The sequence below is a fragment of the Streptomyces sp. NPDC034084 genome, assembly GCF_055575535.1.
Genome location: NZ_JBVISK010000005.1, coordinates 56,675 through 163,564 on the forward strand (window position 1 = coordinate 56,675; position 106,890 = coordinate 163,564).

Below are 106,890 nucleotides of genomic sequence, written 5' to 3' on the forward strand. Positions count from 1 at the left end.
TGCCACAAGCACCCGGGACGTTGGGTATAGTTAGCAGCGCGCTACGGCGCATGCGGACGTGGCTCAGTTGGTAGAGCATCACCTTGCCAAGGTGAGGGTCGCGAGTTCGAATCTCGTCGTCCGCTCCATGAAGAAGCCCCCGGTCGAACCGACCGGGGGCTTTCTCGTTCCCTAGGACCAGGCGTGCCCGGTCAGCAGCTCGTACGCCTCGATGTACTTGGCGCGGGTCGCCTCCACGATCTCCTGCGGGAGGGGCGGCGGGGGCTGCTCGCTCTTGCGGTCCCAGCCCGAGGCCGGGGACGTCAGCCAGTCCCGTACGAACTGCTTGTCGTACGAGGGCTGGGCACGGCCCGGCTGCCACTGGTCGGCCGGCCAGAAGCGGGACGAGTCCGGGGTGAGGACCTCGTCGGCGAGGACGAGCCGGGGGCCCTCCGGGGTGCTCTCGAAGCCGAACTCGAACTTGGTGTCGGCGAGGATGATGCCCCGGTCGCGGGCGATGTCACGGGCCCGGCTGTACACGGCGAGGGTCATCTGGCGCAGTACGGCGGCCGTCTCGGCGCCGACCTGGCGGGCGACCTCCTCGTACGACACGTTCTCGTCGTGGTCGCCGACCGCGGCCTTGGTGGCCGGGGTGAAGATCGGGGCGGGCAGCTCGGAGCCGTCGCTGAGGCCCTCCGGAAGCGCGAGGCCGCAGACCGTACGGGACTCGTCGTACTCGAGGAGGCCGGAGCCGGTGAGGTAGCCGCGGGCGACGCACTCGACCGGGACCATGGTCAGGGACTTGCAGATCAGCGTGCGGCCCTCCCAGTCGGCGGGGGCGCCGGCCGGCAGCTCGGTGGAGAGCACGTGGTTCGGGACGAGGTCGGAGAGCCGGTCGAACCACCAGAGGGAGAGCCGGGTGAGGACGCGGCCCTTGTCGGGGATCTCGGTGGGCAGCACCCAGTCATAGGCCGACATGCGGTCGCTCGCCACCATGACGAGGTCGCCCGCCTCGTTCCGGTACAGGTCGCGGACCTTGCCCGTGTGGAGATGGGTGAGGCCCGGGACCTGGGCGGGCTCGGGCTTTTCTACGAATCCGGACACGGTTCCTCCGCGTAGGTTGATCCAGGAGCGAGTCCGATTCTCTCGCACACGCGGACGGAGACGGCGGTCGGGCCCGGCGACCCCTCATCCGGTCGGCCCCGCTGGTCGGTCCTCGTGGTCAGTCCCTCTTACAGATCCGGTCGAGGAGGTTCGCGGTGGCGCGCTGGACCCGGGCGTCGACATGACCCGGCCGGTCCAGCGCCGGCGACCAGGCGAAGGTGCCGGAGGCGAAGACCCAGGCGCCCGAGGGAGCCCGGTAGAGGGAGGTCTCCTGGTGGCGCAGGGCCCCCTCGCCGTCGCGGTAGGGCGAGTGCGCGAGCAGGATGCGGCCCTCGTGCTCCGGCAGCGCCGTGCGCGGGAAGTAGCGGTCGGCCTCGCCCGCCACCAGGCCCGGGAGCTCGTCGCCGTCACCCGCGCCGGTCGCCTCCCAGAGCCAGTGGTCGGCGTTCCGCACGACCAGCGGGTGCGGTTCGGGCACCCGCCCCGCGTACTGGATGCCGAGGAGCTGCTGCTCGGGCCGGTCGACCTCGCGCCAGAGCGCGGGGCGGCCGGGGCCGCGCCGCTTGCGGCACGTGAGGAGGCGGTCCGGCACCCCGGACGGCGAAGGGCCCAGCTCCACCTGCCAGTACATGGTGTTGGCGGAGAGGAAGACGAGGGACGTGCCCTGGTCGCGGGCGAGTTCGGCGGTCCTGCGCATCGGCACCGACCAGTACTCGTCGTGGCCCGGGAAGACGAGACCCCGGTAGCGGCTCGGGTCGACCCGGCCCGCGTGCAGGTCGCGGGTCTCCGCGTACGCCAGGTCGTAGCCGTAGCGCTCGGCCCAGCGGATGAAGTCGTAGGCGTGCCCGACGTGCAGGGGCAGCCCCGCGCCCGCGTACGGCCGGTCGAAGGAGACGGTGACGGCCGCGTCCTCCTCGCCGAGCAACCGGCCCTCCTCGTCCCAGGCGTGGTAGAGGCTGGCGCCGGTGCGGCCGTCCTCCGGGTAGAGGTTGTACGCCTGCCAGGTCACGTCCGGGAGAAGGAGGAGCAGATCCGCCGGGTGGTCGTCGCGGACCGTGAAGGGGATGTGCGAGCGGTGGCCGTCGGCGGTGGTGAGCACGGCGACGTACGCGCCGACCGACCAGTACGTGGGGACCTGGAGCCGCCAGGACTGCCACCAGTGGTGACAGGAGACCGTGCGGTCGGCGGTGAGGGGCGCCGGCTGGACGATCCCGGAGAGGCGCGGGCTGGTGGTGATCTTCGCGGCGCCGTCGCCGCCGTAGTGCCCGATCCGGTAGACATCGACCGAGAACTGCTGCGGCGGGTCCACGGTGATGTGGAAGTCGATCGACTCGCCCGGCGCGACCGCGCCGTCGGAGGCGAAGCCCTTGATCTGGCGCCGGACGTCGTCGGCCGTGCGCGGGCGGCCGCTGCCGCCCCGGGCCAGGATCTCGTCCGCGTACCAGGGGACCATCTGCCCGGTGTCGTCGAAGTAGTTCTCCGAGCCGCGCAGCCAGGGCAGCGGGCCCTGGCCGAAGGGATCGGAGACGGCGTGCGCGAGCGCACCCGACTCCCACCGTCTGATCTGCTCCGCCCCCATGTGCGCCCCTCCCTCGACTCCCCCGGGTCGGCTGGTCAGTGCCTTTGGATCCTGCTTCTGTCAGTGACGGTCCCAGCACATCACATAACGCACGCGTTCCGTCACCGTTCGTCGTGAATCGGTGAGAGTGGAAGCCAAGCCTCCGGGTAGGGCCGCCGCGAGAGCCCCTCAGACCAGGCGTACGGGCTTCTCCGGCCGCACTCCGGTGCGGGTGAGCCAGGCCCGCAGGGGCTCCGGGTCGCCGTCTTCGACGAGCGCGAGGACGCGGGGGCCGAGGTCCGCCGCCCGCTCGCCGCCGACGAGGAGGGCCGGTCCGTCGAGCCAGTCGAGGCCGGGCACGGCCTCGGCGGTGTCCACGGCCGCGCAGCAGACCATCGCGGTCACGTGGTCGGCGAGGAGGTCGCGCCCGGTACGGGGCGGCTGGAGCGGGAACAGCGGCAGGGGGCCGTCGGGACCGCTGACGGGGGGGTGAGGGGGTGCGGGGGGCGGAGGGGTGGGGCTGGGGGCGTGGGAGGTGCTGGTGGGGCCGGTGGGGTCGGCAGGGCCGGTGGGGCTGGCGGTGCTGGTGCCCTCGGCGCGGCCCGCGGGGTCGGAGGCGCCGGTCCCGCCGCCCTTCCTGGTGGTACGGGCCGTCGCGGCCGCCGCGGCGACGCGGGCCTCCCTGGCCGCCTCCTCCCGCGCGAGGAGCGCGCTGAGCGCTCCGGCGAGGGCCTCGGCGGCGGGGTTGACCGGATCGTCCGCGTCCTCGCCGGCCGCGTCCTCGCCGGCCGTGTACTCGTCGGCCGCGTACGTGGCGGCCGTGTACTCGTCGGGGGCACCCTCGAGCGCGGGCCCGGCGGCGGAGGCCGGGGCGGGCTGGGTCGTCGTCAGGTGGGCCATCACGCGGGTCAGGGTCGGGCCCGAGGCGCCCGAGGGCCGGCCGTCGCCCGCGTCGGCCACGCCGAGGCCGTCGAGGACCCGGTGCAGGCGCGCCGCGTCGGTCCGCCACTTCCGGTCGACGACCTCTTCCGGGTACTGGCTCCACTCCACCGGGGCCCAGTCGGGGCCGGGCTCGGCCGGGCCGCCGTGGAAGAGACGGGCGGCGAGCAGCGAGGTGGCCTCGTCGACGGCGCCGGGCTCCTCCAGAAGATCGCAGGCGGGCCGCTCGCCGAGCCGGGAGGAGAAGCCGTCCGCGAGCCGGTCCCGGCGGGAGAGCTCGGTCAGGGCGGAGACCACGCCCGCGTCGAGCTTGGCGGGCCAGCGACCCATGCGCCAGGCGGGCAACGCGACCCGGGTGAGGAGCCGGTCCCAGCCCGCGTAGGCCAGGCCGACCTGCTCCTGGGCCACGATCCGCACGCCGTAGTCCACGGCCTGGGCCCGCTCCGAGCCCGCGGCGGCGACCCCGCGCTCCATCTCGGCGGCGTGCCCGCGGCAGGCCCGCAGCAGCACGCGGGCGACCTGCCCGACGCCGTGCGCGCCGAACCGGCGGAGCGGGTCGAGGCCGGGGTCGCGGGGCACGGCGACGGCGGCGTCCAGGCCGCGGACGAAGCGGCGGGCGGCGGCTATGTCGGGGTGGGCGGCCGGTCCCGTACCGGCGACGACCGGGGCGAGGACCGCCCGCAGCTCGCCGACGCGCATCCACCACAGGAAGGGCGACCCTATGACCAGGACAGGAGCGCCGTCGCCGCCGGAGGTGCGGTGCGGGCGGTGGGCCCGGTGGGTGCGGTCCTCCAGCCAGCTGTCGCAGTCCGGGGTGAGGGCTATCGCCGCGGGCGCCGGGACACCGAGCCGGTCGGCCAGATCACGGACCAGCCGGTACAGATCGGGGGCGGCGGTCTCGGCGAGCTCCACCGTCGGCGTGGCCGCCGGACGGGCCCGGGCGACGACGAGCGCGACGGCCGCGGCGGCCAGGAGGACGAGGACGGCGAGGACGGTCACGATCCAGCGGGCCGTGTCCCAGACCGCCCCGGTGAAGTGGCCGGTGACCCCGCCCGCGTACAGGACGACGGCCACCGCGGCGGGGAACACCGCGAGGCCCAGCGCCCTGCCGCGGACGCGGAGGACGGCGAGGGCCCGGGAGCGCGCGGCGCGCGCACCCCACTCCTCGCCGACAACGGAACCGGTACCGGACACGCCGTTCATCACCCCCTCCTGCCCTCGACGGGACTGCCTGTGGCGGTGTTGCTCACTCCCCCACTGTGGCACCCGCCACTGACATCGCAATGCCGGTGGGCCAAGTGCCGGAACGCCTTCGCCGCACCCTAGTTGGGGCTGTGGCGGGCGTCATCCGTATGGCCGAGCCGTCACTCGATGGAATGGCTTTGGGTAAAGGTGATGGCGCTCAGGTGGCCGTGTGGTTCACCACTTCCGCACCACACGGCCACAAGAGGAATCAGGGAAATCAGGCGGAACCGAGCGGGATCAGGCCTCGGCGGCCTTCCGCGCGATGTCCGTGCGGTGCTGCGAGCCGTCAAGGCGGATGCGGCCGACCGCCGCGTAGGCACGCTCGCGGGCCTGCGCCAGGTCCGTTCCGGTGGCGGTGACCGAGAGGACGCGGCCGCCCGCGCTCACGATCGCGTCGCCGTCCCGCTTCGTGCCGGCGTGGAGCACGTACGCGTGCGGGGCGTCCTTCTCCGCGACCTCGTCCAGGCCCTCGATCGGGTCGCCCGTGCGCGGGGTGTCCGGGTAGTTGTGGGAGGCGACGACCACGGTGACGGCGGCCTCGTCGCTCCAGCTCAGCGGCGCCTGGTCCTCCAGGGTGCCGCTGGCGGCGTTCAGCAGGACGCCCGCGAGCGGGGTCTTCAGGCGGGCCAGGACGACCTGGGTCTCCGGGTCGCCGAAGCGCGCGTTGAACTCGATGACCCGCACGCCACGGCTGGTGATCGCCAGACCCGCGTAAAGGAGGCCGGAGAACGGCGTGCCGCGGCGGCGCAGCTCGTCGACCGTCGGCTGGAGGACGGTCTCCATGACCTCGTCGACCAGCTTCGGGTCGGCCCAGGGCAGCGGCGAGTAGGCGCCCATGCCGCCGGTGTTCGGGCCCTCGTCGCCGTCGAGCGCGCGCTTGAAGTCCTGCGCGGGCTTCAGCGGGAGCACGGTCGTGCCGTCGGTGATCGCGAAGAGGGAGACCTCGGGGCCGTCCAGGTACTCCTCGATGACCACGCGGTCGCAGGCGAGCGCGTGGGCGCGGGCCTTCTCGACGTCCTCGGTGACGACGACGCCCTTGCCGGCGGCGAGGCCGTCGTCCTTGACCACGTACGGAGCGCCGAAGGCGTCGAGCGCCTCGTCGATCTCGGCCGGGGTGGTGCAGACGTAGCTGCGGGCGGTGGGGACCCCGGCGCCGGCCATGACGTCCTTGGCGAAGGCCTTGGAGCCTTCCAGCTGGGCCGCCTCCTTGGACGGGCCGAAGACGGGGACGCCGGCCGCGCGGACGGCGTCGGCGACGCCGGCGACGAGCGGGGCCTCCGGGCCGACGACGACCAGGTCGGCGCCCAGCTCGGTGGCGAGCGCGGCGACGGCCGCGCCGTCCAGCTGGTCGACGGGGTGCAGCTCGGCGACCTCCGCGATTCCGGCGTTGCCGGGCGCGCAGTGCAGAGCGGTGACGTCGGGATCGAGGGAGAGAGAGCGGCACAGGGCGTGTTCGCGGGCGCCGCCGCCGATGACGAGGACCTTCACGCCTGCCAGGGTAGCCCGCGGGGCGGGATGCCCTTTGTGCGGGCCACCGAGCGAGACGCCCCTACTCGTTCGTGTATTCCTCCACAACCGTGGCTCCGAGCTCGCGCACGATCAGGTCGTGGCCGGAGAGGGCGGAGTCGACGAGGTCCGGATCGTCCTCCTCAGGGACGTCGTCCTCGGGCGCCACGGGCTGCGGCGCCGGAGGCGTGTACGCGGACGCGGGGCTCTGCGCCGGGGCGGACGCCTGGGCCTGCGCCTGCGGGAAGGAGGGCGGGGCGGCGGCGGGCTGCGCCTGTACGGGGGCGGGCGGAGGGGCCTGCTGGAACGCGGGGCCGGACGCGGCCGGCCGCCCGCCACCTCCGCCTCCGAAGCCGCCGGTGCCGCCGGAACCGCCGAAGCCGGTGGCGGCGGGCGGGGGCGTGGCGCCGCCCGAGGGGTCGATGATCGCCTCGATCTTCCAGTTCACGTTGAACTGCTCGGCGAGGGCCTGCTTGAGGACGTCCTCGCTGCCGCTGCTCGCGAAGTTGTCCCGGGCGCCGGCGTTGAGGAAGCCCAGCTGGAGCGTCGTGCCGTCGAACCCCGCCACCTGGGCGTTCTGGCTGAGCAGGATCCAGGTGAAGCGGCGCCGGTTCTTGACGGCGTCGAGGATCTGCGGCCACAGGTTCCGCACCTGGGCCGTGTCCCCGCCGCCGCCCGTGGCGGCCGGCGCCGGCTGGGCCTGCGCGGGCGCGGGGGCCGGGGCGGGGGTGGGTGCCGCGGCCGCGCCGGGCCAGGCGCCGGGCGCGCCGCCGCCGGGAGTGGCGGCCCCCGGCCAGGCACCGGGCCGGGCCGCGGCCGGCTGCTCCTGTACGGGGACGGGGCTCGGCTGCTGCACGGGCGCGGGCGGCTGCTGTACGGGGGCGGGGGCAGCGGCCGGCGGGGGCGGGGGCGGGGCCATCGGGGTGTGGGCGTCGGGCCCTGGCACGTACCCCAGGGCGGGCGCCGGGGGTCCGGGCGTGAAGACGGGCGCGGGCGCGGCGGCCGCCCCGCGCTCCAGCCGGTCGAGCCGCGCCTGGACGGAACGCTCGTCGTCGAAGGCGGCGGGCAGCAGCACGCGCGCGCAGATCAGCTCCAGCTGGAGCCGGGGCGAGGTGGCGCCGCGCATCTCGGTCAGTCCGGCGTTGACGAGATCGGCGGCACGGCTGAGCTCGGCGGCCCCGAACACGGACGCCTGCGCCTGCATGCGCTCGATGACGTCGACGGGGGCGTCGATGAGCCCCTTCTCCGCGGCGTCGGGCACGGCGGCGAGGATCACGAGGTCCCGCAGCCGCTCAAGGAGGTCGGCGACGAACCGCCGGGGGTCGTTCCCGCCCTCGACGACCTGGTCCACGACCTCGAACGCGGCGGCGCCGTCCCCGGCCGCGAAGGCGTCGACGACGGAGTCGAGCAGCGACCCGTCCGTATAACCGAGGAGGGAGGTCGCCATGGCGTACGTCACACCGTCCTCGGCGGCGCCGGCGAGCAGCTGGTCCATCACCGACATCGAGTCACGCACGGACCCGGCACCGGCCCGGACGACGAGCGGCAGCACCCCGTCCTCGACGGGGATCCCCTCGCGCCCGCACACCTCGCCGAGGTACTCCCTGAGGGTCCCCGGCGGCACGAGCCGGAAGGGGTAGTGGTGGGTACGCGAGCGGATCGTCCCGATGACCTTCTCGGGCTCGGTCGTGGCGAAGATGAACTTCAGATGCTCCGGGGGCTCCTCGACCACCTTCAGGAGGGCGTTGAAGCCCGCCGAGGTGACCATGTGGGCCTCGTCGATGATGTAGATCTTGTACCGGCTGGACGCGGGCCCGAAGAAGGCCTTCTCCCGCAGGTCACGGGCGTCGTCCACGCCACCGTGCGAAGCGGCGTCGATCTCGATGACGTCGATCGACCCCGGCCCGTTCCGCGCGAGGTCGCGGCAGGACTGGCACTCCCCGCAGGGCGTGGGGGTGGGACCCTGCTCACAGTTCAGACACCGCGCGAGAATGCGCGCACTGGTCGTCTTGCCACAGCCGCGGGGCCCGCTGAACAGGTACGCGTGATTGACCCGGTTGTTCCGCAGGGCCTGCTGCAACGGGTCGGTGACATGCTCCTGCCCGATGACCTCGGCGAAGGACTCGGGACGGTAGCGGCGGTACAGCGCGAGAGACGACACGTATACGAGGTTATAGGCGCCCACCGACAACCCGGGAAAACGGAACGGGGGCGGGAACGCAAGCGCCCCCCACGCACCTGCCAGAGCCGACCTACCCTTGCTGCCTTCCGGCCCTGGGGGAGTTCAGTCAGATAGCACCGCGTGAGGGGCTCCGCCCAGCGTACCCGATCCCGACACCTCCCCGACCCGCCCTCCCCCACCCGAACCCCTCCGCCGACCCCCGGCCGACCCCTCCCCGGATCGGGTTCGCGAGCACCCCTCCAGGTCATGTAATGTTCGCGGCGGAGGATTCGCCTAGAGGCCTAGGGCGCACGCTTGGAAAGCGTGTTGGGGGCAACCCCTCACGAGTTCGAATCTCGTATCCTCCGCCATTGCTCTCACCGGGCAATTCGTTGAAGGGCCCCACCGTTCGCGGTGGGGCCCTTCGGCGTTCTCCGTCTCAGTGACCGCCGACGGCCTGTTGCGGACGGTCCGGCAGGCGCTGCGGTACTCGGCAGCGCTCGGCCCGTACCGCCCCCCTCCCGGGAGACCGACGGTCGCGCCAGGGCGCGACCGTGGACGCGGTCGGGGGGCGGTTCAGACCCGGAGGGCCGCTTTCAGGACGGCAGGGAGATGATCTGCCAGGCGACCATGCCCGTGGCTCCGGCCCCCGCGGTGATCTCGATCGGCAGTTGCGCCGGAGCGTTCTCGACCCGCCGGCCGGCGGGTACTCCGTCGCAGGGCACGGATTGCGGTGCCTTGTCGGCAAAAACGACCTTCACCTCCCCTGTGCCGACACAGGCCACGGTGACCTTGTAGGCCTGCCCCTTCTTGAGCGGCGAGCGCGTGTGCACGCCGTCCCGAACCCGCTCCAGTCCCGATTCCACGAACTCCGGGTCATCCGGCGAGACGGTCTCCAGCGCGGCCTTGGCGCGCCGGCCCTGGTCCATCTCGGTGTCCCCCTGGGATGCCTGCGTCCCCGCCGGCTTCCCCGGCGCCGACGTCGGCGAACTCCCTGACGGCGTTCCCTCGTCAGTGCAGCCGGTCGCCAGAAGAGAAACGAGAGCGACGGCGGCGGCCGCGGTCAGCGACAGCTTCGCGGTCCCGCTCCTGCCGGGCTTGGCGCCGACGACCCGCGGAGACCGCGAATCCGGCGGGACAGCAGTCCCGGGTGTTGTAAAAGGCATGGCCCCCACTTTGCGTACTGATGGTGAGGCCACCTGTCAGGTCGGTGAGGTGGCCACGCGCCGCGCCTCGCGCGCGACGTGAAGAGAACGTAGCCCGTAAGGCGTTCCAGACCTCCGACTGCAGGGCCTGGCAGAAGATCGGCTAGCCGACCTTGCGGCCGCCCGCAGGGCTGAACGCAAGCCCTGACAGGGCTTATTCACCGGATCGGGGGGTCATCTGGTGGAGGGACGTTCCTGCTTCCACCTGTCTGTAGCGATGCCGATACTTTCCGTGATGACCAGTCGATGACCAGTCGGCACGAGCAAACAGGGGACATCCATGAGGAAGTTGGCGGCAGTAGCGGTGGCTGCGGGGTTGTTCATCGGAGGGATGGGGGTGGCGGCGGCCGATTCGTGGCAGCGCCTGGCGCCCTTCAACACGGGCGGAGCGCAATTCGCGGAAGGAATGTACGCGTGGGAGCCCCCTGAGGAGCACCAGGGCGCGTTCCACATCAAGGGGGAGCTGCGTGACGTCGGCGTCCACGACAACCACAACGTGTACCTGCAGGTGAAGGTGCACGGCTACGCGTGGAATCGCTTCAACGGCGTGCAGAAGAAGAACGTGTGGCTCGACAAGTTCGTCTACGACGGGGCCAGCCGGTACACGAACACGGCGGAGGTACGCGTGTGTCAGAACCGCGGTTCCTTGCACCCCGACAACTGCTCTCCGACCAGGTACTTCAAGCGTAAGTAGGGCAGTTGGCGATGTCCGCGGGAGCCGCTCACCAGCGGCTCCCGCCCTCATAGGAGTGCGCATCACGATGGACGTCATCCTCCGCGCCGAGGGCGTGGATCTCTTCTACGGCACGCAACAGGCCGTAACCCGTGCCGATTTCACGCTCAAGCGCGGTGAAGTGGCCGCCATCATGGGCAGCAGCGGTTCGGGGAAGTCGTCGCTGCTCTACTGCCTCGCCGGGGTTCTGCCGCCCACCAACGGCACCGTGACCTTCGACGGGGAACGGCTCTCGTCTCTTCCCGACGGGGAGCTCAGTGCCCTGCGCCGGACGCGCCTGGGTTTCGTCTTCCAGTACGGAGAGTTGTTGCCGGAGCTCACCGTCGAGGAGAACGCGGCGCTTCCCCTCCGGCTCGCCGGGATCAGCAAGACCCATGCGCACGCCATGGCCGGCCAGATCCTGGGGCGGCTGGGGATGGGCGACCTGCTACGACGCAGGACCTCGAAGCTTTCCGGGGGCCAGAGCCAGCGGGTGGCCGTGGCACGGGCTCTGGTCCACCGGCCGGACGTGGTGTTCGCGGACGAGCCGACCGGAGCACTCGACAGCGCCAACGCAACTGCCGTGCTTGATGAATTCCTTCGGCTGGCGCGAAGGCAGAAGACCGCCGTCATCATCGTCACCCACGACGCCGAAGTCGCCGCGAAGGCCGATACCCAGTACACGATGTCGGACGGCGTGCTGGCCCAACGGGTGGCAGTGTGAACGCGTTCGTCCTCGGCCTGCGCCTGCTGTGGGGAAGCGGGCGCAGGGCGCGGGCCCGCTTCCTCCTGATGGCGCTCGGGTCCGCACTCGGCGTTTCTTGCCTGGCTGCCGCGCTCACCATTCCGACGATCATCGCCGCCAACGATGCCCGGGTGACGAGTCGCGCGGTTTTCCCGGGTGTGAGCAAGAACGCCGTGTACCAGGAATTTCTGGACCCGTACGGATCGCGGCCCCTGCGGCGGGTCTTCATCGGTCACAGAAGCGAGGGCCCACTACCTGTTCCGCCGGGAATCAAGGCCCTCCCTCGCAGGGGGGAAGCGATCGTTTCGCCGAAGTTGAAAGAGATCCTGGCAGCGAATCCACGCGCCGCAGGCCTGGTGCCCGGTCGCTTGATCGGCACGATCGCCCCGGAGGGCTTGGCCGGCCCCGACGACCTGTACGCCTACATCGGCATCAGCGCCGATGAACTGAGCGAGGCTGCCCCCCTCGGCCACTTCGGTGCCAAGTACACGCAGCACGAGGTGGTGGATCCCTCCACCTTGGACATCCTGCGGTTCACTCTCGGCTGCATCGTGCTGCTTCCGCTCGTCATCTTCCTCTCTGTCTGCGCCCGCCTGTCTGGGGAGTCACGTGCGCGCCGGCTCGCCGCGCTGCGACTCGTCGGCCTCAGCGTGAGGGACACCCTGCGGGTCAATGCCGGGGAGAGTGTGGTCGCGGCGTTCGTCGGGGCTGTGGCCGGGCTCATCGGTTATCTCGGGGTCAATGAAGTCATGGCTCGGGTCGGTTTGCCCGGGTTGCGCTGGTACCCGGTGGATGGGCGGCCGGAGGGGGCGACCGTCGCCATCTGTCTGCTGGGGTGTCCGGCACTCGCATGGGTCGTCGGACAGTTCAGCGCGCGGCGCGCGGCCCAGTCGCCCATCAGCGTGCGCCGGACCGGCGAGTGTAAGCCTCCGAACAAGTACGGGACGCTGTTGTTGATTCCCGGGCTCGGGGTCATCAGCGGCTATTGCTTGCTCAGCGCGATGGGAAGGGATTTGTCGGGCGGATCTGCCAACGCCGTGCTGGTTCCTGTCGCCGTACTGATGACCGGAGCCGGGCTCGTTTTCGGTCTGGCGCCGATCACGGCCTGGCTCTCGCGACTCCTGGCAAAAGCGTCGCAATCTCTGCCTCTGTCGCTGGCCATGAGGCGCACGGAGGTCGATCCAGGGAGCGCCCTGCGGGTGGTCGCCGGGCTCGTGTTGCTGGTTTTCGGTGCCTCGCTGACGCAGGGGGTGCTCATCGAATTGGACCAGGTCAGCCGACGGACGGCTCCGGTGCAGGAGTACAGCCTTTCGGCGGCAGCGCTGAGTATGCGACAGCGCGCTGAAATGACAGCGTTGAGTGGAGTTCAAGCCCATGGCCTGGCCACCCAGTCATGGGCGGCCAGCCTGGAGGGGAACCCAGCCAGGATCCAAGCCGTCTCCGCTACCTGCGCTCAACTGGCTGCCTTCGCTGAGACGACTCGCGGCTGTGTCGACAACAAGGTGCTGCGGATCGAGGATCCCACCTTCCCGTCTGACGAAGACGCCCGTCCCGGCACGAGCTTCCCGTTCCTGCTCAGCAACGGGCGCAAGCTGCTCGTCTCGCTGCCTCAGGACGCTGTCACGATTCGGACTTACCAGCCCTCGGAATTCGCCGGCCCAAGCCTCCTCATCCCCCCCTCGCTGCTCCCCCCGGGCGCCCAACTCGCAGACTCCCGCTTCGTTCTCGTCAGTCGTTCCGACCCCGACACCATCCGCGCCGTTCTCGACGGCATCGGGGCAGTAGCGCCCACCGCCTCTGTGGAGCCCGTCGGGATTGTCATCGACTCGCTCGCCCAGTTGACCGTCATTCGGAGTCTGCTGGTCGTCGGGATGGTGCTCGGGCTGGTGATCGGGGTTTCCGCGTTTGTCGTGTCCGTGGCCGATCGGGCCATGGAGCGGCGGGGGCAGGTGGCCGCGCTGGTGTTGTTGGGGGCTCGGGCGGGGACCTTGCGGGTCGTGCAGGTGGTGCAGGTGTTGCTGCCGTTGGTCGTGGGGCTGGGGGCGGCGATTGTGGCCGGGTGGCTTGCCGAGTCCAGTTATCTGATCACCGGGGGTGGGGCGGTGCACTGGGACTGGGAGGGGTTGCCCGTACTGTTCGCCTCCGCGCTCGGGGTCATGCTGGCCGCCGCGGTCGCCTCCGTTCCCATGGTGCGGCGGCATGTCGATCCCGAGCACATTCGGCGGGACTGACGCTTCAGGCCGCCAGGGTGTGGGTCGTGCGGCTCGTGATGCGGGTCCTCAGGGTCAGCGTGGTCGCCGCCGTGGCCGTGCCGGCCAGGAGGGCCGTCCACCACAGGACCGACGGGCCGAGGGTCGTGTAGGTCGTCACGCCCAGGGTCAGGGCGCCGAAGCGGGCCACTCCCCAGGTCCAGCTGAAGGCGCCCTGGTAGCGGCCGCGGGCGTGGGCCGGGGCCAGGTTCGCGAAGATGCCGGCCGCGATGCCCGCGACGACCACCTCGCCGAGCGACCAGACGACGACCGACACCGTGTAGCCGGCGACGCTGTCGGCGACGCCCGTCAGCGCGACGCCCAGGGCGATCAGCGCGCTGCCCGCGCTCTGCACCACGAGCTGCGGCAGCCGGGCCAGCCAGGCGGTCACGAACGGCTGGAGCGCGACGACCATGATCGCGTTGACGGCCGCCATCGCCCCGTACACCGCCGGCGAGAGGCCGCTGTCGCGGACGGCGAGCGGGAGGGCCACCTCGGTCAGCGAGTACACGAAGAGCTGGACGCCGAAGAGCGGGAGCAGGAGCAGGGCGAGGCGGTCGCGGAGGACCACTCCGTAGCCGATTCCGTCCTTCGTCGGACCCGCCGGGGCGGCCGAGCGCTTCGGTTCCGGCAGGCGCACCGCCACCACCAGGGCGTACACGAGCATCGAGCCCGCGTCCACGGCGAACAGGAGCCAGTAGCCCTGGGCCGCCAGGTAACCGCCCAGGACGCCCGACACGGCCGTGCCGATGTTCACGCCCCAGCCGAAGAGGGCGTACGCGCGCTGGCGCCGCTCGCTGTCGACGGCGTCGGCCAGCAGGGCGTACGCCGCCGGGGAGACCGTGCTGCCCGCCGCGCTGATCAGCAGCGCCGCCGCGGCCATCGTCCACACCCCCGGGGCCATGAAGAGGGCGCCCTGGGCCGCCGCCGCGCCGACCAGGCCGATCAGCATCGTGGGGCGGCGGCCGATGCGGTCGGCGAGGATGCCGCCCACGGCCGGGCCGATCAGGTTGCCCGCGCCGAGCGCGCCGAGCACGTACGAGGTCTCCCCGCCGGTCACTCCCCGCGAGGCGAGGAAGAAGACCAGGAACGGGGTGACGAGGTAGCCGAGGCGGTTGACGATCGTTCCCGCGAAGATCGTCCAGACCACGGAGGGAAGGCCCTTGAAGGCGGCGGAGGAAGCTGTCCGAGGAGGCATGGGAGGAGCATGCTTTCCTTCCCTCACCCCCCACCAATGATTAAGGTCAGAGCGAATCCATCCTCGACTCCAGGACGTGGACGCATGGAAGCCGGGCTCAGTTTCTCCGCCGCCGACCTCGCCCAGACGCGCTTCGCCGTCTCCCCCATGTGGGAGGTCGTCACCAGCTACCGGATCGTCGCCCACCAGCCCGACGCCGCCCCGCACGGGCGCTGGGCCGCCCAGGTCCGGCCCCGGATCGTCCGCGCCGGCCTCGACCGCGGCTGGCTCGCCGCCCTCATCCCGGGCGGCGGATACCTCGCCGACTTCCTCAACCCCACCCCCGCCGGCCCCTTCCCCACCCTCGACGCCGAGCTCGACGCCATCCGCCGCGCCCCCGCCGCGCAGGTACGGGACGACCTCGACACCCTGGAGGCGAAGGGCGGCGACGAGCCCCGGCTGCGGCTGCTGCGCGAGGACCCCGAGGCCGTCCTCCCCAAGGTCACCGACGAGATCGAGACGTACTGGGAGATCGCCCTCGCCCCCTACTGGGCCCGCATCCAGAAGGTCCTGGAAGCCGATGTCTTCCACCGGGCGCGGCAGGTCGCCGAGCACGGTTCGGCGCGGGTCCTCGGCGAGCTCCACGAGACCGTACGGTGGGACGACGGCACCCTGAGTCTCGTACGGCGGCACTGCGCGCTCACCCGCAACGAGGCCGGCTCCGGGCTGCTGCTCGTCCCCTCCGTCTTCGCGTGGCCCCGCGTGCTCACCCGCTCCGTCCACCCCGATCCGCCCCAACTCGCCTATCCGGCGAGGGGTTTCGGGAGCGTCTGGGAACCCCGTACCGCCGCCACCACGGACGCCGTCGCCGCCGTCCTCGGCCGCTCCCGCACCCTGCTCCTCACCGAGCTCGACACCCCGGCCTCCACCACCCAGCTCGCCACGCACTGCGGCATGTCCGCCGCCGGCGTCTCCCAGCACCTCATCGCCCTCCGGAACGCCGGCCTCGTCACCGCCCACCGCAGCGGCCGCTCCGTCCTCTACGCCCGCACCGCCGTCGCCGACCAGCTCCTCAACCCGTAGGGGAGGATCGGGAGATGGTCTTCTTCTCGTCCTCGTGGTCGGAGCGGGTCGTGGTACGTGACGGGGTACGGCTGTCCTGTCGCGACTGGGGCGGCTCCGGACCCGACACGCTCCTCCTCCACGGCCTCGCCGGGCACTCCGGGGAGTGGGACGCCGTCGCCCGGCTGCTCCGCGACGCCGGCCACCGGGTCGTCGCCTTCGACCAGCGTGGGCACGGGCGCAGCGAGCGGCTCCCGGCCGACGTCTCGCGCGCCGCGTACGTCGCCGACGTCCACGCCGTCGTCCGGGAACTCGGCCTCGTACGGCCCCTGTTGGCCGGTCAGTCGCTGGGCGGCCACACCGCGCTCCTCACCGCCGCCGCCCACCCCGCCCTTCCGCGCGCGCTCGTCCTCGTCGAGGCCGGGCCCGGCGGCGCCGACCCCGGCCTGCCGGAGCAGATCGGGGGTTGGCTGCGGGCGTGGCCGGTGCCGTTCACCTCGCGGGAGACGGCCGTCGCGTACCTGGGGAACGGGAAGCGGGTCGTGGGGGAAGGGTGGGCCGACGGTCTGGAGGAGCGCGACGGGGGGCTCTGGCCCCGCTTCGACCCCGGCGTCATGGTCCGGTCCCTCGACGAGAACGCCCGTCGCGCCTTCTGGGACGAGTGGGCCGCCGTCCGCTGCCCCGGACTCGTCGTCCTCGGGGAGGGCGAGCAGGGCGGGATCATCGGCGGCGACGAGTACGCAGAGATGGTCAGGCTCCAGGCCGGTCTCCACGGCGTGAGCCTGCCCGGCGCCGGGCACGACGTGCATCTGGAGCGGCCGGTGGCGCTGGTCGGGGCGATCCTCGGTTTTCTCCGTTCTCTCGACCATCAAGACCCTTGCCTTCGAGTGCACTCCACTTCCTAGAGTGCGCGCATGCGCTATCGGATACTCGGCGGGACCGGGATCGACGTCAGCACCTACTGCCTCGGCACCATGATGTTCGGGGCGGTCGGCAATCCGGACCATGAGGAGTCCGTACGGATCATCCATGCCGCCCTCGACCAGGGCATCAACTTCGTCGACACGGCCGACATGTACTCGGCGGGCGAGTCCGAGGAGATCGTCGGCAAGGCGCTGCGCGACCCGCGGCGCCGCGAGTCGACCGTCCTCGCCACCAAGGTGTACTTCCCGATGGGCGGCGAGGGCCCCAACAAGGGCGGCTCCTCGCGGCGTTGGATCACCCTCGCCGTCGAGAACAGCCTCAAGCGGCTCGGTACCGACTGGATCGACCTCTACCAGGTGCACCGGCCCGACCACCGGACGGACATCGAGGAGACCCTCGACGTCCTCGGCGACCTCGTCACCCAGGGGAAGATCCGGGCCTTCGGCTGCTCCACCTTCCCCGCCGAGGAGATCGTCGAGGCGCACGCCGTCGCCGAGCGGCGCGGGCTGCGCCGGTTCCGCTCCGAGCAGCCGCCGTACTCGCTGCTCGCGCGCGGCATCGAGGCGAACGTGCTGCCCACCGCCCAGAAGTACGGGATGGGCGTGCTGACCTGGAGCCCGCTCGCGTCCGGCTTCCTCACCGGCAAGTACCGGAAGGGGCAGGCGATCGACCTCACCAGCGGGCGGCCCGCGCTCACCCCGCACCGCTTCGACCCGAGCCTGCCCGTGAACGCCGCCAAGCTCGACGCCGTCGAGGAGTTCGTCGCGCTCGCCGACGAGATCGGGTGCTCCCTGCCCGAGCTGGCGATCGCGTTCGCCGCCGCGCACCCGGCCGTGACGTCCGTGATCATCGGGCCCCGGACGATGGAGCAGCTGGAGGGGCTGCTCAAGGGCGCGCCGGTCGTCCTCACCGACGAGGCCCTCGACCGGATCGACGCGATCGTGCCGCCGGGGACCAACCTCTACCAGCCGGACGGCGCCTGGCGTCCGCCCGTCCTCACCGATGCGGCCCTGCGGCGGCGTCCGCTCGGGGAGCGGGCCGCCGGGTGAGCCGGGTCGGTGCCGCGGGGTGTGGTGCCGGGCGCGCGTGCTCCCCTGCCGGGTAGGCCGTACGGACCGCCGGGTCGGCGAACCAGCGCCAACCACGTGCCCGTGGCGGGGTGGGCGTACACCGAGGGCGACGAGTACACGCGGCGATCGCCGGCGGCGCGTACACGGAGATCGACGCCGGTCACGTCGTGTTCTTCGAGAAGGAGGACGAGTTCGTGAAGACGGTGGCCGACTTCCTCCGCCCGGCCGCGTCCTGAATCCATCATGGGACCCATGGGAGACACCAGGTTCATCGACGCTGAGGAACGCCGGGCGCGGCTCGCGGTGCGGCACCGGCTGGCCGGGGGTGCGCGGGCGGGGTCCGCGGCGGAGGTCGGGGGCGCGCTCGTGGCGCTGCACGGGACGGATCCGGCGACCGTGTTCCTCGCGGTGGCGGTGCGGCTGGCCGAAGGTGTCGAGCCCGTCGGAGCGGTCGAGCGGGCGCTGTACGAGGACGGGTCGCTGGTCCGGATGCACGGCATGCGGCACACGGTCTTCGTCTTCCCGGCCTCCCTCGCCGCCGCCGTCCAGGCCTCGACGACCCGGCCGGCTGCCGTCCGCGAACGCGCCACGCTCCTGAAGCACCTGGCGGCCGGCAGCACCTTCGACGCGGCCTGGCTGGCGGAGACCGAGCGGCTCGTCCTCGCCGAGCTGGCCGTACGGGGCGAGGCGACGGGCGCCGAACTGGGCACCGCCGTACCGAGGTTGAGGTCGACGTACGTGTACGGTCCGGGCACCCGCCAGGAAGGGGTGCAGTCCGTGGCGAGCCGGGTGCTGCGGGTGCTCGGGATGGACGGCCGGATCGTACGGGGCCGGCCGCAGGGGACGTGGACGTCGAGCCGCTTCCGGTGGGCGGTCGCCGACGCCCATCCCGAACTGGATCCGGCCGAGGCACGGGCGGAGCTCATGGGGCACTGGCTCGGGGCGTGCGGGCCGGCGACCGAGGCGGATCTGACGTGGTGGACGGGGTGGAAGGTCACGGACGTGCGCAAGGCGCTGGCGGCGGTCGGGGCGCTGCCCGTGACGGTGGACGAGGGGGCCGGGTTCGTCCTGCCGGACGATCTGGGGCCCGTACCGGAGCCGGAGCCGTGGGCGGCGCTGCTGCCCGCGCTCGATCCCACGCCCATGGGGTGGCAGGGCCGTGACTGGTACCTGGACCCGGCCCATCGGGCGGCGCTGTACGACCGCAGCGGGAACATCGGGCCGACGGTCTGGTGGAACGGCCGGATCGTCGGCGGCTGGGCGCAGCGCGCGGACGGCTCCGTCGCCCACAGGCTCCTCGCCGACGTGGGCGCGGAGGCGGCGGGGGCGATCGAGGCGGAGGCGGCACGGCTCGCGGACTGGGTGGGGGACGTCCGGGTGACGCCCCGCTTCCGGACCCCGTTGGAGCGGGAGCTCAGCGCCGACTGACCGTGGCCGGTGCACCCGTCAGTGCTCGTCGTGCCTGTCGACGACCGGGACTCCCAGGTCGGAGAGCCCGTCGAGGACGAGATCGACGCCGACCGCGGCGAGCAGCAGACCGAGCAGGCGGCCGAGGAGCTCGATCGTGGCGTGGTGGGTGCGGCGCAGGATCCGGGTGAGGAGCAGGACGCAGAGCAGGTCGAGCGCGATCACCGCCACGTACGCGCCGACGACCGTCGAGCGCCAGGTGAAGGAGTCGCGCTCGGCCGCCTCGATGAGGACCGCGGTCATGGCGAGCGGGCTCACGACGTACGGCATGAGCAGCTCGCGCACCCCGCTGACCAGGCCGGGGGCGTCCTGGTGGGCGGTGTCGGAACCGAGGTGGAGGCCGAGGACGAGACCGACGGCGTAGAGGAAGAAGATGACGCCGCCCGCGAGCTGGAGGGCGGGCGTACTGATGTGGAAGACGTCGAGCAGCCAGGGTGACGTGATGCCGGTGAGGAGGCCGACGAGCACGGCCGCGCCGGAGGAGACGAGTGCGATGGTCCGCAGCTGGCGGGGGTCGTGGACCTGGGCGAGGCCGGCGAAGGCGAGGAGCACCTTCGGGGGGCCGACGACGGAGAAGAAGGCGATGAAGGCGGCGGAGAAGGTGAGTGCGTTCACACCGGAATCATGGGACGGTCGAGTGATTTCTCCCGTTTTCCTGGTTCCCGTCCGCGCGGTGTCGAGAACGGCGGACCGGCTCCGACTGTGCTGCGAGAGGCAGTGACCGCAGAAGCAGAACGAGCGAGGAGCACGTCATGAAGTACCTGGTGATGGTCCAGGGATCGCAGGCCGACTACGAGGCGATGAAGGGCCGCGGCTCCGCGCAGAGCCCCGCCTGGGACAAGACGCAGCTGAAGGCGATGTTCGACCACATGAACGCGGTCAGCGAGGAGGTGTCCGCGAGGGGCGAGATGATCGACGCCCAGGGCCTCGCCGCCCCGTCCACGGCCCGCTTCGTCACCGTGGACGCCGAGGGGCAGCCGGTCGTCACGGACGGCCCGTACGCGGAGACCAAGGAGGTGCTCGCCGGCTACTGGCTCCTGGACTGCGCGTCCCTGGACCGCGTCACCGAGATCGCCGCCCAGGTCGCCCGCTGCCCGGTCCCGCCCGGCTCCCCGGACCACCCGGTGGTCATCCGCCCGATCGACGAGACGGGCCCGACGCAGGACTGATACCCGGCCGGAGACCCTCAGTGGATCCCGTGGGCCCCGCCGGTCGGGCGGGGCCTGCCCTTCGGGATGAGGAAGGGGGCGGTGAGGGCCGCGGTGGTGGCCGTGAGGGTGGCGAGGGCGAAGGCGGTGGTGAAGCCCGTCGGGGTGGGGCCGAGGGCGAGGGTGGAGGCGACGGCCACGCCGATGGTGCCGCCGACCTCGTGGAAGGTGTTGACGATGCCGGAGGCGAGGCCGGCCTCGTGCGGGGAGATCAGGCCGAGGGCGGTCGTGGTCGCCGTGACGAAGACCGCGCCCAGGCCGAGGGCGGCCGTGGCGAGGGACGGCAGGAGGGTGGTCCAGGGGTCGGCGGTCGGGGTGAGGAACGCCAGGGGCAGGCAGCCGGCGGCGGCCAGGGTCATGCCGCCGGCGGCGCAGACGCGCGGGCCGGCCGTCGTGACCAGGCGGGAGCCGAGGTGCGCGCCGATCGCCGTGGTGAGCGCGATCGGGAGGAAGAGGATCCCGGTGTGGAAGGCGTCCAGGCCGTGGACGTGCTGGAGCCGCATCGAGCCGAGGAAGAAGAACGAGATCAGGAGCGCGGTCGCGACCAGCATGAGCAGGGAGCCCGCGACGACCGGCCTCCGGGTCAGCATCCGCGGGTCCATGAGCGGGACGCGGCTCCTCCGCTCCACCGCAACGAATACCGCGTAGAGCGCGACCGCGCCCAGGAGCGGCAGCAGGGTGGCCGGGTCGGTCCAGCCGGAGTCGCCCGCCCGGACGAGGCCGTAGACGAGTGCGCCGGTGGCGGTGGTGACGAGGAGGGCGCCCGGGACGTCCAGATGTCCGCTCCCTTCCGTGGTCGTGTCCCGCGGGAGGAGTTCGGGGAGGGCGGCGAGGAGTGCCAGGCCGATCGGGACGTTGACGTAGAAGATCCAGGGCCAGCCCGGTCCTGACGTGAGGGCGCCGCCGAGGAGGACGCCGACGGCGGAGCCGGTGCCGCCGACGGCCGCCCATACGCCGAGCGCCCTGGCCCGGTCGGGGCCGTGGAAGGCGGTGCTGACGAGGGCGAGTGCCGCCGGGGAGAGGAGCGCGGCGCCGATGCCCTGGGCGACGCGGCCGGAGAGCAGGAAGGTGGCGCTCGGCGCGAGGCCGCAGGCCAGCGAGGCGGCGGTGAAGAGGGCGAGTCCGGCGAGCAGGACGCGGCGGGCGCCGAGGGCGTCGGCGAGCCGTCCGCCGAGGAGCATCAGCCCGCCGAAGCAGAGGGTGTACGCGGTGACGACCCAGGTCAGGGCGGTGCGACCGAGGTCCAGGTCGGCGGCGACGGCGGGCAGGGCGACGTTCACGACGGTGACGTCGAGGATCAGCATGAACTGGGCCGCGCAGAGCAGCGCGAGGGCCGTCCAGCGGTGGGGGTGGACCGGGGCGTGGGTGAGTACGACGGTGCGGAGGGGCATAACTGAACTGTACGGCACAGTACAGATGAACTCAAGAGTACAGTTTCGTTGGTACCCTGCGTCCATGGACGTTCCGCCGCCGCACCCCGCTCCCACCGGCGCCCGCGCCGCCCGCAAACGGCAGGCGATCGTGCGGGCCGCCCGCGACCTCTTCCTCCGCGAGGGCTTCGGCGTCGGGATGGACGCCATCGCCGCCGAGGCAGGCGTCTCCAAGGTGACCGTCTACAACCACTTCGGCAGCAAGGAAGCCCTCTTCACCGCCGTCGTCGCCGGCGCCCTCGACGAACCGCTGTCGGCCGGGGACACCGGAGGGCCCGACCTCTCCCGGCTCGCCGACGCCGAGGACCTGCGCGCCGCCCTCACCGAGGCCGGCCGCGCCTGGGCCCGGGCCATACGCGCCGACGAGGAGGCCCGCGCCCTGCGCACCCTCGTCGCCACCGAGCTCCACCGCTTCCCCGAACTGGGCCGCGCCTGGCGCGCGCACGGCCCGGCCGGCCACCACCCCGCCGTCGCGGACGCCCTGCGCACCCTCGCCGACCAGGGGCGGCTCGCGGTCCCGGACCTGGAGGTCGCGGTCCTCCAGCTCTACTCACTGCTCGTCTTCCCGCAGATGGTGTTCGAGCAGTACGGGACGGAGCTCACCGACGAGCTGAGCGAACGGCTCGTCGTCGACGGAGTCGAGATGTTCCTCCGCCGGTACACCGCCTGACGGGTGCCATCCTTGGTCTTCGACGGGGCCCCGCGTCGGGGAGTCGATCACCCCTGGGGATCTGTGGAGGAGTGACAGTGGAACTCGATCTCGCGGGCGCCGAGCTCAAGGCCGTCCTCAACCGACTGCGCCGGGCGCAGGGCCAGATCGCCGGCGTGATCCGGATGATCGAGGAGGGCCGGGACTGCGAGGAGGTCGTCACCCAGCTGGCCGCCGCCTCCCGCGCCCTCGACCGGGCCGGGTTCGCGATCATCGCCACCGGGCTGCAGCAGTGCTTGACCGACATCGAGGGCGGGCGCGCGAACGGCGAGGACCCCGAGGCGATGCGGGCCCGCCTGGAGAAGCTCTTCCTCTCCCTGGCGTGAGACGAGATCAGAGCAGAGTGCCCCCGGGGTTTCCCGGGGGGCACTCCGCTGTCTGCCGGCGCCGTCAGGCGTCCGCCAGGCCCTTCAGGCGCTTCGCGATGCGCGTCAGGCGCTCGCCCTGGTAGCGGGCGGCCTGGAGGACCTCCTCCGACGGGGCGCCGTTGGCGCCGGGGTGGGCCGTGCCGTACGGGTTGCCGCCGGCCGCGTACACCGCCGGGTCGGTGAAACCGGGCGAGACGATGATCGAGCCCCAGTGGTGGAAGGTGTTGTAGAGCGCGAGCAGCGTCGACTCGTTGCCGCCGTGGACGTTGTGGGCGCTGGTGAACGCGGTCGCGGGCTTGTCCGCCATGACGCCGCGCTGCCAGAGGCCGCCCGTCGTGTCGACGTACTGCTTCAGCTGCGCGGACACGTTCCCGAAGCGGGTCGGGGAGCCCAGCGCGTACGCGTCCGCCCACTCCAGGTCCTCCAGGGCGGCGACCTCCACGTCACCGGTGGCCTCGACGTGGGCACGCCACGCCGGGTTCGCGTCGATGGCGGCGTCGGGGGCGAGCTCGGGCACCCGGCGCAGGCGCACCTCGGCGCCGGCCTTCTCGGCGCCCTCGGCGACGGCCTGGGCGAGCTGGTGGACGGCTCCCGTGGCCGAGTAGTAGATGACGGCGACCTTGACGGACATGGCGAACTCTCCTCAGCCGGACACAATCGATCACTGGCAAGCGGATCACTTTCCGCTTGACCCCTCCGACAGTAAGCGGATGACTATCCGGTTCGCAAGGGGAACGGGTATGCTCGCCTCAGGAAGCGAGAAAGCGACCGAGGGGGAGACGGAGCTCAGGGCAGCCCAGGGACAGGAGTCGGCAGATGAGCACGGAGAACCCGCAGGCCGGGGAGAAGGCGGCGGCGCCGGTACTCGACCTGCTCCCCGCCGTCGACGCCCCCGCCCCCGAGCGCGCCGACGCGGCCCGCAACCGGCGCAGGATCCTCGACGCGGCCGCCCGGATCGTCGCCGAGGAAGGGCCCGACGCCGTCACCATGAACCAGGTCGCCCACGCCAGCGGCATCGGCGTCGGCACCGTCTACCGCCGCTTCGGCGACGTCTCCCAGCTCCTGTGGGCGCTCCTCGACGACCGCGAGCGCCGGTTCCAGGAGGCGTACATGAGCGGCCCTCCCCCGCTGGGCCCCGGCGCCCCGGCCGCCGAACGGCTCGACGCCTTCCTCGACGCGCTCGTCGACCGGGTAGGCGCCCAGCGCGCCCTGCTGCTCGCGGCGCACTCCGCCGCGCCCCGCGCCCGGTACCACAGCGGCGCCTACCGGGTGATGCACACCCACGTGGCCCTGCTCCTCGGTCAGCTCAGGCCGGGGAGCGACCACACGCTCCTCGCACACCTGGTGCTCGCGCCGTTCTCGCCCGACGTCATCCACCACCTGACGGTCGAGCAGGAGCTGTCGGCCGAGCGGCTCAAGGCCGGTGTGCGGGAGCTGCTGACCCTGCGCGCCTGAAGGCCCGTGGACCGCTCCGTGGACAGCGGTGGACCGGCGGGCTCCGGCGCCGCAGGATCCAGCCATGACCACGTACCTGATCCTGCACGGTTTCCAGAACCACCGTCCGCCCGCCCACTGGCAGCACTGGCTCGCCGGGCGGCTGCGCGAGCACGGCCACGAGGTCCGCTACCCCCAGCTGCCCGCGCCCGACGCGCCCGTCCTCGACGACTGGCTCGACGCCCTGGAGGAGCACGGGAAGCGCCCGGCCGAGGGCGAGTTCGTGGTCGTCGCGCACAGCCTGGCGGTGCTGCTGTGGCTGCGCGCCGGGGACCGGCGGCCGGACGCCGACCGGGTCCTCCTGGTCGCGCCGCCCTCGCCTCCGGTCACCGCCTCGATCCCCGAGATCGCCGCCTTCGCCGACGGCCTCGACCTGACGGAGGCGGGGCTCGAGGCGCGCCTCGTGTACGGGGAGGGGGACCCGTACTGCCCCGGGGGCGCCGACCGGCACTACGGCATCCCGCTCGGCCTCGACCTGGACCTCGTACCGGCCGGTGAGCACCTCAACCCCGATACGGGGTACGGGGAATGGCCCTCGGTCCTGGAGTGGTGCGAAGACCCGTCGGTGCGGGTGAGGGCCAACCAGGGCCTGTCCGGCGGATCATGGCCGCACAGGCCCTAGGCTCGGCGCAATGCATGCTGAACCCGCACCGTACGACCAGGGCCTGCTCGACGTGGGCGACGGCAACCGTATCCACTGGGAGGTCTCCGGGAACCCGGACGGCAAGCCCGCGCTCGTCGTGCACGGCGGGCCGGGCTCCGGATCCTCCCCGCGCAGCCGGCGCTGGTTCGACCCGGAGGCGTACCGGCTCGTCCTCTTCGACCAGCGAGGCTGCGGACGCTCCACCCCGCACGCGAGCGACCCGGCCGCCGACATGACCGTCAACACCACCGCGCACCTGGTGGCCGACATGGAGCGGCTGCGCGAGCACCTCGGGATCGAGCAGTGGCTGCTGTACGGGGGTTCCTGGGGCTCCACGCTGATCCTGGCGTACGCGGAGGCCCACCCCGAGCGCGTCTCGGAGATCGTGAGCCCGGCCGTCACGACCACCCGCCGGTCCGAGATCTCCTGGCTGTACGAGGGCGTCGGACGCTTCTTCCCCGAGGCCCACGAGCGCTTCCGGGCCGGGGTGGACCACGCGGACGACCTGCTCGGGGCGTACGCCGCACGGATGAACCACCCCGACCGGGCCGTACGCGAGAGGGCGGCGGCCGACTGGTGCGCCTGGGAGGACGCGGTCCTCTCCATGGAGGGCATGGGAACCCCGTACACCGACCGCGTCGACGACACCCGGCTCGGCTTCGTCCGGATCTGCTCGCACTACTTCGCGCACGGCGCCTGGCTGGAGGAGGGTGCGCTGATCCGCGACGCGCACCGGCTCGCCGGCATCCCCGGCGTCCTGATCCACGGCCGGCTCGACATGGGCGGCCCGCTCACCACCGCCTGGGAGCTGGCCCGCGCCTGGCCCGGGGCCGAGCTGCACGTGGTGGAGAAGGCGGGACACCTGGGCGGCGAGGAGACCGGAAAGCTGATCCTGGCGGCCCTCGACCGATTCGCGTCGGGGTGAACCCACCGGGCGCCCGCCCCGCGCGCGCGTGATGATCGGAGCATGAGTCCCCAGGTCCCCGAGATCCACCTCGCCCAGGCGCCCGAGGCCGACGCGCTCCTCGGCCGGTCACCGCTCGCCGCGCTCGTCGGCATGCTCCTCGACCAGCAGGTCCCGATGGAGTGGGCCTTCTCCGGCCCGTACACGATCGCCTCACGGCTCGGCGCGGACGATCTCGACGCGCACGACATCGCCGCCCGGGACCCCGAGGAGTTCGCCGCGCTGCTCTCCGCGAAACCCGCCGTGCACCGCTATCCGGGGTCCATGGCCGGCCGGATCCAGCAGCTGTGCCGCTTCCTCGTCGAGGAGTACGGGGGCGACGCCGCGGCCGTCTGGGCGGACGCGGCGACCGGGAAGGAGCTGCTCGCGCGGCTCCAGGCGCTGCCCGGCTTCGGGAAGCAGAAGGCTCAGATCTTCCTGGCCCTGCTCGGCAAGCAGTACGGGGTGCGGCCCGAGGGCTGGCGGGAGGCGGCCGGGCCGTACGGCGAGGAGGGCTGCCACCGCTCGGCGGCCGACATCACCGGGCCGGAGTCGCTCGCGAAGGTGCGCGCCCACAAGCAGGAGATGAAGGCGGCCGCGAAGGCGGCGAACGCCGCCAAGGCGCCCCAGGACCCCCCGGCCCCGTAGCTTCCAGGCCTTCCAGGCCGTCCGGTCGGCACTGGAGGCAAAAGCGGCGAAAGGTGGCGAGCAGGCCGGGAATTGATAATTCCGCATTTCATTCCTGTGTGTCCTGACAGGAATTACGACGGATCTGTTCACAGAACGCCCCCGAGATCGCTAACTTCCCCTCAACCTCGTCCGTACCGGGAAGGACTTCTGTGAACGCATCCCAGCGCCGGGCCGCGGCCATCCTCGCCGCCGCCGCCCTCGTCACCCCGCTGGTCCTTGCCTCCCCCGCCACCGCGGGTCAGGACCCCACGGCCGCACCCGCCCGCGATGCCGCCAGGCTGGCGAAGAAGCTGGTCCGCGAAACCACCGCCCAGGACGCCTACAAGCACCTGCAGAAGTTCCAGGCGATAGCCGACTCGGCCGGTGGGAACCGCGCGGCCGGCACCCTCGGCCACGACGCCTCGGCCGCGTACGTGTACACGCAGCTCAAGAAGGCCGGATACGACGTCCGGTACCAGCAGTTCGACTTCATCTACACCCAGACGCTCGCCGAGAAGGCCTCCGTCCTCGCGCCCGAACCCCGGGCGCTCGACATCAAGGCCATGACGTACACGAAGTCCACCCCGGTCGGCGGCATCACCGCCGAGCTCGCGGCCGTGCCCGTCGACGCCGACGGCTCCACCGGCTGCGAGCCGGGCGACTTCGCCTCCGGCACCTTCACCGGGAAGATCGCGCTGATCAAGCGCGGCGTCTGCTCCTTCGCGGTCAAGCAGCAGAACGCGGCCGCGGCCGGCGCCGTCGGCGCGGTCGTCTACAACAACGTCGAAGGCGCCCTCTCCGGCACCCTCGGCGACCCTGCCGCCGGAAAGATCCCCACCGGCGGGATCAGCCTCGCCGAGGGCACGCGGCTCGCCGCCGACCTCGCCAAGGGCCCGGTTTCGCTCTCCTTCGAGATCCGCCAGCTCCAGGAGAAGCGCACCACCAACAACGTCATCGCGGAGACCAGGGGCGGGAACGCCGCCAACACGGTGGTGCTCGGCTCCCACCTCGACTCCGTCACCGCGGGCCCCGGCATCAACGACAACGGCTCCGGCTCCGCTGGTCTCCTGCAGACCGCCCTGGAACTCGCCAAGTCGAAGGACAAGGTCCGCAACAAGGTCCGCTTCGCCTGGTGGTCGGCCGAGGAGGTCGGCCTCCTCGGCTCCGAGCACTACGTCACCCACCTGTCGGAGCTCGACAAGAAGGAGATCAAGCTCTACCTCAACTTCGACATGATCGCCTCGCCGAACTACGGCCTGTTCGTGTACGACGGTGACAACTCCGACGGCGTCGGCGCCGACGCGGGCCCCGAGGGCTCCGCCCAACTGGAGCGCGACATCACCGACTTCATGGACAAGCGCGGGGTCCCGCACGAGGGCACCGACTTCACCGGCCGCTCCGACTACGGCCCGTTCATCAAGGTCGGCATCCCCTCCGGCGGCACCTTCACCGGCGCCGAGGGCATCAAGACCGCCGCCCAGGCCGCCAAGTACGGCGGCACGGCGGGCGTCGCCTACGACGTGAACTACCACGCCAAGGGCGACGACCTCCGCAACATCGACATGACGGCCTTCGACGTCAACATCGACGTCATCGCCAACGCCGTGGGCACCTACGCCCACGACATCTCCTCCCTGCGCAAGCCGGTCGTCTCCACCCCGACCACGGGCGACGCCGGCAGCGGCGGCGGCCTGCACGGCGACCACGACGAGGTGACCGCCTAGCCGGCGCTCAGCGCCTCCGGCGGGCGGTCCCGAAGAGCGAACGGCTGATCTCCCGGCCCACCTGGGTGCCGATCGACCGGGCCAGGGACGTGAAGACCCCGCTGCCCACCACCTTTTCGGCGAGCGAGGGCTCCCTCCTCCGATCCTCCGGATCCTCGGGATCCTTGGGAGCGGGAGCCCTCGCTGTCTCCTTCTCCCGCGCCGCCTCCAGCGCCGCCGCCTCCGCCGCCTTCTGCTCGGCGCTCAGCTTCTCGTACGCCGACGCCCGGTCCACCGCCTCCGCGTACCGCCCGTACAGCGGCGAAGCCCGCACCGCCGCGGCCAGCGCGGCCGCGTCGACCGGGCCCATCAGCGACTCGGGGGCCCGCAAGCGGGTCGCCGCCACCGGCGTCGGCGCGCCCTTCTCGCTCAGTACGGTGATCACCGCCTCGCCCGTACCGAGCCCGGTGAGCACCTCCTCCAGGTCGTACGGCGAGTTCGGGAAGGTCCGCACCGTCGCCTTCAGGGCCTTCGCGTCGTCCGGGGTGAAGGCGCGCAGCGCGTGCTGCACCCGGTTGCCGAGCTGGGCGAGCACGTCCGAGGGGACGTCCTTCGGGGTCTGCGTCACGAAGAAGACCCCGACGCCCTTCGAGCGGATCAGCCGCACCGTCTGGGTGATCGACTCCAGGAAGGCCTTCGAGGCGCCGCTGAACAGCAGGTGCGCCTCGTCGAAGAAGAAGACCAGCTTCGGCTTCTCCAGGTCGCCGACCTCCGGCAGGTCGTGGAAGAGGTCCGCCAGCATCCACATCAGGAACGTCGAGAACAGCTGCGGCTTGTCCTGCACGGCCGGCAGCTCCAGGACCGAGACGATCCCGCGCCCGTCCTCCGCCGTCCGCAGGAAGGCGGCCGTGTCGAACTCCGGCTCCCCGAAGAAGTCCCCCGCTCCCTGCTGCTCGAAGGCCGTGAGCGCCCGCAGGATCACCCCGGCCGTCACCGTCGAGAGGCCGCCGATCCCCTTGAGCTCGGCCTTCCCCGTGTCCGAGACCAGGAAGGCGACCACCGCCCGCAGGTCCTTGAGGTCGACCAGCTCCAGGCCCTTGGCGTCGGCGTAGTGGAAGATCAGGCCGAGCGACTGCTCCTGCGTCCGGTTGAGCTGGAGCACCTTGGAGAGGAGCACGGGACCGAAACTGGTCACCGTCGCGCGCACCGGGATGCCGGTGCCGGCGCCCCCGAGCGCGTAGAACTCGCAGGGGAAGTCGCGTGACCGCCACTCCTGGCCCACCTGCCCCGCGCGCTCCCGGACCTTCTCGCCGTCCTGGCCGGGGGCCGAGATGCCGGACACGTCCCCCTTGATGTCGGCGAGGAAGACCGGCACGCCGTGCGACGAGAGCTGCTCGGCGATCAGCTGGAGCGTCTTCGTCTTGCCGGTGCCGGTGGCTCCGGCGACGAGACCGTGCCGGTTGAGCACCGGCAGCGGGACGCGGACGGGCGCGTCCGGGTGACAGACGCCGTCCCAGAGCAGAGCCCCCAGTTCGAGTGCGGGTCCGTCGAAGGCGTACCCGGCGGCGATCTCGGCGGCGGGCCCCGCCAGGGAGGCGGGTGGCGGCTCGCTCACGCTCATGACGGCACCCCGATTCCGGTTTTCTCACGGTTTGCACCAGCATCCCACCGGCCTCGCGTGGCTGCGCCGGGAGCCGCTCGCCCGGTAGGCTTTCCGTGTGATCTTCAAGCGCATCGGAAACGGAAAGCCGTATCCCGACCACGGCCGGGAAAGCACCCGGCAGTGGGCGGACGTCGCGCCGCGCCCGGTCCGCCTCGACCAGCTGGTGACCACCAAGGGCCAGCTGGACCTGGAGACCCTGCTCGCCGAGGACTCCACCTTCTACGGCGACCTCTTCGCGCACGTCGTGAAGTGGCAGGGCGACCTCTACCTCGAGGACGGACTGCACCGCGCCGTCCGCGCGGCGCTCCAGCAGCGCCAGGTGCTGCACGCCCGCGTCCTGGAACTCGACTGACCGTCGCTCCGCTGACCCTTTCGAGGGCAGTTCACCCCCATCCGGACGCGATCACATGATCATCAAGTAGGCATCGCAGACGGGCGGCATTACGCTGCGTTCATGAGCATGCTCACTCCCCCCGGCATGGGCGGAAAGTACCGCATCACGGGCGATGTCTACCCCCGTATGCGGCGCCCCCACCGCCGGCGCAGGATCGTCCTCGCGTCCGCCGCCGCCGTGGTCGTGCTCGGCGCGGCCGGCTGGGGGACGCTGCAGCTCGTCGACGTCTTCTCCGGTGACGGCACGAAGACGACGGCCGGCAAGCAGGCCGACTGCAAGCCGGCCCCCAAGGCGACCGCCGCGCCCGCCGCCGCGTTCCCCAAGCCCGCGCAGATCACGGTCAACGTCTACAACGCGACCCCGCGCAGCGGGCTCGCCAAGACGACCGCCGACGAACTCAGGAAACGCGGCTTCAAGATCGGCAAGGTGGGGAACGCGCCCGCCGCCTTCGACAAGAAGGTCCCGGGCGCCGGCCTGCTGGTCGGCGCGCCCGCGGCCACCAAGGGCGCCTTCCCGGTCCTCGGCACCCAGCTCGCGGGCGCCACGACCAGGACGGACACCCGGGACACGGCGGACGTGGACCTGATCATCGGGACCGCGTTCAAGACGCTGTCCCCGAAAGCGAAGGCGGACGCGGCCCTGGTCACCCTGACCAAGCCCGCGCCCGCGGTGAAGCCCTGCCGGTAGGGAGCGCCGGCTCTGCGGAGCCGGCTGTGTCCTGCTCGGCGGAGCCGGCTGCGCCTGGTTCGGCGGAGCCGGCTGTGTCCTATTCGGCGGGGCCGGCTGTGCCTTATTCGGCGGAGCCGTACATGCGGTCGCCCGCGTCGCCCAGGCCCGGCACGATGTAGCCGTTCTCGTTGAGGCGCTCGTCGACCGAGGCGGTCACGACGGTCACCGGCGTGCCGGCGAGCTCGCGCTCCATGACCTCGACGCCCTCCGGGGCGGCGAGGAGCACGACCGCGGTCACGTCGTCGGCGCCGCGCTTGATGAGCTCCTGGATCGCCGCGACCAGCGTGCCGCCGGTCGCCAGCATCGGGTCCAGGACGTACACCTGGCGGCCCGAGAGGTCCTCCGGCATCCGCGTCGCGTAGGTCGACGCCGCCAGCGTCTGCTCGTCGCGGATCATGCCGAGGAAGCCGACCTCGGCCGTCGGGAGCAGCCGCACCATGCCGTCGAGCATGCCGAGCCCGGCGCGCAGGATCGGGACCACCAGCGGACGCGGGTGCGACAGCTTCACGCCGGTCGTCGGCGTGACGGGGGTCTCGATGTCGACCTGCTCGGTCCGCACGTCCCTGGTGGCCTCGTAGGCGAGCAGGGTGACCAGCTCGTCGGCGAGACGGCGGAAGGTCGCGGAGTCCGTGCGCTTGTCGCGCAGGGTGGTGAGCTTGTGGGCGACCAGAGGGTGGTCGACGACGTGGAGACGCATGACTCAACAGTAGCCCGCCCCGCACTGGCATCGACCCACGCCGCCGGGGGAAGGTGGGGACACAGGGACCCAGCGATGGGGTGGTGTGGCAGATGCCCGACCTGGAAGAACCGGCAAAGGGAGCCGCCGAGGGGGCGGCCCGCACGCCGGCACCGGAGACCGACGCGGAGCGGCGCAGGCGCCGCGCCCAGTTCCTCCGCGAACTGAACGAGGCCAAGGCGCTGCGCGAGCGCGTGCAGCCGCGGCGCGCCCGGGCCGCCCGGATGCGCCAGGCCATGCGGATGCGGACCTTCCGGTGGTGAGGTGCCGGACGGCGGACCCGCCGTGCGCCCCCGTCGTGCGCCGGGGTCGCACGCCCGCCCGATCGCGGGGTCGTTCAGACTGATGCACGACGCAAGAGCCGAAGACCTCTCCAGATGGCGTCGTTTCTGTCACGATGCCGATTGGGCGGGCATCAGGAGCGCGCCGCCGGAACGTCACACCTCTGATCAGTGGGAGAGAGTCAGGTGTACTTCGCCGCACTGCTCGCGCGCACCGAAGACGGGTGGGAAGCGAGCGACACGGAGCTCGACGACGTGGAGACCCTGTCGGATCTGGCCGAGCTCGCCCGTGAGGCCTCGGACGACGACACGGTGATCGTCTACATCGAGCAGGAGGACGCGTGGTTCGGGATCGTCCGGATCGAGGGTGAGGAAGACCCTCGTATCTACGTCTCGGACGCCGCCGCCGCCGCCCGTTCCTCGTACGGGGAGATGCTCACCCGGGAGATCCTCGGCGACGACCTGGACGACCTGGACGTCCTGGTCGACGACCTGGAGGCGCTGGACCTGGACGGCACCGAGGACGGGGAGCCGCTCGACGCCGAGGCGGACGAGGACGACGAGGCGGGCTCCGTCGCCGCCGAGGCCGTCCCGGCCGCTCCGGTGGGCGACCGGCTGATCCTGGCGGACCTCGGGATGTCGGCCGAGGACCTGCTGGCCCTGGACAGCGACGCGCTCGCGGAGATCGCGGACACGCTGGGCGCCGCCGAGGTTCTGGAGGCCGTCCGCTAGTGGCACCCGCGGTACCTGTTCCCGACCCCGCTCCCGACGCCGTTCGGGACCCGGTGCGGGATCCCTGGCGGGACGTCATGCGGCTCGCTCTCGCCGAGGCCGACGCGGCCGCTCCGGCCGGTGACGTACCGGTCGGGGCGGTCGTGCTCGGGCCGGACGGCACGGTGATCGCCCGCGCGCACAACGAGCGGGAGGCGACCGGGGACCCCACGGCGCACGCCGAGGTGCTCGCCCTGCGCCGGGCGGCCGCGGTGACCGGCGAGTGGCGGCTGACGGGGTGCACGCTCGTCGTGACCCTGGAGCCGTGCGTGATGTGCGCCGGCGCACTCGTCCAGTCGCGCGTCGACCGGGTGGTGTTCGGGGCGCTCGACGAGAAGGCGGGCGCCACCGGTTCGCTCTGGGACCTCGTGCGGGACCAGCGGCTCAACCACCGCCCCGAGGTGATCCAGGGCGTCCTCGGCGAGGAGTGCGCGGAGCAGTTGACGGCCTTCTTCCGCAGCCGCTGACCCCTGCTCCGACCTGGGCTGCGATACGGATTTCATCGCAGCGCCAGTTTCGGCTAAGCTCTCTCTCGGTAGCGTGTCCGAGCGGCCGAAGGAGCTCGCCTCGAAAGCGAGTGTGGCGCAAGTCACCGAGGGTTCAAATCCCTCCGCTACCGCTTCGATCGAAGGGCCCGGCGCATCAGCGCCGGGCCCTTCGGCGTATCTCGCGTGGGTACGGAGAGGGGTACGCAAAAGGCCCCGGGCCACGCTCGTGGCGCGGGCCGGGGCCTTCTTCCGCAGGACGGGGGGAGCGGCATCGGGGGGACAAGCCGCCCCCCCCCCGATGAGAACCGGACCTGCAAGTCCTGCGCCGCCTCCGGGGGAAGCCAGCGGCGCGGACCCCGCAGTGCGGGCCGGTTCCTTCGAGCCCCGCGCATTCCTGCCAGATCCGCCGGGCTCGACATTCATCCTGCTCGCCCGTCACCCTTCCGGGGGGGGGCGGCGAAAGGCCCCGGTCGCCGGGCCCTTGGTCCATAAAGGCTCGGTTAGAGTGGCGCGGTCGTTCGGCGGGGGAACAGGGGAGGGCTGGGCAGATGGCGCAAGCGAAGAAGGTCGCGCTGTACGCGGTGGTGGTCTTTGTGCTGTACACGATCGTCACCTCCCCGGCCCGGGCGGCCGACCTCGTCCAGGTAGGGTTCGAGGGCATTTCCAGCGCTGCCCAGGGAGTCGGCCAGTTCATGACCGAACTCGTCAACTAGGAGCTTTTCGTGATCCGCCATCTGGTCCTCTTCAAGCTCAACGACGGCGTCTCGCGCGACGAGCCGCAGGTGGTCGCCGGTGTCGAGGCGTTCCGCGCGCTCGGCGACCAGATCCCGGAGCTGCGGTTCTGGGAGTGCGACTGGAACATCACGGACCGGCCGATCGCGTACGACTTCGCCATCAACTCGGCCGTCGAGGACACGGACGCGCTCCAGCGCTACCTCGACCACCCCGCGCACCAGGCGGGCGTCGCCCAGTGGCGCGAGTTCGCCACCTGGGTGATCGCGGACTACGCCTTCTAGCCCCGCTTCACCCCGAGGCCCCCTGCTCCTGCGGCAGGGGGTCTTTTCCGTGTGTGACCTCCCCTTTTCCACCGTTATGCCCTCAACACGTCACTTTGCGGTGCTTGCACACAGTGGACATGTCTTGTGATGCTATGACCGCTTTTGACGGATGAGTTGACCGTAGTTGACCCAGTCGACCAGCAAGACCAGCCAAAGGGGTGGCGTGAACGTGCCGGCCAGTACAGCACCTCAGGTCCCGCCCCAGCACGAGGCAGGCGGCCCGGAGGCCCCGCGTCCCCGCCCCCAGAGCACCCGTGGCGCCGACACCCGCGCCCTCACCCAGGTGCTCTTCGGGCAGCTCAAGAACCTGGAGCCGGGCACCCCCGAGCACGACCGGGTGCGCGGGGCCCTCATCGAGGCGAACCTGCCGCTCGTGCGGTACGCGGCGGCCCGCTTCCGCTCCCGCAACGAGCCGATGGAGGACGTCGTCCAGGTCGGCACCATCGGCCTCATCAACGCCATCGACCGCTTCGACCCCGACCGGGGCGTGCAGTTCCCCACCTTCGCCATGCCGACCGTCGTCGGCGAGATCAAGCGGTACTTCCGCGACAACGTCCGGACCGTGCACGTGCCGCGCCGGCTGCACGAGCTCTGGGTCCAGGTCAACGGCGCCACCGAGGACCTGACGACCGCTCACGGCCGCTCCCCCACGACGGCGGAGATCGCCGAGCGGCTGCGGATCGGCGAGGACGAGGTGCTCGCCTGCATCGAGGCCGGCCGCTCTTACCACGCCACCTCCCTGGAGGCCGCGCAGGAGGGCGACGGACTGCCCGGACTGCTCGACCGGCTCGGCTACGAGGACCCCGCCCTGGCCGGCGTCGAGCACCGCGACCTCGTCCGGCACCTGCTCGTCCAGCTGCCCGAGCGGGAGCAGCGGATCCTGATGCTGCGCTACTACAGCAATTTGACCCAGTCTCAGATCAGCCAGGAACTCGGCGTCTCCCAGATGCACGTGTCAAGGCTCCTCGCCCGCAGTTTCGCCCGCTTGAGATCCGCAAACAGGATCGAGGCGTAACCAGAACGGGTAGACCGGTTCGGAGCAGTTCTCCGAGGGACCAAATGCCGTACACCCCTTGTTTCCTGCGGAAATGCAACCTCGCTGTGTCGACAAGTCACTACAGCGTGTTGCCGACATGTGACATTCTGCTGGAACCGAGTTTGCCGCAGCCCCGCCGCCGGTATTCAGGTGGAGGCTGCGTTCCTCAGATGGTCGCGGCCGCCGCGACCGTCCGCGACCTCAAGGGGGTGGCATGTCCACAGAACTGGGCAGCTCGAAGGTGCTCACGCTCACGCCCGTTCCCGTGCCCGCGCAGACGACGGCGCCGACCGCGACCGACAGCGAAGTCCGGCCGGCCCCGGAGGTCACGCAGCCGCCGATGACGGTCACGTCGGGAGCCCTCGACACCCGCACCCTCTCCCGCTCCCTCTTCCTGCGGCTGCGCGCCCTCGACACCGAGGGAGCCGCGGCCGACAGCCCGGAGCGGACCTACGTCCGCGACACCCTCATCGAGCTCAACCTCCCCCTCGTGCGCTACGCGGCGGCCCGCTTCCGCTCCCGCAACGAGCCGATGGAGGACATCGTCCAGGTCGGCACCATCGGCCTGATCAAGGCGATCGACCGCTTCGACTGCGAACGGGGCGTGGAGTTCCCGACGTTCGCCATGCCGACCGTCGTCGGTGAGATCAAGCGCTTCTTCCGCGACACCTCGTGGTCGGTCCGCGTCCCGCGCCGGCTCCAGGAGCTGCGCCTCGCCCTCACCAAGGCCAGCGACGAGCTCGCGCAGAAGCTCGACCGCTCCCCCACCGTCCCCGAACTCGCCGCCGTGCTCGGGGTGTCGGAGGAGGACGTCGTCGACGGCCTCGCCGTCGGCAACGCGTACACCGCGTCCTCGCTCGATTCCCCCTCGCCCGAGGACGACGGCGGCGAGGGCTCGCTCGCGGACCGCCTGGGCTACGAGGACACGGCCCTCGAAGGCGTCGAGTACCGCGAGTCCCTCAAGCCGCTGCTGGCCAAACTGCCGCCCCGGGAGCGGCAGATCATCATGCTCCGCTTCTTCGCCAACATGACCCAGTCCCAGATCGGCGAGGAGGTCGGCATCTCCCAGATGCACGTCTCGCGCCTCCTCACCCGCACCCTGGCCCAGCTGCGCGAAGGCCTCATCTCCGACTGACTTCCCCAAACTGCCACCCCGTTGACGGCTCGTCAGCCACACTGGGGCGCATGCGGCGAAGGAAGCCCGGACTCGTGGCGGTGGCGCTCTGCCTCGGCGGAGCGCTGACCGCGTGCGGTGGCGGCGGAGACGGCGAGGGGTACGCGGCGGTCGGCGCCGGCCCCTCCCCGAAGGGCGCGGTCGCCCCTTCGGGGGTGGTCACCCTCGTCCCCCTGGAGAGCCCGTCCGCGAGCGGGACGACATCCAGCACGTCGTCCCCGTCGCCGGCTCCCCCCGGGACGTCCGGCGCGCCCTCCAGCGGTGCCTCTCCGGGCCCGTCCGGTGCGCCATCGACTTCCGGGACCTCCGGGATTTCCGGTACCTCCGGGTCTTCCCGTACGGACACGGGTACGGGATCGAGTACGGCTCCGGCGACCGCGCCGCCCGCCCGTGACGGGTCCGGCACCGGCTCCGGGGGCGGCACCCCGCCCCGTACCCCCTCCGCGACTCCCGGCACCACCGCACCCGGCACCGGCACGCCCCCGTCCTCCCCCGCGCCGACCCCCGCTCCCGGGCCCGCCGTGCTCACCGTCTCCGCGCCCAGCATCGCGGACGGCGACCGGCGCTGGTGCCAGCGCGTGACCGTGACCTTCCGCAACACCGGTGGTTCCGCCGCAACTTCGGGCACGGCCGGCTTCTCGACGCACATCATCGGTCTGCTCGGCACCGACTGGGGGACGGTCCCCTCCCGTCAGCCGCTCCCCACGCCGATCGCCGCCGGTGCGGCGCGGACGCAGACGTACACCGTGTGTGTGGACTCCTGGCGGGTGCCGCTCGGCATGCGGATCGAGACCCGTGAGGTCACCGCCGTATGGCGCTGACCAGTACCTCCGCGACCTCCGCCGGGTGCTCCACGCAGCCCACGTGGCCGCCGGGGAACTCGACGGTCTCCGCCCCGGTCAGCTCCGCGATCCGGCGGGACGGCCCGGTCAGCGCCTCCTGACCCGCCGCCTCCCGCCCGACGCCCAGGACCGGCTTCCCGGCGGCGGCACGCAGCCCGCCCAGGCCCGGGCGGCGGAGGAGGAGAAGGGGAGGAAGACGGCGGTGTCCGCGACCTCGGTCGGCTCGATCCGCTGCCGGGTGGCCGCGAGCCGCACCCGCAGGTCGCGGAGGTTTCTGATGTGCGAGTACGGGCCGGGGAATCAGGGCCTGTCCGGGGGATCTTGGCTAGGCGCCGGGGAAGCGCACCCCCGTCAGGCGCTCCGACTCCTCCCACAGCCGGCGGCCCGTGCCGGGGTCGGCCGCCGCGTCCGAGAGGCGCACGCGGGTCGGGGCGCCCCGCAGCTCGCCCAGGCCGTCCGGGCCGATGAACTCGCCACCCACGACGGACGGATCGGTGGCCGCGTACAGCTGGGGCAGCGCGCCCTGCTCCGGCCGCTGGGCGAGCAGCGGGTTGCCGATGCGCCCGAAGAGCAGCTTCACCAGACCGGCGGTGTCCTTCATCTGGAGGCTGGTGGCGGTGTACCCGGGGTGGGCGAGCACGCTGCGGACCGGGCTGGCGCTCGCGGTCAGACGGCGGTGCAGCTCCAGGCCGAAGACGGCGTTGGCGAACTTGGACTGGTTGTAGAAGGCCATCGGCGCGTACCCGCGCTCGCCGCTCAGGTCGTCGAAGCGGAGGCCGCCCTGCCGGTGGTTGATCGAGCTGACCGTGACCACCCGGGGGTCCTTCCCGGCCGCGAGCGGGTCCAGCAGGAGGCCGGTCAGCGCGAAGTGGCCGAGGTGGTTGGCGGCGAACTGGAGCTCGTGGCCCTGGGGGCTGAGCGTGCGGGGCGGTGCCATCACGCCGGCGTTGTTGACGAGCACGTCGAGGCGCGGGTGCTCCGCGCGCACCCGCTCGGCGAAGGCGCGCACCGAGTCGAGGTCGGCGAGGTCGATCCGCCGGACGGAGAGCAGACGGGCGTCGACCTCCAGGGCCTCGACGGCCCGGCGGCCCTTCTCCTCGTCCCGTACGGCGAGGATCACGCGCGCGCCCCGGCGGGCGAGTGCGCGGGTGGTGGCGAGGCCGAGGCCGCTGTTGGCTCCGGTGACGACGACGACCCGCCCGGACTGGTCCGGGATGTGGTCGGCGGTCCAGCGCTGGTTCCTGGTCATGTGGCACACGCTGCCCTTCGTGTCACCGGGTGTCAAGCATGACTCTGCGCGCCACGGAGGTCACCCGCTACCATCGGATCGTGACCACCGGCCCCGAGGTCTCCCTCGCCCAGCGCAAACGCCAGCTCGTCGCGACCGAGCTCACCGAGGCGGCGCTCCAGCTGCTCGCCCTCCGGGGGTTCGACGCCGTGACCGTCGACGAGATCGCGACCACCGCGGGGGTCTCGAAGCGGACGTTCTTCCGGTACTTCGCGTCGAAGGAGGACGTGGTCGTCCAGTTCCTGGCCGGCATGGGCGCCGACATGCGCGCGGGGCTCGCCGCGCGGCCCGCCGGGGAGCGCCCCTCCGAGGCGCTGCTGCACACCGTCTCCGTACCGCTCACCATCTGCGGCGACCACGCCGAGCGCGCGCTGCCGGTGGTCCGGCTGATCCTGCGGACGCCCGCGCTGCTCGCCCGCTTCCTGGAGCACCAGGCGCGGTGGCGCGAGGAGCTGACGCAGGAGCTGGCGGCCCGGCTCGGGCGCGACCCCAAAACCGACCTCCGTCCCCGGCTCGCGGCGGGCATGGCGCTCGCCGCCTTCGACGCCGTACTGCACCGGTGGAGCGGGGGCGACGGCGGCGAGGACCCGGCCGCGCTGATCACGGAGGCTTTCGCGGTGCTCGCGCCCGCCTTGGACGGGCCGGCCTCCCCGGAGGCGTAAGAGACTTCCCGGAGATGCAGGAGACCTCGCCGGAGCCGCGAAAGAGGCCTCCCTGAGGCGTAAAGACAGGCCTCCCGGAGGCGTAAAGAAAGGTGGGCCGGTCCGCGGGATGCGGATCCGGCCCACCCGGGGCGTAGGGAAGTACGGAGCGGTCAGCCCAGCGCCAGCCAGGCGACGGCCGCCAGGACGACGATCACCGCGACGACGCCGACGATCAGGCCGACCCGCGGGCCGCCCGACGCGGTCGCGGCCTGCGGCTGCTGCCGCTGGGGGGTGCCCTCGTCGACGAAGGCGCGGAACATCTGCGTGCTGCCGGCGGGGTCGTAGCCCTCAGGACCCTGAGGGGTCTGGCCCTGGCCGTACGGTGCTTGGGGGTTGTGTGCCATGGGCCAGGACCCTAGCGAAGTCGGGGTGGGGGGCCCAAGCCCCGGCGCCGCCGATCCGGCTTTGCCGATTCTTTAGGGCCGTTTGACCGATTTAGTTTGCCTGAAGCAACCATCCATCTCTATGGTTGCCCTAAGCAACAAGATGTACGGGGGTGCCCGATGGCGACGCCGAACAGATACGAGGAGCTCGCCCGCTCGGTGAGCGCGATCGGAGCCGTGAAACGTGGCCTCGCCCGCGCTCTGCCCGTCGAATGCCAGGGCGGCTCGGCGGCCGTGCTCGCCCTGGTCAAGCACCACGGCGACATGCGGACGAGCCGGCTGGCCGAACTCATGGCCGTCGACATGTCCGTGTGCAGCCGCCATGTGGCCCACACCGTGGAACACGGCTGGATCGAGCGACTGCCCGACCCGGACGACAGACGCTCCCGCATCCTGCGACTCACGGGACCGGGCCACGCGATGCTCGGCGAACTCGACCGCCGAGTGACCGAGGCCTTCTCCCGTCACCTCGCGGAGTGGTCCGACGACGACGTCGAACTCCTCACCCACCTGCTCGCCCGCCTCCGCGACTCCTTCGGGGACTGCCGGGCCCACCACGCTTGAGAAGAAGGAAGTTCATGCCTACGACCACGCCCGACACCGGTGCGCGGGACGGCGTCACCGGTACCGGCGGTGGCGGCGCGACCGCACCGATGACGCACCGGCAGATCATGGAGGCACTGTCCGGGCTGCTGCTCGGCATGTTCGTCGCCATCCTGTCGTCGACGATCGTCTCCAACGCCCTGCCCCAGATCATCACCGACCTGGGCGGCGGCCAGTCCGCCTACACCTGGGTGGTGACCGCCGCGCTCCTCTCGATGACCGCGACCACCCCGCTCTGGGGCAAGCTCGCCGACCTCTTCTCCAAGAAGCTGCTCGTCCAGATAGCCCTGATCGTCTACGTCGCGGGCTCGATCGTCGCCGGTCTCTCGCAGAACACCGGCATGCTGATCGCCTGCCGTGTCGTCCAGGGCATCGGCGTCGGCGGCCTGACCGCCCTCTCCCAGATCATCCTGGCCGCCATGATCGCCCCGCGTGAGCGCGGCCGGTACAGCGGCTACCTCGGCGCGACCTTCGCCGTCGCCACCGTCGGCGGCCCGCTGCTCGGCGGCGTCATCACCGACACCGACTGGCTCGGCTGGCGCTGGTGCTTCTACGTCGGCGTGCCCTTCGCGATCATCGCCCTGATCGTCCTGCAGAAGACGCTGAAGCTGCCCGTCGTGAAGCGCCAGGTCAAGGTCGACTGGGCCGGCGCCCTCTTCATCAGCGCCGCGGTCTCCCTGCTCCTCATCTGGGTCACCTTCGCGGGCGACAAGTACGACTGGATGTCCTGGCAGACGGTCGTCATGGTCCTCGGCGCGCTCGCCCTCGGCGGGATCTTCCTGCTCGTCGAGTCGAAGGCGAGCGAGCCGATCATTCCGCTCCGCCTGTTCCGCAACCGGACGATCACGCTCGCCTCGCTCGCCTCGCTCTTCGTGGGCGTCGCGATGTTCGCCGGCACGGTCTTCTTCAGCCAGTACTTCCAGCTGGCGCGGAACGAGTCGCCGACGATGTCGGGCGTCCTCACCATCCCCATGATCGCGGGCCTGTTCGTCTCCTCGACGGTCTCCGGCCTGATCATCACCAAGACCGGCCGCTGGAAGGCCTGGCTGGTCAGCGGTGGCGCCCTCGCGGCCGGCGGTCTCGGCCTGCTCGGCACGATCCGCTACGACACGACGTACTGGCACATCGCGCTCTTCATGGCGGTCCTCGGCCTCGGCCTCGGCATGATGATGCAGAACCTCGTGCTCTGCACCCAGAACCAGGTGGCCCCCGCCGACCTCGGCGCCGCCTCCTCCGTCGTCACCTTCTTCCGCTCGCTCGGCGGTGCGGTCGGTGTCTCGGCGCTCGGCGCGGTCATGGCCCACCGGGTCACGAACTACGTCAAGGAGGGCCTGACCGAGCTCGGCCCGAAGGCCGCGGGCGCCATGGGCAAGGGCGGCTCGGGCGGCGGCATCCCCGACATGGACAAGCTGCCGGCCCCGATCCGCACGGTCATGGAGGACGCGTACGGGCACGGTGTCGCCGACGTCTTCCTCTACTCGGCGCCGTTCGCGCTGCTCGCCTTCGTGGTGACGCTGTTCATCAAGGAGGTCGCGCTGAAGAGCCACGCGACGAAGGCCGACGACAAGGCCTAGGAAAGACTCCCGGCCGTGCTTCGAGCGGAGGCACGGCCGGGTCGGGAACGGAGCGGCGGGCAGGGGACGGCCCGCCGCTCCGTCATGTCCAAGCCATCAGGCGCCCCCGGCCCCACCGCTCCATAGGTGTCGTCAGGTGCCTTCGGCTCCGGCCTCGCGGGCGACCATCGCCTCGATGCCGGCGACCAGGACGTCCAGGGCGTAGGAGAAGTCGCGGTCCCAGACGGCGCTGACGCTGCCGTGCGAGGCGCGCTCGTCGAGGAGCTCCTTCATCTCCGCGGCCTGCTTCTCGAACTCCGGGTCGTCCCGGAAGGCCTTGATCGCGTCCACGTAGAACTGGTCCTGCGACATGCCGGCCTCCGCCGCGCGCCGGCCGAACTGGGACTCGATCGTCCCGTAGCCGTACACGAACTGGAAGACGGCCGACATCGCGCTCGGCCGGCGGTCCGGCGAGAGACCGGTGTCCGCGATCGCCTCGTGGATCTTGCTGCCGACGGCGATCGCGTTCGGGCCGATGTTCAGGTACTGGCCCGCGCTCGGCGACATCCACGCGTGACGGACCAGCATCCGCCGGTACTCCAGGGCGAGTACGCGGATCCGCTCCCGCCAGTCCCCGGCGGCGTCGACCGCCGCGAGGTCGAACTCGCCGTAGACGCTGTCCATGGCGAACTCGATGATGTCGTCCTTGGTGTCCACGTACCAGTAGAGGGACATCGCCGTGACGCCCAGTTCGGCCGCCAGCTTGCGCATCGACAGTTTGGCCAGGCCCTCGTCGTCGAGCATCCGGATCGAGGCGGCCACGATCCGGTCCCGGTCGAGCCCGGCCGGGCCGCCGCCACTACGGGTGGCCCGCTTCTCCAGCCAGACGCTGGAACGCGCCGGGTTCTTGGCCCGATCGGCTGCCTTGACCATCGCGTTCCTCCGTCTGTCAGCTGTCCGTCACCATGCTAGGCAGCGACCAGCTGCTCAGGCCTCACGGCCTGCTCCGCGCGCTCGGCCCGCTTGAGCAGGGCCGCCGCGAGCAGTCCGCCGGCGAACACGGCGATCGCGCCGACCAGCTGGCTGGTCTGGAGGCCGGAGGCGAAGGCGTCGGAGATCTGCTGCCGCTCGGCCTCGCCGCCGGCGGCGGCCAGGGCGGCGGGGAGCGACGTCGCGGTGACGGCGACGAGAGCGGCGAAGCGGGCGTTGAGTACGGCTCCGAGGACGGCGACGCCCAGGCCGTTGCCGAACTCGGCCAGGGTGCCGTTGATCCCGGCGCCCACGCCCGCCTTCTCCGGCGGGATCGCGCTCATCACCGCGTTGGCCATGGCCGGGGAGGAGACGGCGATGCCGACGCCCATCAGGACCAGGCCCAGCAGCATCCCCCCGTAGCTGCCGTCCGTGCCGCCGCCGAGCAGCGCGATCGAGCCGAGGCCGGCGGCGACCAGTGTCATGCCGAGGACGACGGTGGGCGGGGTGCCGAGCTTCACGACGATCCTCGGGCCGACACCGGTCAGGTTGAGGCCGACGATCGTCAGGGCGAGCGGCGCCATCCGGAGACCGGCTTCGAGCGGCTCGTAGCCGAGGACGAACTGCAGGTGCTGGGTGAGCAGGAAGAGCGAGCCGCCCATGCCGAAGACGACCAGGATCGAACCGCCGATGGCGCCGATGAACTTCTGGTTCCGGAAGAAGTGCATGTCGAGCATCGGGTACGGGGTGCGCAGCTCCCACAGCGCGAAGGCACCGAGGCCGAGCAGGCCGATGGCCGCCGGGACCAGGACCTGGGTGGAGATCCAGCCGTGCCCGGGGCCGCTGATGATCGCGTACACGACGGCGGTCATGCCGATGGTGGAGAGCAGCGCGCCGAGCAGGTCGGGGCGGTCACCCCGAGGGTTCTTGGACTCGGGGACGAGCTTGAGGACGGCGACGAGGGCGACGGCCGCGACCGGGATGTTGATCAGGAAGATCATTCCCCACCAGAAGTGGTTGAGGATCACGCCGCCGATCAGCGGGCCGCCGGCGAAGCCGAGCGACGCGACCGTGGACCAGAGGGCGATGGCCTTGACCCGCTCCGAGTCGTCGAAGATCTGCATGACGACGGCGAGGGTGGTGGTCATCAGGAGCGCGCCGCCGACGCCCATGCCCGCGCGGGCGGCGATCAGCTGCGCGGTGGAGCCGGCGAGGCCCGCGGCGAGCGAACCGAGCCCGAAGAGCGCGAGGCCGGTGGCGAGGAGCTTCTTGCGGCCGTAGCGGTCGGCGGCGTTGCCGGCGGTGAGCAGCAGGCCGGACTGGACGAGCGAGTACGCGTTGATCATCCACTGGATGTCGGAGGTGGACGCGTGGAGTTCGGAGGTCAGCGAGGGGATGGCGACGCTGAGCACGGTGTTGTCGAGCAGGACGGTGAGCTGGGCGAGACAGATGACGCCGAGGATGAGCCAACGCTGTGGGTGGCGGCCGCCGGTGGCTGTCATGGGGACATGCTCCTTATACGGTGTACGAGGTCAAGGCTCGTACACCGTACAAGGGCTCTCATACGCTGTATAGGGGTTTTATTTCCTGTCGGTCAGGTCGTAGAACGTGGCGCCGCCGATCGTGGTCTTCTCGAAGGTCTCCGAGACCCAGGTGGAGATCGCCGAGTTGCCGCCGGGGCCCCCGCGACCGCCTTCACCGCCGTCACCGCCTTCACCGCCTTCGCCGCTTCCGAGGAAGTAGTGGATCCTGCCTTCGGCCACGTACTGCTTGAACTGGGCGAGGGTCGGGGACGGGTCGCTGCCGTTGAAGCCACCGATCGCCATGACCGGCTTCTCCGTGGCGAGTTGGTAGCCGGCCGCGTTCTGCGCGCCGACCGTGGCCGCGACCCAGGTGTACGCGTCGGCGTCCGCGAGGAGGGCGGCCTTGGCCTCCGCACCGACACTCACGCCGTTGAGCAGGCCGCCCATGCCGCCGCCACCGGGCCGCTCGCCCCGGGTGAACCCCTGGGGCAGGGCGCCGCCGGGCATCTGGCGCCCCGGGGACGGAGCGCCGCCGGGCATCTGGCCGCCGTTCGGCAGCTGACCGCCCGGCATCTGGCCACCCTGGCCGTTCGGCAGCTGACCGCCCGGCTGGCCACCCTGGCCGCCCGGCAGCTGACCGCCCGGCGGCATCGTCCCGTCGCCCTCGAAGAGCCGGCCGCCGCCGCCCGGGCCCCGGCCGCCCATCGCGCCGCCCGCCGGGCCCGCCGTCACGATCGAGCCCTGGTGACCCGCGTTCACCGTCTCCAGGGTGTACGCGAACGGCCCCGCGAGTCCCGCCGCCAGGCCGAGGCCCGCCGCCGCGAGCCCGAGGCGCCGGTCGGCCCGGCCCGCGAACAGCAGCCCGAGCGCCGCCACCGCGCCTGCCACCAGGACCGTCCAGCGCAGCCACGGGAGCCAGTCCGGCGTACGGCCCAGCAGCGACCAGGCCCACCAGGCCGTCACCGCCACCGAACCCGCGAGCGCCGCCGAGGCGAGCCACCGGGTGCGCTCCTCCCACAGCACGGCCGCGCCCATGCCGACGAGCGCCGCGAGGTACGGGGCCAGGGCCACCGTGTAGTACTCGTGGAAGATGCCGGCCATGAAGCTGAACACGGCGAGCGTCATCAGGAGCGCACCGCCCCACACCAGGAACGCGGAGCGCGCCGTGTCCGTGCGGGGCGCCCGCCAGGTGACGACGACCCCCGCGACGAGCAGGACCAGCGCGGCCGGCAGCAGCCAGGAGATCTGGCCGCCGACCGAGTCGTTGAACATCCGGGCGATCCCCGTATCGCCCCAGCGGCCCCCGCCCGTGCCCCCACCGGGGCCACCGCCGCCGACGCTGCCGGTCTCCTCGCCGTTCAGGCGGCCGAGGCCGTTGTAGCCGAAGGTCAGCTCCAGGAAGCTGTTGTTCTGCGAACCCCCGACGTACGGACGGGAGGACGCCGGCCACAACTCGACGAGGGCCACCCACCAGCCCGCCGAGACGAGCATCGCGAGCCCGCCCAGGGCGAGCCGGCCGAGCCGCCGCCCGAACCCGCCGGGCGCGCAGGCCACGTACACGAGCGCGAGCGGCGGCAGGATCAGGAAGGCCTGGAGGGTCTTCGCGAGGAACGCGAATCCCAGCGCCACCCCCGCCCACACCAGCCACCGCGCCGCACCGCCGTCCAGCTCCAGAGCGCGCAGCACGCAATACACCGCGACCGTCATGAGCAGCGCGAGCAGCGCGTCCGGGTTGTTGAAACGGAACATCAGCGCGGCGACCGGAGTGAGCGCGAGGACCGCGCCCGCGATCAGGCCCGCGCCCGCGCCGAACCGGCGCCGGACGGCCGCGTAGAGCACGGCGACCGTGCCCACGCCCATGAGGACCTCGGGCACGAGGATCTGCCAGGAGCCGAGCCCGAAGAGGCGGACGGAGAGGGCCATCGGCCAGAGCGCGGCCGGCGGCTTGTCGACGGTGATGGCGTTGGACGCGTCGAGGGAACCGAAGAAGAAGGCCTTCCAGCTCTCGCCGCCCGCCTGGACCGCGGCGGAGTAGAAGGAGTTGGCGTAACCGGAGGCACTCAGGTTCCACAGGTAGAGCAGCGCCGTGGCGGCGAGCAGGCCGAGGAAGGCGGGCCGGACCCAGGGGGCGTCCCCGGCGCGTCCGCGCCACAGCCGGGCGGCCCGGCCGGCGGGGGGTGCCGCGTGGACCGCGGTGGACAGGGTGGTCATCGTTCGTTCCTTGCTGAAGCGCGGTCCGGGAAGACCCAGAGCCGGAAGAGGAGGAAGCGGAGGACGGTCGCGGCGAGGTTGGCGACGATCAGGACGGCGAGCTCGGTGGAGTGCGCCGGATCGCCGGTCGCCGCGCCGAGGGCGGCGAGCGAGCCGCTGGTCAGGGCGAGGCCGATGGCGAAGACCACGAGCCCCTGCGCCTGGTGGCGGACGGCCCGGTCGCGGCCCCGGACGCCGAAGGTGAGGCGCCGGTTGGCCGCCGTGTTGGCGACGGCGGAGACGAGGAGGGCGGCGGCGTTGGCGAGCTGGGCACCCAGGCCGAGGCGGAAGGCCGAGTACAGCGCGAGGTAGAAGAGCGTGGACAGCGCCCCGACCGCGCAGAAGCCGACGAGCTGGCGGGCGAGACCGCCGGGCACACCGTTCAGCTCGCGGTCCCGGGGGTCGTCGCCGAACGGCCGGGCGAGCCGGTCGAGGGCCAGCGAACCGGTCGCGAGGGCCCGCCCCACCCGCCACACGCCCTTGAGGTCGTCGGTCGCCGTCCGCACGATGTGCACGGTCGAGTCGGGATCGTCGACCCAGTCGACCGGCACCTCGTGGATGCGCAGCCCGGCCCGCTCGGCGAGGACCAGCATCTCGGTGTCGAAGAACCAGCCGGTGTCCTCGACCATGGGCAGCAGCCGCTCGGCGACCTCCCGCCGTATCGCCTTGAAGCCGCACTGCGCGTCGGAGAACCGGGCGGCGAGCGAGGAGCGCAGGATCAGGTTGTAGGCACGTGAGATGAACTCCCGCTTCGGCCCGCGCACCACCCGCGAGGAGCGGGCGAGCCGCGATCCGATCGCCAGGTCCGAGTGGCCGGAGATGAGCGGCGCGACCAGCGGGAGCAGCGCGTTGAGGTCGGTGGACAGGTCGACGTCCATGTAGGCGAGGACGGGCGCGTCCGAGGCCGACCACACGGTCCGCAGCGCCCGCCCGCGCCCCTTCTGCTCGAGCCGTACGGAGCGCACCTCGGGCACCTCGGCGGCGAGGGCCGCGGCGACGGCGGGCGTCGTGTCGGTGGAGGCGTTGTCGGCGACGGTGATGCGGAAGCCGTACGGGAAGGTCCGCAGGAGGTGTTCGTGGAGGCGGCGGACGCACGGCTCCAGGTCCTTCTCCTCGTTGTAGACGGGGATCACCACGTCCAGGACGGGCCGTCCGGGGACGCTCACCGGCAGGTGCTCCCGGGCGGGGAGGGCTTCCCCGAGGGTTTGGGTTCGCATGACAGGGACCCTCCCGGGCCCCGCTGTCACGGCTGTGTGATGCGCCTGTGCCCCGCCTGTGAGTCCTGTGCGGCGTTGTCCGCGGCAGGCAGTCGGACGGTGAAGAGGGTGCGGCCGGGGGCGCTCTCGACGCCCACCTGTCCACCGTGGGCGAGTACGACGGCGCGGACGATGGCGAGGCCGAGGCCGGTGGATCCGGCGTGCCGGGAGCGGGAGGCGTCGCCGCGGGCGAAGCGTTCGAAGACGGACGGGAGCAGCTCGGGCGGGATGCCGGGTCCGTCGTCCTCGATCTCGGCGAACGCCGCCGAGGCGTCCGTACGGAGCCGGGCGGTGATCTTGGTGCCGGGTGGGGTGTGGGTGCGGGCGTTGGCGAGGAGGTTGACCAGGACCTGCTGGAGCCGGGCGCCGTCGGCCCGTACGAGCGCGCTGTCCGTGGGCAGTTCGAGGCGCCAGTGGTGGCCGGCTCCGGCGGCGCGGGCGTCGCTGACGGCGTCCACGACGAGCGGGACGAGGTCGGTCGTCTCGTACGCGAGGGGTCGGCCGGCGTCGAGCCGGGCGAGCAGCAGGAGGTCCTCGACCAGGCCGGTCATCCGGGTGGCCTCCGCCTCGATCCGTCCGAGGGCGTGCCGGGTGTCGGGGCCGCACTCCTCGCGGCCTCGCCGGGTGAGCTCCGCGTATCCCCGGATCGAGGCGAGCGGGGTGCGCAGTTCGTGGCTGGCGTCCGCGACGAACTGGCGTACCCGGGTCTCGCTCTGCTGGCGGGCGTCGAGGGCCGAGCGGACGTGGTCGAGCATGCGGTTGAGGGCCGCGCCGACCTGGCCGACCTCGGTGCGCGGGTCGGCCTCCGCCTCCGGGACCCGCTGGTGGAGCGCCACCTCCCCGCTGTGCAGCGGGAGGCGGGTGACCTGGCGGGCGGTGGCGGCGACCCGCCGCAGCGGGCGGAGCGCGACCCGGACGAGCACGGTCCCGGCGAGCGAGGCCGCGACGAGCCCGGCGCCGGTGACGCTCAGCTCGACGAGGACGAGGGTGGAGAGGTCGTCCTCGACCTCGGTGAGCGGGATGCCGGTGAGGAATGTGCCGTGGATCCCGACGGTGTACTCGACGCGGTACGAGCCGAGCCCGCCGGGCAGTTCGACGGTGTGCGGCCGGCCGTCGCGGGGGACGGCGGCGAGCGCGGCCCGCTGGGCCTCGTCGAGCGCGGTGGTCCGGACGTTCCGCCCCCACGTCCCGCTGTCCTCGGCCTCCGCCGAGTACCCGGCCGTGGTCACCTCGCCGTGCTGGAGGACCGCGCCGAGGGTGCCGAGGGGCGCGCCCTGGATGAAGGCGAGCGGTTCCTTCAGGCGGCCCGGGGCGGGCAGGCCGGGCGGGGGCGCCGTGGCGGCAGGCGGGCCCGCCGCCCGGGTCGCGACGGTGTGGACCTGCTCGTCGGCCTGGTCGTACAGGTAGGAGCGGAAGGCGATCGTCGTCACCGTCCCGATCACGGCCGCGACGACCGCGATCAGCGCGACCGCCGAGACGACGAGCCGCGTCCGCAGCGCCCACGGCCGCCCCCGTCCTCCGCGCACGGGTGCTACTCGCCGGGCTTGATCAGGTAACCGGCCCCGCGCCGGGTGTGGATCATCGGTGAGCGGCCGGCGTCGATCTTCCGGCGCAGGTAGGAGATGTAGAGCTCGACGACGTTGGCCTGGCCGCCGAAGTCGTACGACCAGACCCGGTCGAGGATCTGCGCCTTGCTGAGCACCCGGCGCGGATTGCGCATGAGGTAGCGCAGCAGCTCGAACTCTGTCGCGGTGAGGTGAATGGAGTCACCGCCCCGGGTGACCTCGTGGCTGTCCTCGTCGAGGGTCAGGTCGCCCACCACGAGCAGGGACTCGCTGCGCGTCTGCGCTGCCCCGGACCTGCGGATGAGGCCGCGCAGCCGGGCCACGACCTCCTCCAGGCTGAAGGGCTTGGTGACGTAGTCGTCGCCGCCGGCGGTGAGCCCGGCGATGCGGTCCTCGACGGCGTCCTTCGCCGTCAGGAACAGCACGGGCACGTCGGGCAGTTCACGGCGGATCGAGCCGAGCAGGCTCAGTCCGTCGACGTCCGGGAGCATGACGTCGAGGATGACGACATCGGGCCGGAACTCGCGTGCGGAGCGCAGGGCGGCGGCCCCGTCCCCGGCGCTGCGGACCTGCCAGCCCTCGTAGCGCAGGGCCATGGAGAGCAGCTCGGAGAGCGAGGCCTCGTCGTCGACGACGAGGACCCGGACGGCGGTTCCGTCGGCGCGGAGCATGTCGGCATGGGTGCCGGCGCGGCGTGTGGTGACGGTCATGGCCCCACGGTGGCGGCCGCCGCTGAGAGGCCTCTTGCCCTTTCCTGTGAATTCCCTGAGAAAGAGCCTTCAGGGGGTCACGGGCTCCCTGTTTCACGTGAAACAGCCCCGCTCCGTTTCACGTGAAACAGCGCGGCTCCGTTCTCGTACAGGACCCGCCGGAGCCAGTCGTCCCCGAGCCCGAGGCGTTCGAGGGCGTGGAGCTGGTGGACGTACGGGTACGGGATGTTCGGGAAGTCCGAGCCGAGGAGGATCCGGTCGCCGAGGTCGAGGAGCCGCCGGTGCTCGGCCACGGGGAAGGGGGCGAGCCGCTCGCTGAAGTCGGTGAAGGCCATGGTGGTGTCGAGGTGGACGCCCGCGTACCGCTGCGCCAGATCGAGGAAGTCGCTGTACTCCGGCATCCCCATGTGCGCGACGATCACCCGCAGCCGGGGGTGCCGTGCGAGCAGCCGCCTCATGGGGCCGGGGCCGGTGAAGTTTCCCGGGGTGGGCCCGGAGCCGCAGTGCACGACGACGGGGGTGCCACTGTCGGCGAGGGCTCCCCAGGAGCTGTCGAGTTCGATGTCCGTCGGGTCGAAGCCGCCGACCTGGAGGTGCACCTTGAACACCCGGGCGCCGGCGTCGAGCGCCTGGTGGACGTACGTGGTGACGCCCGGCTCGGGGAAGAGGGTCGCCGTGTGCAGGCAGTCGGGGGTGCGGGCCGCGAAGTCGGCGGCCCAGGAGTTCAGCCATGCGGCCATGCCGGGCTTGTGGGGGTAGAGCATCGCGGTGAAGGCGACCACGCCGAACCCGCGCAGGAGGGCGAGCCGGCGGTTTTCCTCCTCGCGGTAGGTGATGGGCCACTCCACGCCGGTCAGGGGTCCGACGGCGTCGAAGTACGCCCAGACCTTGTCGAGGACGTTCTGCGGCATGAAGTGCGTGTGCACGTCGACGAGCCCGGGGACGCCGAGCCGCGTCAGCAGCCCTTCGATGTCACGCGCGCTCAAAGCTGTAACTCCGCTCGACCTTGCCGATGTGGACGCTGTAGCTGTCGTACCAGTGCTCCCGCCCGTGCGCCTTGGCGGCCTGGTGCTCGGTGTGGAGGCGCCAGGCGTCGAGGGCCTCCAGGTCGCGGAAGTAGGCGACGGTGATGCCGATGCCGCCGGGGGTGCGGGCGGACTCGTAGCCGAGGAAGCCGGGGATGTCCTGGACGAGCTCCCGCATCCGGGCGGCGGTCTCGGCATAGCCCTCGGGGGCGTCGGGACGGACGGAGGTGAACACGGCGGTGTAGTAGGGCGGTTCGAGGCCCGCCACCAGCTTCGGAGTCATGTGATCACCCTCGCCGGGGTCGCGGTGGGATGTCCACGGCGGGCGGGGAAAGGGATCCAAGACTTTACGAAGCGGGTTCCGGGGTTCAGAAGAGCCCCTCCTGAGCGCTCTCGGCCACGGGAGGAGCCGCCATCACCGGCACCGAGAACTGATCCGCCTCCCCGGCCGCCTCAAGGATCCATCCACCCATGAGCCGGGTGTCGAGGGCGAGACAGCGCCCGTCGGGGGCGAGGAGGTGCAGGTCGGGCCCGGCGGCGGCGAGGAGCCGCCCGGTGACGACACCGCCGCCGACCAGCTCGGTGACCGTGCCATCGAGGCGCGGCAGCCCGTCGAGGTGGAACACCTCCGCATGGTCCCGCGCGGCGAACTCCAGCGGTTCCAGGGTCTCCGTCCAGCCGCCGACCGCCCGCGCGCGCCGGTACAGCTCCTCGACCTCGCGGGCCCGGTCCCCGGCGGACGGCAGGGCGTGCCGGGCGGCCCGCTTCCGCTCGTACGCCACCCGGTCGGGCACGCCGAGGGCCTGCCGCAGCACCTCCTCGGTGCGCCGGGCGGCCATGAGCGGCCCCCGGCCGAGCCAGCTGAAGGCGACGGCCCCCTGTTCGAGGAGCCGGGCATCGCCGCGGGCCTCGGCGGTGATGCCCACCTTGGTCATCCCGGGCCCGAACCAGGCCAGGTAGACGCGGTACGGCTGCGGGTCGTCCGCGACGGTGTCGGCCGCGACGGAGTGGGCCCGGTCGAGCCGCGCGCACCCCGGGCACCGCCCGCCGGTGGCCCGGCCGGGCACGACGGCCTCCAGGGGGCAGGGGTTCCCGCGGGCCCCGGGACACCGCCGGACCCCGACCGACCGGAAGGCGAGCCGCTGCCCGTACGTGAGCGGGCTGACCCGCCCGCCCCTCCACCGCAGTCCGGGCGTGCCGCCGCCCCAGCCGATCCCCCGGCACCACCACTCCACGCCGCCGCGCCTCCCTATGCTCCCCGGATGTCGTCCAGTCTCCGCCACATCCGCTTCCAGTCCCCGGTCCCGGGCCCCAGGGGCCATCACCCCGGCGTCTTCGGCCTGGCCAACGCGCTGGCCCGGGAGGGAAGACTCTCGCCTGAGGAGTGGGCGGTCTGGCGCGCCTCGAACGACTGGTACGACGCGCACTTCCCGGACCCGACGGCCGTGGACCCGACGGTCTACGACCCGGCGGTGAACCCGGGGGCCGCCGCCTGGTTCCGGCCGACGGCGACCGAGGCACTGGCCCGGGTCGCCCCGTACCTGCGGATCCTGCGGGACCACGGCGTGCCCTGCGTACGCCTGGAGTCGGCGGACCCGGGCAGGATCGTGTACGCCGACGCGTACCAGGTGGTGGCGGTGGGGCGGGCCGGCCACAGCGGGGCGTAGGCGCTCAGGGCAGCACGTAGATGCGGGTCCCGTCCGCGGCCGGGGTCCCCACCTCGCGCATGCAGCCCCGTTCGAGGAGGAGCCGGACGCAGTCCCGGACGCGTTCGCCGGAGAGGCCGGTGCGCCGGGTGACGTCCTGGGGCCGGTAGCGCACCCCGCCCCGTACGAGCGCGGGTGCCAGGCAGGAGGCGACCGTCCGCATGTCCCCGCTGACGGCCCAGGACTCGACGAGCTCCTGCGGGGTGAGCGGGACGGCGGAGCCGGTGCGCTGGCGGGGAACGGCGAGCCGCTCCAGGGAGTCGGCGACCCTGGAGAGACTCTGCCGGACCTCGCGGAGCAGCTCCGCGTGCTCGATGTGCTCGGCGTACGCGAAGGCCCGCTCGTCGAACCGGCCCTCAAGGCGTACGAGAACGTCGACGAGCTCCGGCGGCAGCAGGAACCGGGCGTGCACCGGCGAGGGTTCGAGCCCGTACCCGCCGTATCGCTGGAGCGCCGCGACGACCCCCGCCGTCCACGCCCGGAACGGCCCGGCCTCGGGTCTCCGGCACGCCCCGACGAGCTGGACGAGCCCCTCCAGGCTCACCATCCGCGTCGAGGCCCGGATCCCGGAGGAACGGCCGGGGAATCCCTCGACCCCGCCGAGCTCCCGCGCGGCCGCCAGGCACTCCGGGGGCAGTGACACGGTCCGCAGCGCCTCCCGCGTGCCCCCGTACCCGAGCTGTTTCGCCACGTCCACCACCGGGAACCAGTGGGTCCCGTCCGGGGCGGTCAGCCGCCTCAGCGGCGCTCCGGTGGCGGCGTACACCAGGTCATCGATGTCGATCGCGTCCATCGATCATCACCTCCGCCACGCAAGCTAGGCCGAGGGCATATTCAACTGACATGCACATCAGCCAGGTTCACCCAAAAGGGGAGGGTTCTCGGCGATTCTGCCGAGAACCCTCCCCTCCGTACGCCTACTTGGCGACGAACTGCGTGAGGATCGCCTGCACCTCGTAGATGTCGACGCCCTTCGTGAAGGTCTTCTGGACGGGCAGCTGGCTGCCCGAGATCCAGATCTTCAGCTCGGCGTCGAGATCGAAGGTGCCGGCCGTCTCGACGGCGAAGTGCGTGATGCTGCGGTACGGGATCGAGTGGTACTCGACCTTCTTGCCGGTGATCCCCTGCTTGTCGACGAGCACGAGCCGCCGGTCGGTGAAGAAGATCGTGTCGCGGATCAGCAGGTACGCGGCGTGCACCTGCTCCCCCTGGCCGAGCAGCCGCGCGTAGTCCTGCTGCGCCTGCGCCGGATCGATCGCGTGTGCGTTCCCGAAGAGCGCCATGCCCATACCCCCACGTCTCATGAGAAAGAAAGATCATCCGACCCTAACCCCCGCCGTGAAACCCCCGCTACGGCCGGGCCCGCACGGATAGGATCCGGACCATGGCTCTGACCATGGACGACGTGGACCGCTTCGAGGCCTCCCGCCCCCGCCTGGAGGCGATCGCGTACCGCCTCCTCGGCTCGGCGAGCGAGGCCGAGGATGCCGTGCAGGACACGTTCCTGCGCTGGCAGACCGCGGACGTCGACCGCGTCGAGGTCCCCGAGGCCTGGCTGACGAAGGTCCTCACCAACCTGTGCCTGAACCAGCTCACCTCGGCCCGCGCCCGGCGCGAGACCTACGTGGGCGAGTGGCTGCCCGAACCGCTCCTCGCCGGCGACCCGATGCTCGGCCCCGCCGACACCGCCGAGCAGCGCGAATCCGTCTCGTACGCGGTGCTCGCCCTCATGGAGCGCCTCTCCCCCAACGAGCGCGCGGTGTACGTGCTGCGGGAGGCCTTCGACTACCCGCACCGGGAGATCGCCGAGATCCTCGACATCTCCGAGGCCGCCGCCCAGCAGATCTACCACCGCGCCAAGAAGCACGTCGCCGCGGGCAAGGCGCGCACCGAGATCGACGAGGCCGAGGCCCGGCGGATCGTCGAGGAGTTCCTCGCGGCCGCCACCAGCGGCCGCACCGAGCCGCTCGTACGGCTGCTCACCGGAGACGCCGTCGCGATCGGCGACGGCGGCGGGAAGGTCCCGGCGCGCGCCAAGGCGTTCGAGGGCGCCCTCGCGGTCGCGACGTTCATGCGCGGCCTCTTCAAGCCCAGCCGGGCCAAGCGCGCGATCGTCGGCGGATCGCCCGAGGTCTACGCCACGACGGCCAACGGCGCTCCGGCCGCCGTGGCGGTGCTCGACGGCCGGGTCATCGGCATCATGTGCCTGGAGGTCACCGCCGAGGGCATCACCGCCTTCCGCAACCAGGTGAACCCCGACAAGCTCGCACGCGCGACGAGGCTCTGGGCGACCGCGGACCACGGCACCCCCGTCGTGGAAGCAGCCTTCTGAACTCTTGTGACCCACGTCACATCCACTTCCTGTCAGGAATCGTCGGGCTGCCCGGTTCAAGAGGCGAAACCGCGACGCGAGACAGGAGAAGGCACATGCAGCAGCACCGCATCATCGTCCTCGGAGCCGGCTACTCCGGAGCCGTCGCCGCCGGCCGCCTCGCCAAGCGGCTCCACCGCGAGGACGTCGCCATCACCCTCGTCAACGCCGAGGCCGACTTCGTCGAGCGCGTCAGGCTGCACCAGTTGGCGGTCGGCCAGGAGCTCGTCCACCGGCCCCTGAGCGAGATGTTCGCGGGCACCGGCGTCGAGCTGAAGCAGGCGACGGTGACGGCGGTCGACGCCGACCGGAAGACGGTCTCCGTCACGGCCGGAAACGGCGCCGAGGAGCTGGAGTACGACACCCTCGTGTACGCCCTCGGCAGCGGCTGGAACCCCCAGGGCGTCCCCGGCACCGCAGAGCACGCCCACGAGATCTCCAGCCGCCCCGGCGCGCTCCGGCTGCGCGAGCGCCTGGCCGCCCTGGAGGCCGGACAGTCCGTGGTCGTGGTCGGCGGCGGCCTCACCGGCGTGGAGGCCGCGACCGAGATCGCCGAGGCCCGCCCGGACCTCGACGTCGCGCTCGCCGCCCGCGGCGGACTCGGCGACTGGCTCTCGCCCAAGGGCCGCGCGCACGTACGGAAGGTCTTCGCCGACCTCGGCATCACGGCACACGAGAGCACCGAGGTCACGGCGGTCGAGGCGGACCGGATCGCCACCACCGCCGGCCCCGTCCCGGCCGCGGTCACCGTCTGGACTGCTGGCTTCGCGGTGCACCCGATCGCACGGGCCACCACCCTTGAGGTCACCGACACCGGCCAGATCGTGGTCGACGGGACGATGCGCTCGGTCTCCCACCCGGACGTGTACGCCGTCGGCGACGCGGCCCTGGCCATGGGGCCGGGCGACAAGCCGCTGCGGATGTCCTGCGCCACGGGCACCCCGATGGCCTGGCAGGCGGCCGACGCCATCGCGGCCCGCCTGACCGGCGGAAAGCTCCCGAAGACGCCGCTGCGCTACTTCAACCAGTGCATCTCGCTGGGCCGCAGGGAGGGCCTGATCCAGTACGTCACCGCCGACGACCGCGCGGTCAGCGCGGCCCTGACGGGCCGACTCGCCGCCCGCTACAAGGAACTGATCTGCAAGGGCGCGGCCTGGGGCGTCAGCAACCCCAAGCCCCTCCCGACCCGCCGCCGCCACCTCGTCCGCACCCCGGCCACCCTTGCCACCCCTACCAGGGCCACGGCCTGACCACCGCCCCGGGCGCCCTCCCTGAGGGCGCCCACGCGCTCTGAACCGGCCCCGGAGCGGGAACGGCGGACGTTGATGTCACCCATTGGTGTCAGAAGCCCCTCGGATTGATGCCGAGGGGCTTCTGGACTGCGTGACCACTGATCAGGGAACGGAAGTTGGCCGGTGCGCCGTGTCAGGACAAGCTGCCCGATGCCACGGGCGATCCGTCACCGGCCTACAGCGGTCGGCGGCGATCAGCGCGGTCGCTGTACTTCGCTGCTGTACGCCCAGGAAACGCAAGAGGCCCGGACTCTCGTCCGGGCCTCTTGCCTGTGTGCACTCGGCAGGATTCGAACCTGCAACCTTCTGATCCGTAGTCAGATGCTCTATCCGTTAAGCTACGAGTGCTTGTTTTCAGTTCTTGTCTTCGCTCCCCGGTCTTTCGACCCGCTCGCGGCGACAGGAAGAACATTACATGACTGCCGCCGTCATGTGAAATCCGTTCCCCCCACCCCTTGTGACCTGCGAAAACGCCCTGACAGGGGTGGAGCGCGGGTCGGCGGGCGTGGCGCGGTGGAAGGGGTCAGGGCGGGGGAAATCCGTGGAAAGAGACCGGGGTCACATCCGTCGCGCCTGGCCGGTCCGGGAACGGCCGAAGCCCCGGCCTTGGGGGCCGGGGCTTCGGTGTGGGGCGGAGGCGGAGGGATTTGAACCCTCGATGGGCTTTAAGACCCAAACCGCATTAGCAGTGCGGCGCCATAGACCGGACTAGGCGACGCCTCCTCGCACCGTGCGCATACGCGGGTGGTGCGTGCAGATGATGACACAGGCGAACCGGGTGTCACCAATCGATTCTCACCGTACTAGTCCTCCGGGGTCCAGGGCAAAGCCCCACGGCCTCCTGTCCCCCCGTCTCCGGAGCCCCCTCGCGAGGCCGTCACGGCCGGCGCACCCCGCTTGCGCAACGCCGGGGCGCCCGGAGCGTTAGAGGAGGCGGGTGCGTCATGCGCCCCTGCCCGTCGTACTTCCCGTGCTTCTGGAGATCCGCATGCTGCGCAGTCTCGTCCTCGCGACCCTCGCCACCGCCGCTACCGGCGCCGCCGGTCTCAGCCCCCTGCCGCCGCTGAACCTGTTCTCGTCGCCCGACACGCTGACCGTGACCGTCGAGAAGAGCGGCTACCCGAAGGCCGACGGCACCTTCGAGCTGAGCTGTGAAGACCGCGCCTCGGGCAGCCACCCGGCCGCCGAAGACGCCTGCAAGCGGCTGGGACAGCTGGCGAAGGAGGGCGGCGACCCGTTCCTGCCCGTCCCCGAGGACCGGATGTGCACCCAGGTGTACGGCGGGCCCGCCCTCGCCCACGTCACCGGCACCTGGCAGGGCCGTCAGGTCGACGCCCGCTTCTCCCGCGCCAACGGCTGCGAGATCGACCGCTGGGAGAATCTGGAGCCCGTGCTTCCCCTCGTCCGGGGGTGATGCCCGGAGGCTCCCTTAGACTCCCCTCAGTGACAGGCTGCGGCCCGAGGGGCAAGATGGGGCCGGCCGACCGATAGGCAAGCAAGTGCAGTGCGTCTGGGAGGAAGCGTCGTCGTGAGCAGCAGGCCATCCCGAGGCGCTGCTCGCCTCGCAGCCATACTCGACGCCCTCCCCGACGGCCTCGTGCTCGTCAACTGCAACGGCACGGTCGTCAACGCCAACACCATCGCCCTCGGCATGTTCGAGACGCCGGGCACCGCGCTCGTCGGGCGCGGGCTGCTCGACCTGCTGCCCACCTTCGACTCGCGCCTCATCCCCGGCTCCATGCGCCGCCCCGACGGCACCGACGAGCGCGGCCGCACCAAGCCGACGCGGATGATCGCCCGCCGCACGGACGGCTCCGAGTTCCCCGTCGAGGTGACCAGCGCCAGCCTGGAGGACGGCCGCGAGGCCTACGACTCGTACGGCGGCTACACCGGCGACGAGCTGCTCATGCTCGTCGTACGGGACCTCACCGGGACCCTCGACACCGAGGCCGAACTCGCCCGCTCGCAGCGCCAGACCGAGATGATCCTGCGTGCCGCGTCCGAGGGCGTCGTCGGCACCGACACCGACGGCCGGGTCGTCCTCGTGAACCCCGCCGCCGCCCAGATCCTCGGTTACCGCGCCGGCGAGCTCGGCGGTCAGGAGCTGCACCCGCTGATCCTCGCCAGGCGCGCCGACGGCGAGCCCTTCCCGTACGAGGAGTCCGCGCTCGCCGACACCCTCAAGTCCGGGCGGAAGCACCGGGTCCGGGGGCAGGTCCTGTGGTCCAAGAAGGGCGAGCGGGTGCCGGTCGACCTGACGACCGCTCCGGTACGCGACGGGGACCAGCTCGTCGGCGCGGTGATGACCTTCGCCGACCGCAGGCCGTACGAACAGCTCGCCGAGGAGCACGCGGCCGAGCTCGCCGACCGCGCCGAGCGGCACGCGGCGGAGCGCGAGGTGCAGGCGGAGAAGTACGCCTCCCTCGCTGCCCGCCACGAGCAGCTGACCGCCGTCCTCGCCGAGTCGCTGCGCGGGCCCCTGGAGGAGCTGCGCACCCAGCTCGGCACCCTCGCCGCCGACGACGCCGGGCAGCTGTGGCCCGAGGCCAACCAGGTCCTGCACCACCTGGCCGCCGGATACGCCCGGATGACGGCGCTCGTCGACAACGTCCTCGGCTACCAGCGGCTCGACGCCGGCGCGGAGCAGCTCGACAAGGCCGTGGTCCTGCTCGACGGGATCGTGGCCGGCGGCATCGACGGCGCCGTGGAGCTGATCGGTCCCGGCCGCGCCCAGTTCGCCGTCCACGCGCCGCCCATCGAGGCCGAGGTGGACGCGGCCCGCCTGGCGACCGCGCTCGCGCACCTCGTCGCGGACGTCGCCGGCGTCGACGCGACCGGCAAGAGCAAGGCCGAGCGGACCCCGAGCGATTCCACGATCGTCGTCGCGGCAGCGCAGCGCGGTGACGTCGTACGGATCGAGGTCCGCGGCCCGTACGCGGGCGGCGACCCCGTGCACGGGCCCGTCGTCCGCGGGATCGTGGCGGCGCACGGCGGTGTCGTGCAGACCCATGAGGTGCCGGGGACGAGCGGCGGCGCGTACGTCCTCGAGGTGCCGCTCGGCGCGGGCCGGGGCACGGTCCCCGCGGCGCCGCGGGACCCCGCGCCCTCGGGCGGCCGCCAGGCCCTCGCCCTGCCCGCCCAGGCATCCGGCCCGACCGGGACCCCCACCCCCGCCCCCGCCCCCGAGACACCGTCGGTCGCGGCTCCGGGCGGGATCCCCGACGTCGGTACGAGCAGGGGCTCGGGCGTGGCCTCGGGCATGGGCTCCGGCTCCGGCTCCGGTACGGCTGGCGCGGCTTCCGGCGTCGTCCCCCCGGGCGGTATCCCGGCGGCGCACCCGGCCTCCGAGGCCGGCGAGACCTCCGGTGGTGGGCGGCGGCGGGCCCGGCGTGGCTCGACGGACGCGTTCCTGGAGAGCGCCGTCGCGTCCGAGGCCGATTTGCCGGGCGGTGCCGAGCCGAGTGGGCGCCGCCGTGCCCGTACGGGAGAGCAGGCCGGTCCCGCCGACCTGATCCCCGCCCAGCAGAACGCCGCCGTGGACTCCGCCCTCCCGGCGCCCTCCACCCCTGTGGAGCCCACCGGGCGCCGTCGCGGCCGGCCCGCCGAGGGCTCCGTGGTGACCGCCGCCGAGGGGGCGCAGGGGCGTGCCGCGCTCGGCGCCGCCGTACCGCCGCAGGGTGTCGCCGTCGAGCCGACGGGCGCCCCCGCACCGGCCCGTGCCCTGCCCGCCGTCGCCTCCGCGCCCGAGGAGGCTCCGGCGCGGCCGAGCGGGCGCCGCCGACGCGCGCTGGCCGCCGCGCGGGAGCGGGCCGCCGCGGCCGAGGCCGGGCCCCGCACCCCGTTCGCGCTCGGGCCCGCCGACGCCGATCGTGACGGCGAGCCGGACCTCCCGGCCGCCGCTCCCGTGGCCGGCCCGCTGCCGGTCTCCGACGAGGGACAGCACGAAGCCGTACGGAGCGTCCCCGGCGCCGGTCACACGCCCCCACAGCCTCATCCGCACGCGCCGTCCCAGGCCGGGGGCGCGACCACGGTCGAGCCGACCGGGCGGCGCCGGGCCGTGACGGCTCCCCGGCCGGAGCCCGCTCCGGAACAGGCGCCGCCGCAGCCCACGCTCCGGAACGGGACCGGTTCCGGGACGGGCACCGGTTCCGTACCGCTGCCGCCCGAACTGCCCATGCCGGCGCCGATGCCGGCACAGTCATCGGCTCCGACGCCGATGGGCGGGTCGAAGGACTCGACCCAGGGGCGGGCGTTCAGCGTCCGTACGCTCGGGCAGGGCGTTCCGTTCGTACCGCCGGCCCCGACGGCCACCCCCGCCGCGCCCTCCAACGGTTCCGGGCGGCGGCGCAGGCTCGCCACCCCGCCCGAGGCCGACCCGCCGGTCCCGGGCCCGATCCCGGCCCCGGCCGAGGCCAAGCCGCACCCGCAGCCGACCGCGCCGGCGCCTTCGCGGCACGACACTCCGCCGGAGGGCCGTGCGTACGCCATAGGGGCGCCCGCCGAGGGCTCCGCCGAGGGGCCCGAGCCGCTCGACGGCCCGGGCGGCGCGGTCGAGGTCGCCAACCGGCCCGCCCCGCGCCCCGTCGACGACGAGCTGCCCCCGGAGCCCCTCGACAACCCGCGGCGGCTGCTCGTCTGGCCCGCCCCCGACGTCTCCACGCAGCAGGCGCTGAGCGACCGCGGCTACCGGCCGGTGATCGTGCACTCCCGCGAGGAGGTCGACGCCCAGATCGCCGCCTTCCCGGCCGCGCTCTTCGTCGACCCGCTGACCGGCCCCATCACCCGGACCGCGCTGCAGTCGCTGCGTCAGGCGGCCGTCGCCGCCGAGGTGCCCGTGCTGCTCGCGGCCGGGCTCGGGCAGGCGACCCGGGAGGCGGCGTACGGCGCCGATCCGGCCGTACTCCTCAAGGCGCTGGCGCCGCGCGACAGCGAGCAGCACCCGTCCCGGGTCCTGCTCATCGAGGAGCACGAGTCGATCGCGGAGGCGCTCGCGGCCACCCTGGAGCGGCGCGGGATGCAGGTCGCGCGGGCGGCCACGGACACCGAGGCGGTCGCGCTGGCCACCCAGACCCGGCCGAACCTGGTGGTGATGGACCTGATGCAGGTGCGCCGCCGCCGGGCCGGGATCATCGACTGGCTGCGCGCGAACGGGCAGTTGAACCGCACTCCGCTCGTCGTCTACACCTCGGCCGGCCTCGTCGAGGAGGAGCTGCCGAAGCTCGACTCCGGGGAGACGGTCCTGTTCCTCGCCGAGCGGTCGAACAGCGCCGAGGTCCAGGCGCGGATCGTCGACCTGCTCGCGAAGATCGGCACCAACTAGCCCAGCGGGGCCAGTTGGTGCCGGTGGTACCGCAACAGGGGCAGGGGGACGACTACAGCTGGGTCACGTCCAGCTCGCCCTGCGCGTACTGCCTGCGGATGACCTTCTTGTCGAACTTGCCGACGCTCGTCTTCGGCACCGCCGGCACGATCGCCCACCGCTCCGGCAGCTGCCACTTCGCGATGCCGCCCTCGTCGGCGAGGAAGGCCCTCAGCGTCTCGTAGTCCGCCGTCGCGCCCTCCTTGAGGACGACGGTCGCGAGCGGCCGCTCGCCCCACTTCTCGTCCGGCACCGCGACGACGGCGGCCTCGGCGACCTCCGGGTGCGCCATGAGGGCGTTCTCCAGCTCGACACTGGAGATCCACTCGCCGCCCGACTTGATGACGTCCTTGGCGCGGTCGGTGAGGGTGAGGAAGCCGTCCGGGCTGATCACGCCGACGTCACCGGTCTTCAGCCAGCCGTCCTCGCTGAACTTGTCGGCGGGGCGGAGCGCCTCGGCGTCGATCCCGCCGAAGTACGAGCCCGCGATCCACGTGCCGCGCACCTCCAGCTCGCCCGCCGACTCGCCGTCCCACGGGAGGTGATCGCCGCCGGGCCCGACGAGACGCGCCTCGACACCGGCGGGGAAACGTCCCTGCGTGACGCGGTACGGCCACTCCTCCTCGGCCGTGAGACCGGCCGGCGGGTGGGCCATCGTGCCGAGCGGGGAGGTCTCGGTCATGCCCCAGGCGTGGCAGAGGCGGACGCCGAGCCGGTCGTAGGCCTCCATGAGGGAGGGCGGACAGGCGGCGCCGCCGATGGTGACCTGGGTCATGGAGGAGAGGTCGCGGGGGTTCGCGGTGACCTCGGCGAGCAGGCCCTGCCAGATGGTGGGGACGGCGGCCGCGTGGGTCGGCCTCTCGCGCTCGATCATGTCGGCGAGTGGGGCCGGCTGGAGGAAACGATCCGGCATGAGCATGTTGATGCCGGTCATGAAGGTGGCGTGCGGCAGGCCCCAGGCGTTGACGTGGAACTGCGGGACGACGACCAGGGTCGTGTCCTCGGCGGTGAGCCCCATCGACTCGGTCATGTTCACCTGCATGGAGTGCAGGTAGATCGAACGGTGCGAGTAGACGACGCCCTTGGGGTCGCCGGTGGTGCCGGAGGTGTAGCACATGGCGGCGGCCGAGCGCTCGTCCAGCTCGGGCCAGTCGTAGGTGGTGGGGCGGCCGGCGATCAGCTCCTCGTACTCGTGCACGCGCGGGGCCGCGCCGTCCAGGAGGGAACGGTCGCCCGGTCCCGAGACGACGACGTGCTCGACCGACGGCAGGTGCGGGAGCAGCGGGGCGAGGAGGGGGAGCAGGGAGCCGTTGACGAGCACGACCCGGTCGGCGGCGTGGTTGACGATCCAGACCAGCTGCTCGGCGGGCAGACGCAGGTTGAGGGTGTGGAGCACCGCGCCCATGGAGGGGATCGCGAAGTACGCCTCGACGTGCTCCGAGTTGTTCCACATGAGGGTGGCGACGCGCTGGTCGCCGGTGACCCCGAGTTCGTCGCGCAGGGCGTGGGCCAGCTGGTGCGCGCGTGCTCCGGCCTCCGCGAACGTGCGGCGATGCGGCTCGGGCTCGCCCGTCCAGGTGGTGATGGTGGACTTTCCGTGGATCGTCATCCCGTGCTGGAGGATGCGGCTCACGGTCAGTTGTACGTCCTGCATGGTGCTGTACACGGGGCGTCCTCCCGGTGGGCGCTACGTGGCAGAAGGGGTGGGGAGATTCTGCGCACGTACCGCGCGGTATGTCACTACCCGAGAGTACGTAGATTGCCAGTGATTGCTGGCGGAAGCGGCCGGGTGGGCCCTGATTCCTACCGTACGGGGGTCAGCTCCGGGTCCTCGCGGAGCTTGCCGAGCGCCCGGGACACCGCGCTCTTCACCGTCCCGACCGAGACCCCGAGCACCTCGGCCGTCTGGGCCTCGCTGAGGTCCTCGTAGTACCGCAGCACCACCATCTGACGCTGCCGCTCCGGCAGCTTGAGGACCGCCCGCCACATGGCGTCGTGCAGCACCTGCCGCTCGGCCGGGTCCGGCTCCGGGAGACCTGCGGGCTCGGGCAGCTCCTCGCAGGCGAACTCGTCGACCTTGCGCTTGCGCCACTGCGAGGTACGCGTGTTCAGCAGCGCGCGACGGACGTAGCCGTCCAGGGCCCGGTGGTCCTCGATGCGCTCCCAGGCCATGAAGGTCTTGGCCAGCGCGGTCTGGAGGAGGTCCTCCGCGTCCGAGGGGTTGGCGGTGAGGGAGCGCGCGGTGCGCAGGAGCACGGGTCCGCGCGCCCGCACGTACGAGGTGAAGGTCGGGTACGACGCGTACTGCGAGGCACCGGCGCAGACGGGGCCAGAGGGTGGCGGAGTCATGGCTCCACGCTAGGAGGGCACGGGCCCCCGGCGGATCGGCCCCAGGTCCCGAACCGCCGTCCGCCTCAGGTTGTAGGGGTGGGGATGCCTCCACCTCCTCTGGGTGGAGACCCCGGGCCACCGGCTCAGGGTCGCCGGGGGCCGGAGCGCCGTGCCCCGGCTCGGGGCCGGAGGGCTGCGGGGGCTTGCGGACGCCCCGGGCTCGGGGGCGGCGGGCAGCGGTGGGGCTCGGGGCCGACGGGCAGGAGCGGGCTCCTCAGGGGCCGGAGGGTTCGGCGAACGACAGGGGGACCGGGAACCGGGTGGAGGGGGTCACGCGGGCGACGGGCGCGTCCATCGCGTTCCGGTCGATCGCGAGGGTGCGCCCGCCGTACGTCTCGGTGACGTTGCCCGCGTACTGGTGGAGCCGGGCGTGCGGCGTCCAGGCCTGCGGGTGCAGCACCGACTCGGTGAGCAGCGCCGGCTGCCCCCGCCAGCGCGCGAACCACATCACGTCCGGCAGGTCCTTCGTCCCCGCCTTCCGCTGCGCCTCCATGTCCCGCACCCCCGTGTCGGCGCTGCTGTAGAAGCCCGGGAGGTAGCCGAGCCGCCGCACCTCCCGGTTCCAGGCGCGGACGAAGGAGAGGGTGGTCGCGGCGCAGCTCGCGTCACCCCGCCGGTAGGCCTCGATGTCGAGGTAGAGCGGGCTGCTCGTGCCGATCCCGAGGGCACGCGCGGCCTTCACCGCGTCGCCGCCCTCCTTGGTGCCCTGGGTCACGGGGGCGCTGCCGATGGCGAAACGGCGCTTGGCGAGGGAGTCCACGCACGGCGCCTGGGAGCCGACGAAGAGGGGCAGCAGTCGCCAGCCCATGGCGTGGGCGGAGGCGACCCAGGCGGGGGTGAGCTCCTTCTGCACGGGGCAGCCGCGCCCCCGGCCGCCGAAGTAGATCCCGACGGCCCCGTACGGTGACGCCCGCCAGGCCTTCATCACAGTGAGGGACGGCGCCACACACGTGTCGAAGGCCTTCCCGGCGAAGGTCACGGGCGCGGAGAGGGCGGGGGCGCCGGGTGCGCCGAGGGCGGGGGCGCCGGGGGCAGGGGGTCCAGGCGCGCCGGCCCCGATCGCGGCGGCTCCGGGGCCAGGGCCGGTCCCGGTGGTGGAGGCTCCCGTGGCGGCGGCTCCGGCGCCGGCCCCCGTGGCGGAGGTCGGCGTGGTGGACCGGTCGGGACCGGTGGTGGGGAGGGGCGGGGTGTTGAGGAGGGCGGTCGCGGCCAGCGCCACCATCACGGCGGCGACCACGGCCCGCGCACCGGGAGGCGGCGCGGACCGGGGGCGGGCCCGGACGGGTGCGGGGGCGGCTTCGGAGGAGGGCGGCGTACGAGTGCTCATGCCGCGAGTGAAGAACCGCCCGCCCCGCCCGGCCACCGCTGGGGCCGTCGCCTCAGCCGTCCGTGCCCAGGATCAACCCGGACGTGGGAACCCCGGTGCCCGCCGTGACCAAGGTCCGGGTCGCGCCGGGTACCTGGTTCACCGAGGTGCCCCGGATCTGCCGCACCGCCTCCGCTATGCCGTTCATGCCGTGGAGGTAGGCCTCGCCGAGCTGCCCGCCGTGGGTGTTCAGCGGCAGCGCGTCCGCCGCGACGAAGTCGGCCGCCTCACCGGGCCCGCAGAAGCCGAACTCCTCCAGCTGCATGAGGACGAACGGGGTGAAGTGGTCGTAGAGGATGCCCACGTCGATGTCGGCGGGCGCGAGCCCCGACGTCCGCCAGAGCTGACGGGCCACCACGCCCATCTCCGGAAGGCCGGTCAGATCGTCCCGGTAGAAGCTGGTCATGGCCTCCTGCTTCCGGCCGGCGCCCTGGGCCGCCGCCAGGATCACGGCGGGCGGGCGGGGGAGGTCACGGGCGCGCTCGACGGAGGTGACGACGATCGCCTGCCCGCCGTCGGTCTCCTGGCAGCAGTCCAGGAGGCGGAGCGGCTCCACGATCCAGCGGGAGGCGGCGTGGTCGGCGAGGGTGATCGGCCTGCCGTGGAAGTACGCGGCGGGGTTGCGGGCCGCGTGGCGCCGGTCGGTGACGGCGACGTGGCCGAAGGCGTCCGGGGTCAGCCCGTGGGCGTGCAGGTAGCGCTGGGCTGCCATGGCGACCCAGGAAGCCGGGGTGAGCAGCCCGAAGGGCAGCTGCCAGCCGAGCGCGACGCCCTCGGCGGAGGGCTCGCGTTCCTTGACGCCCGCGCCGAAGCGGCGCCCCGAGCGCTCGTTGAAGGCCCGGTAGCAGACGACGACCTCGGCGACCCCGGCGGCGACGGCGAGCGCGGCCTGTTGCACGGTGGCGCAGGCGGCGCCGCCCCCGTAGTGCACGCGGGAGAAGAACGACAGCTCGCCGATGCCGGACGCCTGGGCGACGGTGATCTCGGGGTTGGTGTCCATGGTGAAGGTGACCAGGCCGTCGACGTCGGCGGGGGCCAGCCCGGCGTCGTCGAGGGCCGCGCGCACGGCTTCGACGGCGAGGGAGAGTTCGCTGCGGCCCGAGTCCTTGGAGAACTCGGTCGCCCCGATGCCCACGACGGCCGCCCGCCCGCCGAGCGTGTCCCGGTCGCGGAGGCTCATGGCGCCACCTCCACGGTGACCGTCCCGGTGACGTGGTGCCCGAGCCCGTTTACTCCGACGACCCGGACGCTCGCCGTGTCCCCGTCCACCCCGGTGACCTTCCCGGTCAGGACCATGGTGTCCCCGGGATGGTTGGGGGCGCCGAGCCGGATGGCGACCCTGCGGAGGACGGCCCGGGGGCCGAAGTGGTCGGTGACGTACCGGCCGACGAGCCCGTTGGTCGTGAGGATGTTCATGAAGATGTCCGGGGAGCCCTTCTCGCGCGCCAGCTCGGCGTCGTGGTGCACGTCCTGGTAGTCGCGGGAGGCGACGGCCCCGGCGACGATCAGGGTGCGGGTGATCGGGATCCGCAGCGGCGGCAGCGCGTCACCGGCCTTCATGACAGGTCTCCCTTCGCGAGCAGGTCGCCGAGTTCGGCGAGGAGTGCGGTGCCGCAGCCCAGGTAGGCGTCGAGCTGACGGCCCCACAGGAAGTGCCGGTGGACGGGGTGGTCGAGGTCCGCGCCCATGCCGCCGTGCAGGTGCTGCCCGGCGTGCACGACCCGTTTTCCCGCCTCGGAGGCCCACCAGGCGGTGGTCAGGGCCGCCTCGGCGGCGTCGAGGCCCTCGTCGAAGCGCCAGGCGGCCTCGTAGGCCGTGACCCTGATGGCCTCGGTGTCCATGTGGGCGTCGGCGGCCCGCAGTTGCACCGCCTGGCGGGTCGAGAGCGGCCTCCCGAACTGCTCCCGTACGGACGTGTGCTCCACGGCCCTCGCGAGGGACCCGGCGCACACCCCCGCCTGGAGCCCGGCGAAGGCGATCCGCGCGGCGGCGAGCACGTCGTCGTAGGGGCTCGTGTCACCCTCCCCGAGCCGTTCGCCCGGCGCTCCGTCGAGTACCAGCCGTGCGGCGGCCCAGGGCGCCGTGAGCTCGACGGCCTCGACGGCGGCCGCGTCCTCAGTGCGGACCAGCCACAGCGCGAGGTCCTCGTCCGGCACGAGCACATGGGTGGCGTCCCTCAGCCACGGCACCCACTCCACGACCCCGCTGAGCCGCCCACCGGCTCCCCCGGCGCGCGAGGTGACCGTTCCCGGCGCCGGGAACGCGCCCGTCACCACTTTCGTACCGTCGCGGAGGCCGGGCAGGAGCCCGGCGCGCTGCTTCTCTGTACCGTGCCGGGCGACGGCGAGGATCCCGTACACACAGCTCGCGGCGAACGGCACCTGCGCCGTCCGGCGTCCCTGCTCCTCCAGGAGGAGGACGAGCCCGAGCAGGCCGGTCTCCTCGACGGCGCCCGGCAGCCCGGCCGCGCAGAGCGCCTTCCAGAGCTCGCCGTCCGTCCCGGTCCCGGCGGCCCGGAGCCGCTCGTGGGTGGCGAGGTCGGCGAAGATCCGCCCGGCCAGGTCCCGGGCGGCCTCCTGCTCCTCGGTGGGGGTGAAGTCCACGTCAGCTCCCCCCTCCCGCGCGGAAGACGGGAAGCTCCAGCTCCTCGTCGACCCGCAGGAACTCCAGCCGCACGGGCATCCCGATCCGCACCTTGTCGTACGGCACCCCCACCACGTTGCTGATCATCCGCACGCCCTCGGCGAGCTCGATCAGCCCGACCGCGTACGGGGGGTCGAAGGCCTCGAAGGACGGGTGGTGCGCCACCACGTACGAGAAGACCGTCCCGGAGCCGCTCGCCTCGACCGTGTCCCACTCGCGCGAGCCGCAGTCGGCGCACCCCGGCAGCCAGGGGAAGCGCAGGGCCGCGCAGGCGCCGCAGCGCTGGATCAGCAGCCGGTGCGCGGCCACTCCCTCCCAGAATCCGGCGTTGTCCCGGTTGACGACGGGCCGGGGGCGGCGGGGCCCGGGTTTCGCGGGGCGCGCGGCCGGCGCGTACTTGAGGATGCGGAAGCGGTGCGTGCCCGCGAGTTCACCGCCCGCCCGGACGTCCGTCCGCGTCGTCACGAAGTGCCCGGTGCCGAGCTTGGTGGTCTTGCGCTCCGACACGGACTCGATGACGGTGTCGAAGCCGATCTCGTCACCCGGGCGGAGCGGCCGCAGGTACTCCTGCTCGCAGTCCGTCGCGACGACCGAGGTGTACCCGGCGCCGTCGAGGAGGGCGAACAGCTCCTCGTACGCCGACGAGCGGTCCGGGTGCCCGGAGAGGCCGCCCATCGTCCACGCCTGGAGCATGGTCGGGGGCGCGACGGCGTCCGGCCCCCGGTAGGCGGGGTGGGCGTCCCCCATCGCCTCGCACCAGTGCCTGATCATGGGCAGGTTGACCGGGTCCTTGCCGGTTCCGCCGGTGGCGGCGGGCCGCCCCTCGTAGGCCACGAGCTGTTCGTACAGCACGTCCGGGCCCCCCGCCGCGGACCGCTCCGTACCGCTCATCGCCGGGCCCTCCCCTGCATGCCGAGCCGCATCCTCGCGACGATCTCGCGTTGCACCTCGCTCACGCCTCCCCCGAAGGTGTTGATCTGGGCGGCCCGGTTCATGCGTTCCAGCTCACCGCCGTCGAACTCCCCCGGCGATCCCGCTCGCACCGTCCCCGGCCCACCCGCGATCTCCTGGCATATGCGATACACCTCGACCGCCGATTCGGTTCCCGTGAACTTGACGCCGCTCGCGTCCCCCGGGGCAAGCCGGCCGGCCCCCACGTCGCCCACCAGACGCCAGTTCAGCAAGCGTGTCGCGGCCAGCCGGGCGTGCGCCTCGGCGGCCCGGATCCGCATCCACGGCTCGTCGATGCGACGCCTCCCCGTCCCCGGTTCGGGTGTACGCGCCCGGTCGAGGACGGCCGCGAAGAAGTCCTCGGCCTGCATGCCGATCGCGGCCAGCGCGACCCGCTCGTGGTTGAGCTGGCTGGTGATGAGGCCCCAGCCGCCGTGCTCGGGCCCGACGAGGTTGCCTGCGGGGACGCGTATCCCGTCGTAGTAGGTGGCGGTCGTCGTCAGTCCGCCCACCGTCTCGATCGGGGTCCAGGAGAAGCCGGGGGAGTCGGTGGGGACGAGGACGATGGAGATGCCGCGGTGCGGCTGCGCGTCGGGATCGGTGCGGCAGGCGAGCCAGATCCAGTCGGCGTTCTGGGCGTTGGAGGTGAAGACCTTCTGTCCGTCGATCCGCCAGGAGTCCCCGTCCCGTACGGCCCGGGTCCGCAGGGAGGCGAGGTCCGTGCCGGCCTCGGGCTCGCTGTACCCGATGGCGAAGACGCACTCGCCGCGCAGGATCCGGGGCAGGAAGAAGGCCTTCTGCTCCTCGGTGCCGTACGCCATGAGGGTGGGGCCGACGGTGTTGAGGGTGACCATCGAGACGGGGGCGCCCGCACGGTACGCCTCGTCGAAGAAGACGAACTGCTCGTCGGGGCCGCGCCCCTGCCCTCCGTACTCCTCCGGCCAGCCGAGACCGAGCAGTCCGTCGGCACCGATCCGGCGGAGCAGCCGGCGCTGGGCGGCGGCGTCGGTGGCGCGCGGTGGGCCGTCGGGCATCACGTCCCGGAAGTACGCGCGGAGTTCGGCGCGCAGCCGCAGCTGCCGCTCGGTCGGGGCGAGGTGCACGGCGACGACCTCCCGTGGGACGACTGAGATTTCTGACTGTCCGTCAGATTCTGCGTCCCTGTCAAGGTCGTCGACACCGGGGAGGTCCCACGGGCGAGCGCGAACGCCCGCGCGCCGGTACCGAAGTCCGTTACGAGGCGTCGTCCGCCACGGCCGCCTCGAAGGCCTCGTACGCCGCCGCGTCGAAGAGGACGAAGCGGACCTCCTCGACATCGGTACGGGCCGCCCGTACCGTCTCCACGGCGATCCGGGCGCCGTCCGCCATCGGCCAGCCGTAGATCCCGGTGGAGATGGCCGGGAAGGCGACCGTGCGGTCCCCCGACTCGTCGGCCACCCGCAGTGCTTCGCGGTAGCAGGAGGCCAGGAGCTCCGAGCGGTCCTCGTCCCGCGACCAGACCGGTCCGACGGTGTGGATCACGTGCCTGGCCGGCAGGCGCCCCGCCATGGTCGCCACGGCCCGCCCGGTCGGCAGGCCCTTGCCGTACTGGGAGCGACGAAGGTCCTGACAGGCGGCGAGGATCTCCGGGCCGCCCTTCCGGTGGATGGCGCCGTCGACCCCGCCGCCGCCGAGGAGCGAGGAGTTCGCGGCGTTGACGATCGCGTCCGCCGCCTCGGCGGTGATGTCTCCCTGGACAAGCACGATGCGCACCACGAGAAGAGCCCTTTCTCCGACCGTCCGTCTCGGCCCATCAGATCATCCGAACCGACCGGCCGAAAGAAGGGAGGGGTGCCCCGGGACGACCCGGGGCACCCCTCTCCGACGTCTACGCCGCTACTGCGGCGGGGGGCCGTCCTGTCCCTGGCCGCCCATCTGCCGCTTGAGCCTCTCCTGGGCGGTGTCGACGTGGCTCGCGTACTTGCTCTGCGTCCTCTCGTCGACCTTGTCGCCCGCCTTGTCGATGCCCTTGGACGCCTGGTCCTCGTGGCCCTTCAGCATCCCCTTGAGCTTGTCGAACACAGACATACTGGCCCTCCTAGCAGCTGTTCCAGCCCCTCCAGCATCACGGCGCATCCCCGAAACCGCATCCGGAGCAGTTCAGAGGAGGCAGCATGGGCGCCGGTTCACGAACAGACCGAAACGGGAGAGCCTCCGACCGATCATGCTGGTCGGAGGCTCTCATCCGCTGCGGTGGGTGTGGGATTTGAACCCACGGTGACTCGCGCCACGACGGTTTTCAAGACCGTTCCCTTAGGCCGCTCGGGCAACCCACCCTCGCCCCGGCCCACCTGGGGTGGAGCGGGCTACAGCGTACCGGCTGCGAGGGTGGGGCGGCGATGGGCCGGGTCAGCTGTCGCCGGTGCGTTCGCCGAGGGTGACGGTGGCCGTGGCGGTCTTGCCGTCGCGCTCGTAGGTGATCTCCACCGAGTCGCCCGGCTTGTGGGTCCAGATCTCGCTGATCAAGGTCGGGCCGCTGTCGATCGGGTGGTCGCCGAAGCCCGTGATCACGTCGCCGGCCTTCAGGCCCGCCTTCGCCGCCGGGCCGTCGGGCGTGACCGAGGCCGTCCCGCCGGAGCCCTGGGAGGCGATCGTCGCGCCCTGGCCCTTGTCGTTCATGTTCACGGTCGCGCCGATCACCGGGTACACCGGCTTGCCCGTCTTGATCAGCTGCTGCGCCACGTTCTTCGCCTGGTTGACCGGGATCGCGAAGCCGAGGCCGATCGATCCCGCCTGGGACTGGCCGAAGCCGCCGCTGGTCGACTGGATCGCCGAGTTGATGCCGATCACCGCGCCGCTCGCGTCGAGCAGCGGGCCGCCGGAGTTGCCCGGGTTGATCGAGGCGTCCGTCTGCAGCGCGCTCATGTACGAGTTGCTGCCGCCGGAGCCGTCGCCCGAGGCGACCGGGCGGTTCTTGGCGCTGACGATGCCCGTCGTCACCGTGTTCGACAGACCGAAGGGGGCGCCGATAGCGATCGTCGAGTCGCCGACCGCCACCTTGTCGGAGTCCCCGAGCGCCAGCGGCTTCAGCCCCTTCGGGGCGTCCTTCAGCTTCAGGACCGCCACGTCGTACCCCTCTGCCCGGCCGACGACCTCCGCGTCGTACGTCTTGCCGTCCGAGAACGACACGGACAGCGTGCCCCCGTCCGCCGCCGACGCCACCACGTGGTTGTTGGTGACGATGTGGCCCTCCTGGTCGTAGACGAAGCCCGTGCCCGTCCCGCCCTCGCCCTCCTGGCCGCCGGACTTCGCCTGGATCGTCACCACGCTCGGCAGGGCCTTCGCCGCGACCGCCGCGACCGTCCCCGGTTCGCGCTTGAAGGAGGCCGGGGCGTCGCCGGAGGAGACCGTGGTCGAGCCGGTGCCGTTGTCGCCGCGCTCGGCCGCCCAGTAACCGATGCCGCCACCGATGCCGCCCGCCACGAGCGCGGCGACGAGGACGGCCGCCACGAGGCCTCCCGTCCGCCTGCGCGGCGCGCCGGGGGCGGGCGGTACGGGCGCGTGCGGGGCGCCCCAGGCCGGGACGGTCGGCGGGGGCGGCGGCCAGCCACCGGCGGGCGCGGCGGCCACGGGCGCCGGCGTGTGCGCGGGCGTCGGCGTGGGGTGCTGGGCCGGGGTCGGCTGCGGCGCCTCCGCGGCCGGAACCGCGGGCCGGACCGTCGTCGGCTCGTCCGTCCGCGGGACCGCCTGCGGGGCCGTCTCCCCGGCGGGCCGGTCCATCGGCGTCGGGGGAACGGGAGGCGTCGGAGGGGCGGAGGGGGCAGCCGGGTCCGCCGGAACCGGCGTGCCCTCGTTCTCGGTGCTCACAGCTCGCTCTCCTCGTTGACTGCGCGGGATCGGGTACCTATGGGTTCCATCGGGTACCTATGGGTTCCAGAGTGCTGCACCAGCTTTTCCCACCGGGCGTCAGGCCGCGGTAAGGCGGAGCTGTGCGTTCGCACCTCATCCTTTATATACGGACAGAACGGACGCCTTCCGGGGTGCCCGCGCCGCCCCGCCAATGGCACCATGACGCCGTGACTCACGCACGGCAGCACCAGAACCGCGTACCCCTCCAGGTCGTCGCCCACCGTGGAGCATCCCAGGACGCACCGGAACACACCCTGGCCGCCTATGTGAAGGCCATCGAGGACGGCGCCGACGCCCTCGAGTGCGACGTCCGGCTCACCGCCGACGGCCATCTCGTCTGCGTCCACGACCGTCGCGTCGACCGCACCTCGAACGGCCGTGGCGCCGTGTCCGCGCTCGAACTCGCCGATCTCGCCGCACTCGACTTCGGCACCTGGAAGGGCCGGGACGAGTCCGGCGAGATCCCCGACTGGGGAGAGCCCGGGTCCACCTCCGTCCTCACCCTGGAGCGCCTCCTCGAGCTGGTCTCCGACGCCGGGCGCCGGGTCGAACTGGCCATCGAGACCAAGCACCCCACCCGCTGGCGCGGCCAGGTCGAGGAGAGGCTGCTCGAGCTCCTCAAGCGTTTCGGCCTGGACGCGCCCGCGTCCCCCGACGACTCCCCCGTACGCGTCATGAGCTTCTCGGCCCGTTCGCTGTACCGGATCGCCGCCGCGTCGCCGACGCTGCCCACCGTCTCGCTCGCCCAGTTCGTCTCGCCCCGGCTGCGCGACGGGCGCCTCCCTACGGGCGTGCGCATCGCCGGTCCGTCGATCCGGATCGTCCGCCACCACCCCGCCGTGATCCTCCGGCTCCAGAAGGCCGGGCACCAGGTGCACGTCTGGACCGTGGACGAGGCCGAGGACGTCGAGCTCTGCGAACGCCTGGGCGTGGACGCGATCATCACCAACCGGCCGAAGCAGGTACTCGCCCAGCTGGGCCGCGGCTGAGCGCCCAGACACCTCTCCCGTCCCCCCAATTCCTTTCCGTCACAGGGGAGAAGAGCCCTCCCAGGGCGTGCACCGGCGCGTTCCGTGCGTACGCGATCGTCACGAGTGCCTCATCCCACGTGGATTGGCCGGTTTCCGGTCCAGGCCATTGGGGCATCCACACCGTGGCGTGGGGCAAAGGAGGTCTCGGGGGTGGCGTTGGTGGTGGCACAGGAGGTGCCCACGTCGTCGAGCATGGCCGTACCCCATGGCCCTGCGGGCGTGGGTGAGGCGCGACACCGGATGCGGGACGAGCTGTACCGCAGCGGGTTGGCCGAATCGGTCGTCGACGACGCGGTACTGATCCTTTCCGAGCTGCTCAGCAATGCGTGCCGGTACGGCAGGCCGCTGGGTCACGCGGAGCGGGGCGAAGGCGATGTGCGGGCGGCCTGGCGGGTCGACCCGGCGGGCGGCCTGCGGGTCGAGGTGACGGACGGCGGTGGTCCTACCCGGCCCGTCCCATCGACGCCCTCGGTCACCGCACGGGGCGGCCGTGGGCTGAACATCATCGGAGCCCTGGCCCAGGACTGGGGCGTACGGGACAGCGCGACCGGTGAGGTCACCGTCTGGGTGGTGGTCACCGAGGGACACCGTCGCGAGGACTTCGCGGCGCGCGTCGGCGGCGGCTCGGGCTTCGAGTTCCTGGACGCGTACGAGGATCTCGACTGAGGCCTGAGCCGGGGCCTCGCATGGGGCTGAGCCTGGCGTGAGGCTGGAGCCCGGCGTCAAGCTGGGCCGGGACCTGGCGTGGGGCCGGGGCAGAAGCCTGACGTGGGGGCCGAGCCTGGGGTCTGGCGTAGGGCCGCGGACTAGGGCTGGGAGTCCCGCCGGCGCTGCGACCCGGGCCGGGGCCCCGCCCCGCCTGAACGGCGTCGGCGGGCGGGGCGGCTAGGCTCGCGGCCGATACAGCACCGCACACCGCACAGCCGCGATCGGGAGAAAGCCACACCATGGCCAAGAAGCGCCCCCAGACGAAGGCCGGCAAGGCCGGCCAGGCACAGGTCACGAGCGGGGAGATCCCGGTCGTCGGCGCGCGCGAGCCGTGCCCGTGCGGTTCGGGCCGCCGCTACAAGGCGTGTCACGGCCGCGCCGCCGCGCACGCCGTGACCGAGCTCGTCCAGCGCCCCTTCGAGGGCCTGCCCGGCGAGTGCGACTGGGTCGCGCTGCGCGAGCTGGTGCCGGCCGCCACCGTGCCGCTCACCCTGAAGGGCGGGCTGCCCGAAGGCGTGCCGTCCGTGACCCTGGCGACCGTACTGCCGATGGCGTGGCCCGCGCTCCGCCGCGACGACGGCTCCGTCCTGCTCGCCCTGCAGAACGACTCCACCTCCGGCGACCTGGCCCGCGATCTCGCCGACACCCTCCAGCGCGCCCTGGAGGTCGAGCCGGGCACCCCGGTCCCCGCCCGTCGCGTGCCCGCCGAGGGCCCGCGCCTCCAGGAGCTGCTCGACGCGGACGCCCCGTTCGTGCCGGAGGTCCACTCGGGCTTCGAGTTCTGGATCCCGCAGTCCACGGACGGCGCGGACCCGGAGGTCGCGGCCTCCCTGGAGCGTGCCAACGCGGCCGCGATCCCGACCGTCAAGCTGACGGGCGTCGACTCCGCGTACTGGTGCGAGACCCCGGACAAGAACCACCTGCGCTGGGTCATGCCGCACCCGGAGGAGAAGCTCCTCGACGCGCTCGCCCGCCTCCAGGCCGGCGAGGGCACCTCGCTCGGCGCGGACACCCGGCTCGTCGGCTCCTTCCGGGCCCACGGTCTGATGGTGCCGGTGTGGGACCTGCCGACGTCCATGACGGCCGAGGAGTGCGAGAAGCCGGCGGCCGAGTTCGCCGAGCGGCTGGCCGCGGCGCTCGCCTCCGACGCCCCGCTGACGGCCGAGGAGCGCCGGGCCCGTGGCGGCCTCACCAACCGCCAGGTGACTCTCAGCTGATACCCCAGGTGGTATCGGTGACTGACAGACCGACCGGTCGGTGACTTCCACCACAAGACGAGTCGGCGGGCGGATAAATCCCTGTCCGAATAACTGAGATCGAATTTGCGAACCGCAGATCTCTTGTTACCGTTCTTGAAGCCCGGTCGCTGGTGCATCCCCCGTCGCCAGCGACCGGGCCTTTCCATGTCCGCTTCCGGCCGGGCCGGAGCGTTCGACGCTCAACTTCCTTCGCCGTCCGCCGTGTTGCTCCCCGCGCGGAGCAGCAGCGGAGTGCTGCCGCCCTCGCCCGCTCCCGCGAATTCCGCGACCGCCGTATAGGCCGTGGCCGCGCCCCGAGCGCGCTCCCTCGGCGTTTCACAGGTTCCCGGTTCATCCTGCGCCAGGACCGGACAGTCCACTTGTACGGTGCGCCCGCCGGGGCCCATGAGGGTCAGAAACGCGTCGATCTGCCGACGCGTGGCGTTCCGGTAGTACGTACGCGCCCAGACCTCGGAACCCTCGCTCAGGACACAGGTCTGCGCCTCGGCCCCCTCGGGAGAGGCGAGTTCCGGCCCACACCGCGTGACCCGCTCGGGTGAGACCGGCGCGGGGGACACGGATGCCGGAGCGGCGGGGGTGGCGGAGTCGGCGGAGACCGGTGTACGGCTTCCCGGACCGAGGTCCCTCAGCAGGCCCCCGGCCTCCAGGCCACCGGCCCTCAGCACCCCCGCCTTCGCGTCCCCCTCGGCGCTCGCGCCGGCCGCCCGTACGGGATCCCCCGTCGGGCCCGCCGTCGCGACGAGGGGCAGCAGGACGGCGACCGTGACGGCGGCCCCGAGTCCGACCACGCGGAGGTTCACCGGGCTCATGGGACCCACCTGCTCCTGCTAGATCTTGGACGGTGGGCTGAACATAGCGGCGGCGGCCGGGCGCCCGGCCGGCCGCGCGCGCGTTTCCCGGAGAAGTGAGGCCGGGACACACCCGTTCGGGTGAACGCGTCCGTCCCGTGCGGCAGCCCTCAGTACGCCAGCCTGCTCCCGCCGCCCGGGCTGCTCGTGCTCGCCTCGACCAGGGCGTCCACCACCGCCTCGACGTCCGGCAGCCACGGCCTGGCCGAGCCCGCGAGCGGCGCCCGCTCCCAGCGGACCTGCCCGGTCCCCGCGGCCGACGGCGGGAGGAGCAGATAGCCGCCCTCGCCGTGGAACCGCAGCGAGCTGGGCACGCTGTCCTTCGCGTACAGGAGCTCGCCCAGCCGTTCGAGGTCGTACGGGGCGACGAGGATCGACCACCGGGTCGGGGTCGCCACCACCGGGCCGAGCCGCATGCCCGACGCGTCGAGCGCGGCGAGCGCCCGCGCGCCCGCCGGCGCGGGGAGGCTGACCGCGCAGGGCGCGCGGCCGCCCGTGGCGAGGACCACCGGGGCGTCCGGGCGCCGGCTCCACCACCAGCGGACCATGCGCTCGTCCGTGGTGGCCGCGAGCAGTCCCGGGTCGTAGGGGTGCGCGCCGGGCACCACGCAGTCGGGGTCGGGGCAGGAGCAGGCCACTCCCGTGGCCGTACGGGTCGTCGCTCTCAGGCCCGCGCCCGGCAGGACCGGCCAGTTCCACGCGGTCGCGAAGGTGACCGCGGCGTCGAGCCGGGCGGTCCTCTCCTTGCGCCGGAACCGGAGCCTGCGTCGCCTTCCGAGGATCTCGCGCATGAGCGCTCGTTCCTTTCCGTTGAACGCCGAATCCACATCACACCATGTGCAGATCTCTTCACTGTGCGTACCAGCGCGTGCCGGCTCGGCCGGGTGGCCGTACCCCCGAGGAGCGGGGTGGAACGGGCCGGTGCCGGGTGGGTCCCGGGGGAACCGGGTGGAGCCAGGTCAGAGCCGAAGCGGGTCAGAACACGTTCCCCGCCACTCGATGACGGGGTGCGGCCTGCGGCGGGAAAGACGCCGGGGTTCCGCGGAACGTTCCGGGGCGGTGTCAACTGCCCCTGCCTGTCACCGATTACGTACCCAGCACGCTCGCGATGACGCGCCTTCAAACGTCGCCAGTCGACCGCAAAAGGTGCACACCGGGGGTAATTTTCGGCCAACTTCGCGCGCAGTTCAACCCTCTCGCACGACCTCACGGACACCACAAGTCCCGTGGGGACAATGCTGGACATCGTTCCTCTTGTACGTGTACATGTGGAGCATCGAGCGGCTCAGATTGACATGGGGGTTTGCGATGCTATGGCGTCAAACGCACCGGTCGGAAAGCCGACTGACATGAGCGCCCCACACATGCCGAAAGTGGCCGGAATCGATTCCACGGTTCCCGGGCCCCCGCACACTGCGCCGCCCCTCCCCGGGGTCCCCGCCGCGGCGAGTCCCTCCGACGAGGCCCTTACGCCCGGAGTCCTGATCCAGGACCGGCTGGCCTCCTGGGTCTCCGACCTCACCACCCTCCACGAACTCACCGAACGCCTCATCAGGACCGCCTCCCTCGACGAGGCCCTCCGCGAGGTGCTCGGCGCCGGCGCCGCCCTCGTCGGCGCCCGCCGCGGCATGGCCGTCCTCGAACCGGCCGACGGCCACGGCCCCGCCAGCACCATCGGCCTCGGCCTCGCCCACTGCGACCTCGGCACCATCGAGACCGTGCCGCGCGGCGCCACCAGCTACGGCCGCCTCCTCGACGGCCTCCCCGACCCCGGGCACCCCGAGCGCGTCCCCGACCCCATCGCCATCCGCGACGTCCGCACGGAGGAGGGCCTCGACCCGCGCCACCGCGAGGTCGCCGCCCGCCTCGGCTACGCCGCCAGCTACGCCCTCCCCCTCGCCACCGAGGCGGCCGGCCGGCTCGGCGCGGCCGTCTGGCTCTACGACGAGCCCGCCGAACCCGACCAGCGCCGGCGCCACCTCATCGGGCTCTACGGCCGCTTCGCCACCGAGCACCTCGCCCGGCTCCTCCAGGTCGAGCGCGCCCGCGTGCAGGTCTCCACCGTCGCCGAGGAGCTGCTCCCCAGCCGCCTCCCCCGCGTCCCCGGCGTCCAGCTCGCCGTACGTCACCGCACCGGCCCGCTGGGCGGCGGCGACTGGTACGACGCGCTGCCGCTGCCCGAGGGCGCCCTCGGGCTGTCCGTCGGCTCCGTCTCCGGCACCGGACCCAGCGCGCTCGCCGCCATGGGCCGGCTGCGCGCCTCCCTCCGGGCGTACGCGGTGATGGAGGGCGAGGACCCCGTCGCCGTCCTCTCCGACCTGGAACTCCTGCTCCGGCTCACCGAACCCGCCCGCTCGGCCACCGCGCTCTTCGCGTACGCCGAGCCCGCGCAGCGCCGGATCGTGCTCGCCGGCGCCGGGCACGCCCCGCCGCTGGTCGTCGGCGAGCGCCGCACCGAGTTCGTCGAGACCTCGCTCTCGGCCCCCCTGGGGATGCTCTCCTGCTGGGAGGCGCCGAGCGTGGAGCTGTCCCCCGCGCCCGGAGAAACGGTGCTTCTCTACACGGACGGGCTGCTGCGCCGTACCGGCGACGCCACGGACCGGGCCTTCGCACGGCTCCACGCGGCCGCCGCGAGCGTGCCGAGAGCGGACCGGGGCGACCCGGGAGCCGTCGCCGACCACGTCCTGCGGACGCTGCTCCCCGAGGGCCTGGACCCGGCCGTGGACGGGGAGGACGTGGTCCTGCTCGCCGCCCGCTTCGAGTGAGTCACGGGTGACCCTGCGGTGACTCAGCGGTAACGGGTCTTCCGGCCCTGGGCCCCCTTCCGTACGACCGTACGATGGTGGGGGTTCAGTGTCGTACCAAGAGGAGGCAGACCCGTGGCCGAGGAGCTCACGCCGGAGACCCCGGAAACTGAGTTGGACCTGGCTGCTGACGCAGCGGGCGAAGAGCAGGCGATCAAGCAGCGGAAGAACGGCCTGTACCCGGGCGTGTCCGACGAGCTCGCCGAGAACATGAAGTCCGGCTGGGCCGACACGGAGCTGCACGACCTCGCCCCGATCGCGCAGGCCGACAAGACCGCCGCCCGCCGCGCCGCGCTCTCCGCCCGCTTCCCGGGCGAGCGCCTGGTGATCCCCGCGGGGAACCTCAAGACCCGGTCGAACGACACCGAGTACGCCTTCCGCGCCTCCACCGAGTACGCGTACCTCACCGGCGACCAGACGCACGACGGCGTCCTCGTCCTGGAGCCGGTGGAAGACGGCCACGAGGCCACGATCTACCTGCTGCCGCGCTCGAACCGGGAGAACGGCGAGTTCTGGCTCGACGGCCAGGGCGAGCTGTGGGTCGGCCGCCGCCACTCCCTCGCCGAGGCCGAGCAGATCCTCGGCATCCCGGCGAAGGACGTCCGCGAGCTCGCCGCCGCCCTCAAGGAGGCCACCGGCCCCGTCCGCGCCGTCCGCGGCCACGACGCGGGCATCGAGGCCGCGCTGACCGACAAGGTCACCGCCGAGCGCGACGAAGAGCTGCGCGTGTACCTCTCCGAGGCCCGCCTCATCAAGGACTCCTTCGAGATCGCCGAGCTGGAGAAGGCCTGCGCCTCGACCGCCCGCGGCTTCGAGGACGTCGTCAAGGTCCTCGACAAGGCCGAGGCCACCAGCGAGCGCTACATCGAGGGCACGTTCTTCCTGCGCGCCCGCGTCGAGGGCAACGACATCGGCTACGGCTCCATCGCCGCCGCCGGCCCGCACGCCTGCACCCTGCACTGGGTCCGCAACGACGGCCCGGTCCGCTCCGGCGACCTGCTGCTGCTCGACGCCGGCGTGGAGACCACCGAGCTCTACACCGCCGACATCACCCGCACCCTGCCGATCAACGGCCGGTACACCGAGATCCAGCGCAAGATCTACGACGCCGTGTACGAGGCGCAGGAGGCCGGCATCGCCGCGGTGAAGCCCGGCGCCGCCTACCGCGACTTCCACGACGCCGCCCAGCGCGTCCTCGCCGAGAAGCTCGTCGAGTGGGGCCTCGTCGAGGGCCCGGTCGAGCGCGTCCTGGAGCTCGGCCTCCAGCGCCGCTGGACCCTGCACGGCACGGGTCACATGCTCGGCATGGACGTCCACGACTGCGCCGCCGCGCGCACCGAGAAGTACGTCGACACCACGCTCGAGCCGGGCATGTGCCTGACCGTCGAGCCCGGTCTGTACTTCCAGGCCGACGACCTGACCGTGCCGGAGGAGTACCGCGGCATCGGCGTCCGGATCGAGGACGACATCCTCGTCACGGAGGACGGCAACCGGAACCTGTCGGAGGGGCTGCCGCGCCGCTCCGACGAGGTCGAGGCGTGGATGGCCGCGCTGAAGGGCTGAATTCCGCGTACGTTGGTACCGAAGGGCCCCCGCCGACCGACCGGCGGGGGCCCTTCCCCTTGCCCGCCGGTCTCACGCCGCTTCTACGCCGGTCTCACGCCGGTCTCACGCCAGGAGGAGCGACGGGCTGTCCCGCCACTTGAGGATCTTGTCGAAGCTGACCACCGCGCCGCCCCGGCCCGAGCGGTTGCCGAACTGCACGTGGTCGGCCAGTTCCTCGATCAGCCGCATCCCCCGGCCGTGCTCGGCGTCGTCCGACGGGGCCGCCGGCGCCGTCGCTCCCGGGAAGCCCGGACCCGAGTCGGCGACCTCGATACGGCAGGTCTCACCGTCCAGGTACGCCGTCACCCGGTAGGCCCCGCCCGGCTCGCGGGAGCCGCCTCCGCCGCCGTGCTCGACGGCGTTGGCGCACGCCTCGGTCAGTGCGACCGACAACTCGTACGACACGTCGGGGTCGACACCCGCCGTCTCCATCGTCCCCATCAGAAGCCTTCGCGCGAGCGGCACGCTCGCGGCCTCGCGCCGCAGATGGAGTGACCACCAGATGCTCATGCTCCAGCCTCCCGGCAGCGGCTCGACATACCGATACGTATTGCCGCCCTGGACACTCCGTAAGCGCCCGGGGGCGTCAAGAGCGCTCGTTCGGCGGATGCAGTGGGCGCGCGGGCCGGTGTATGTCACGGCGTGGGCGGAGCCGGGTCACCGCTGAAGGCCGGGCCATCTCGTCGCGAAGGCGCCCAAGAACGACCTTCCGGACCTGGCTCATGCCGGTGGGGGGCGTGGTGCGATGATGGGCCCGCCATGACTGCCCCCGCGCTCGCTCCACGGCTGCTGAGGGCCGCGGTGTTCACCGCGGTCTGCGTCGTGCTGTCCGCGTTGGGACACGCGCTCGCCTCCTGCGCGGGCATCGCCCCGTGGACCGTCGTCGCCGGTTTCCTCGGCGTCTTCGGGGTCACCGTGCTCCTCGCCGGCCGTGAGCGCTCACTCGGCCTCGTCGTCGGCGCCCTCGCGGGAGGGCAGCTCGGGCTGCACGTCCTCTTCGGGCTCGGACAGCGGCAGCTCGCCCTGAGCGACCAGGCCGACGACGTCCTCGTCCGGATGGCCGCCCGGCTGGTCTGCGGAGCGGGGACGGCGTCACTGAGCCCCGCCGACGCCACCCGGATCCTCACCGACGCCGGACTCGACCCGGCCGCCGCGCACGCCCATCTGGGACACACGGCCGCCACGGCGACCGCGCCCGCCGGTGAGCTGCTGCCCGGCCTGCCCATGCTCCTCGGCCACCTCCTGGCCGCCCTGGCCACGGGCTGGCTGCTGCGTCGCGGCGACCGCGCCCTCGGCCGGCTCGTGGAGCTCTCCGAGCAGGGCGCGACGGAGCTTGCCGAGTACACGCTCGTGCGCTCCCTGCGGGCCGCGCTCCGTCTCGTACGGACCCTCCTCGCCGGGCTGCCGGCCGCGCCGGACACGGGACCGCGGCGGACCCTCCGTACAGCCGCCGACTCCTCGCCGCCGGTGGCCGAGGCCCTTCAGCACACGGTGATCAGGCGCGGCCCTCCGGCCGCCGACTGCGTCCTCGCAGCCTGACGCGGACCGCTCGACGTGAGCGGGCCGCTCGTCCGCACGCCTGTACGGGACTCCCGTCCCGGGCGTGCCGGCTTCCTCGCCTCACACCGAATCTTCCGAGCTGGAGTGTCTTCCGCCATGAGCGTTTCCCGTACCCGTACCGCCACCCGCGCCGCCCTCGCCGGCGGCATCGCCCTCTCCTCCGTGGTGCTGCTCTCCGGCACCGCCTTCGCGCACGTCAGCGTGCAGCCGCAGGGCGAGGCGGCCAAGGGCGGCTACGCGACCGTCAACATCAAGGTCCCGAACGAGCGCGACAACGCCTCCACCGTGAAGCTGGAGGTCAACTTCCCGCTCGACCACCCGCTGGCCTCCGTCATGCCGCAGCCCGTCCCCGGCTGGAAGGCCGAGGTGACCAAGAGCAAGCTCGACAAGCCGCTGGAGCTGCACGGCAAGAAGATCAACGAGGCCGTCTCCAAGGTCACCTGGACCGCCGACGGCTCGAAGATCGGCCCCGGCCAGTTCCAGCAGTTCCCGCTCTCCCTCGGGCAGCTGCCGGAGGACACCGACGAGCTGGTCCTCAAGGCGATCCAGACGTACGACAACAAGGAGGTCGTGCGCTGGATCGAGGAGCAGAAGGAGGGCGCGGAGGAGCCGCAGAACCCGGCTCCCGTCCTGAAGCTCTCCGCCGCCTCCGCAGACCACCACGGCGGCGCCGCCGCTCCGACCGCCTCCGCCACGACGGACGACAAGGCGACCGGTCACGACGGTGCGCGGGGCGACCACGAGGAGACCGCCTCCGCGTCGTCCGCCACCGACACCACGGCCCGTGTCCTCGGCGTCATCGGCATCCTCGCCGGTGTCGCCGGTGTCGCCTTCGGCGTCCTCGCCGGCCGCCGCCGCTCGGCCTGACGGCCGCGTCCTCACCGAGATCCGGAAGAAGCACCATGTCTGAACAGAAGACGCCCGGGGCGGCCACGCCCCGCCCCGGGCGGCGCACGCCGCTGGTCATCGCGACCGCCGCGATCGTCGCCGCGATCGCCCTCACCGTCTCCGTCGGTCTCGGCGGCAACGACGACAAGCCCTCGGGCTCCGGCTCCGCGGTCGCCGAGGTCTCCGGCGGCACCGACTCCACCAAGGCCGCCACCGTCCTCGACCGGCCGTTCACCAAGCCCGCGCTCGTCCTCACCGACACGAAGGGCCAGAAGTACGACCTGCGGGAGCGGACCAAGGGCAAGCCGACCCTCATCTACTTCGGCTACACCCACTGCCCGGACGTCTGCCCCCTGACGATGAGCAACATCGCCATCGCCAAGAAGCAGCTCCCCAAGGCCGACCAGGACAAGCTCCAGGTCGTCTTCGTCACCACCGATCCCGAGCGGGACACCTCCGCCGAACTCGCCAAGTGGCTGCCCGCCGCCGGCGACCCCTCCTTCACCGGTCTCACCGGCGACTTCTCCGCCATCCAGGCGGGGGCCCGGCAGATCGGCATCGGCATCGACCCGCCGAAGAAGGAGAAGGACGGCACGGTCGTCTCCATGCACGGAGCCCAGGTGATCGCCTTCTCGCCCACCACCGACCAGGGCTACGTCCTGTACGGCGAGAACACGAGCGTCGACGACTACGCCAAGGACCTGCCGAAGCTCGTCAAGGGGGAGAACCCGTGAACCGCCGCACCACCGCCCTGTCCGCCGCCGTGGCGCTCGCCGCCGCGCTCGCGCTGACCGGGTGCTCGTCCTCCGAGAGCAAGCCCGACCTGGAGGTCAGCGGCGCGTACATGCCCCAGCCGGTGATGGACATGGCCGGCGGCTTCCTCACGATCAGGAACGACGGCGACACGGCCGACAAGCTGACCTCCGTCACCAGCCCGCTCTCGGACGACATCACGATCCACGAGACGAAGGACCAGAAGATGCGGGAGGTGGCCTCCTTCGACATCCCCGCGAACGGGGAGCTGAAGCTCGAACGCGGCGGCAACCACATCATGTTCATGGAACTGAAGTCGAAGCCGAAGCAGGGCGACAAGGTCAGCATCGAGCTCCACTTCGAGAAGGCCGACCCCATCAGGGTCGACGTCCCCGTCGAAGCGCCCAACCACGACCCGCGGCAGCACTGAGCTCGTTGACGGAGTGACACAGAGATGACAACCACCGCCCCGCGCCTCGGCAACGCCCTGGCACGGCTGCTGATCCTCGCGGCCGCGCTGCTCGGCACGCTGCTCGCCGGCGCCGCCCCCGCCTCCGCGCACGCGGCGCTCACCGGCAGCGACCCGAAGGACGGGGCGGTGGTGGCCACCGCTCCCAAGGAGGTCAACCTGACCTTCTCCGAGCAGGTCGCCATGAGCCCGGACTCCATCCGGGTCCTCGACCCGGCGGGACGGCGAGCCGACACCGGCGAACTCCGCGACCTGTGCAGCGGTTCCGTGGTCCGGTACGGGGTGGGGCTCCGCGCCGGACTGCCCGACGGCACGTACACCGTCGCCTGGCAGACCGTCTCGGCCGACAGCCACCCCATCGCCGGTGCCTTCACCTTCTCCATCGGCGCCCCCTCCACCACTTCCGTCGCCCTGCCCGACCGGACGCCCGGCGGGGGCCTCGTCGGCACCCTCTACGGCATCGCCCGCTACCTCTCGTACGCCGGATTCGCCGTCCTCGTCGGCGGCGGCGCCTTCGTCCTGGCCTGCTGGCCGCGCGGCGCGAGCGTCCGCCCCGTCCAGCAGACCGTGGTCCGGGGCTGGCTGACCCTCACCGGCGCCACCCTCGCGATGCTGCTCCTGCGCAGCCCGTACACCGGCTCCGGAGAGCTCTCCGACGCCTTCGACCTGGCGGGCCTCAAGGCCGTCCTGGCGACGAAGACCGGCGCCGCGCTCACCTCCCGGCTGCTGCTCCTCGGCGCGGCCGCGCTCTTCGTGGCCGTCCTCTTCGGCGCCTACGCCCGGCGCACCGACCCGAAGGAGAGAAAGGACCTCGCTTTCGGGCTGGGTCTCGGCGGAACCGTCGTCGCCGCAGGGATCGCCGGGACCTGGGCCCTGGCCGAGCACGCCTCGACCGGTCTCCAGCCGGGTGTCGCCATGCCCGTCGACATCCTGCACCTCCTCGCCGTCGCCGCCTGGCTCGGCGGCCTCACCGTGCTGCTCGTCGCCCTCTACCGGGCGCCGTCCGTCGAACGTTCCGCCGTCGAGCGCTTCTCCAAGGTGGCCTTCGGCTCCGTGTCCGTCCTCGCGGCGACCGGCCTCTACCAGTCCTGGCGGCAGGTCGGCTCCTGGTCCGCGCTGACCGGGACCCGGTACGGACAACTGCTCCTGGTCAAGATCGGCCTCATGGCGGTCCTCGTCGGACTCGCCTGGATCTCCCGCCGCTGGACCCGACGCCTGGCGGACCCGGCGACCCCGGACGCCATCCCCGACGTGGCCGCGTCCGTGGACGCGAACACGGACGTGGACGCGACCGCGGACGCGGCCCCGGGTGCGCCGAAAGAGACCGGCGAGACCGGCACGACCGGAGTGACGGTCCAGGCGTCCGAACCCGAAGAGGCGACCGACCCCGAGCGGGCCGCGCAGCTCGCCCGGCAGCGGGCCGCCGTCGCCACCGCCCGCCGCAAGCGGGAGCGTGACGCCGACCCCGAGCGGACCGGTCTGCGCCGCTCGGTGCTGACCGAGGCCGCCGTCGCCGTCGTCCTCCTCGCCGTGACCACCGTCCTCACCTCGACCGAGCCCGGCCGCACCGAGGAGGAGGCCGGACGCGCCACCGCCGCCTCCGGCCCGGCCGCCGTGCCCGACCGGCCCGTCGACATCCGGCTTCCCTTCGACACCGGCGGCGTCGACGGCAAGGGCGTCGTCCGTCTCAGCCTCGATCCCGGCCGCACCGGCGCCAACGCGCTCCACATCTTCGTCGAGCGCCCCAACGGCAAGCCGCTGGACGTCCCCGAGATCAAGGTCGCCTTCACCCTGGAGGCGAAGGACGTGGGCCCGCTGCCCGTCGCACCCGACCGGATCCAGACCGGGCACTGGAGCGCGAGCGGCGTCCAGATCCCGATGCCGGGCGACTGGAAGATCCAGGTCACCGTCCGTACCTCCGAGATCGACCAGACCACCATCGACAAGAACGTGAAGATCGGCTGAGCCTCGTGACCCACAGCGACAACCTTGAGCTCTCCCGGCGGCGCCTGCTCGGCACCGTCGGCGCGGCGGGCGCGGCGGGCCTCGTCGCCGGTGCGGCCGGCGGCGCCGGGATCTCCGCCGCCCTCTCCGGAGACGACACCTCGGGTGCCGGAGCCGGCGGCGCCCCGGCCCTGACCACCGTCGGCTCGACCGCGGTGATGTTTCACGGGAAACATCAGGCGGGCATCACCACTCCTCTCCAGTCCCGTGGACACCTGATCGCCTTCGACCTCGCCCCGGGCGCCGGGCGCAAGGAGGCGGCGGCCCTGCTGCGCCGCTGGTCGGCCACGGCGAAGGTGCTGATGTCGGGCGAGGCCCCGGCCGAGGACACCGGTGTCGCACTCGACGCGGGTCCCTCCTCTCTCACGGTCACCTTCGGCTTCGGCCGTACCTTCTTCGACCGCACCGGGCTCACCTCGCGCCGTCCCGCCGGTCTCGACCCGCTGCCCGCCTTCTCCTCCGACGCCCTGGACCCCCGGCGCTCGGAGGGCGATCTGTGGGTGCAGATCGGCGCCGACGACGCGCTCGTCGCCTTCCACGCGCTGCGCGCCGTCCAGAAGGACGCGGGGGACGCGGCCCGGGTGCGCTGGCAGATGAACGGCTTCAACCGCTCCGCCGGCGCCACCGCCAGGCCGATGACCGCCCGCAACCTGATGGGCCAGGTCGACGGAACGGGCAACCCGAAGCCCACCGACCCGGACTTCGAGCGGCGGATCTTCGTCCCGGAAGGAGCGTCCGGGGCGGGCGGCGCGCAGGAGTGGATGGCCGGCGGTTCGTACGCGGTGGTACGCCGGATCCGGATGCTGCTCGACGACTGGGAGAAGCTGCCGCTGGACCGGCAGGAGAAGGTGATCGGCCGCCGGAAGTCCGACGGGGCCCCGCTCACCGGCGGCTCCGAGACCACCGAGCTCGATCTGAACAAGCTCGGGCCCGACGGGAAGCCGGTGATCCCGGACAACGCCCACTCCCGCATCTCCGCCCCCGAACAGAACGGCGGGGCGGCGATGCTGCGCAGGCCGTTCTCCTTCCACGACGGGATCGGTCCGGACGGGACGCCGGACGCGGGCCTCCTCTTCATCTGCTGGCAGGCGGACCCGCTCAGGGGCTTCGTCCCCGTGCAGCGCAAGCTGGACCGGGGCGACGCGCTGTCCGCGTTCATCCGTCACGAGGCGAGCGGGCTGTTCGCGGTCCCGGGCGGCCCCGCCGAGGGCGAGTACGTGGGCCAGCGCCTTCTGGAGGCCTGACAGCAGGGACCGGAGCCGGTCCCCGATCGGGCGGCGGCTCGCGGCCACGGCGAGCGCGGCGAGCATTAGGGTGACGGTATGTCCGCCACCCGGTACACCTATCTCGGCCCCGAAGGCACCTTCACGGAGGCGGCGCTGCGCACGCTGCCCGAGGCGGCGACGCGGGAACTCGTCCCCATGGTCTCGGTCCCGGCCGCCCTCGACGCCGTGCGGAACGGGGAGGCCGCCGCCGCGCTCGTCCCGATCGAGAACTCGGTCGAGGGCGGGGTGACCGCGACCCTGGACGAGCTGGCCTCCGGCGAGCCGCTGATGATCTACCGCGAGGTGCTCCTCCCGATCGCCTTCGCTCTGCTCGTCCGGCCCGGCACCAAGCTCTCGGAGATCAAGACGGTCACGGGCCATCCGGTGGCCCAGCCCCAGGTCCGGAACTGGCTGCGGGCGCACCTTCCCGAGGCGGTGTGGGAGTCGGCGGCCTCCAACGCGGACGGGGCGCGCCTGGTGCAGGAGGGCCGCTTCGACGCCGCCTTCGCGGGGGAGTTCGCGGCGGCGACGTACGGCCTGGAGGCGCTGGTCACGGAGATCCATGACGCGGAGAACGCCGAGACGCGGTTCGTGCTCGTGGGTCGCCCGGCCCGGCCGGCGGCTCCGACGGGCGCGGACAAGACCTCGGTGGTGCTGTGGCTGGGTGAAGATCATCCGGGTGCCCTCCTCGAACTGCTCCAGGAATTCGCGGTGCGCGGGGTGAACCTGATGCTGATCCAGTCCCGGCCCACGGGAGCGGGGATCGGGAACTACTGCTTCGCCGTGGACGCCGAGGGCCATATCGCGGACCGCCGGGTGGGCGAGGCGCTGATGGGCCTCAAGCGGATCTGCCCCAACGTGCGGTTCCTCGGCTCGTACCCGCGGGCGGGTGTGGCGGTCGAGGACGTGCGGGCGTTGCGGCGGGGGACTTCGGACGAGGAGTTCATGGCGGCCTCCGACTGGCTGGCGAGGGCCCAGGACGGTCGGGCCTGACTCGATGGTGACGGACCGCTCCCGGGGGTGGGAGCGGTCGTCCACAGGCACGAGCCACTAGTACGACCTGCATACTTTTCAGTTACCCACAGAAGTTATCCACAGGATCGCGCCAGACCTGGGGACAAGTCGACACCGCGCCGAGACAAGGTCGACAAATCGTCCCACTCACCCCCCGCCCCTCCGTGCGCCATCCACAGCGCCCTACGGACGCCCTCGTCAGCACCCTTGCGGGGACCCACTCGTTGGAGCGAGCAATTCCCACCCAAATGAGTGCGTCAATGATGTTTGATCACGGAATTACCAGGCGCCCTCAGGGAAATCCGCCGCAGCCTTCCCCGTAGTCCACAGATCTTCCGCACAGCCTGTGGATAAGTGAATGGGACGGGCCCGCCCGCGACATTTCCCGGCGTCTCAATTCGGGCAAAACAACACGCTCGCCGTTATCCGGTGGGGGCACGCGAACGCGCACCGGTAGCCTGGTGGGGTGATTGACCTTCGCCTGCTCCGTGAGGACCCCGACCGTGTTCGCGCCTCCCAGCGCGCCCGTGGAGAGGACGTCGCGCTCGTCGACGCCCTGCTCTCCGCCGATGAGCGGCGCAGGTCGTCCGGCGTCCGCTTCGACGAACTCCGCTCCGAGCAGAAGGCGCTCGGCAAGCTGATCCCCAAGGCCTCCCCCGAGGAGCGTGCCACGCTCCTGCAGAAGGCCGAGCAGCTCAAGACCGACGTCAAGGCCGCCGAGGCCGAGCAGAACGAGGCCGACGAGACGGCCCGCGCGCTGCTGCTCCAGCTGGGGAACATCGTCCACACGGACGTTCCGGTCGGCGGCGAGGAGGACTTCGTCGTCCTCGAGACGCACGGCACCATCCGTGACTTCGCGGCCGAGGGCTTCGAGCCCAGGGACCACCTGGAGCTGGGCGAGGCGCTCGGCGCCATCGACGTCGAGCGGGGCGCCAAGGTCTCCGGCTCGCGCTTCTACTACCTGACCGGCGTCGGCGCCCTGCTGGAGCTCGCCCTGGTCAACGCCGCCATCGCGCAGGCCACCGAGGCCGGCTTCATCCCCATGCTGACCCCGGCGCTGGTCCGTCCGCGCGCCATGGAGGGCACCGGATTCCTCGGCCAGGCCGCGGAGAACGTGTACCACCTGGAGAAGGACGACTACTACCTCGTCGGCACGTCCGAGGTCCCGCTCGCCGCGTACCACATGGACGAGATCATCGAGGCCGACAAGCTGCCGCTGCGCTACGCGGGGTTCTCGCCCTGCTTCCGCCGCGAGGCCGGCACGTACGGCAAGGACACCCGGGGCATCTTCCGCGTCCACCAGTTCGACAAGGTCGAGATGTTCTCGTACGTCGCTCCGGAGGACGCCGAGGCCGAGCACAAGCGGCTCCTGGAGTGGGAGAAGCAGTGGCTGACCGCGCTGGAGCTTCCCTTCCAGGTCATCGACGTCGCCACCGGTGACCTCGGCGCCTCCGCCTCCCGCAAGTTCGACTGCGAGGCGTGGATCCCGACGCAGGGCAAGTACCGCGAGCTGACCTCCGCGTCGAACTGCGACGGCTTCCAGGCGCGCCGTCTCTCCGTCCGCATGCGCGACGACAAGGACGGCAAGAAGGTCGTGCAGCCGCTGGCCACCCTGAACGGCACGCTGTGCGCCGTCCCGCGCACGATCGTGGCGATCCTCGAGAACCACCAGCTGGCCGACGGTTCGGTGCGGGTGCCCGAGGTGCTCCGGCCGTACCTCGGCGGCCGTGAGGTCCTGGAGCCGATCGCCAAGTGAGTCTCTTCCCCTACCGCCTGGTGGCGACGGATCTCGACGGCACGCTGCTGCGGTCCGACGAGTCCGTCTCGGACCGCACGCGGGAGGCGCTCGCCGCCGTGACGGCGGCGGGTGCCGCGCACATCGTGGTCACCGGCCGGGCGGTGCCCTGGACCCGGCACATCCTCGACGACCTCGGCTACGACGGGATCGCGGTGTGCGGACAGGGCGCGCAGGTCTACCACGCCGGTGAGCACCGGCTGCTGACCTCGCTGACCCTGGACCGGCAGCTCGCCGGGCTCGCGCTCTCCAAGATCGAGGCGGAGGTGGGCCCGCTGGCGCTGGCCGCCAGCCGTGACGGTCTGGAGGGCGAGGTCCTGATGGGCCCCGGTTACCGGGCCCAGGAGGGACCCCTGCCGTACGTGTCGTACGAGGATCCGGCGGAGCTGTGGTCGGCGCCGCTGACCAAGCTGTACATCCAGCACCCCACCCTGACCGACGACGAGCTGACGCGGTCCGCGCGGGAGACGGTCGGCGGGCTCGTGGACGTGGTCATGGCGGGTCCCGGCATTGTGGAGATCCTGCCGCTCGGCCTGAGCAAGGCGACCGGTCTGTCGCTCGCGGCGCGCCGGCTCGGGGTGAAGGCCGCGGAGACGATCGCCTTCGGCGACATGCCGAACGACATCCCGATGTTCGCCTGGGCGGCGCACGGCGTGGCCATGGGCAACGCGCACGACGAGCTGCGGGCGGTGGCGGACGAGGTGACCGCCTCGAACGAGGAGGACGGCATCGCGCTCGTCCTGGAGCGCCTGCTGTCCGCCTGACGCACCCGACTCCCGTACGAAGGCCCGCTCCCCGAGGGGAGCGGGCCTTCTCGGGTTCACGGCCCGCGCGGACCGGAGTCCTCGCGCTCGAAGCGGCCGCACCCGGGGGATCCCCCGTGTCCCCCGTACAACTAGTCTGCGCCGGGCGGACGTTCGACTGCGACTGATTTTCCGCGGGCTCTGTCCCCGCCGGTCGGCGTCCCGCGGGTCAGCGGGTAGCAGGCCAGGCCGACCGCCAGCGAGATCGCGTGCCCGAGGTCGGTGTAGGTGCGGTCGGTGGCGAGCGGTACGAGGAAGAAGGCCGCCACCGCCACGAGGTAGAACCAGCGCCAGGGGTTGGGCAGCCGGTAGGTCAGGATTCCGGCCGAGGCGGCGAGGCCGTAGCTGACCCCGATGTCGACGACGTGCGCCATGCTCCGCGGCACGTCCTGGAGCTGAATGGCCGCCAGGACCACCTGCTGGCTGATGAGCGTGGCCGCGATGTGGGCGGTGGCGACGGTGAACAGCCATTTCGGGGTGCCGAGCCAGCGTTCCACGGGGGCGTGGAAGACCTCGAAGAGCACCGCGTAGAGAAGGAGGTCGGACGGGTTCTCGATCCAGAAGGCGCTGCCGAGCAGGGCTCGCATCGGGTGGTGCGCGAGCTGGTGGAGATTGCTGCTGTTGCGGTGGAGGAGATAGGTCTCCAGGCCGTCGGGGGAGAGTGCGATGACGAGGCTGGTGATCGCGATGACCGCCAGCCACACATGCGTACCGGGTGACGAACGCACCCACGACCTGATCGGTCGGGACGGTTCGCCACCCGGGGAGGTTCGACTCGGCACCTCTCAGTGCCTATCACCCGAAGCTGGGAGAAACCTCAGAAATTGATCATGTGTCCGGCAATACCGTGAATCGCTTCCTTCACGGCCTCGCCCAGCGTCGGGTGCGCGTGCACGTTCCGGGCGACCTCGTGGACCGTGAGGTCCCACTGCTGGGCCAGCGTCAGCTCGGGCAGCAGCTCGGTGACGTCGGGGCCGATCAGGTGGGCGCCGATGATCTCGCCGTACTTCGCGTCGGCGACGATCTTGACGAAGCCGGTGGCGTCGCCGAGGCCGTGCGCCTTGCCGTTCGCCACGAACGGGAACTTCGCGACCTTGACGTCGTAGCCCTTCTCGCGGGCCTGCGCCTCGGTCCAGCCGAAGCTGGCGATCTGCGGCTGGCAGTAGGTCGCGCGCGGGATCATCGGGTAGTCGAGCTCCATCGTCTCGGCGTCCCCGATGGTCTCGGCCGCGATGACGCCCATGGCCTCGGCGGTGTGCGCGAGCATGAGCTTGGCGGTGACGTCACCGATGGCGTAGATGTGCGGCACGGAGGTGCGGCAGCGGCCGTCGACGTCGATCGCGCCGCGCTCGGTCAGGGCGACGCCGGTGTTCTCCAGGCCGTAGCCGCTGACGTTCGGGGCGAAGCCGATGGCCTGGAGGACCTTGTCGGCCTCCAGGACCTTCTGGGCGCCGTCCTTGCCGGTGACCGTGACGCGGACCTGCGGGCCGGACTCGTCGATGGCCTCGACCCGGGTGGAGGTCAGGACGTCGATCCCGAGCTTGCGGTACTGCTTCGCCAGCTCCTTCGACACCTCCTCGTCCTCCAGCGGGGCGATCCGGTCGAGGAACTCGACGATCGTGACCTTGGTGCCGTAGTTGTTGAGCACGTACGCGAACTCGATGCCGATGGCGCCCGCGCCGGCGATGACGATCGACTTCGGGGCGTCCTCGGCGAGGATCTGCTGCTCGTACGAGACGACGCGGTCGCTGAGGGCCGTGCCCGGGAGCAGTCGCGGGGTGGCGCCGGTCGCGATGATGCAGTTGTCGAAGGTGATCGTCTCCGAGGTGCCGTCGGCCTTGGCCACCTGGAGGGTGTTCGCGTCGACGAAGGTGCCCCGGCCGCTGAACTCCGTGATCCCGTTCTTCTTCATCAGGAAGTGGACGCCCTTGACGCGGCCGTCCGCGACCGAACGGCTGCGGCGGAACGCCTCGCCGTAGTCGAAGGAGACGGTGCCGTCGACCTTGATGCCGAAGGTCTTCGCCTCGTGGTTGAAGATGTGGGCGAGTTCGGCGTTGCGCAGCAGCGCCTTGGTGGGGATGCAGCCGACGTTCAGGCAGACACCGCCCCAGTACTTCTCCTCGACGACCGCGACCCGCTTGCCCAGCTGGGCGGCGCGGATGGCGGCGACGTAGCCGCCGGGGCCAGCTCCGAGTACGACGACGTCGAAGCGGTCTGACATGACTGACTCCCGAAGGTGGTGAGGGTGTTCGGTCCGCGTACGGCCCCACAGTAGTCCGCCGCCCTCGAGGGAGTCAGTTGTAGGATGACTGGGCAACCGGGCGAATGGAGAGGTACGAGCGGCATGGCGGCACTCAAGGCGGCGGGGCGGACCTCGCTGGTGGACTCCGTGGTGGAACAGCTGCGCAGGCAGCTCACCGAAGGGGAGTGGGCGGTCGGCGACCGCATCCCGACCGAGCACGAGCTCGCGCAGCAGCTCGGCGTGGGCCGCAACACCGTCCGTGAGGCGGTCCGGGTCCTCGTCCACGCCGGCCTCCTGGAGTCCCGCCAGGGCAACGGCACCTTCGTCAGGTCGACCGCCGATCCGGCCGCCGTGCTCCGCGGCGTCCGGCACGCGGGCGCGGCCGACGTCCTCGAACTGCGGGTCGCCCTGGAGGCCGAGGCCGCCCGGCTCGCGGCCGCCCGGCGGGACACCCACGACCTGCTGCGGCTGCGGGCCGCCCTGGCCACCCTGAGGGAGGAGGGCGACCGGGACGCGGACGCGGACCTCGCCTTCCACCTCGCGATCGTCGGCGCGACCCACAACGCGGCTTTCGTCGAGGTGTACCGCTTCTTCTCGGCGCAGGTGCACGAGGTCCTGGTGGAGGCCCTCGGTGACCGTGAGATGCCACCGGTCGACATCGACGCCCACGAGGCCCTGGTCGCGGCCGTCGAGGCGGGCGACCCGGAGGCGGCGGAGCGCCAGGCCCGCGAGCTGCTGCGGGTGCCGATGGAGACGGTCGCGGCGCTGACGGAGCGGGAGCAGGACCAGTGAGCTCGGGGACGCGGACGGGTACGAACTCGGGCGCAGGTACGGGCTCGGGCGCAGGTACGGGCCCGGGTGTGGACTCGGGCGCGGACTCGGGTGGGGGTGCGGGTTACGGCGCCGTTTCTCGTACGGGCTCCGGCCCGCGCACGGAAGAAGGGGCGTGTCCGCTCGTCGACGCCGAGGCCGGGGTCCGGCGGTCGGCCGAGGGGGCGGCGGCCCGGCGGGCCCTGCTCGCGCACCCGGCGGTGCTTCTCGTCGGCATCGTCCTCGCCTCGCTCAACATGAGGGTCGCCCTGGCGAGCGTGGCGCCGCTGGTCGGCGAGATATCCGCCGCCTTCGGGCTCTCGGCGACCGCCAGTTCGCTCGTGACCTCGGTGCCGGTGCTGTTCCTCGGTCTGGGCGCCCTGGTCGCGCCGTGGCTGGGCCGCCGGTTCGGCGCCGAGCGCGTGCTGTTCGCGGCGCTTCTGCTGCTCGCCGTCGGCATCCTCGCGCGCGTACTGCCGTCCGTGTACGCGCTGTACGGCGGCGGGATCCTCGTCGGCACCGCGATCGCCCTGCTCAACGTGCTCATGCCGGGACTGATCAAACGCGACTTCCCGGACCGGGCCGCGTCGATGACCTCCGTCTACACGGGCGCGATGATCGCCGGTGCGACGGTCGCCGCGGCGGCCGCGGTCCCGCTGGAGAAGGCTCTGGGCGGTGGCTGGGAGGCCTCCCTGGGCTTCTGGTCGCTGCTCGCCGCCGTCGCGGCCCTCGCCTGGCTTCCGCAGGTACTCATCGCCCGGGGCCGTACCGGGCACGAGGTACGGGCCGTGCCGGCCGGCGGCGCCCGCCCGGTGAGCGTCTGGCGCTCGGCGCTCGCCTGGCAGGTCACCCTCTTCATGGGGCTGCAGTCGCTGTGGTCGTACGTGCTGATCGCGTGGATGCCGACGATCTTCACCGACCACGGGATGAGCCGCTCCACGGCCGGCGTGGTCTTCGCCTTCAACAACCTGATCCAGGTCGCCGGCGCCTTCGCGGTCCCGCTGCTCGCCGGCCGCATGCGGAGCCAGCGCCCGCTGATCGTGCTGGTCACGACGCTGGTCGCGGCCGGTTACGCCGGGCTGATGGTGGCGCCCGTGGAGGGCGCCTGGCTCTGGTCGGCGGTCCTCGGCGTGGGCCAGGGCGGCGCCGTCGGCCTCGCCCTGACCCTGATCGTGCTGCGCTCCGGGGACGCGGTGACGGCGGCCGCGCTGTCCGGGATGGCCCAGACGGTCGGCTATCTGCTCGCCGCCGCCGGGCCGCTGGCGGCCGGTGTCCTCCACCAGGCCACCGGCTCCTGGACCCTGCCGGTCTGCGGCGTCCTCTGCGTCTGCGCGGCGGCCCTCGCCGTCGGTCTGCTCGCGGCCCGCGACCGCACGGTCTGAGCCGCCGCCTCCTACTCCTCGCCGGCCAGGGTCAGCCCGCGCAGCTTCTGAGCGGCGAAGCCGGTGGCCACGACCGTGACCGCCACCAGGAGCGTCACCGCGGTCGTGAGCCCGACCTCGGAGGTGACCAGGCCGCCGTCGCCGGTGACCTTCTGCGCCAGGGCCAGCGCCCACTGCTGGACGCTCAGGGTCCGGGCGCCCGCGACCAGGGAGCCGAAGAGGGCCTCCCACACCAGGGCGTACACCAGGCCGATCACCACGGCGTGCCGGCTGACCGTGCCGAGCAGCAGGAACAGGGCGCTGTAGGCGATGGAGGCGACGAGCGCCGCCACCGTGTACGCGACGGCCACCTGCTGGCCGTTGCCGTTGAGGATGAAGCCGGCGATCAGCGTCGGGACGGCCGAGAAGACCATGGTGACGGCGATGGCCACGACCAGCTTGGTGGTGATGATCGTGGACCGCTTCACCGGCTTGGAGAGCAGGTAGACGATGGAGCCGTCGTCGATCTCCGGCCCGATCGCGCCGGTGCCGGCGATGACGCCGATCAGCGGGACCATCGTGGCGAGCGCGAAGCCGCCGAGGAGATCGGCCGCGACCTGGTCGTCCGCGCCGTTGAGCAGGCGGACGACGGCGGCGATGAGCACGAGCAGGGCGGGCAGGAGGAAGAGGATCGCCGCCCGTCGGCGGCCGAGGAGGGCCCGGTAGGTGAGCCGGGCGACCGTGGGGTCGTACATCGGGTCGTGCTCCTTTCAGGCCGCGACGAGATACGAGAAGACGGATTCGAGGGACTCGTCGGAGGGCGAGACCGTCAGCAGCCGGATGCCCCGCTCCCGCGCGACCACCGGCAGCAGCTCGGTGAACCGTCCGAAGTCGACGGCCTGGATCCGCAGTCCGCCGTCCACCGCGTCGACCTCGATGCCGGCCGTGGAGGGGTCGGCGATCAGCGCGGCGGCGAGCGCCCGGTCGTCGCTGGAGCGGACGAGGTAGCGGTGCGGCCGGTCCGTCATCAGCCGGCGGATCTTGCGGAAGTCACCGGAGGCCGCGTGGCGTCCGGCGACGATCACCTCGATGTGGGAGGCGAGCTGCTCGACCTCCTCCAGGATGTGCGAGGAGAAGAGCACCGTGCGCCCGTCCGCGCCCATGCGCCGCAGCAGGTCCATCAGCTGCATGCGCTGGCGCGGGTCCATGCCGTTGAACGGCTCGTCGAGCAGGAGCACGGACGGCTCGTGGACGAGGGCCGAGGCCATCTTCACGCGCTGGCGCATGCCCTTGCTGTACGTGGCGATCTTCCGGTCCTGCGCGTACTCCATCTCGACGGTCGCCAGGGCCCGCTGGGCCTCCGCCGCGCCGAGGCCCTGGAGCTCCGCGTTGGCCACGACGAACTCGCGGCCGGTGAGGAAGTCGTACATCGCCTCCCGCTCGGGGACGACGCCGATGGACCGGTAGACCGACTCGTTGCGCCAGACCGGCTCGCCGTCGAGGGTCACGCTGCCGGTGGAGGGGTCGAGGAAGCCGCCCATCATGTTGATGAGGGTGGACTTCCCGGCGCCGTTGGGGCCGAGGAGGCCGGTGACGCCGGGGCCGATCGACATCGTGACGTCGTTGACCGCTACGACGTTCCCGAACCAGCGCGAGACGTGGTCGATGTGCAGGGTGCTCACAGTCCGACCTTTCGGTAGCGGGCCATCAGGATGCCGTAGCAGGAGGCGACGAGACCGAGGACGACCAGCAGGTAGACGACACCGGCCCCGGCTCCGACCTCCATCTCGGCGGGGAAGGAGGCGGGAGCCCCGAGGAAGGCGTTCTGCAGGCCGACGATGAGGGTGACGGGGGAGAAGAGACCGAGCCAGACGATGGCGCCGGTGTTCTCGGTGGCGTAGGAGATGCCCTGGAGGGTGGAGACCGCGCCGTAGGAGACGGTGAGGACGGCGATCACGGCGGCGACGCCGAAGCCGCGGCGCGGGGTGAGCGCTGCCATGACCAGGCCGATGCCGCCGAAGAGCACCGAGAGGATCGCGACGGAGACGAGGCCCTGGCCGAACATCTTGGCCTGCTCGGCGAAGTCCATCTTGGCCAGCATCGAGCCGAGCCACAGGATCACCAGCGGGGAGGCGGTCAGGACGAAGAGCGCCGACGCCATCGCCCCGAACTTGGCGAGCACGTAGTCCACGCGCTCGATCGGACGCGAGAAGTACAGCGGGACCGTCCGGAACCTCAGGTCGCGGGAGACCGACTGAGGGGCCTGGGAGGCCAGGAAGACGGCGATGACGAGCTGGAGGAGGATCGCGTACTGGGTGTACTCCACGAAGAGCTTGTCGGCCTTGGTGTAGACCGAGATGGCGACGATGATGAGCGCCGGGACGCACATCACCGCGAAGAGCAGCATCGGCAGCACCTTGGACTTGGCGCTGCGGCCCAGGCCGTACGCGCCGCGCAGCGACTGCGAGAACAGTGACCTGCGCGCGTACGCCCGGCCGAGGCGCGGACCGTCGTAGGACCGGTAGCCGATGTTGTGGATCTGGGTGGTCTCGGGGGCCTGGGAGCTCATCGAGCCGGCACCTCCTCCTGGTCCGTCGCCTTGAAGACCTCGGCGATGTGGTGGCGGCGCTGCTCCATGCGGACGAGGCCGAGGCCGAGGCCGGCGACGGTGTCCCGCACGAGGTCGTACGTCTCCTCGCCGGCCGCCTCCAGGAGCAGGACGTGCCCGGCGCCCGGCAGGCCGTCCTCCACGCCCGCGTGGATCGTCACGCCGGCGGTGGTGAGGGCCGCGCGGAGCGCGCCGGTGCCGTCGGGGTGGCGGTCGGAGTCGGTCACCTCGACCGCGAGCGTCGTGGTGGTGCGGGTGAAGTCGCTGGTGGAGCTGGAGCGGAGCAGCCGGCCGCCGTCGATGACGACGACGTGGTCGCAGGTGCGCTCCAGCTCGCCCAGGAGGTGCGAGGTGACGAGGACGGAGATGCCGAAGTCGGTCCAGACCCGGCGGATCAGTCCGAGCATCTCGTCCCGGCCGACCGGGTCGAGGCCGTTGGTCGGCTCGTCGAGGAGGACCAGCTTCGGGTCGTGGACCAGCGCCTGGGCCAGCTTCACCCGCTGCTTCATGCCCGTCGAGTAGCCGCCGATGGGGCGGTAGCGCTCCTCGTAGAGGCCGACGTGGCGCAGGGTGTCGGCGGTCCGCTCCCGGGCGGCGGTCGCGGGCAGCCCGGACATCCGCGCCATGTGGACGACGAACTCGGTGGCCGAGACGTCCGGCGGAAGGCAGTCGTGCTCCGGCATGTACCCGACGCGCTCACGGATCTGGGGGCCGTGGGTGCGGACGTCGAGTCCCAGGACCGCGGCGCTGCCCTCCGTGGCGGGCGAGAGTCCGAGCAGGATTTTGATCATCGTGGACTTACCGGCTCCGTTGGCACCCACCAGTCCGGTCACACCGGGCCCGATGTCCAGGGAGAGCCGGTCGAGAGCGGTCACCCGGGGGAACCGCTTGCTGAGGCTTTCGGTGGCGATCACAGTCACGCTTCGACGGTAGTGGTGTGCGCCACAGGGGTCGTCAGCCCAACGGCTCGTTGTCTGTCCGACTTCAGGAGTACAAGCCCGTAGGGGCGTCGCGACCAAAGTCTTTTTCCACAGGCCGCCGACTGTGCTTTCCCCAGGCCGCCGCCGTGCTCTTCACCAGCCCGTCGGCCGTGTTCCGGACCTTGCCGTCGGCCCCGGCCTCCCCCAGGCCGTAGCCCGGGCTTTTCCACAGGCCGCTGTCCGACCCCTTGACGCAGCCGCCGGGCATTGTCACATTCATCGGTGTCAAGTTACGGACGCGTAGCGCAGTCGGGCGCTCACACGGGACGGCGGGTGGCATGGCCTCAGCAGTGACAGGCGAACTCTCCGCGGAGCTGCGGGGGTTCAGGAAGGTTCAGCGGCTCTCCTACGAGTGCGCGGAAGCCGTCGCGGCCCAGCTCAAGCCGGGTGTGACCGAGCGGGAGGCCGCCCGGATGCAGCGGGAGTGGCTGTACGAGCGGGGGGTGCGGGACTGGTTCCACCGGCCCTTCGCCTGGTTCGGGGACCGCACGGCCTTCGTGGACTTCAAGGTCCCGTTGCAGTTCTTCCCCACGAACCGCCGCCTCGAGGCGGGGATGCCCTTCATCCTCGACATGGCGCCGGTCCTCGAGGGGTACACGGCCGACATCGGCTACAGCGGCTGCCTGGGCCTCGACCCCCTGCACGACAAGCTGCTCGCCGACCTGGAGGCGCACCGCGAGCTGATCCTGCGCGAGGTGCGCGAGCGCCGCACGCTGCGCGAGATATACGAGGACGTGGACCGGCTCATGGTCCGCCAGGGGTACGCGAACCGGCACCGGGCCTATCCTTTCGGCGTCATCGCCCACAAGATCGACCGGGTGAAGGAGCGCCGCTGGGCGCCGACGCTCTTCGGCTTCGGGACCCAGTCGCTCAAGGGCCTCGCGAGCGACGCCCTGCGCGGCCACCGGGACGGCTGGTCGCCGCTCTGGTCGCCGTACACGTTCTCCGACCACCCGCCCATGCCGGGGCTGTGGGCGGTCGAACCGCACCTCGGATTCCGGGGGACGGGCGCGAAGTTCGAGGAGATCCTGGTCGTCACCGACTCCCGGGACCCCGAGCAGAGCGCTTTCTGGCTGGACGACGATCTGCCGCACGTGCGGCGCTGGAACGAGGGAGCGGTCTGATGGCGGGAATCGCCGGGCTTGAGGCGGCGCGGGAGCGCCGGGTCCGGACGGGCGGAATCGAACTGTGCGTCGCCGAGCTCGGCGACGAGGCCCGGCCGACCGTCCTCCTGGTGCACGGCTATCCGGACTCCAAGGAGGTGTGGTCGGAGGTCGCGACCCGGCTGGCCGAGGAGTTCCACGTGGTGCTGTACGACGTCCGGGGCCACGGCCGGTCGACGGCACCGGCCCCGCTGCGCGGCGGCTTCACCCTGGAGAAGCTGACGGACGACTTCCTCGCGGTCGCCGACGCCGTCAGCCCGGACCGGCCGGTGCACCTCGTCGGCCACGACTGGGGGTCGGTGCAGGCCTGGGAGTTCGTCACCGTGCCGCGCACCGAGGGCCGGATCGCCTCCTTCACCTCGATGTCGGGGCCCTCGCTCGACCACTTCGGGCACTGGATCAAGCGGCGGATGACCCGGCCCACCCCGCGCCGGATCGGCCAGCTCCTCGGGCAGGGCGCCAAGTCCTGGTACGTGTACCTGCTGCACACGCCCGTGCTGCCGGAGCTCGCCTGGCGCGGGCCGCTCGGCAAGCGCTGGCCGAAGCTCCTGGAGCGGGTGGAGAAGGTCCCGACCGGTGACTATCCGACGCCCTCCCTGCCGAACGACGCGGCGCACGGCGCCTGGCTCTACCGGGACAACGTCCGGGCCCGGCTCGGCAGGCCGCGCCCCGACGCGTACGCGCACGCGCCCGTGCAGCTGATCACCCCGACCGGGGACGCGTTCCTCTCCGAGCGGCTCTACGACGACCTGGGCACCTGGGTGCCGGACCTGACCCGGCGCACCCTGCCGGCGAAGCACTGGGTGCCGCGCACCCGGCCGGACCAGCTGTCCGCCTGGATCGCGGAGTTCGTCCGGGCCAACGAGGACGCGGCGGCCAAGGCGTCGGGTCTGCGTCGGCCCGTCACGGCGCCGACGGCGAAAGGCGGCGTGAAGCCGGAGTACGCGGAGCGGTTCGGCGGCCAGCTCGTCCTGGTCACGGGGGCCGCCAGCGGCATCGGCCGGGCCACCGCCTTCGCGTTCGCGGAGGCCGGCGCCCGGGTGGTGGCCGTGGACCGGGACGCCGAGGGAGCGGCCCGCACGGCCGAGATGGCGCGTCTGATCGGCGCCCCGGAGGCCTGGGGCGAGACGGTCGACGTCGCCGACGAGCAGGCGATGGAGAAGCTGGCCGCGAAGGTGGCGGGCGAGTACGGCACCGTCGACGTCCTCGTCAACAACGCGGGCATCGGGCTCACCGGCTCCTTCTTCGAGACCTCGGCCGAGGAGTGGAAGCGGGTCCTGGACGTCAACCTGTGGGGCGTGATCCACGGTTGTCGCTTCTTCGGCGCGCAGATGACCGCTCGCGGTCAGGGCGGCCACATCGTCAACACCGCCTCGGCGGCGGCGTTCCAGCCCTCCCGGGCGCTGCCCGCCTACAGCACGTCGAAGGCGGCGGTGCTGATGCTCAGCGAGTGCCTGCGCGCCGAACTGGCCGACCAGGGCATCGGGGTGTCCGCGATATGCCCCGGCATCGTCAACACCAACATCACGGCGACCGCGCGGTTCGCCGGGGTCACGGACGCGGCGGAGGAGAAGCGCCGGCAGCAGAAGGCCTCCCGGCTGTACGGCCTGCGGAACTATCCGCCGGAGAAGGTCGCGGACGCGATCCTGGGGGCGGTCCTGCACGACCGGGCCGTCGTCCCCGTGACCCCCGAGGCGCGGGGCGCCCACTTCCTGTCCCGGCTCAGCCCGGGAGCCCTGCGGGCGCTGGCCCGCTGGCAGCCGCCGTCGTAGACGGCGGGCCGCGCGGGGAGCGGGCCGGGACCCGCGGTCGTACGATCCCTCCCAGGAGGGGCCCCGCGGCGGCGGGGTGGAGCATGCGGTCGGTGGGAGCGGGTTTGTCCGAGCAGTCAGCACAGCCGGAGTACCGGATCGAGGATCTCGCCCATCACAGCGGGGCCACGGTCCGGACGATCCGCGCCTACCAGGACCGCGGTCTGCTGCCCCGCCCGGAGCGGCGGGGCAGGTCGAACGTGTACGGGGACGCGCACCTCGCGCGTCTCCGGCAGATCGCCGACCTCCTCGACCGGGGCTACACCCTGGCCTCGATCAAGGAGCTCCTGGAGGCCTGGGACACCGGCCGGGGGCTCGGCGGGGTCCTGGGCCTGGTCGCGGAGGTCCACGGGCCGTGGACCGACGAGGAGGCGGACCGGATCTCCCGCGCGGAGCTGGACGCCCGCTTCGGCGGCACGCCGGACGAGGAGGCCATCCGGGAGGCCGTCGAGCTCGGCGTACTGGAGCGGTTGCCGGGCCGGGAGACCGAGGAGTACCTCGTCCCGAGCCCGCAAGAGCTGGCGGTGGCGGCGGAGCTGTACGCGGCGGGGGTGCCGCTGCCCGCGATCACCGGTCACCTGAGGGAACTTCGCGATCAGGTCGAGCACATCGCATCCCGTTTCCTGGAGTTCACGACCGAGCACGTCTTCGCGCGCTACCTGGAGCACCGGCCGCCGACGGACGCGGACGCGACCGAGGCGGCGACGATGGTGCGGCGCCTCCGGCCGCTCGCCCAGCAGACCGTGGACGCCGAACTGGCGCGGGCCATGCGCTTGTTCGCCACCCGCCATCTCCAGATCCACCTGTCGCCGGATCCGCCCCGGGTGAGGGACGACCAGCCGCGCGCCGTGTCGCTCCCGGCCGGGACGATACGGGCCGTGCAGAGCCTGGTCGGCGCGGAGGGCGTCGAGGCCTTCATCGCGGCGGCCGCGGAACGAGAGGTCAACAAAAGGACATTGGACGCGCTTGCCGCAAGGCAGTCCAAAGTCGAGGAAACCGAATAAATGCCTTGACCTGGCAGCCCCGTTGTCCACAGAATCTCAAACTCACTTGTGGATAACTCCACTTGCTTGTGGATCAAACCTGAGCGGGGAAGAAATCGAGATGGATGAACGACGCACCGTGAAGGTGTCGAAGTACCTCTCCAAGCATCTGCGCCACCAGCCCGAGCGCATCGGGCTCGTCCTCGACGCGCACGGCTGGACCGAGATCGACGCCCTGCTCCGGGCCGCCGCGGAGCACGGCTTCCCCTTCACCCGCGAAGAGCTGGACCACGTCGTCGCGACCAACGACAAGAAGCGCTTCGCCATCGAGGGCACCCGCATACGGGCGAGCCAGGGCCACACCGTCGCGGTCGACCTCGACCTGCCGGTCGCGGAACCACCCGCGTACCTCTACCACGGCACGGTCGCGAACCGGATCCCCGCGATCCGGGCGGAAGGGCTGCGGCCCATGGCCCGCCACCACGTCCACCTCTCCCCCGACCGGGAGACGGCGACCCGGGTCGGCGCGCGGCGGGGGCGGCCCGTCGTGCTGAGCGTCGACGCCGGTGCCATGCGGCGGGCCGGACACGTCTTCCGCGTCAGCGCCAACGGGGTCTGGCTGACCGACGCCGTCCCGCCCGAATTCCTCCGCTTCCCCTCCTGAGCCCGCGCCCGAGGGGCCGTGTGGCATGTTCGATGCCATGGCTCACCCGCATCTGCCCACCACCGAAGCCGCCGTCACCGCGATCCGTGAGATCGCCCGGGAGTTCCACCTGGAGATGACGGTGACCGACGACATCGGCGCGGACCAGACCTCCCGGCGCACCTCCTCCGGGGCGTTCACCGTTCTCGACCCGGACGGGTCGTTGCCGCACGAGGCCTACGTCGAGCTGGGCGGCTCCCCCTCCGTCACGGTCCAGGTCTTCCCTGAGGGAGACGCCAGGATCACCGTGGACGGGATCGAGTTCGCGGACGTGCCCCGCGACGCCGTCCCCGCCTTCCTGCGTTCCGTCCACAGCGGCCTCGCCCATGTGAAGGGCCGGTTCTTCCCGCCCGGCTGGTGGCTGGTCGTCCCGGTCCCCGGCGACGAGACGTACAAGGAACTGGCCCCCGGCGCCTCGCTCACCCCCTGGATGAACAGCAGGGTGCGCTGATCCCCCGGCCCCGGACCCGGCGCGCAGGTCAGCGGCTACTCTGACCCACCGCATCCGACATGGTGAGAGGAATTCCAAGTGGTGGCTCCGACTGCGCTGAACTCGGTGATCGACGGCAAGGAGGTCCCCGGCGGCGGTGACACCTACGCCTCCCTCAACCCCGCGCGCCAGAGCGATGTCGTCGCCGAGGTCCGGCTGGCCGACTCGGCGACGTTCCAGGACGCCTGTGCGGCGGCGCGGCAGGCCCAGCGCGAGTGGGCGCGGGTACCGGCCCCCGTGCGCGGTCAGGTCGTGGGGGCCTTCGGGCGTCTCGTGCAGGCCAACAAGGAGAGCCTGGCGCGCCTCGTCACCCGCGAGGTGGGCAAGACGTACGCCGAGGCGCTGGGCGAGGTCCAGGAGATCATCGACACCTGCGACTTCTTCCTCGGCGAGGGCCGCCGCCTGTACGGGCAGACGGTCCCCTCCGAGATGTCCGACAAGCAGTTGTTCACCTTCCGGATGCCGGTCGGCGTGTCCGTCATCGTGACGGCGGGCAACTTCCCGGTGGCGGTGCCGTCCTGGTACATCGCCCCGGCGCTGCTCTGCGGCAACGCGGTGGTGTGGAAGCCCGCCGAGTACGCGGCGGCGACCGCGCGCGCCCTCGCCGAGCTCGCCTGGCGGGCCGGCGTGCCGGCCGGCGTCCTGAACCTGGTCTACGCGGACGGCGAGACGACCTTCGAGGGCCTGGACGCCGCTCTGGGCCGCGGCCTGGTGGACAAGGTCGGCTTCACGGGCTCGACGCTGGTCGGCCGGCGGATCGGCGAGCTGTGCGGCCGCCACCTCCAGACCCCGTGCCTGGAGCTGGGCGGCAAGAACCCGATGGTCCTCGCGCCCGACGCGGACCTGGACCTGGCCGTGCAGGCCGCGCTGTTCTCCGGCTACGGCACGGCGGGCCAGCGCTGCACCTCGCTGGGCACGGTCATCGCGCACGAGGACGTGCACGACGAGTTCGTCCGCAAGTTCGACGAGGCGGTGCGGGCCGCGGCGGTGGGCGAGCCGTCCGAGGGCGTCGTTTACGGCCCGCTGCTCGACGAGAAGTTCGCGCGCTCCTACGAGGAGGCGCTGAGCTGGATCGAGGAGCACCACACGGTGCTCGGTTCGAGCGCGGTCGGCAGGATCACCGCCGAGTCGCCCCGTGAGGGCTTCGTCGGCGACCCCTCCGACGGCCTGTACTACCACCCGGTGCTCGTGGACGGGGTCCGCCCGACGGACCGGATCTTCCTGGAGGAGACCTTCGGGCCGGTCGTCGGCGTGACCACGTACCGGACGCTCGACGAGGCGATCGAGCTCGCCAACACTCCGGGCTACGGCCTCTCCGCCGCCGTCTGGACGAGCGACCCGGCCACCGTGTTCCGCTTCCGGCAGGGCGTCGGCGCGGGCATGATCAGCGTGAACAACTCCACCTCGGGCGCCGAGGCCCACCTCCCGTTCGGCGGCAACGGGAAGTCCGGCAACGGCAGCCGCCAGTCCGGCGTCTGGGTCCTCGACCAGTTCACCCGCTGGCAGTCGATGAACTGGGACTTCTCCGGTTCGCTGCAGAAGGCCCAGATGGACGTGACGACCGTCGAGGCCGACCTCGACTACCGCCTGCCGGCCGACTGGACCGAGGGCGCCTGACACGGCGAGCGGGGCCGGGGGGGGGGGGTTTGGTGGGCAAAACACCACACCCCCCCCTTTCTTTTTGCCTCCGAACCC

At 72.3% G+C, this 106,890-nt stretch carries 100 protein-coding genes, 6 tRNA genes, 1 other RNA gene and 1 pseudogene; 59 read left to right on the forward strand and 49 right to left on the reverse strand.

The window, feature by feature from the left end:
- Nucleotides 1-52: 52 nt before the first annotated feature.
- A tRNA-Gly gene (locus tag ACZ51I_RS18765) sits at nt 53-128 on the forward strand.
- A gap of 43 nt (nt 129-171) precedes the next feature.
- On the opposite strand, the gene ACZ51I_RS18770 is transcribed toward ACZ51I_RS18765, so the two are convergent.
- The 6 genes from ACZ51I_RS18770 to ffs all read right to left on the reverse strand — a co-directional run bounded on the left by ACZ51I_RS18770 (nt 172) and on the right by ffs (nt 8,646).
- Entirely contained in the window at nt 172-1,083 is a 912-nt protein-coding gene (locus tag ACZ51I_RS18770) for a phosphoribosylaminoimidazolesuccinocarboxamide synthase (protein ID WP_468876967.1), read from the reverse strand.
- A gap of 118 nt (nt 1,084-1,201) precedes the next feature.
- On the reverse strand, nt 1,202-2,662 hold the full coding sequence (locus ACZ51I_RS18775) for a N,N-dimethylformamidase beta subunit family domain-containing protein (RefSeq protein WP_468876970.1): 1,461 nt from the start codon (nt 2,660-2,662) through the stop codon (nt 1,202-1,204).
- Nucleotides 2,663-2,830: 168 nt separating this feature from the next.
- Entirely contained in the window at nt 2,831-4,783 is a 1,953-nt protein-coding gene (locus tag ACZ51I_RS18780) for a M48 family metalloprotease (RefSeq protein WP_468876973.1), read from the reverse strand.
- 279 nt (nt 4,784-5,062) lie between these two features.
- Complete coding sequence (gene purD / locus ACZ51I_RS18785; protein ID WP_468876975.1) at nt 5,063-6,313, reverse strand: phosphoribosylamine--glycine ligase; 1,251 nt, start codon at nt 6,311-6,313, stop codon at nt 5,063-5,065.
- 61 nt (nt 6,314-6,374) lie between these two features.
- Complete coding sequence (locus tag ACZ51I_RS18790; protein ID WP_468876977.1) at nt 6,375-8,492, reverse strand: DNA polymerase III subunit gamma and tau; 2,118 nt, start codon at nt 8,490-8,492, stop codon at nt 6,375-6,377.
- A 55-nt stretch (nt 8,493-8,547) separates the two neighbouring features.
- Nucleotides 8,548-8,646: signal recognition particle sRNA small type (ffs, locus tag ACZ51I_RS18795), an RNA gene on the reverse strand.
- Nucleotides 8,647-8,775: 129 nt separating this feature from the next.
- Between ffs and ACZ51I_RS18800 the strand changes: the two genes are divergently transcribed.
- Nucleotides 8,776-8,863: transfer RNA gene (locus tag ACZ51I_RS18800), tRNA-Ser, on the forward strand.
- 225 nt (nt 8,864-9,088) lie between these two features.
- Here ACZ51I_RS18800 and ACZ51I_RS18805 read toward each other — a convergent pair.
- On the reverse strand, nt 9,089-9,421 hold the full coding sequence (locus ACZ51I_RS18805) for a hypothetical protein (protein ID WP_468876979.1): 333 nt from the start codon (nt 9,419-9,421) through the stop codon (nt 9,089-9,091).
- A gap of 556 nt (nt 9,422-9,977) precedes the next feature.
- On the opposite strand from ACZ51I_RS18805, the gene ACZ51I_RS18810 reads away from it, so the two are divergent.
- From ACZ51I_RS18810 to ACZ51I_RS18820, 3 genes are all read left to right on the forward strand, one after another.
- On the forward strand, nt 9,978-10,391 hold the full coding sequence (locus tag ACZ51I_RS18810) for a hypothetical protein (protein ID WP_468876982.1): 414 nt from the start codon (nt 9,978-9,980) through the stop codon (nt 10,389-10,391).
- A 67-nt stretch (nt 10,392-10,458) separates the two neighbouring features.
- Nucleotides 10,459-11,133 carry an ABC transporter ATP-binding protein gene (locus ACZ51I_RS18815; protein WP_468876984.1) on the forward strand — a complete coding sequence of 225 codons (675 nt, stop codon included), beginning with the start codon at nt 10,459-10,461 and terminating at the stop codon, nt 11,131-11,133.
- A complete protein-coding gene (locus tag ACZ51I_RS18820) occupies nt 11,130-13,385 on the forward strand; it encodes an FtsX-like permease family protein (RefSeq protein ID WP_468876986.1) in 2,256 nt (751 codons plus the stop codon). Before ACZ51I_RS18815 ends, ACZ51I_RS18820 begins: the two co-directional genes overlap by 4 nt.
- A 4-nt stretch (nt 13,386-13,389) precedes the next feature.
- On the opposite strand, the gene ACZ51I_RS18825 is transcribed toward ACZ51I_RS18820, so the two are convergent.
- Nucleotides 13,390-14,601 (reverse strand): MFS transporter, encoded by a 1,212-nt coding sequence (locus ACZ51I_RS18825; RefSeq protein WP_468876988.1) that lies wholly within the window; start codon nt 14,599-14,601, stop codon nt 13,390-13,392.
- A gap of 84 nt (nt 14,602-14,685) precedes the next feature.
- On the opposite strand from ACZ51I_RS18825, the gene ACZ51I_RS18830 reads away from it, so the two are divergent.
- The 5 genes from ACZ51I_RS18830 to ACZ51I_RS18850 all read left to right on the forward strand — a co-directional run bounded on the left by ACZ51I_RS18830 (nt 14,686) and on the right by ACZ51I_RS18850 (nt 19,064).
- Nucleotides 14,686-15,663 carry an ArsR/SmtB family transcription factor gene (locus ACZ51I_RS18830; protein ID WP_468876990.1) on the forward strand — a complete coding sequence of 326 codons (978 nt, stop codon included), beginning with the start codon at nt 14,686-14,688 and terminating at the stop codon, nt 15,661-15,663.
- A 14-nt stretch (nt 15,664-15,677) separates the two neighbouring features.
- The gene (locus ACZ51I_RS18835; protein WP_468876993.1) at nt 15,678-16,547 is read left to right on the forward strand and encodes an alpha/beta fold hydrolase; all 870 of its coding nucleotides are present in this window, start codon (nt 15,678-15,680) and stop codon (nt 16,545-16,547) included.
- 9 nt (nt 16,548-16,556) lie between these two features.
- Nucleotides 16,557-17,615 (forward strand): aldo/keto reductase, encoded by a 1,059-nt coding sequence (locus tag ACZ51I_RS18840; protein ID WP_468876995.1) that lies wholly within the window; start codon nt 16,557-16,559, stop codon nt 17,613-17,615.
- Nucleotides 17,616-17,725: 110 nt separating this feature from the next.
- The gene (locus ACZ51I_RS18845) at nt 17,726-17,872 is read left to right on the forward strand and encodes a hypothetical protein (RefSeq protein ID WP_468876997.1); all 147 of its coding nucleotides are present in this window, start codon (nt 17,726-17,728) and stop codon (nt 17,870-17,872) included.
- Between the two features lie 16 nt (nt 17,873-17,888).
- Nucleotides 17,889-19,064, forward strand: a complete 1,176-nt coding sequence (locus tag ACZ51I_RS18850; protein ID WP_468877000.1) for a winged helix DNA-binding domain-containing protein — start codon at nt 17,889-17,891, stop codon at nt 19,062-19,064.
- An 18-nt stretch (nt 19,065-19,082) separates the two neighbouring features.
- On the opposite strand, the gene ACZ51I_RS18855 is transcribed toward ACZ51I_RS18850, so the two are convergent.
- Entirely contained in the window at nt 19,083-19,718 is a 636-nt protein-coding gene (locus tag ACZ51I_RS18855) for a MarC family protein (RefSeq protein ID WP_468877003.1), read from the reverse strand.
- 137 nt (nt 19,719-19,855) lie between these two features.
- Between ACZ51I_RS18855 and ACZ51I_RS18860 the strand changes: the two genes are divergently transcribed.
- A complete protein-coding gene (locus ACZ51I_RS18860) occupies nt 19,856-20,272 on the forward strand; it encodes a YciI family protein (protein WP_468877006.1) in 417 nt (138 codons plus the stop codon).
- Nucleotides 20,273-20,289: 17 nt separating this feature from the next.
- Here the strand turns inward: ACZ51I_RS18860 and ACZ51I_RS18865 are convergent, their stop codons facing one another.
- The gene (locus tag ACZ51I_RS18865) at nt 20,290-21,702 is read right to left on the reverse strand and encodes a DHA2 family efflux MFS transporter permease subunit (protein ID WP_468877008.1); all 1,413 of its coding nucleotides are present in this window, start codon (nt 21,700-21,702) and stop codon (nt 20,290-20,292) included.
- A 64-nt stretch (nt 21,703-21,766) separates the two neighbouring features.
- Between ACZ51I_RS18865 and ACZ51I_RS18870 the strand changes: the two genes are divergently transcribed.
- Together ACZ51I_RS18870 and ACZ51I_RS18875 are read left to right on the forward strand one after the other, a co-directional pair.
- On the forward strand, nt 21,767-22,411 hold the full coding sequence (locus ACZ51I_RS18870) for a TetR/AcrR family transcriptional regulator (protein ID WP_468877010.1): 645 nt from the start codon (nt 21,767-21,769) through the stop codon (nt 22,409-22,411).
- 77 nt (nt 22,412-22,488) lie between these two features.
- The gene (locus tag ACZ51I_RS18875; protein ID WP_468877013.1) at nt 22,489-22,776 is read left to right on the forward strand and encodes a metal-sensitive transcriptional regulator; all 288 of its coding nucleotides are present in this window, start codon (nt 22,489-22,491) and stop codon (nt 22,774-22,776) included.
- A gap of 64 nt (nt 22,777-22,840) precedes the next feature.
- On the opposite strand, the gene wrbA is transcribed toward ACZ51I_RS18875, so the two are convergent.
- A complete protein-coding gene (gene wrbA / locus ACZ51I_RS18880; protein WP_468877016.1) occupies nt 22,841-23,449 on the reverse strand; it encodes an NAD(P)H:quinone oxidoreductase in 609 nt (202 codons plus the stop codon).
- 185 nt (nt 23,450-23,634) lie between these two features.
- Between wrbA and ACZ51I_RS18885 the strand changes: the two genes are divergently transcribed.
- From ACZ51I_RS18885 to ACZ51I_RS18905, 5 genes are all read left to right on the forward strand, one after another.
- Nucleotides 23,635-24,273, forward strand: a complete 639-nt coding sequence (locus tag ACZ51I_RS18885; RefSeq protein WP_468877019.1) for a TetR/AcrR family transcriptional regulator — start codon at nt 23,635-23,637, stop codon at nt 24,271-24,273.
- 64 nt (nt 24,274-24,337) lie between these two features.
- Complete coding sequence (locus ACZ51I_RS18890; RefSeq protein ID WP_468877021.1) at nt 24,338-24,934, forward strand: RBBP9/YdeN family alpha/beta hydrolase; 597 nt, start codon at nt 24,338-24,340, stop codon at nt 24,932-24,934.
- Between the two features lie 10 nt (nt 24,935-24,944).
- Nucleotides 24,945-25,880, forward strand: coding sequence for a prolyl aminopeptidase (gene pip, locus ACZ51I_RS18895; protein WP_468877023.1), 936 nt, complete (start codon nt 24,945-24,947; stop codon nt 25,878-25,880).
- Nucleotides 25,881-25,922: 42 nt separating this feature from the next.
- On the forward strand, nt 25,923-26,546 hold the full coding sequence (locus ACZ51I_RS18900; protein WP_468877026.1) for an HhH-GPD-type base excision DNA repair protein: 624 nt from the start codon (nt 25,923-25,925) through the stop codon (nt 26,544-26,546).
- Nucleotides 26,547-26,737: 191 nt separating this feature from the next.
- A complete protein-coding gene (locus tag ACZ51I_RS18905; protein WP_468877029.1) occupies nt 26,738-28,291 on the forward strand; it encodes a M28 family metallopeptidase in 1,554 nt (517 codons plus the stop codon).
- A gap of 7 nt (nt 28,292-28,298) precedes the next feature.
- On the opposite strand, the gene ACZ51I_RS18910 is transcribed toward ACZ51I_RS18905, so the two are convergent.
- Nucleotides 28,299-29,891: a helicase HerA-like domain-containing protein gene (locus ACZ51I_RS18910; RefSeq protein WP_468877030.1), complete on the reverse strand. Its 1,593-nt coding sequence runs from the start codon at nt 29,889-29,891 to the stop codon at nt 28,299-28,301.
- A gap of 97 nt (nt 29,892-29,988) precedes the next feature.
- Between ACZ51I_RS18910 and ACZ51I_RS18915 the strand changes: the two genes are divergently transcribed.
- Together ACZ51I_RS18915 and ACZ51I_RS18920 are read left to right on the forward strand one after the other, a co-directional pair.
- Complete coding sequence (locus ACZ51I_RS18915) at nt 29,989-30,285, forward strand: type II toxin-antitoxin system VapB family antitoxin (RefSeq protein ID WP_030209440.1); 297 nt, start codon at nt 29,989-29,991, stop codon at nt 30,283-30,285.
- Nucleotides 30,286-30,387: 102 nt separating this feature from the next.
- Entirely contained in the window at nt 30,388-31,014 is a 627-nt protein-coding gene (locus ACZ51I_RS18920) for a LytR C-terminal domain-containing protein (protein ID WP_468877034.1), read from the forward strand.
- A 103-nt stretch (nt 31,015-31,117) separates the two neighbouring features.
- Here ACZ51I_RS18920 and upp read toward each other — a convergent pair whose 3' ends face one another.
- Nucleotides 31,118-31,753 carry a uracil phosphoribosyltransferase gene (gene upp / locus ACZ51I_RS18925; RefSeq protein WP_468877036.1) on the reverse strand — a complete coding sequence of 212 codons (636 nt, stop codon included), beginning with the start codon at nt 31,751-31,753 and terminating at the stop codon, nt 31,118-31,120.
- Between the two features lie 92 nt (nt 31,754-31,845).
- On the opposite strand from upp, the gene ACZ51I_RS18930 reads away from it, so the two are divergent.
- The 9 genes from ACZ51I_RS18930 to ACZ51I_RS18970 all read left to right on the forward strand — a co-directional run bounded on the left by ACZ51I_RS18930 (nt 31,846) and on the right by ACZ51I_RS18970 (nt 37,421).
- On the forward strand, nt 31,846-32,055 hold the full coding sequence (locus ACZ51I_RS18930) for a hypothetical protein (RefSeq protein WP_468877038.1): 210 nt from the start codon (nt 31,846-31,848) through the stop codon (nt 32,053-32,055).
- 204 nt (nt 32,056-32,259) lie between these two features.
- Nucleotides 32,260-32,805: a tRNA adenosine deaminase-associated protein gene (locus ACZ51I_RS18935; protein WP_468878184.1), complete on the forward strand. Its 546-nt coding sequence runs from the start codon at nt 32,260-32,262 to the stop codon at nt 32,803-32,805.
- 77 nt (nt 32,806-32,882) lie between these two features.
- On the forward strand, nt 32,883-33,311 hold the full coding sequence (gene tadA, locus ACZ51I_RS18940; RefSeq protein ID WP_468877041.1) for a tRNA adenosine(34) deaminase TadA: 429 nt from the start codon (nt 32,883-32,885) through the stop codon (nt 33,309-33,311).
- 67 nt (nt 33,312-33,378) lie between these two features.
- Nucleotides 33,379-33,463 (forward strand) — tRNA-Ser (locus tag ACZ51I_RS18945).
- 417 nt (nt 33,464-33,880) lie between these two features.
- The gene (locus ACZ51I_RS18950) at nt 33,881-34,045 is read left to right on the forward strand and encodes a hypothetical protein (protein WP_177181689.1); all 165 of its coding nucleotides are present in this window, start codon (nt 33,881-33,883) and stop codon (nt 34,043-34,045) included.
- A gap of 9 nt (nt 34,046-34,054) precedes the next feature.
- Nucleotides 34,055-34,348, forward strand: a complete 294-nt coding sequence (locus tag ACZ51I_RS18955) for a Dabb family protein (protein ID WP_468877045.1) — start codon at nt 34,055-34,057, stop codon at nt 34,346-34,348.
- Between the two features lie 211 nt (nt 34,349-34,559).
- Nucleotides 34,560-35,405, forward strand: coding sequence for an RNA polymerase sigma factor SigF (locus tag ACZ51I_RS18960; RefSeq protein ID WP_468877047.1), 846 nt, complete (start codon nt 34,560-34,562; stop codon nt 35,403-35,405).
- A 235-nt stretch (nt 35,406-35,640) separates the two neighbouring features.
- Complete coding sequence (locus ACZ51I_RS18965) at nt 35,641-36,561, forward strand: RNA polymerase sigma factor SigF (RefSeq protein ID WP_468877049.1); 921 nt, start codon at nt 35,641-35,643, stop codon at nt 36,559-36,561.
- A 50-nt stretch (nt 36,562-36,611) separates the two neighbouring features.
- On the forward strand, nt 36,612-37,421 hold the full coding sequence (locus ACZ51I_RS18970; protein WP_468877050.1) for a hypothetical protein: 810 nt from the start codon (nt 36,612-36,614) through the stop codon (nt 37,419-37,421).
- Nucleotides 37,422-37,767: 346 nt separating this feature from the next.
- Here ACZ51I_RS18970 and ACZ51I_RS18975 read toward each other — a convergent pair whose 3' ends face one another.
- Entirely contained in the window at nt 37,768-38,691 is a 924-nt protein-coding gene (locus ACZ51I_RS18975; RefSeq protein ID WP_468877053.1) for an oxidoreductase, read from the reverse strand.
- 38 nt (nt 38,692-38,729) lie between these two features.
- Between ACZ51I_RS18975 and ACZ51I_RS18980 the strand changes: the two genes are divergently transcribed.
- Nucleotides 38,730-39,392 carry a TetR family transcriptional regulator gene (locus tag ACZ51I_RS18980; protein ID WP_468877055.1) on the forward strand — a complete coding sequence of 221 codons (663 nt, stop codon included), beginning with the start codon at nt 38,730-38,732 and terminating at the stop codon, nt 39,390-39,392.
- A 152-nt stretch (nt 39,393-39,544) separates the two neighbouring features.
- Here ACZ51I_RS18980 and ACZ51I_RS18985 read toward each other — a convergent pair whose 3' ends face one another.
- On the reverse strand, nt 39,545-39,778 hold the full coding sequence (locus ACZ51I_RS18985) for a hypothetical protein (RefSeq protein WP_468877057.1): 234 nt from the start codon (nt 39,776-39,778) through the stop codon (nt 39,545-39,547).
- A 159-nt stretch (nt 39,779-39,937) separates the two neighbouring features.
- On the opposite strand from ACZ51I_RS18985, the gene ACZ51I_RS18990 reads away from it, so the two are divergent.
- Entirely contained in the window at nt 39,938-40,381 is a 444-nt protein-coding gene (locus ACZ51I_RS18990) for a MarR family winged helix-turn-helix transcriptional regulator (protein ID WP_468877059.1), read from the forward strand.
- 89 nt (nt 40,382-40,470) lie between these two features.
- Nucleotides 40,471-41,964 (forward strand): annotated as a pseudogene (locus tag ACZ51I_RS18995) (MDR family MFS transporter); the annotation flags it as partial.
- 162 nt (nt 41,965-42,126) lie between these two features.
- Here ACZ51I_RS18995 and ACZ51I_RS19000 read toward each other — a convergent pair.
- From ACZ51I_RS19000 to ACZ51I_RS19040, 9 genes are all read right to left on the reverse strand, one after another.
- On the reverse strand, nt 42,127-42,906 hold the full coding sequence (locus ACZ51I_RS19000; protein ID WP_468877061.1) for a TetR/AcrR family transcriptional regulator C-terminal domain-containing protein: 780 nt from the start codon (nt 42,904-42,906) through the stop codon (nt 42,127-42,129).
- 35 nt (nt 42,907-42,941) lie between these two features.
- The gene (locus ACZ51I_RS19005) at nt 42,942-44,444 is read right to left on the reverse strand and encodes an MFS transporter (RefSeq protein WP_468877063.1); all 1,503 of its coding nucleotides are present in this window, start codon (nt 44,442-44,444) and stop codon (nt 42,942-42,944) included.
- A 78-nt stretch (nt 44,445-44,522) separates the two neighbouring features.
- Nucleotides 44,523-46,676 (reverse strand): ArnT family glycosyltransferase, encoded by a 2,154-nt coding sequence (locus ACZ51I_RS19010; RefSeq protein ID WP_468877066.1) that lies wholly within the window; start codon nt 46,674-46,676, stop codon nt 44,523-44,525.
- Nucleotides 46,673-47,932 (reverse strand): bifunctional glycosyltransferase family 2/GtrA family protein, encoded by a 1,260-nt coding sequence (locus tag ACZ51I_RS19015; protein ID WP_468877068.1) that lies wholly within the window; start codon nt 47,930-47,932, stop codon nt 46,673-46,675. The genes ACZ51I_RS19010 and ACZ51I_RS19015 overlap by 4 nt, the downstream gene beginning before the upstream one ends.
- 26 nt (nt 47,933-47,958) lie before the next feature.
- On the reverse strand, nt 47,959-49,497 hold the full coding sequence (locus tag ACZ51I_RS19020) for a sensor histidine kinase (RefSeq protein ID WP_468877070.1): 1,539 nt from the start codon (nt 49,495-49,497) through the stop codon (nt 47,959-47,961).
- A gap of 5 nt (nt 49,498-49,502) precedes the next feature.
- The gene (locus tag ACZ51I_RS19025) at nt 49,503-50,246 is read right to left on the reverse strand and encodes a response regulator transcription factor (RefSeq protein ID WP_468877072.1); all 744 of its coding nucleotides are present in this window, start codon (nt 50,244-50,246) and stop codon (nt 49,503-49,505) included.
- Nucleotides 50,247-50,323: 77 nt separating this feature from the next.
- Nucleotides 50,324-51,232, reverse strand: coding sequence for an amidohydrolase family protein (locus ACZ51I_RS19030; RefSeq protein WP_468877074.1), 909 nt, complete (start codon nt 51,230-51,232; stop codon nt 50,324-50,326).
- A complete protein-coding gene (locus ACZ51I_RS19035; protein WP_468877076.1) occupies nt 51,219-51,554 on the reverse strand; it encodes an antibiotic biosynthesis monooxygenase family protein in 336 nt (111 codons plus the stop codon). The genes ACZ51I_RS19030 and ACZ51I_RS19035 overlap by 14 nt, the downstream gene beginning before the upstream one ends.
- An 85-nt stretch (nt 51,555-51,639) precedes the next feature.
- The gene (locus ACZ51I_RS19040; RefSeq protein WP_468877078.1) at nt 51,640-52,506 is read right to left on the reverse strand and encodes a DUF2797 domain-containing protein; all 867 of its coding nucleotides are present in this window, start codon (nt 52,504-52,506) and stop codon (nt 51,640-51,642) included.
- A gap of 27 nt (nt 52,507-52,533) precedes the next feature.
- On the opposite strand from ACZ51I_RS19040, the gene ACZ51I_RS19045 reads away from it, so the two are divergent.
- Nucleotides 52,534-52,938 carry a hypothetical protein gene (locus ACZ51I_RS19045; protein WP_468877080.1) on the forward strand — a complete coding sequence of 135 codons (405 nt, stop codon included), beginning with the start codon at nt 52,534-52,536 and terminating at the stop codon, nt 52,936-52,938.
- A 4-nt stretch (nt 52,939-52,942) separates the two neighbouring features.
- On the opposite strand, the gene ACZ51I_RS19050 is transcribed toward ACZ51I_RS19045, so the two are convergent.
- Together ACZ51I_RS19050 and ACZ51I_RS19055 are read right to left on the reverse strand one after the other, a co-directional pair.
- Complete coding sequence (locus ACZ51I_RS19050; RefSeq protein ID WP_468877082.1) at nt 52,943-53,770, reverse strand: BRO family protein; 828 nt, start codon at nt 53,768-53,770, stop codon at nt 52,943-52,945.
- A gap of 124 nt (nt 53,771-53,894) precedes the next feature.
- Nucleotides 53,895-54,260 carry a PH domain-containing protein gene (locus tag ACZ51I_RS19055; protein WP_030549674.1) on the reverse strand — a complete coding sequence of 122 codons (366 nt, stop codon included), beginning with the start codon at nt 54,258-54,260 and terminating at the stop codon, nt 53,895-53,897.
- A gap of 101 nt (nt 54,261-54,361) precedes the next feature.
- On the opposite strand from ACZ51I_RS19055, the gene ACZ51I_RS19060 reads away from it, so the two are divergent.
- Nucleotides 54,362-55,309 (forward strand): RNA polymerase sigma-70 factor, encoded by a 948-nt coding sequence (locus tag ACZ51I_RS19060; RefSeq protein WP_468877084.1) that lies wholly within the window; start codon nt 54,362-54,364, stop codon nt 55,307-55,309.
- A gap of 95 nt (nt 55,310-55,404) precedes the next feature.
- Nucleotides 55,405-56,598 (forward strand): NAD(P)/FAD-dependent oxidoreductase, encoded by a 1,194-nt coding sequence (locus ACZ51I_RS19065; RefSeq protein WP_468877085.1) that lies wholly within the window; start codon nt 55,405-55,407, stop codon nt 56,596-56,598.
- 317 nt (nt 56,599-56,915) lie between these two features.
- Here ACZ51I_RS19065 and ACZ51I_RS19070 read toward each other — a convergent pair.
- Together ACZ51I_RS19070 and ACZ51I_RS19075 are read right to left on the reverse strand one after the other, a co-directional pair.
- Nucleotides 56,916-56,988 (reverse strand) — tRNA-Arg (locus ACZ51I_RS19070).
- Between the two features lie 284 nt (nt 56,989-57,272).
- Nucleotides 57,273-57,363 (reverse strand) — tRNA-Ser (locus tag ACZ51I_RS19075).
- A gap of 214 nt (nt 57,364-57,577) precedes the next feature.
- On the opposite strand from ACZ51I_RS19075, the gene ACZ51I_RS19080 reads away from it, so the two are divergent.
- Nucleotides 57,578-58,054 carry an SSI family serine proteinase inhibitor gene (locus ACZ51I_RS19080; protein WP_468877087.1) on the forward strand — a complete coding sequence of 159 codons (477 nt, stop codon included), beginning with the start codon at nt 57,578-57,580 and terminating at the stop codon, nt 58,052-58,054.
- A gap of 114 nt (nt 58,055-58,168) precedes the next feature.
- On the forward strand, nt 58,169-61,960 hold the full coding sequence (locus tag ACZ51I_RS19085) for a PAS domain-containing protein (protein ID WP_468877090.1): 3,792 nt from the start codon (nt 58,169-58,171) through the stop codon (nt 61,958-61,960).
- Between the two features lie 52 nt (nt 61,961-62,012).
- Here the strand turns inward: ACZ51I_RS19085 and ACZ51I_RS19090 are convergent, their stop codons facing one another.
- The 12 genes from ACZ51I_RS19090 to ACZ51I_RS19145 all read right to left on the reverse strand — a co-directional run bounded on the left by ACZ51I_RS19090 (nt 62,013) and on the right by ACZ51I_RS19145 (nt 73,196).
- Nucleotides 62,013-63,665 carry a long-chain fatty acid--CoA ligase gene (locus ACZ51I_RS19090; RefSeq protein ID WP_468877093.1) on the reverse strand — a complete coding sequence of 551 codons (1,653 nt, stop codon included), beginning with the start codon at nt 63,663-63,665 and terminating at the stop codon, nt 62,013-62,015.
- Nucleotides 63,666-63,802: 137 nt separating this feature from the next.
- Nucleotides 63,803-64,348: a SigE family RNA polymerase sigma factor gene (locus tag ACZ51I_RS19095; protein ID WP_392159553.1), complete on the reverse strand. Its 546-nt coding sequence runs from the start codon at nt 64,346-64,348 to the stop codon at nt 63,803-63,805.
- 256 nt (nt 64,349-64,604) lie between these two features.
- Nucleotides 64,605-65,717: a DUF1906 domain-containing protein gene (locus ACZ51I_RS19100; protein ID WP_468877096.1), complete on the reverse strand. Its 1,113-nt coding sequence runs from the start codon at nt 65,715-65,717 to the stop codon at nt 64,605-64,607.
- Between the two features lie 52 nt (nt 65,718-65,769).
- Nucleotides 65,770-66,936 (reverse strand): lipid-transfer protein, encoded by a 1,167-nt coding sequence (locus ACZ51I_RS19105; RefSeq protein WP_468877098.1) that lies wholly within the window; start codon nt 66,934-66,936, stop codon nt 65,770-65,772.
- A complete protein-coding gene (locus ACZ51I_RS19110) occupies nt 66,933-67,316 on the reverse strand; it encodes a MaoC family dehydratase (protein ID WP_468877100.1) in 384 nt (127 codons plus the stop codon). Before ACZ51I_RS19110 ends, ACZ51I_RS19105 begins: the two co-directional genes overlap by 4 nt.
- Nucleotides 67,313-68,359, reverse strand: coding sequence for an acyl-CoA dehydrogenase family protein (locus tag ACZ51I_RS19115; RefSeq protein ID WP_468877102.1), 1,047 nt, complete (start codon nt 68,357-68,359; stop codon nt 67,313-67,315). The genes ACZ51I_RS19110 and ACZ51I_RS19115 overlap by 4 nt, the downstream gene beginning before the upstream one ends.
- Before the next feature lies 1 nt (nt 68,360).
- Nucleotides 68,361-69,290 carry a bifunctional MaoC family dehydratase N-terminal/OB-fold nucleic acid binding domain-containing protein gene (locus ACZ51I_RS19120; protein WP_468877105.1) on the reverse strand — a complete coding sequence of 310 codons (930 nt, stop codon included), beginning with the start codon at nt 69,288-69,290 and terminating at the stop codon, nt 68,361-68,363.
- Nucleotides 69,287-70,453 (reverse strand): acyl-CoA dehydrogenase family protein, encoded by a 1,167-nt coding sequence (locus ACZ51I_RS19125; RefSeq protein WP_468877108.1) that lies wholly within the window; start codon nt 70,451-70,453, stop codon nt 69,287-69,289. The genes ACZ51I_RS19120 and ACZ51I_RS19125 overlap by 4 nt, the downstream gene beginning before the upstream one ends.
- A 130-nt stretch (nt 70,454-70,583) precedes the next feature.
- The gene (locus tag ACZ51I_RS19130; protein ID WP_468877111.1) at nt 70,584-71,105 is read right to left on the reverse strand and encodes an O-acetyl-ADP-ribose deacetylase; all 522 of its coding nucleotides are present in this window, start codon (nt 71,103-71,105) and stop codon (nt 70,584-70,586) included.
- Nucleotides 71,106-71,225: 120 nt separating this feature from the next.
- Nucleotides 71,226-71,417, reverse strand: coding sequence for an antitoxin (locus tag ACZ51I_RS19135; RefSeq protein ID WP_468877113.1), 192 nt, complete (start codon nt 71,415-71,417; stop codon nt 71,226-71,228).
- Between the two features lie 163 nt (nt 71,418-71,580).
- Nucleotides 71,581-71,665, reverse strand: a tRNA-Ser gene (locus ACZ51I_RS19140).
- Between the two features lie 73 nt (nt 71,666-71,738).
- Entirely contained in the window at nt 71,739-73,196 is a 1,458-nt protein-coding gene (locus ACZ51I_RS19145) for a S1C family serine protease (protein ID WP_468877116.1), read from the reverse strand.
- A gap of 209 nt (nt 73,197-73,405) precedes the next feature.
- Here ACZ51I_RS19145 and ACZ51I_RS19150 point away from each other — a divergent pair, with 209 nt between their 5' ends.
- From ACZ51I_RS19150 to ACZ51I_RS19160, 3 genes are all read left to right on the forward strand, one after another.
- Nucleotides 73,406-74,227, forward strand: coding sequence for a glycerophosphodiester phosphodiesterase (locus tag ACZ51I_RS19150; protein WP_468877119.1), 822 nt, complete (start codon nt 73,406-73,408; stop codon nt 74,225-74,227).
- A gap of 105 nt (nt 74,228-74,332) precedes the next feature.
- A complete protein-coding gene (locus tag ACZ51I_RS19155; RefSeq protein ID WP_468877121.1) occupies nt 74,333-74,935 on the forward strand; it encodes an ATP-binding protein in 603 nt (200 codons plus the stop codon).
- Nucleotides 74,936-75,216: 281 nt separating this feature from the next.
- A complete protein-coding gene (locus ACZ51I_RS19160; protein ID WP_468877123.1) occupies nt 75,217-76,194 on the forward strand; it encodes a DUF5926 family protein in 978 nt (325 codons plus the stop codon).
- A gap of 221 nt (nt 76,195-76,415) precedes the next feature.
- On the opposite strand, the gene ACZ51I_RS19165 is transcribed toward ACZ51I_RS19160, so the two are convergent.
- Both ACZ51I_RS19165 and ACZ51I_RS19170 read right to left on the reverse strand, forming a co-directional pair.
- Nucleotides 76,416-77,045 (reverse strand): hypothetical protein, encoded by a 630-nt coding sequence (locus ACZ51I_RS19165; RefSeq protein ID WP_468877125.1) that lies wholly within the window; start codon nt 77,043-77,045, stop codon nt 76,416-76,418.
- A gap of 149 nt (nt 77,046-77,194) precedes the next feature.
- A complete protein-coding gene (locus ACZ51I_RS19170; RefSeq protein ID WP_468877127.1) occupies nt 77,195-77,875 on the reverse strand; it encodes a bifunctional DNA primase/polymerase in 681 nt (226 codons plus the stop codon).
- Nucleotides 77,876-78,319: 444 nt separating this feature from the next.
- On the opposite strand from ACZ51I_RS19170, the gene ACZ51I_RS19175 reads away from it, so the two are divergent.
- Together ACZ51I_RS19175 and ACZ51I_RS19180 are read left to right on the forward strand one after the other, a co-directional pair.
- Entirely contained in the window at nt 78,320-79,849 is a 1,530-nt protein-coding gene (locus tag ACZ51I_RS19175; protein ID WP_468877129.1) for a PP2C family protein-serine/threonine phosphatase, read from the forward strand.
- Between the two features lie 114 nt (nt 79,850-79,963).
- The gene (locus ACZ51I_RS19180) at nt 79,964-81,451 is read left to right on the forward strand and encodes an aminopeptidase P family protein (RefSeq protein ID WP_468877131.1); all 1,488 of its coding nucleotides are present in this window, start codon (nt 79,964-79,966) and stop codon (nt 81,449-81,451) included.
- A gap of 105 nt (nt 81,452-81,556) precedes the next feature.
- On the opposite strand, the gene ACZ51I_RS19185 is transcribed toward ACZ51I_RS19180, so the two are convergent.
- Complete coding sequence (locus ACZ51I_RS19185) at nt 81,557-82,003, reverse strand: ATP-binding protein (protein ID WP_468877133.1); 447 nt, start codon at nt 82,001-82,003, stop codon at nt 81,557-81,559.
- A gap of 249 nt (nt 82,004-82,252) precedes the next feature.
- Here ACZ51I_RS19185 and ACZ51I_RS19190 point away from each other — a divergent pair, with 249 nt between their 5' ends.
- From ACZ51I_RS19190 to ACZ51I_RS19230, 9 genes are all read left to right on the forward strand, one after another.
- Nucleotides 82,253-83,032, forward strand: coding sequence for a hypothetical protein (locus ACZ51I_RS19190; protein ID WP_468877136.1), 780 nt, complete (start codon nt 82,253-82,255; stop codon nt 83,030-83,032).
- Nucleotides 83,033-83,149: 117 nt separating this feature from the next.
- Complete coding sequence (locus ACZ51I_RS19195) at nt 83,150-83,920, forward strand: YcnI family copper-binding membrane protein (protein ID WP_468877139.1); 771 nt, start codon at nt 83,150-83,152, stop codon at nt 83,918-83,920.
- Between the two features lie 35 nt (nt 83,921-83,955).
- Nucleotides 83,956-84,675, forward strand: a complete 720-nt coding sequence (locus tag ACZ51I_RS19200; protein ID WP_468877142.1) for an SCO family protein — start codon at nt 83,956-83,958, stop codon at nt 84,673-84,675.
- Nucleotides 84,672-85,124: a copper chaperone PCu(A)C gene (locus tag ACZ51I_RS19205; RefSeq protein ID WP_468877144.1), complete on the forward strand. Its 453-nt coding sequence runs from the start codon at nt 84,672-84,674 to the stop codon at nt 85,122-85,124. Before ACZ51I_RS19200 ends, ACZ51I_RS19205 begins: the two co-directional genes overlap by 4 nt.
- Nucleotides 85,125-85,148: 24 nt before the next feature.
- Nucleotides 85,149-87,128 carry a copper resistance protein CopC gene (locus ACZ51I_RS19210; protein ID WP_468877146.1) on the forward strand — a complete coding sequence of 660 codons (1,980 nt, stop codon included), beginning with the start codon at nt 85,149-85,151 and terminating at the stop codon, nt 87,126-87,128.
- 5 nt (nt 87,129-87,133) lie between these two features.
- Nucleotides 87,134-88,411, forward strand: coding sequence for an iron uptake transporter deferrochelatase/peroxidase subunit (gene efeB, locus ACZ51I_RS19215; protein WP_468877147.1), 1,278 nt, complete (start codon nt 87,134-87,136; stop codon nt 88,409-88,411).
- A 78-nt stretch (nt 88,412-88,489) separates the two neighbouring features.
- The gene (pheA, locus tag ACZ51I_RS19220; protein ID WP_468877149.1) at nt 88,490-89,425 is read left to right on the forward strand and encodes a prephenate dehydratase; all 936 of its coding nucleotides are present in this window, start codon (nt 88,490-88,492) and stop codon (nt 89,423-89,425) included.
- Between the two features lie 487 nt (nt 89,426-89,912).
- Nucleotides 89,913-91,202: a serine--tRNA ligase gene (gene serS / locus ACZ51I_RS19225; RefSeq protein WP_468877151.1), complete on the forward strand. Its 1,290-nt coding sequence runs from the start codon at nt 89,913-89,915 to the stop codon at nt 91,200-91,202.
- A complete protein-coding gene (locus ACZ51I_RS19230; protein ID WP_468877152.1) occupies nt 91,199-92,005 on the forward strand; it encodes an HAD family hydrolase in 807 nt (268 codons plus the stop codon). The genes serS and ACZ51I_RS19230 overlap by 4 nt, the downstream gene beginning before the upstream one ends.
- A 131-nt stretch (nt 92,006-92,136) precedes the next feature.
- Here ACZ51I_RS19230 and ACZ51I_RS19235 read toward each other — a convergent pair whose 3' ends face one another.
- The gene (locus ACZ51I_RS19235; protein ID WP_468877155.1) at nt 92,137-92,772 is read right to left on the reverse strand and encodes a rhomboid-like protein; all 636 of its coding nucleotides are present in this window, start codon (nt 92,770-92,772) and stop codon (nt 92,137-92,139) included.
- Nucleotides 92,773-92,861: 89 nt separating this feature from the next.
- The gene (gene lpdA, locus ACZ51I_RS19240) at nt 92,862-94,265 is read right to left on the reverse strand and encodes a dihydrolipoyl dehydrogenase (RefSeq protein ID WP_468877157.1); all 1,404 of its coding nucleotides are present in this window, start codon (nt 94,263-94,265) and stop codon (nt 92,862-92,864) included.
- Nucleotides 94,266-94,388: 123 nt separating this feature from the next.
- On the opposite strand from lpdA, the gene ACZ51I_RS19245 reads away from it, so the two are divergent.
- Both ACZ51I_RS19245 and ACZ51I_RS19250 read left to right on the forward strand, forming a co-directional pair.
- Nucleotides 94,389-95,078: a FadR/GntR family transcriptional regulator gene (locus tag ACZ51I_RS19245; RefSeq protein WP_468877159.1), complete on the forward strand. Its 690-nt coding sequence runs from the start codon at nt 94,389-94,391 to the stop codon at nt 95,076-95,078.
- A gap of 68 nt (nt 95,079-95,146) precedes the next feature.
- Nucleotides 95,147-96,478, forward strand: a complete 1,332-nt coding sequence (locus tag ACZ51I_RS19250; RefSeq protein WP_468877160.1) for a CynX/NimT family MFS transporter — start codon at nt 95,147-95,149, stop codon at nt 96,476-96,478.
- Nucleotides 96,479-96,489: 11 nt separating this feature from the next.
- Here ACZ51I_RS19250 and ACZ51I_RS19255 read toward each other — a convergent pair whose 3' ends face one another.
- From ACZ51I_RS19255 to ACZ51I_RS19270, 4 genes are read right to left on the reverse strand one after another with little or no spacing between them, the layout of a single operon-like run.
- Nucleotides 96,490-97,212, reverse strand: coding sequence for an ABC transporter permease (locus tag ACZ51I_RS19255; protein ID WP_468877162.1), 723 nt, complete (start codon nt 97,210-97,212; stop codon nt 96,490-96,492).
- Nucleotides 97,213-97,227: 15 nt separating this feature from the next.
- On the reverse strand, nt 97,228-98,139 hold the full coding sequence (locus tag ACZ51I_RS19260) for an ABC transporter ATP-binding protein (RefSeq protein WP_468877165.1): 912 nt from the start codon (nt 98,137-98,139) through the stop codon (nt 97,228-97,230).
- A complete protein-coding gene (locus ACZ51I_RS19265; RefSeq protein WP_468877167.1) occupies nt 98,136-99,026 on the reverse strand; it encodes an ABC transporter permease in 891 nt (296 codons plus the stop codon). The genes ACZ51I_RS19260 and ACZ51I_RS19265 overlap by 4 nt, the downstream gene beginning before the upstream one ends.
- Nucleotides 99,023-99,979 carry an ABC transporter ATP-binding protein gene (locus ACZ51I_RS19270; RefSeq protein ID WP_468878188.1) on the reverse strand — a complete coding sequence of 319 codons (957 nt, stop codon included), beginning with the start codon at nt 99,977-99,979 and terminating at the stop codon, nt 99,023-99,025. Before ACZ51I_RS19270 ends, ACZ51I_RS19265 begins: the two co-directional genes overlap by 4 nt.
- A gap of 344 nt (nt 99,980-100,323) precedes the next feature.
- Here ACZ51I_RS19270 and ACZ51I_RS19275 point away from each other — a divergent pair, with 344 nt between their 5' ends.
- From ACZ51I_RS19275 to ACZ51I_RS19300, 6 genes are all read left to right on the forward strand, one after another.
- Nucleotides 100,324-101,169, forward strand: a complete 846-nt coding sequence (locus ACZ51I_RS19275; RefSeq protein ID WP_468877170.1) for a M24 family metallopeptidase — start codon at nt 100,324-100,326, stop codon at nt 101,167-101,169.
- Complete coding sequence (locus tag ACZ51I_RS19280) at nt 101,169-102,980, forward strand: SDR family oxidoreductase (RefSeq protein WP_468877172.1); 1,812 nt, start codon at nt 101,169-101,171, stop codon at nt 102,978-102,980. Before ACZ51I_RS19275 ends, ACZ51I_RS19280 begins: the two co-directional genes overlap by 1 nt.
- Before the next feature lie 83 nt (nt 102,981-103,063).
- A complete protein-coding gene (locus tag ACZ51I_RS19285; protein WP_468877174.1) occupies nt 103,064-104,023 on the forward strand; it encodes a MerR family transcriptional regulator in 960 nt (319 codons plus the stop codon).
- A gap of 100 nt (nt 104,024-104,123) precedes the next feature.
- Complete coding sequence (locus ACZ51I_RS19290) at nt 104,124-104,666, forward strand: RNA 2'-phosphotransferase (protein ID WP_093875067.1); 543 nt, start codon at nt 104,124-104,126, stop codon at nt 104,664-104,666.
- 37 nt (nt 104,667-104,703) lie between these two features.
- A complete protein-coding gene (locus ACZ51I_RS19295) occupies nt 104,704-105,156 on the forward strand; it encodes a hypothetical protein (RefSeq protein WP_468877178.1) in 453 nt (150 codons plus the stop codon).
- A gap of 78 nt (nt 105,157-105,234) precedes the next feature.
- Complete coding sequence (locus ACZ51I_RS19300) at nt 105,235-106,812, forward strand: aldehyde dehydrogenase family protein (protein ID WP_468877181.1); 1,578 nt, start codon at nt 105,235-105,237, stop codon at nt 106,810-106,812.
- Nucleotides 106,813-106,890 lie beyond the last annotated feature (78 nt).

Excerpts from the sequence above, each read along its gene's own strand:
- ACZ51I_RS18775 (WP_468876970.1), bottom strand. The coding sequence starts at position 2,662 with ATGGGGGCGGAGCAGATCAGACGGTGGGAGTCGGGTGCGCTCGCGCAC.
- ACZ51I_RS18780 (WP_468876973.1), bottom strand. The coding sequence starts at position 4,783 with ATGAACGGCGTGTCCGGTACCGGTTCCGTTGTCGGCGAGGAGTGGGGT.
- ACZ51I_RS18805 (WP_468876979.1), bottom strand. The coding sequence starts at position 9,421 with ATGGACCAGGGCCGGCGCGCCAAGGCCGCGCTGGAGACCGTCTCGCCG.
- ACZ51I_RS18810 (WP_468876982.1), top strand. The coding sequence starts at position 9,978 with ATGAGGAAGTTGGCGGCAGTAGCGGTGGCTGCGGGGTTGTTCATCGGA.
- ACZ51I_RS18815 (WP_468876984.1), top strand. The coding sequence starts at position 10,459 with ATGGACGTCATCCTCCGCGCCGAGGGCGTGGATCTCTTCTACGGCACG.
- ACZ51I_RS18825 (WP_468876988.1), bottom strand. The coding sequence starts at position 14,601 with ATGCCTCCTCGGACAGCTTCCTCCGCCGCCTTCAAGGGCCTTCCCTCC.
- ACZ51I_RS18830 (WP_468876990.1), top strand. The coding sequence starts at position 14,686 with ATGGAAGCCGGGCTCAGTTTCTCCGCCGCCGACCTCGCCCAGACGCGC.
- ACZ51I_RS18835 (WP_468876993.1), top strand. The coding sequence starts at position 15,678 with ATGGTCTTCTTCTCGTCCTCGTGGTCGGAGCGGGTCGTGGTACGTGAC.
- ACZ51I_RS18840 (WP_468876995.1), top strand. The coding sequence starts at position 16,557 with ATGCGCTATCGGATACTCGGCGGGACCGGGATCGACGTCAGCACCTAC.
- ACZ51I_RS18850 (WP_468877000.1), top strand. The coding sequence starts at position 17,889 with ATGGGAGACACCAGGTTCATCGACGCTGAGGAACGCCGGGCGCGGCTC.
- ACZ51I_RS18860 (WP_468877006.1), top strand. The coding sequence starts at position 19,856 with ATGAAGTACCTGGTGATGGTCCAGGGATCGCAGGCCGACTACGAGGCG.
- ACZ51I_RS18865 (WP_468877008.1), bottom strand. The coding sequence starts at position 21,702 with ATGCCCCTCCGCACCGTCGTACTCACCCACGCCCCGGTCCACCCCCAC.
- ACZ51I_RS18870 (WP_468877010.1), top strand. The coding sequence starts at position 21,767 with ATGGACGTTCCGCCGCCGCACCCCGCTCCCACCGGCGCCCGCGCCGCC.
- wrbA (WP_468877016.1), bottom strand. The coding sequence starts at position 23,449 with ATGTCCGTCAAGGTCGCCGTCATCTACTACTCGGCCACGGGAGCCGTC.
- ACZ51I_RS18885 (WP_468877019.1), top strand. The coding sequence starts at position 23,635 with ATGAGCACGGAGAACCCGCAGGCCGGGGAGAAGGCGGCGGCGCCGGTA.
- ACZ51I_RS18890 (WP_468877021.1), top strand. The coding sequence starts at position 24,338 with ATGACCACGTACCTGATCCTGCACGGTTTCCAGAACCACCGTCCGCCC.
- pip (WP_468877023.1), top strand. The coding sequence starts at position 24,945 with ATGCATGCTGAACCCGCACCGTACGACCAGGGCCTGCTCGACGTGGGC.
- ACZ51I_RS18900 (WP_468877026.1), top strand. The coding sequence starts at position 25,923 with ATGAGTCCCCAGGTCCCCGAGATCCACCTCGCCCAGGCGCCCGAGGCC.
- ACZ51I_RS18910 (WP_468877030.1), bottom strand. The coding sequence starts at position 29,891 with ATGAGCGTGAGCGAGCCGCCACCCGCCTCCCTGGCGGGGCCCGCCGCC.
- ACZ51I_RS18920 (WP_468877034.1), top strand. The coding sequence starts at position 30,388 with ATGAGCATGCTCACTCCCCCCGGCATGGGCGGAAAGTACCGCATCACG.
- upp (WP_468877036.1), bottom strand. The coding sequence starts at position 31,753 with ATGCGTCTCCACGTCGTCGACCACCCTCTGGTCGCCCACAAGCTCACC.
- ACZ51I_RS18930 (WP_468877038.1), top strand. The coding sequence starts at position 31,846 with ATGCCCGACCTGGAAGAACCGGCAAAGGGAGCCGCCGAGGGGGCGGCC.
- tadA (WP_468877041.1), top strand. The coding sequence starts at position 32,883 with ATGCGGCTCGCTCTCGCCGAGGCCGACGCGGCCGCTCCGGCCGGTGAC.
- ACZ51I_RS18950 (WP_177181689.1), top strand. The coding sequence starts at position 33,881 with ATGGCGCAAGCGAAGAAGGTCGCGCTGTACGCGGTGGTGGTCTTTGTG.
- ACZ51I_RS18965 (WP_468877049.1), top strand. The coding sequence starts at position 35,641 with ATGTCCACAGAACTGGGCAGCTCGAAGGTGCTCACGCTCACGCCCGTT.
- ACZ51I_RS18970 (WP_468877050.1), top strand. The coding sequence starts at position 36,612 with ATGCGGCGAAGGAAGCCCGGACTCGTGGCGGTGGCGCTCTGCCTCGGC.
- ACZ51I_RS18975 (WP_468877053.1), bottom strand. The coding sequence starts at position 38,691 with ATGACCAGGAACCAGCGCTGGACCGCCGACCACATCCCGGACCAGTCC.
- ACZ51I_RS18980 (WP_468877055.1), top strand. The coding sequence starts at position 38,730 with ATGACTCTGCGCGCCACGGAGGTCACCCGCTACCATCGGATCGTGACC.
- ACZ51I_RS18985 (WP_468877057.1), bottom strand. The coding sequence starts at position 39,778 with ATGGCACACAACCCCCAAGCACCGTACGGCCAGGGCCAGACCCCTCAG.
- ACZ51I_RS18990 (WP_468877059.1), top strand. The coding sequence starts at position 39,938 with ATGGCGACGCCGAACAGATACGAGGAGCTCGCCCGCTCGGTGAGCGCG.
- ACZ51I_RS19000 (WP_468877061.1), bottom strand. The coding sequence starts at position 42,906 with ATGGTCAAGGCAGCCGATCGGGCCAAGAACCCGGCGCGTTCCAGCGTC.
- ACZ51I_RS19005 (WP_468877063.1), bottom strand. The coding sequence starts at position 44,444 with ATGACAGCCACCGGCGGCCGCCACCCACAGCGTTGGCTCATCCTCGGC.
- ACZ51I_RS19010 (WP_468877066.1), bottom strand. The coding sequence starts at position 46,676 with ATGACCACCCTGTCCACCGCGGTCCACGCGGCACCCCCCGCCGGCCGG.
- ACZ51I_RS19015 (WP_468877068.1), bottom strand. The coding sequence starts at position 47,932 with ATGCGAACCCAAACCCTCGGGGAAGCCCTCCCCGCCCGGGAGCACCTG.
- ACZ51I_RS19025 (WP_468877072.1), bottom strand. The coding sequence starts at position 50,246 with ATGACCGTCACCACACGCCGCGCCGGCACCCATGCCGACATGCTCCGC.
- ACZ51I_RS19035 (WP_468877076.1), bottom strand. The coding sequence starts at position 51,554 with ATGACTCCGAAGCTGGTGGCGGGCCTCGAACCGCCCTACTACACCGCC.
- ACZ51I_RS19045 (WP_468877080.1), top strand. The coding sequence starts at position 52,534 with ATGTCGTCCAGTCTCCGCCACATCCGCTTCCAGTCCCCGGTCCCGGGC.
- ACZ51I_RS19050 (WP_468877082.1), bottom strand. The coding sequence starts at position 53,770 with ATGGACGCGATCGACATCGATGACCTGGTGTACGCCGCCACCGGAGCG.
- ACZ51I_RS19055 (WP_030549674.1), bottom strand. The coding sequence starts at position 54,260 with ATGGCGCTCTTCGGGAACGCACACGCGATCGATCCGGCGCAGGCGCAG.
- ACZ51I_RS19060 (WP_468877084.1), top strand. The coding sequence starts at position 54,362 with ATGGCTCTGACCATGGACGACGTGGACCGCTTCGAGGCCTCCCGCCCC.
- ACZ51I_RS19065 (WP_468877085.1), top strand. The coding sequence starts at position 55,405 with ATGCAGCAGCACCGCATCATCGTCCTCGGAGCCGGCTACTCCGGAGCC.
- ACZ51I_RS19095 (WP_392159553.1), bottom strand. The coding sequence starts at position 64,348 with ATGACTCCGCCACCCTCTGGCCCCGTCTGCGCCGGTGCCTCGCAGTAC.
- ACZ51I_RS19100 (WP_468877096.1), bottom strand. The coding sequence starts at position 65,717 with ATGAGCACTCGTACGCCGCCCTCCTCCGAAGCCGCCCCCGCACCCGTC.
- ACZ51I_RS19105 (WP_468877098.1), bottom strand. The coding sequence starts at position 66,936 with ATGAGCCTCCGCGACCGGGACACGCTCGGCGGGCGGGCGGCCGTCGTG.
- ACZ51I_RS19110 (WP_468877100.1), bottom strand. The coding sequence starts at position 67,316 with ATGAAGGCCGGTGACGCGCTGCCGCCGCTGCGGATCCCGATCACCCGC.
- ACZ51I_RS19120 (WP_468877105.1), bottom strand. The coding sequence starts at position 69,290 with ATGAGCGGTACGGAGCGGTCCGCGGCGGGGGGCCCGGACGTGCTGTAC.
- ACZ51I_RS19135 (WP_468877113.1), bottom strand. The coding sequence starts at position 71,417 with ATGTCTGTGTTCGACAAGCTCAAGGGGATGCTGAAGGGCCACGAGGAC.
- ACZ51I_RS19160 (WP_468877123.1), top strand. The coding sequence starts at position 75,217 with ATGGCCAAGAAGCGCCCCCAGACGAAGGCCGGCAAGGCCGGCCAGGCA.
- ACZ51I_RS19165 (WP_468877125.1), bottom strand. The coding sequence starts at position 77,045 with ATGAGCCCGGTGAACCTCCGCGTGGTCGGACTCGGGGCCGCCGTCACG.
- ACZ51I_RS19170 (WP_468877127.1), bottom strand. The coding sequence starts at position 77,875 with ATGCGCGAGATCCTCGGAAGGCGACGCAGGCTCCGGTTCCGGCGCAAG.
- ACZ51I_RS19175 (WP_468877129.1), top strand. The coding sequence starts at position 78,320 with ATGCTGGACATCGTTCCTCTTGTACGTGTACATGTGGAGCATCGAGCG.
- ACZ51I_RS19185 (WP_468877133.1), bottom strand. The coding sequence starts at position 82,003 with ATGAGCATCTGGTGGTCACTCCATCTGCGGCGCGAGGCCGCGAGCGTG.
- ACZ51I_RS19190 (WP_468877136.1), top strand. The coding sequence starts at position 82,253 with ATGACTGCCCCCGCGCTCGCTCCACGGCTGCTGAGGGCCGCGGTGTTC.
- ACZ51I_RS19195 (WP_468877139.1), top strand. The coding sequence starts at position 83,150 with ATGAGCGTTTCCCGTACCCGTACCGCCACCCGCGCCGCCCTCGCCGGC.
- ACZ51I_RS19200 (WP_468877142.1), top strand. The coding sequence starts at position 83,956 with ATGTCTGAACAGAAGACGCCCGGGGCGGCCACGCCCCGCCCCGGGCGG.
- ACZ51I_RS19210 (WP_468877146.1), top strand. The coding sequence starts at position 85,149 with ATGACAACCACCGCCCCGCGCCTCGGCAACGCCCTGGCACGGCTGCTG.
- pheA (WP_468877149.1), top strand. The coding sequence starts at position 88,490 with ATGTCCGCCACCCGGTACACCTATCTCGGCCCCGAAGGCACCTTCACG.
- lpdA (WP_468877157.1), bottom strand. The coding sequence starts at position 94,265 with ATGTCAGACCGCTTCGACGTCGTCGTACTCGGAGCTGGCCCCGGCGGC.
- ACZ51I_RS19245 (WP_468877159.1), top strand. The coding sequence starts at position 94,389 with ATGGCGGCACTCAAGGCGGCGGGGCGGACCTCGCTGGTGGACTCCGTG.
- ACZ51I_RS19255 (WP_468877162.1), bottom strand. The coding sequence starts at position 97,212 with ATGTACGACCCCACGGTCGCCCGGCTCACCTACCGGGCCCTCCTCGGC.
- ACZ51I_RS19265 (WP_468877167.1), bottom strand. The coding sequence starts at position 99,026 with ATGAGCTCCCAGGCCCCCGAGACCACCCAGATCCACAACATCGGCTAC.
- ACZ51I_RS19275 (WP_468877170.1), top strand. The coding sequence starts at position 100,324 with ATGGCCTCAGCAGTGACAGGCGAACTCTCCGCGGAGCTGCGGGGGTTC.
- ACZ51I_RS19280 (WP_468877172.1), top strand. The coding sequence starts at position 101,169 with ATGGCGGGAATCGCCGGGCTTGAGGCGGCGCGGGAGCGCCGGGTCCGG.
- ACZ51I_RS19285 (WP_468877174.1), top strand. The coding sequence starts at position 103,064 with ATGCGGTCGGTGGGAGCGGGTTTGTCCGAGCAGTCAGCACAGCCGGAG.
- ACZ51I_RS19290 (WP_093875067.1), top strand. The coding sequence starts at position 104,124 with ATGGATGAACGACGCACCGTGAAGGTGTCGAAGTACCTCTCCAAGCAT.
- ACZ51I_RS19295 (WP_468877178.1), top strand. The coding sequence starts at position 104,704 with ATGGCTCACCCGCATCTGCCCACCACCGAAGCCGCCGTCACCGCGATC.